Source organism: Streptomyces sp. NPDC018031 (genome assembly GCF_044327625.1).
GTDB lineage: Bacteria > Actinomycetota > Actinomycetes > Streptomycetales > Streptomycetaceae > Streptomyces.
In genome coordinates, this window is sequence record NZ_JBIRFT010000001.1 from 879,297 (window position 1) to 993,493 (window position 114,197).

The 114,197-nt window shown below is 72.6% G+C and carries 96 protein-coding genes, 2 tRNA genes and 1 pseudogene (2 of these 99 cut by a window edge); 49 read left to right on the forward strand and 50 right to left on the reverse strand.

Annotated features, from left to right (window positions below; all coding sequences use genetic code 11):
- Positions 1-298, reverse strand: partial view of a trans-aconitate 2-methyltransferase gene (locus ACH4B3_RS03740; RefSeq protein ID WP_398461081.1) — the beginning only. The gene continues 524 nt to the left of window position 1, outside the view; the window shows 298 of its 822 coding nt (coding positions 1-298); it begins with the start codon at positions 296-298; its stop codon lies beyond the left edge, outside the window.
- A 148-nt stretch (positions 299-446) separates the two neighbouring features.
- Between ACH4B3_RS03740 and tamR the strand changes: the two genes are divergently transcribed.
- The gene (tamR, locus tag ACH4B3_RS03745) at positions 447-944 is read left to right on the forward strand and encodes a MarR family transcriptional regulator TamR (protein WP_398461082.1); all 498 of its coding nucleotides are present in this window, start codon (positions 447-449) and stop codon (positions 942-944) included.
- On the opposite strand, the gene ACH4B3_RS03750 is transcribed toward tamR, so the two are convergent.
- The 4 genes from ACH4B3_RS03750 to galT form a co-directional block, all read right to left on the reverse strand.
- On the reverse strand, positions 903-1,757 hold the full coding sequence (locus ACH4B3_RS03750) for a LuxR C-terminal-related transcriptional regulator (protein WP_398461083.1): 855 nt from the start codon (positions 1,755-1,757) through the stop codon (positions 903-905). The genes tamR and ACH4B3_RS03750 overlap by 42 nt on opposite strands.
- 280 nt (positions 1,758-2,037) lie before the next feature.
- Complete coding sequence (galK, locus tag ACH4B3_RS03755; protein WP_398461084.1) at positions 2,038-3,234, reverse strand: galactokinase; 1,197 nt, start codon at positions 3,232-3,234, stop codon at positions 2,038-2,040.
- A complete protein-coding gene (gene galE, locus ACH4B3_RS03760; RefSeq protein ID WP_398461085.1) occupies positions 3,231-4,211 on the reverse strand; it encodes a UDP-glucose 4-epimerase GalE in 981 nt (326 codons plus the stop codon). Before galE ends, galK begins: the two co-directional genes overlap by 4 nt.
- A gap of 2 nt (positions 4,212-4,213) precedes the next feature.
- Positions 4,214-5,263 (reverse strand): galactose-1-phosphate uridylyltransferase, encoded by a 1,050-nt coding sequence (gene galT / locus ACH4B3_RS03765; RefSeq protein ID WP_398461086.1) that lies wholly within the window; start codon positions 5,261-5,263, stop codon positions 4,214-4,216.
- A 425-nt stretch (positions 5,264-5,688) separates the two neighbouring features.
- Here galT and ACH4B3_RS03770 point away from each other — a divergent pair, with 425 nt between their 5' ends.
- The gene (locus tag ACH4B3_RS03770) at positions 5,689-7,359 is read left to right on the forward strand and encodes a sodium:solute symporter family protein (protein ID WP_398461087.1); all 1,671 of its coding nucleotides are present in this window, start codon (positions 5,689-5,691) and stop codon (positions 7,357-7,359) included.
- A gap of 21 nt (positions 7,360-7,380) precedes the next feature.
- Positions 7,381-7,686 carry a hypothetical protein gene (locus ACH4B3_RS03775; RefSeq protein ID WP_398461088.1) on the forward strand — a complete coding sequence of 102 codons (306 nt, stop codon included), beginning with the start codon at positions 7,381-7,383 and terminating at the stop codon, positions 7,684-7,686.
- A gap of 177 nt (positions 7,687-7,863) precedes the next feature.
- Here ACH4B3_RS03775 and ACH4B3_RS03780 read toward each other — a convergent pair whose 3' ends face one another.
- From ACH4B3_RS03780 to rsmI, 10 genes are all read right to left on the reverse strand, one after another.
- Positions 7,864-8,553 (reverse strand): response regulator transcription factor, encoded by a 690-nt coding sequence (locus ACH4B3_RS03780; RefSeq protein WP_398461089.1) that lies wholly within the window; start codon positions 8,551-8,553, stop codon positions 7,864-7,866.
- Positions 8,554-8,858: 305 nt separating this feature from the next.
- A complete protein-coding gene (locus tag ACH4B3_RS03785) occupies positions 8,859-10,505 on the reverse strand; it encodes a hypothetical protein (protein WP_398461090.1) in 1,647 nt (548 codons plus the stop codon).
- Positions 10,506-11,501: 996 nt separating this feature from the next.
- Positions 11,502-13,328 carry an ABC-F family ATP-binding cassette domain-containing protein gene (locus ACH4B3_RS03790; RefSeq protein ID WP_398461091.1) on the reverse strand — a complete coding sequence of 609 codons (1,827 nt, stop codon included), beginning with the start codon at positions 13,326-13,328 and terminating at the stop codon, positions 11,502-11,504.
- An 88-nt stretch (positions 13,329-13,416) separates the two neighbouring features.
- Positions 13,417-14,763: a DUF4328 domain-containing protein gene (locus ACH4B3_RS03795; protein ID WP_398461092.1), complete on the reverse strand. Its 1,347-nt coding sequence runs from the start codon at positions 14,761-14,763 to the stop codon at positions 13,417-13,419.
- A gap of 464 nt (positions 14,764-15,227) precedes the next feature.
- The gene (locus tag ACH4B3_RS03800) at positions 15,228-16,178 is read right to left on the reverse strand and encodes a 4-(cytidine 5'-diphospho)-2-C-methyl-D-erythritol kinase (protein WP_398461093.1); all 951 of its coding nucleotides are present in this window, start codon (positions 16,176-16,178) and stop codon (positions 15,228-15,230) included.
- On the reverse strand, positions 16,175-17,272 hold the full coding sequence (gene rsmA / locus ACH4B3_RS03805; protein WP_398461094.1) for a 16S rRNA (adenine(1518)-N(6)/adenine(1519)-N(6))-dimethyltransferase RsmA: 1,098 nt from the start codon (positions 17,270-17,272) through the stop codon (positions 16,175-16,177). The genes ACH4B3_RS03800 and rsmA overlap by 4 nt, the downstream gene beginning before the upstream one ends.
- 88 nt (positions 17,273-17,360) lie before the next feature.
- The gene (locus tag ACH4B3_RS03810; RefSeq protein WP_398461095.1) at positions 17,361-18,563 is read right to left on the reverse strand and encodes a ubiquitin-like domain-containing protein; all 1,203 of its coding nucleotides are present in this window, start codon (positions 18,561-18,563) and stop codon (positions 17,361-17,363) included.
- A 186-nt stretch (positions 18,564-18,749) separates the two neighbouring features.
- Positions 18,750-19,652 (reverse strand): TatD family hydrolase, encoded by a 903-nt coding sequence (locus ACH4B3_RS03815; protein WP_398461096.1) that lies wholly within the window; start codon positions 19,650-19,652, stop codon positions 18,750-18,752.
- Between the two features lie 201 nt (positions 19,653-19,853).
- Positions 19,854-20,441, reverse strand: a complete 588-nt coding sequence (locus ACH4B3_RS03820; RefSeq protein ID WP_398461097.1) for a hypothetical protein — start codon at positions 20,439-20,441, stop codon at positions 19,854-19,856.
- A gap of 242 nt (positions 20,442-20,683) precedes the next feature.
- On the reverse strand, positions 20,684-21,568 hold the full coding sequence (rsmI, locus tag ACH4B3_RS03825) for a 16S rRNA (cytidine(1402)-2'-O)-methyltransferase (protein ID WP_398461098.1): 885 nt from the start codon (positions 21,566-21,568) through the stop codon (positions 20,684-20,686).
- A gap of 140 nt (positions 21,569-21,708) precedes the next feature.
- On the opposite strand from rsmI, the gene ACH4B3_RS03830 reads away from it, so the two are divergent.
- The gene (locus ACH4B3_RS03830) at positions 21,709-23,478 is read left to right on the forward strand and encodes a dolichyl-phosphate-mannose--protein mannosyltransferase (protein ID WP_398461099.1); all 1,770 of its coding nucleotides are present in this window, start codon (positions 21,709-21,711) and stop codon (positions 23,476-23,478) included.
- A 129-nt stretch (positions 23,479-23,607) separates the two neighbouring features.
- Positions 23,608-25,254, forward strand: coding sequence for a penicillin-binding transpeptidase domain-containing protein (locus tag ACH4B3_RS03835; RefSeq protein ID WP_398461100.1), 1,647 nt, complete (start codon positions 23,608-23,610; stop codon positions 25,252-25,254).
- 112 nt (positions 25,255-25,366) lie between these two features.
- Here the strand turns inward: ACH4B3_RS03835 and ACH4B3_RS03840 are convergent, their stop codons facing one another.
- The 5 genes from ACH4B3_RS03840 to ACH4B3_RS03860 form a co-directional block, all read right to left on the reverse strand.
- Positions 25,367-25,633 carry a DUF1876 domain-containing protein gene (locus ACH4B3_RS03840; RefSeq protein WP_398461101.1) on the reverse strand — a complete coding sequence of 89 codons (267 nt, stop codon included), beginning with the start codon at positions 25,631-25,633 and terminating at the stop codon, positions 25,367-25,369.
- Between the two features lie 168 nt (positions 25,634-25,801).
- Complete coding sequence (locus tag ACH4B3_RS03845) at positions 25,802-26,977, reverse strand: serine hydrolase domain-containing protein (protein ID WP_398461574.1); 1,176 nt, start codon at positions 26,975-26,977, stop codon at positions 25,802-25,804.
- 136 nt (positions 26,978-27,113) lie between these two features.
- Positions 27,114-27,869, reverse strand: a complete 756-nt coding sequence (locus tag ACH4B3_RS03850) for an energy-coupling factor ABC transporter ATP-binding protein (protein ID WP_398461102.1) — start codon at positions 27,867-27,869, stop codon at positions 27,114-27,116.
- 237 nt (positions 27,870-28,106) lie between these two features.
- Positions 28,107-28,871, reverse strand: coding sequence for a cobalt ECF transporter T component CbiQ (cbiQ, locus tag ACH4B3_RS03855; protein WP_398461103.1), 765 nt, complete (start codon positions 28,869-28,871; stop codon positions 28,107-28,109).
- A 1-nt stretch (position 28,872) separates the two neighbouring features.
- A complete protein-coding gene (locus tag ACH4B3_RS03860; protein WP_398461104.1) occupies positions 28,873-30,081 on the reverse strand; it encodes an energy-coupling factor ABC transporter permease in 1,209 nt (402 codons plus the stop codon).
- A gap of 246 nt (positions 30,082-30,327) precedes the next feature.
- On the opposite strand from ACH4B3_RS03860, the gene ACH4B3_RS03865 reads away from it, so the two are divergent.
- Positions 30,328-32,385, forward strand: a complete 2,058-nt coding sequence (locus ACH4B3_RS03865; protein ID WP_398461105.1) for an MDR family MFS transporter — start codon at positions 30,328-30,330, stop codon at positions 32,383-32,385.
- A 377-nt stretch (positions 32,386-32,762) separates the two neighbouring features.
- On the opposite strand, the gene ACH4B3_RS03870 is transcribed toward ACH4B3_RS03865, so the two are convergent.
- Entirely contained in the window at positions 32,763-34,994 is a 2,232-nt protein-coding gene (locus tag ACH4B3_RS03870; protein ID WP_398461106.1) for an MMPL family transporter, read from the reverse strand.
- Between the two features lie 156 nt (positions 34,995-35,150).
- Positions 35,151-35,753: a TetR/AcrR family transcriptional regulator gene (locus ACH4B3_RS03875; protein WP_398461107.1), complete on the reverse strand. Its 603-nt coding sequence runs from the start codon at positions 35,751-35,753 to the stop codon at positions 35,151-35,153.
- 142 nt (positions 35,754-35,895) lie between these two features.
- On the opposite strand from ACH4B3_RS03875, the gene ACH4B3_RS03880 reads away from it, so the two are divergent.
- On the forward strand, positions 35,896-39,309 hold the full coding sequence (locus ACH4B3_RS03880; protein ID WP_398461108.1) for a S41 family peptidase: 3,414 nt from the start codon (positions 35,896-35,898) through the stop codon (positions 39,307-39,309).
- A gap of 349 nt (positions 39,310-39,658) precedes the next feature.
- Here the strand turns inward: ACH4B3_RS03880 and ACH4B3_RS03885 are convergent, their stop codons facing one another.
- The 4 genes from ACH4B3_RS03885 to ACH4B3_RS03900 form a co-directional block, all read right to left on the reverse strand.
- Positions 39,659-39,850 (reverse strand): hypothetical protein, encoded by a 192-nt coding sequence (locus tag ACH4B3_RS03885; RefSeq protein ID WP_398461575.1) that lies wholly within the window; start codon positions 39,848-39,850, stop codon positions 39,659-39,661.
- A 155-nt stretch (positions 39,851-40,005) separates the two neighbouring features.
- Positions 40,006-40,893, reverse strand: a complete 888-nt coding sequence (locus ACH4B3_RS03890; RefSeq protein WP_398461109.1) for an SDR family oxidoreductase — start codon at positions 40,891-40,893, stop codon at positions 40,006-40,008.
- The gene (locus ACH4B3_RS03895) at positions 40,890-41,915 is read right to left on the reverse strand and encodes an alpha/beta fold hydrolase (RefSeq protein ID WP_398461110.1); all 1,026 of its coding nucleotides are present in this window, start codon (positions 41,913-41,915) and stop codon (positions 40,890-40,892) included. Before ACH4B3_RS03895 ends, ACH4B3_RS03890 begins: the two co-directional genes overlap by 4 nt.
- Entirely contained in the window at positions 41,912-43,516 is a 1,605-nt protein-coding gene (locus ACH4B3_RS03900) for a flavin-containing monooxygenase (protein WP_398461111.1), read from the reverse strand. The genes ACH4B3_RS03895 and ACH4B3_RS03900 overlap by 4 nt, the downstream gene beginning before the upstream one ends.
- A gap of 260 nt (positions 43,517-43,776) precedes the next feature.
- Here ACH4B3_RS03900 and ACH4B3_RS03905 point away from each other — a divergent pair, with 260 nt between their 5' ends.
- Positions 43,777-44,517 (forward strand): MerR family transcriptional regulator, encoded by a 741-nt coding sequence (locus tag ACH4B3_RS03905; RefSeq protein ID WP_398461576.1) that lies wholly within the window; start codon positions 43,777-43,779, stop codon positions 44,515-44,517.
- A gap of 103 nt (positions 44,518-44,620) precedes the next feature.
- On the opposite strand, the gene ACH4B3_RS03910 is transcribed toward ACH4B3_RS03905, so the two are convergent.
- Positions 44,621-45,433, reverse strand: coding sequence for an exodeoxyribonuclease III (locus ACH4B3_RS03910; RefSeq protein ID WP_398461112.1), 813 nt, complete (start codon positions 45,431-45,433; stop codon positions 44,621-44,623).
- A gap of 67 nt (positions 45,434-45,500) precedes the next feature.
- Between ACH4B3_RS03910 and ACH4B3_RS03915 the strand changes: the two genes are divergently transcribed.
- Positions 45,501-46,028 carry a GNAT family N-acetyltransferase gene (locus ACH4B3_RS03915; RefSeq protein WP_398461113.1) on the forward strand — a complete coding sequence of 176 codons (528 nt, stop codon included), beginning with the start codon at positions 45,501-45,503 and terminating at the stop codon, positions 46,026-46,028.
- Positions 46,029-46,410: 382 nt separating this feature from the next.
- Here the strand turns inward: ACH4B3_RS03915 and ACH4B3_RS03920 are convergent, their stop codons facing one another.
- The 8 genes from ACH4B3_RS03920 to galU all read right to left on the reverse strand — a co-directional run bounded on the left by ACH4B3_RS03920 (position 46,411) and on the right by galU (position 53,633).
- On the reverse strand, positions 46,411-47,298 hold the full coding sequence (locus tag ACH4B3_RS03920) for a putative protein N(5)-glutamine methyltransferase (RefSeq protein WP_398461114.1): 888 nt from the start codon (positions 47,296-47,298) through the stop codon (positions 46,411-46,413).
- 380 nt (positions 47,299-47,678) lie between these two features.
- Positions 47,679-47,752 (reverse strand) — tRNA-Ala (locus tag ACH4B3_RS03925).
- A gap of 75 nt (positions 47,753-47,827) precedes the next feature.
- Positions 47,828-49,336, reverse strand: coding sequence for a hypothetical protein (locus ACH4B3_RS03930; protein WP_398461115.1), 1,509 nt, complete (start codon positions 49,334-49,336; stop codon positions 47,828-47,830).
- Between the two features lie 150 nt (positions 49,337-49,486).
- Entirely contained in the window at positions 49,487-50,092 is a 606-nt protein-coding gene (locus ACH4B3_RS03935; RefSeq protein WP_398461116.1) for a GNAT family N-acetyltransferase, read from the reverse strand.
- A gap of 14 nt (positions 50,093-50,106) precedes the next feature.
- A complete protein-coding gene (locus tag ACH4B3_RS03940; RefSeq protein WP_398461117.1) occupies positions 50,107-50,733 on the reverse strand; it encodes a molybdenum cofactor biosynthesis protein B in 627 nt (208 codons plus the stop codon).
- Positions 50,730-51,212, reverse strand: a complete 483-nt coding sequence (moaC, locus tag ACH4B3_RS03945) for a cyclic pyranopterin monophosphate synthase MoaC (protein WP_398461118.1) — start codon at positions 51,210-51,212, stop codon at positions 50,730-50,732. The genes ACH4B3_RS03940 and moaC overlap by 4 nt, the downstream gene beginning before the upstream one ends.
- A gap of 110 nt (positions 51,213-51,322) precedes the next feature.
- Complete coding sequence (gene glp, locus ACH4B3_RS03950; RefSeq protein WP_398461119.1) at positions 51,323-52,726, reverse strand: gephyrin-like molybdotransferase Glp; 1,404 nt, start codon at positions 52,724-52,726, stop codon at positions 51,323-51,325.
- A 4-nt stretch (positions 52,727-52,730) separates the two neighbouring features.
- On the reverse strand, positions 52,731-53,633 hold the full coding sequence (gene galU / locus ACH4B3_RS03955; protein WP_398461120.1) for a UTP--glucose-1-phosphate uridylyltransferase GalU: 903 nt from the start codon (positions 53,631-53,633) through the stop codon (positions 52,731-52,733).
- Positions 53,634-53,715: 82 nt separating this feature from the next.
- On the opposite strand from galU, the gene ACH4B3_RS03960 reads away from it, so the two are divergent.
- Positions 53,716-54,315 carry a 5-formyltetrahydrofolate cyclo-ligase gene (locus ACH4B3_RS03960; protein ID WP_398461121.1) on the forward strand — a complete coding sequence of 200 codons (600 nt, stop codon included), beginning with the start codon at positions 53,716-53,718 and terminating at the stop codon, positions 54,313-54,315.
- Positions 54,316-54,622: 307 nt separating this feature from the next.
- Here the strand turns inward: ACH4B3_RS03960 and ACH4B3_RS03965 are convergent, their stop codons facing one another.
- Positions 54,623-57,433 carry a penicillin acylase family protein gene (locus ACH4B3_RS03965; RefSeq protein ID WP_398461122.1) on the reverse strand — a complete coding sequence of 937 codons (2,811 nt, stop codon included), beginning with the start codon at positions 57,431-57,433 and terminating at the stop codon, positions 54,623-54,625.
- Positions 57,434-57,755: 322 nt separating this feature from the next.
- On the opposite strand from ACH4B3_RS03965, the gene ACH4B3_RS03970 reads away from it, so the two are divergent.
- From ACH4B3_RS03970 to mscL, 6 genes are all read left to right on the forward strand, one after another.
- Positions 57,756-59,324 carry a potassium/proton antiporter gene (locus ACH4B3_RS03970; protein ID WP_398461123.1) on the forward strand — a complete coding sequence of 523 codons (1,569 nt, stop codon included), beginning with the start codon at positions 57,756-57,758 and terminating at the stop codon, positions 59,322-59,324.
- Between the two features lie 573 nt (positions 59,325-59,897).
- Positions 59,898-61,139, forward strand: coding sequence for an MFS transporter (locus tag ACH4B3_RS03975; RefSeq protein WP_398461577.1), 1,242 nt, complete (start codon positions 59,898-59,900; stop codon positions 61,137-61,139).
- Positions 61,140-61,205: 66 nt separating this feature from the next.
- Positions 61,206-61,544: an FmdB family zinc ribbon protein gene (locus ACH4B3_RS03980; protein ID WP_398461124.1), complete on the forward strand. Its 339-nt coding sequence runs from the start codon at positions 61,206-61,208 to the stop codon at positions 61,542-61,544.
- Between the two features lie 107 nt (positions 61,545-61,651).
- Positions 61,652-62,500 carry an S-methyl-5'-thioadenosine phosphorylase gene (locus ACH4B3_RS03985; RefSeq protein WP_398461125.1) on the forward strand — a complete coding sequence of 283 codons (849 nt, stop codon included), beginning with the start codon at positions 61,652-61,654 and terminating at the stop codon, positions 62,498-62,500.
- Between the two features lie 601 nt (positions 62,501-63,101).
- On the forward strand, positions 63,102-63,542 hold the full coding sequence (locus ACH4B3_RS03990; protein ID WP_398461126.1) for an RcpC/CpaB family pilus assembly protein: 441 nt from the start codon (positions 63,102-63,104) through the stop codon (positions 63,540-63,542).
- Positions 63,543-63,788: 246 nt separating this feature from the next.
- Positions 63,789-64,304, forward strand: a complete 516-nt coding sequence (mscL, locus tag ACH4B3_RS03995; protein WP_398461127.1) for a large conductance mechanosensitive channel protein MscL — start codon at positions 63,789-63,791, stop codon at positions 64,302-64,304.
- 52 nt (positions 64,305-64,356) lie between these two features.
- Here the strand turns inward: mscL and ACH4B3_RS04000 are convergent, their stop codons facing one another.
- Positions 64,357-64,539 (reverse strand): hypothetical protein, encoded by a 183-nt coding sequence (locus ACH4B3_RS04000; RefSeq protein WP_398461128.1) that lies wholly within the window; start codon positions 64,537-64,539, stop codon positions 64,357-64,359.
- The gene (locus ACH4B3_RS04005; RefSeq protein ID WP_398461129.1) at positions 64,536-65,153 is read right to left on the reverse strand and encodes an AMP-binding protein; all 618 of its coding nucleotides are present in this window, start codon (positions 65,151-65,153) and stop codon (positions 64,536-64,538) included. Before ACH4B3_RS04005 ends, ACH4B3_RS04000 begins: the two co-directional genes overlap by 4 nt.
- Before the next feature lie 223 nt (positions 65,154-65,376).
- Between ACH4B3_RS04005 and ACH4B3_RS04010 the strand changes: the two genes are divergently transcribed.
- The 3 genes from ACH4B3_RS04010 (at position 65,377) to ACH4B3_RS04020 (ending at position 69,584) form a co-directional block, all read left to right on the forward strand.
- Positions 65,377-66,585, forward strand: a complete 1,209-nt coding sequence (locus ACH4B3_RS04010; protein WP_398461130.1) for a low temperature requirement protein A — start codon at positions 65,377-65,379, stop codon at positions 66,583-66,585.
- Between the two features lie 483 nt (positions 66,586-67,068).
- Positions 67,069-68,442: a P1 family peptidase gene (locus tag ACH4B3_RS04015; protein WP_398461131.1), complete on the forward strand. Its 1,374-nt coding sequence runs from the start codon at positions 67,069-67,071 to the stop codon at positions 68,440-68,442.
- A 398-nt stretch (positions 68,443-68,840) separates the two neighbouring features.
- Positions 68,841-69,584: a 3-oxoacyl-ACP reductase family protein gene (locus ACH4B3_RS04020; protein WP_398461132.1), complete on the forward strand. Its 744-nt coding sequence runs from the start codon at positions 68,841-68,843 to the stop codon at positions 69,582-69,584.
- A gap of 147 nt (positions 69,585-69,731) precedes the next feature.
- Here ACH4B3_RS04020 and ACH4B3_RS04025 read toward each other — a convergent pair whose 3' ends face one another.
- Positions 69,732-70,754, reverse strand: a complete 1,023-nt coding sequence (locus ACH4B3_RS04025; protein ID WP_398461133.1) for an RNA polymerase sigma factor RpoD/SigA — start codon at positions 70,752-70,754, stop codon at positions 69,732-69,734.
- Between the two features lie 446 nt (positions 70,755-71,200).
- Here ACH4B3_RS04025 and ACH4B3_RS04030 point away from each other — a divergent pair, with 446 nt between their 5' ends.
- Positions 71,201-71,821, forward strand: coding sequence for a hypothetical protein (locus ACH4B3_RS04030; protein ID WP_398461134.1), 621 nt, complete (start codon positions 71,201-71,203; stop codon positions 71,819-71,821).
- A 330-nt stretch (positions 71,822-72,151) separates the two neighbouring features.
- Positions 72,152-73,306, forward strand: a complete 1,155-nt coding sequence (locus tag ACH4B3_RS04035; protein WP_398461135.1) for a questin oxidase family protein — start codon at positions 72,152-72,154, stop codon at positions 73,304-73,306.
- A gap of 468 nt (positions 73,307-73,774) precedes the next feature.
- Here the strand turns inward: ACH4B3_RS04035 and ACH4B3_RS04040 are convergent, their stop codons facing one another.
- The gene (locus ACH4B3_RS04040) at positions 73,775-74,536 is read right to left on the reverse strand and encodes a dioxygenase (protein WP_398461578.1); all 762 of its coding nucleotides are present in this window, start codon (positions 74,534-74,536) and stop codon (positions 73,775-73,777) included.
- A 203-nt stretch (positions 74,537-74,739) separates the two neighbouring features.
- On the opposite strand from ACH4B3_RS04040, the gene ACH4B3_RS04045 reads away from it, so the two are divergent.
- Entirely contained in the window at positions 74,740-75,246 is a 507-nt protein-coding gene (locus tag ACH4B3_RS04045) for a MarR family winged helix-turn-helix transcriptional regulator (protein WP_398461136.1), read from the forward strand.
- 328 nt (positions 75,247-75,574) lie between these two features.
- On the opposite strand, the gene ACH4B3_RS04050 is transcribed toward ACH4B3_RS04045, so the two are convergent.
- Together ACH4B3_RS04050 and ACH4B3_RS04055 are read right to left on the reverse strand one after the other, a co-directional pair.
- Complete coding sequence (locus ACH4B3_RS04050; RefSeq protein ID WP_398461137.1) at positions 75,575-77,086, reverse strand: MFS transporter; 1,512 nt, start codon at positions 77,084-77,086, stop codon at positions 75,575-75,577.
- Between the two features lie 207 nt (positions 77,087-77,293).
- Positions 77,294-77,971, reverse strand: a complete 678-nt coding sequence (locus ACH4B3_RS04055) for a TetR/AcrR family transcriptional regulator (RefSeq protein ID WP_398461138.1) — start codon at positions 77,969-77,971, stop codon at positions 77,294-77,296.
- 309 nt (positions 77,972-78,280) lie between these two features.
- Here ACH4B3_RS04055 and ACH4B3_RS04060 point away from each other — a divergent pair, with 309 nt between their 5' ends.
- On the forward strand, positions 78,281-79,627 hold the full coding sequence (locus ACH4B3_RS04060; protein WP_398461139.1) for a M6 family metalloprotease domain-containing protein: 1,347 nt from the start codon (positions 78,281-78,283) through the stop codon (positions 79,625-79,627).
- A 283-nt stretch (positions 79,628-79,910) separates the two neighbouring features.
- Here the strand turns inward: ACH4B3_RS04060 and ACH4B3_RS04065 are convergent.
- Positions 79,911-80,459, reverse strand: a pseudogene (locus ACH4B3_RS04065) (TetR family transcriptional regulator); the annotation flags it as partial.
- A gap of 127 nt (positions 80,460-80,586) precedes the next feature.
- Here ACH4B3_RS04065 and ACH4B3_RS04070 point away from each other — a divergent pair.
- The 10 genes from ACH4B3_RS04070 to ACH4B3_RS04115 all read left to right on the forward strand — a co-directional run bounded on the left by ACH4B3_RS04070 (position 80,587) and on the right by ACH4B3_RS04115 (position 90,401).
- Positions 80,587-80,742, forward strand: a complete 156-nt coding sequence (locus ACH4B3_RS04070) for a hypothetical protein (protein ID WP_398461140.1) — start codon at positions 80,587-80,589, stop codon at positions 80,740-80,742.
- A gap of 3 nt (positions 80,743-80,745) precedes the next feature.
- A complete protein-coding gene (locus ACH4B3_RS04075) occupies positions 80,746-81,030 on the forward strand; it encodes a DUF4190 domain-containing protein (RefSeq protein WP_398461141.1) in 285 nt (94 codons plus the stop codon).
- Between the two features lie 217 nt (positions 81,031-81,247).
- Complete coding sequence (locus tag ACH4B3_RS04080) at positions 81,248-82,279, forward strand: ABC transporter substrate-binding protein (RefSeq protein ID WP_398461142.1); 1,032 nt, start codon at positions 81,248-81,250, stop codon at positions 82,277-82,279.
- Positions 82,280-82,508: 229 nt separating this feature from the next.
- The gene (locus tag ACH4B3_RS04085; protein WP_398461143.1) at positions 82,509-83,414 is read left to right on the forward strand and encodes a siderophore-interacting protein; all 906 of its coding nucleotides are present in this window, start codon (positions 82,509-82,511) and stop codon (positions 83,412-83,414) included.
- Positions 83,415-84,100: 686 nt separating this feature from the next.
- Positions 84,101-85,609, forward strand: a complete 1,509-nt coding sequence (locus ACH4B3_RS04090) for a pyridoxal phosphate-dependent decarboxylase family protein (protein WP_398461579.1) — start codon at positions 84,101-84,103, stop codon at positions 85,607-85,609.
- 71 nt (positions 85,610-85,680) lie between these two features.
- Positions 85,681-86,985 carry a lysine N(6)-hydroxylase/L-ornithine N(5)-oxygenase family protein gene (locus tag ACH4B3_RS04095; RefSeq protein WP_398461144.1) on the forward strand — a complete coding sequence of 435 codons (1,305 nt, stop codon included), beginning with the start codon at positions 85,681-85,683 and terminating at the stop codon, positions 86,983-86,985.
- Complete coding sequence (locus ACH4B3_RS04100) at positions 86,978-87,547, forward strand: GNAT family N-acetyltransferase (RefSeq protein ID WP_398461145.1); 570 nt, start codon at positions 86,978-86,980, stop codon at positions 87,545-87,547. The genes ACH4B3_RS04095 and ACH4B3_RS04100 overlap by 8 nt, the downstream gene beginning before the upstream one ends.
- On the forward strand, positions 87,544-89,391 hold the full coding sequence (locus tag ACH4B3_RS04105) for an IucA/IucC family protein (RefSeq protein ID WP_398461146.1): 1,848 nt from the start codon (positions 87,544-87,546) through the stop codon (positions 89,389-89,391). The genes ACH4B3_RS04100 and ACH4B3_RS04105 overlap by 4 nt, the downstream gene beginning before the upstream one ends.
- Positions 89,392-89,867: 476 nt before the next feature.
- A tRNA-Arg gene (locus tag ACH4B3_RS04110) sits at positions 89,868-89,940 on the forward strand.
- 113 nt (positions 89,941-90,053) lie between these two features.
- Positions 90,054-90,401: a hypothetical protein gene (locus ACH4B3_RS04115; RefSeq protein WP_398461147.1), complete on the forward strand. Its 348-nt coding sequence runs from the start codon at positions 90,054-90,056 to the stop codon at positions 90,399-90,401.
- 90 nt (positions 90,402-90,491) lie between these two features.
- On the opposite strand, the gene ACH4B3_RS04120 is transcribed toward ACH4B3_RS04115, so the two are convergent.
- Together ACH4B3_RS04120 and ACH4B3_RS04125 are read right to left on the reverse strand one after the other, a co-directional pair.
- A complete protein-coding gene (locus tag ACH4B3_RS04120; RefSeq protein WP_398461148.1) occupies positions 90,492-91,676 on the reverse strand; it encodes a tyrosine-type recombinase/integrase in 1,185 nt (394 codons plus the stop codon).
- 54 nt (positions 91,677-91,730) lie between these two features.
- Complete coding sequence (locus ACH4B3_RS04125) at positions 91,731-92,012, reverse strand: helix-turn-helix domain-containing protein (RefSeq protein ID WP_087808844.1); 282 nt, start codon at positions 92,010-92,012, stop codon at positions 91,731-91,733.
- A 386-nt stretch (positions 92,013-92,398) separates the two neighbouring features.
- Here ACH4B3_RS04125 and ACH4B3_RS04130 point away from each other — a divergent pair, with 386 nt between their 5' ends.
- The 5 genes from ACH4B3_RS04130 (at position 92,399) to ACH4B3_RS04150 (ending at position 97,520) form a co-directional block, all read left to right on the forward strand.
- Positions 92,399-92,635 (forward strand): helix-turn-helix transcriptional regulator, encoded by a 237-nt coding sequence (locus ACH4B3_RS04130; protein ID WP_392133230.1) that lies wholly within the window; start codon positions 92,399-92,401, stop codon positions 92,633-92,635.
- A 147-nt stretch (positions 92,636-92,782) separates the two neighbouring features.
- Positions 92,783-94,039, forward strand: coding sequence for a DUF3631 domain-containing protein (locus tag ACH4B3_RS04135; protein WP_398461149.1), 1,257 nt, complete (start codon positions 92,783-92,785; stop codon positions 94,037-94,039).
- 207 nt (positions 94,040-94,246) lie between these two features.
- Positions 94,247-95,053, forward strand: coding sequence for a DUF2637 domain-containing protein (locus ACH4B3_RS04140; RefSeq protein WP_398461150.1), 807 nt, complete (start codon positions 94,247-94,249; stop codon positions 95,051-95,053).
- 113 nt (positions 95,054-95,166) lie between these two features.
- Positions 95,167-95,808 (forward strand): plasmid mobilization relaxosome protein MobC, encoded by a 642-nt coding sequence (gene mobC, locus ACH4B3_RS04145; RefSeq protein ID WP_398461151.1) that lies wholly within the window; start codon positions 95,167-95,169, stop codon positions 95,806-95,808.
- The gene (locus tag ACH4B3_RS04150) at positions 95,805-97,520 is read left to right on the forward strand and encodes a relaxase/mobilization nuclease domain-containing protein (RefSeq protein WP_398461152.1); all 1,716 of its coding nucleotides are present in this window, start codon (positions 95,805-95,807) and stop codon (positions 97,518-97,520) included. The genes mobC and ACH4B3_RS04150 overlap by 4 nt, the downstream gene beginning before the upstream one ends.
- Here ACH4B3_RS04150 and ACH4B3_RS04155 read toward each other — a convergent pair whose 3' ends face one another.
- Both ACH4B3_RS04155 and ACH4B3_RS04160 read right to left on the reverse strand, forming a co-directional pair.
- Positions 97,521-98,066, reverse strand: coding sequence for a flavoprotein (locus ACH4B3_RS04155; RefSeq protein ID WP_392133222.1), 546 nt, complete (start codon positions 98,064-98,066; stop codon positions 97,521-97,523). It lies immediately after the preceding gene.
- Complete coding sequence (locus ACH4B3_RS04160) at positions 98,063-99,334, reverse strand: helix-turn-helix domain-containing protein (protein WP_398461580.1); 1,272 nt, start codon at positions 99,332-99,334, stop codon at positions 98,063-98,065. The genes ACH4B3_RS04155 and ACH4B3_RS04160 overlap by 4 nt, the downstream gene beginning before the upstream one ends.
- Positions 99,335-99,510: 176 nt before the next feature.
- Between ACH4B3_RS04160 and ACH4B3_RS04165 the strand changes: the two genes are divergently transcribed.
- The 7 genes from ACH4B3_RS04165 to ACH4B3_RS04195 all read left to right on the forward strand — a co-directional run bounded on the left by ACH4B3_RS04165 (position 99,511) and on the right by ACH4B3_RS04195 (position 105,821).
- On the forward strand, positions 99,511-99,951 hold the full coding sequence (locus ACH4B3_RS04165; protein WP_398461153.1) for an ATP-binding protein: 441 nt from the start codon (positions 99,511-99,513) through the stop codon (positions 99,949-99,951).
- A complete protein-coding gene (locus tag ACH4B3_RS04170; protein WP_398461154.1) occupies positions 99,951-101,267 on the forward strand; it encodes a UDP-N-acetylglucosamine 1-carboxyvinyltransferase in 1,317 nt (438 codons plus the stop codon). Before ACH4B3_RS04165 ends, ACH4B3_RS04170 begins: the two co-directional genes overlap by 1 nt.
- On the forward strand, positions 101,264-102,502 hold the full coding sequence (locus ACH4B3_RS04175; RefSeq protein WP_398461155.1) for a metallophosphoesterase: 1,239 nt from the start codon (positions 101,264-101,266) through the stop codon (positions 102,500-102,502). Before ACH4B3_RS04170 ends, ACH4B3_RS04175 begins: the two co-directional genes overlap by 4 nt.
- On the forward strand, positions 102,499-103,038 hold the full coding sequence (gene dcd / locus ACH4B3_RS04180; protein ID WP_073725492.1) for a dCTP deaminase: 540 nt from the start codon (positions 102,499-102,501) through the stop codon (positions 103,036-103,038). Before ACH4B3_RS04175 ends, dcd begins: the two co-directional genes overlap by 4 nt.
- Entirely contained in the window at positions 103,035-103,571 is a 537-nt protein-coding gene (locus tag ACH4B3_RS04185) for a dCTP deaminase domain-containing protein (protein WP_043381459.1), read from the forward strand. The genes dcd and ACH4B3_RS04185 overlap by 4 nt, the downstream gene beginning before the upstream one ends.
- Before the next feature lie 23 nt (positions 103,572-103,594).
- Positions 103,595-104,683 carry a glycosyltransferase family 4 protein gene (locus tag ACH4B3_RS04190; protein WP_390094087.1) on the forward strand — a complete coding sequence of 363 codons (1,089 nt, stop codon included), beginning with the start codon at positions 103,595-103,597 and terminating at the stop codon, positions 104,681-104,683.
- 94 nt (positions 104,684-104,777) lie between these two features.
- Entirely contained in the window at positions 104,778-105,821 is a 1,044-nt protein-coding gene (locus ACH4B3_RS04195; protein ID WP_043381463.1) for a serine hydrolase, read from the forward strand.
- A gap of 521 nt (positions 105,822-106,342) precedes the next feature.
- Here the strand turns inward: ACH4B3_RS04195 and ACH4B3_RS04200 are convergent.
- Positions 106,343-108,217, reverse strand: a complete 1,875-nt coding sequence (locus ACH4B3_RS04200; RefSeq protein WP_390093958.1) for an ATP-dependent endonuclease — start codon at positions 108,215-108,217, stop codon at positions 106,343-106,345.
- Between the two features lie 321 nt (positions 108,218-108,538).
- Between ACH4B3_RS04200 and ACH4B3_RS04205 the strand changes: the two genes are divergently transcribed.
- The 3 genes from ACH4B3_RS04205 to ACH4B3_RS04215 all read left to right on the forward strand — a co-directional run bounded on the left by ACH4B3_RS04205 (position 108,539) and on the right by ACH4B3_RS04215 (position 111,901).
- Complete coding sequence (locus ACH4B3_RS04205) at positions 108,539-109,429, forward strand: phosphorothioated DNA-binding restriction endonuclease (RefSeq protein WP_390093959.1); 891 nt, start codon at positions 108,539-108,541, stop codon at positions 109,427-109,429.
- A 133-nt stretch (positions 109,430-109,562) separates the two neighbouring features.
- The gene (locus ACH4B3_RS04210) at positions 109,563-110,672 is read left to right on the forward strand and encodes a helix-turn-helix domain-containing protein (RefSeq protein ID WP_390093960.1); all 1,110 of its coding nucleotides are present in this window, start codon (positions 109,563-109,565) and stop codon (positions 110,670-110,672) included.
- A gap of 2 nt (positions 110,673-110,674) precedes the next feature.
- Entirely contained in the window at positions 110,675-111,901 is a 1,227-nt protein-coding gene (locus tag ACH4B3_RS04215; protein ID WP_390093961.1) for a hypothetical protein, read from the forward strand.
- Here the strand turns inward: ACH4B3_RS04215 and ACH4B3_RS04220 are convergent.
- Together ACH4B3_RS04220 and ACH4B3_RS04225 are read right to left on the reverse strand one after the other, a co-directional pair.
- Positions 111,871-112,500 (reverse strand): hypothetical protein, encoded by a 630-nt coding sequence (locus tag ACH4B3_RS04220; protein WP_141658515.1) that lies wholly within the window; start codon positions 112,498-112,500, stop codon positions 111,871-111,873. The genes ACH4B3_RS04215 and ACH4B3_RS04220 overlap by 31 nt on opposite strands.
- 672 nt (positions 112,501-113,172) lie before the next feature.
- Complete coding sequence (locus ACH4B3_RS04225) at positions 113,173-113,622, reverse strand: DUF1931 family protein (RefSeq protein ID WP_398461156.1); 450 nt, start codon at positions 113,620-113,622, stop codon at positions 113,173-113,175.
- A gap of 376 nt (positions 113,623-113,998) precedes the next feature.
- On the opposite strand from ACH4B3_RS04225, the gene ACH4B3_RS04230 reads away from it, so the two are divergent.
- Positions 113,999-114,197 carry the 5' end (the start) of a hypothetical protein gene (locus ACH4B3_RS04230; RefSeq protein WP_393516748.1) on the forward strand. Its footprint extends 920 nt past the window's final position, so 199 of the gene's 1,119 nt are visible here — the first part of the coding sequence; its start codon is at positions 113,999-114,001; its stop codon lies beyond the right edge, outside the window.

The window sequence follows — 114,197 nt, forward strand, 5'->3', positions numbered from 1 at the left end:
GGGCCGCGTCGGCGGGCCGGAAGTCGAGGTGCCCGCCGCCCGGGGTGGGGCCGGCGTACCGGCGCGCCTCGGACAGCATCTCGCGGGAGTTGTCGAAGCCGGTGATGAGGGCGTCCGGCCAGCGGTCGGCGAGCCGGGCGGTGACGTTGCCCGGCCCGCAGCCCAGGTCCGCTATCCGGGCGGCCCGTCCGGTGGCGGGCAGAGCGGGGATGCGCGCCAGCAGATCGTCGAACGGGCGCGTGCGGTGGCCGGAGTGCCGGAGATACTGGTGTGGATCCCATGTCGGTGGGGTGTGCATGGTGGAGTCCCCTTGCAGGTACGGACGGTACGAAGCGAGCGATACCTCCCGCCGGAGCGGTGTCTCCCCGCCTCGATGCCCAGCCTCCCCCAGAATATCTCTTGACATCAAGAGACTTCACATCGACAGATCAACTACACTGATCGACATGGAGGACGAGGTCGATCGGCTGGTCGCAGCGTGGCGCCGCGAGCGCCCTGACCTCGACGTGGAACCCCTGGAAGTGCTCAGCCGGGTGAGCCGGCTCGCCCGCCACCTGGACCGGGCCCGTCGGCTGGCCTTCTCCGAGCACCAGTTGGAGCCCTGGGAGTTCGACGTCCTCACCTCGCTGCGCCGGGCCGGCGCACCCTACCAGCTCTCCCCCGGACAGCTGCTCACCCAGACCCTGGTCACCTCGGGCACCATGACCAACCGCATCGACCGGCTGGCCAAGAAGGGCCTGGTCGAACGGCTGCCCGACCCCAGCGACCGGCGCGGCGTACTGGTCCGGCTCACCTCGGAGGGACGCGACCGGGCGGACCAGGCGCTGGCCGGACTGCTCGCCCAGGAGCGGGCGATCCTCGGCGAGCTGACCCAGGCGCAGCGCGGCGAACTCGCGGCACTGCTACGCCAGTTGACCGCCCCGTTCGACAACATCCCGGGCTGACGTCCGTCGGGCGCCGCCGCTCGTGACGGCGGCTCCGCCGGACTCCGCGCGGGAGGCGGCCCAGGAGGCGCCCAGGTCGGCGGGGCCGACCCCGGCCCGGCGGGCGAGGGCCACCGCGGCCAGCGTGGAGTGCACCCCCAGCTTGCCCAGCACGTTCTGCATGTGGGTGCGGACGGTGTGCGGGGAGAGGTAGAGGCGCTCGGCGACCGCCTTGCGCCCCAGCCCGGCGACCATGCAGCGCAGCACCTCCCGCTCGCGGGGGGTGAGCGACTCCACCAGCCGCTCGCTCTCGGTCCGGTGCTTGCGGGCCGCGGTGAGTTCGCGCAGCACGCCGGTGAGCAGCGCGGGCGGCAGGTGCGTCTCGTCCCGCAGCACGCCCCGGATGACGGTGAGCAGCCGGGCCAGCGAGCAGTCCTTGGCCACCCAGCCGCAGGCCCCGGCCTGCAGCGCGGCGGCCGCCCGGCGCGGGTCGTCGCGCTCGGCGAGCACCACCGCACGCGCCTCCGGGTGGGCCGTGCGGACCGCGCTGACCAGGGAGAGTCCATCCGCGGCGGGGCGCGCGACCTCGGCACCCCGGCCCGTAGCGCGGGCGCCCGGGACGGCGGGCTCGGTGCCCGCCGCGCCGAGGTCGGCGTCGACCAGGGTCACGTCGAAGCTCCGCCCCTCGGCCGCACCCCGGTCCAGACAGCGCAGCGCCGCCGGCCCGCTGCCGGCCGCCGCCACCTCGACGTCCTGTTCAGCGGCGAGGGCGGCGGCCAGCGACTCGGCGAAGATGCGGTGATCGTCCACCACCAGGACCCGGATACGTGCCACAGCCACCCCCCATGTCGCCGGATGCGAAGAAGATCAGTGGTCCCGCCCCCTCGATGGGCGCCGCGTGCTGAACGCCGCCTGCTGATGAGCGTCGGCCCCCACCGACGTGCAGATCAGGCTACGGCTGGGGTCGGACCACGGAGGCAAAACGGAGAAACTGCCCGCCTCGCCGCTCCACAGTGGGGTTAGTGTTCCGCATCCCCATCGAAGCCAATCAAGTTTGACTTAATTTGATCGAGAAAGGTGGCGCCAGGCCGCGATATGGCCGGAGACCAGCGGTTCAGCACACCCGCCGCGCCCCGTCCGCGGGCAGTGCCGGGAAGATCCTCGGGCCTCGGTGCCCGGCCGCGGCGAACGCCTTGCCCACCGCCTCGGCGACCGCGCCGGCGGTCTCCTCCGCCACCAGCACGATCGCCGAACCACCGAATCCACCGCCGGTCATCCGGGCCCCGAGTGCGCCCGCCGCGTTCGCCGCCTCCACCACCAGGTCCAGCTCCGCGCAGGAGACCTCGAAGTCGTCACGGCAGGAGGCGTGTCCGGCGGTCAGCAGCGGACCGATCGCGGCCGGCTCCCCCGCGTCCAGACGCCGGACGACCTCCGCCACCCGCCGGTTCTCGGTGACCACATGGCGGACCCGGCGGGGCACCGCGCCGTCGCCGCCGGACCGTTCCGCCCCGGCGAGTTCCGCCAGCGCGTCGTCGAGGCTCTCGTAGGGCACGTCACGCAGGGCCCGCACACCGAGCGCCCGCGCGCCGGCCTCGCAGGAGGCGCGCCGCCGCGCGTACGCGCCGTCCCCCAGTTCGTGCTTGACCCGGGTGTCGACCACCAGCAGCCGCAGCCCGGCAGCCGCCAGATCCAGGGGCACCTGCCGCAGCCGGAGGTCCCGGGTGTCCAGGAAGAGCGCGTGCCCGGCGGTGCAGCAGGCCGACGCCATCTGGTCCATCACCCCGCACGGCACGCCCACGAAGTCGTTCTCCGCGCGCTGGCACAGCCGGGCGGCCTCGGGCCGCGCCAGCCCGAGGCCGTACAGCTCGTCCAGGGCGGTGGCGGTGGCGACCTCCAGCGCGGCGGACGAGGACAGCCCGGCGCCGGTGGGAACCGAGCTGTCGAAGTGCAGATCGGCGCCGCCGACCGGCAGCCCGGCCTCCCGCAGCGCCCAGACCACGCCCGCCGGGTAGGCCGCCCATGACCCGCCGTCCCGGGCGTCGGGGGACAGCGCGTCGACCGACAGGGTCACCACGCTGCCCGGGACATCGCCCGAGGAGAGCCGGAGCACGCCGTCGTCGCGCGCCGAAGCGGCGGCGAGCGTGGTGAGCGGCAGCGCCAGCGGCATCACGAAGCCGTCGTTGTAGTCGGTGTGTTCGCCGATCAGGTTGATCCGGCCGGGGGCTGCCCAGACACCGGCCGGCGCGGCCCCGTACACCTCCCGGTACGCGGCCGCGGCCCGGTCGGGGCCGTGCTCGGTCCGTCCGTTCACTCGGTCTCCTTCCGCTGCGCGAACGCCCAGGCGTCCGCCACGATGCCGGCGAGGTCGGCGCGGGCGGGCCGCCAGCCCAGCCGCTCCTTGGCGCGTTCCGCGGAGGCCACCAGGACCGCCGGGTCGCCGCCCCGGCGCCCGGCCACGACCTCCGGGATCGGGTGGCCGGTGACCCGGCGCACGGTCTCGATCACTTCGCGGACGGAGAAGCCGTTGCCGTTGCCCAGGTTGCAGACCAGGTGCTCGCCGGCGCGGGCACCGGTCAGCGCCAGCAGATGCGCCTCGGCGAGGTCGGCGACGTGGATGTAGTCGCGGACGCAGGTGCCGTCCGGCGTGGGGTAGTCGTCGCCGAAGACCGAGATCGCCTCCCGGCGGCCCTGGGCCACCTGGAGGACGAGCGGGATGAGGTGCGACTCCGGGTCGTGGCGTTCGCCGTGGGTGACCCCGTCGGCGGCCCGGTAGGCGCCCGCGACGTTGAAGTAGCGCAGGGACACGGCGGCCAGGCCGTGCGCCGCGCACTCACCGCTGATCATGTGGTCCACGGCCAGCTTCGAGGCGCCGTAGGGGTTGGTCGGCGCGGTCGCGGCGTCCTCGGTGATCGGGGTGGTGGCGGGCTCCCCGTAGGTCGCCGCGGTGGACGAGAAGACCAGGGTGCGCACCCCGGCGTCGCGCATCGCGGCGAGCAGGTCGGCGGTACCGCCCACGTTGTTGACCCAGTACTTCTCGGGGTTCACCACCGACTCTCCGACCTGCGAGAAGGCGGCGAAGTGCAGCACCGCGTCGTAGGAGCGGTCGAGCCACTTGGCGGCGTCCTGGATCCGCCCCTCGATGAACTCCGCACCCGCCGGGACTCCCGCCCGGTGCCCGGTGGACAGGTCGTCGAGGACGGTCACCTGGTGTCCCGCTTCCAGCAGGTGCGCCGCGACCACGCTGCCGACGTATCCCGCGCCGCCGGTGACCAGGTACTTGTTGCCCATCGTTAACTCGCTACCTCTCGCAGTCGCTCGGCCGCTGCCTCCGGCGGCACGTCGTTGATGAACACACTCATGCCGGATTCGGAACCCGCGAGGAACTTCAGCTTGCCGGAAGTCCGTCGAATGGTGAAAAGCTCAAGGTGGAGGGCGAACCCTTCACGGTCCGGATGGCGGAACGGGGCCTGGTGCCAGCCCGAGACGTACGGGGTGGGGGGCTGTCCGGGGCCGAAGATCCGGTCGAAGCGCCGGAGCAGTTCGAGGTAGATCCCGGGGAACTCCGCACGCGCCGCGTCGCCGAGCGCCCGCAGGTCGGCGACCCGGCGATGCGGATAGAGGTGCACCTCGTAGGGCCAGTGCGCGGCGTACGGCACGAACGCCGTCCAGTGCTCGCCCGCCAGCACCACCCGCCGGCCGTCCGCCCGCTCCTCGGCCAGCAGGTCGTCGAAGAGGTTCCGCCCGCCGGTGCGCTGCCGGTGCTCGGCCAGGGAGCGCAGCATCGCCGAGGTGCGCGGGGTGGCGAAGGGGTAGCCGTAGATCTGGCCGTGCGGGTGGCCGAGGGTGACACCGATCTCCGCCCCCCGGTTCTCGAAGCAGTACACCTGGGCCACCTCGGGGAGCCGGGACAGCTCGGCGGTGCGGTCGGTCCAGGCGTCGAGGACCAGGGCGGCGCGGTCCTCGGAGAGGCCGGCGAAGGACGTGTCGTGGTCGGCGGTGAAGCAGACCACCTCGCACCGGCCCAGGTCGCCGGCGAGCGAGGGGAAGCGGTTCTCGAAGACGGCGACGTCGTAGTCGGCGGCCGGGATCTCGGTCAGCCGGCCCTCGCCGGGCCGGGACGGGCACAGCGGGCACTGGTCGGCGGGCGGGTGGTAGGTCCGGCCCTGCCGGTGGGAGGCGATCACCACCCGGTCGCCGAGGAGCCGGTCGGTGCGCACCTCCGAGGTGGTGCGGGTGCGCTCCAGGGGCCGCTGGTCGATGCCTTCGCGCACCGCGTCGTCGCGGGCGTCGTAGTAGATCAGCTCGCGTCCGTCGGCCAGCCGGATCGCCGTCTTCTTCACCGGGGGGTTCTCCTCCTCGCACCGCACAGCCCCAACAGAATCAAACACAATGAACCATGAGCCAACAGTGGCGTCAATGGCCTCCGTTCCGCCCACGGCACCACAGCCGGCACGGCTCCGGGCGACCAGAGGGGCAAACCGGGCATGACTCGGCCGTTCGATCAACTTCATCACGATCAAACAAAAAGATTCAACAGAAGTGTTCAGATGCTGGAGCCCAAGGCGTACGTTTCTGTGCGTTCGCGTTCCGGTCCGAGTTCACGTCCCGGTCCCGACCCGTCCCCGTCCCGTCCCGACCCGCCCCGTCCCGACCCGCCCCCGTCCCGCTCGTCCCGTCCAGACCCGCCCCGAACCGCCTCCGTCCCGTCCCGTCCCACGATGCTCGCGTCGTCTGAGGTGCGACCCCGGACCGAAAAGAGTGACCCATGCAACAACTGGCCGAGGGGCTACGACTCCCCACCAACGGGCTCGACTACACCATCCTGGGCATCTACTTCGCCGTCGTCCTGGGCATCGGCTTCGCCGCCCGGCGCAGTGTGCGGACCAGCCTCGACTTCTTCCTGTCCGGCCGGTCGCTGCCCGCCTGGGTCACCGGACTGGCCTTCGTCGCCGCCAACCTCGGCGCCACCGAGATCCTGGGCATGGCCGCCAACGGCGCCCAGTACGGCGCCTACACCGTCCACTGGTACTGGATCGGCGCCATCCCGGCCATGGTCTTCCTCGGCCTGGTGATGATGCCCTTCTACTACGGGTCGAAGGTCAGGTCGGTGCCGGAGTTCCTGCTGCACCGGTTCGGACCGTCCTCCCATCTGCTCTCCTCGATCATCTTCGCGGTGTCCTCGGTGCTGATCGCCGGCGTCAACCTGTACGCGATGGCGATCGTGCTGGAGGCGCTGATCGGCTGGCCGCAGTGGCTGGCGATCGTGGTGGCCGGCTTCTTCGTCCTCGCGTACATCACGCTGGGCGGGCTGTCCTCCGCCATCTACAACGAGGTGCTGCAGTTCTTCGTCATCCTCGCCGCGCTCATCCCGCTCACCGTCGTCGGTCTCAAGCGCGTCGGCGGGGTGGACGGCCTGACCGACGGCCTCAGCGGCAGCCACGGCGACGACTTCCTCTCCGCCTGGGGCGGCACCGGCATCGGCTCGGACAACGCGCTGGGCGCCAACTGGCTCACCATCGTGCTGGGTCTGGGCTTCGTGATGAGCTTCGGCTACTGGACGACCAACTTCGCCGAGGTGCAGCGCGCCCTGTCCGCCAAGAACCTCTCGGCCGCCAAGCGCACCCCGCTGATCGCCGCCTTCCCCAAGATCCTCATCCCGATGGTGGTGGTCGTCCCCGGGCTGATCGCGCTGGTGATGGAGCCCTCGCTGGGCAAGGAAGGCAGCGGACTGCAGTACAACGACGCCATTCCGGTGCTGATGCGGGACCTGCTGCCGAACGGCGTGCTCGGCGTCGCGGTCACCGGACTGCTCGCCGCGTTCATGGCGGGCATGGCCGCCAACGTCTCCTCCTTCAACACCGTCTTCACCAACGACATCTGGGCCGCGTACGTGCGGAAGGGGCGCCCGGACGGCTACTACCTCGCCACCGGGCGGGTGGTCACCGCCGTCGGGGTGCTGATCGGCATGGGGACCGCGTTCATCGCCTCGTCGTTCAGCAACATCATGAACTACCTGCAGACCCTGTTCTCGTTCTTCAACGTGCCGCTGTTCTGCGTCTTCATCATCGGCATGTTCTGGAAGCGGTCCACCGCCGCGGCCGGCTTCTGGGGGCTGCTCTCGGGCACCGTCGCCGCGATGGTCAACTACTTCTGGTTCTACAAGCAGGGCGTCATCGACATACCCACCGACCAGGGCGCCAACTTCGTCTCCTCCATCGTGGCGTTCGTCGTCGGCGGTGCGGTGATGGTGGTGGTCACCGCGTTCACCAGGCCCAAGCCGGCCGAGGAACTCGCCGGCCTGGTCTACGGCACCCGGTCCCCGGGCATGGAGGAGCCGCCGGCCGAGGGCGACGACGCCTGGTACCGCAGACCGGCCCTGCTGGGCTGGGGCGCGATCATCCTGGCCGCCGTCTGCTACGTCCCGTTCTCCTTCTGACCCCGCGCGAGGTGACCCACCATGAGCGAGCACGAGTACCAGCACGAGGTCGAGGAACTGGAGCGCAGGTCCGCGACCGCCGCCCGGCTCTTCGACGTACGCCTCATCATCGGCGGCCTGTTCGTGGTCTACGGCGTCATCGTCACCATCGCCGGGATCACCGCGTCCGACGCCGATCTGAAGAAGGCGCAGGACATCAACATCAACCTCTGGACCGGCATCGGCATGTTCGCCCTGGGCGCCTTCTTCCTGGTCTGGGTCCGACTGCGGCCGGTCGCCCCGCCGCCGCCCCCGGCCGAGGAACTCCCGGCGGAACGACGGCCGTAGCACCCGGGCCGACCCCGGCCCGGCGGAAGGCCCGGCCCGGCGGAAGGCCCGGCCCGGCGGAAGGCCCGGCCCGGCGCAGGGGCCGGTCCGGGCGCTCCGGGCCGGCACATCCGCGGGCGGCGCCCCGCCCCGCACCACGCCGCGGCCGGACGCGCCGGACCGGCCGCCGCGGCCGGGTCAGTCCTGGTCCGGCCCGGCCGTCGGGTGCGGGGCCCGGTCCAGCAGTCCGGTACGCGCCGCCAGCGCCGCCGCCTCCAGCCGCGACCCCACCCCGAGCTTCATCAGGACCCGCTGCACATGGGTGCGCGCGGTGCTCGGCGCTATCCCCATGCCCGCCGCGATCAGCCGGGTGTCCTCGCCCTCGGCGACCCGCACCAGCACCTCGACCTCGCGCGGGGTGAGGATCTGCAACAGCCGCGCGCCCTCGTCGTCCGGCTGCGCCGCCGGGTCCAGCAGTTCCGAGAACGCCCCCTGCAGCAACTGCGGGGCCACCGCCGCCTCCCCCGCCCGGGCCTTGATCATGGCCCGCTCCACGCCGTCGATCCGCTCGTCGTGGCGGACGTAGCCGGACGCCCCGGCGGCGAACGCGGCGGCGATGCCACGGGGGCTGGGCACCGGGCCGAGCACCACCACCGCCACCTGCGGCCGCTCCGCCTTGATGCGCCGCACCGGTTCGAACGCCCCGGGCGCGGCCGGCGTGGAGGTGCCCAGCAGACACACCTCGGGCGACCGGGTCACCACCAGTTCCGCGGCTCCGGCGCTCGGTGCCGCGGCGGCCAGCACCCGGTGGCCGCGGAGTCTCAGAGCCGAGGCAAGTGCCTCGGCCAGCAGCCGGTGGTCGTCGACCACCATGAGTCGTACACCCATGAACCCCCCTTCCCGGAAGCTACCCGTTCGCTCCGGGCCGTGCGCCGACAACCGGGAACAAGCCCAGCTGATTGTCGGAATACCGGCCATAGGTGTCCAGCGGAGATCTACTTCGCGACCGAAACAGATCGTTTCAACAGCCGATGCCCGCCCCTCCCCGGCCGGCACGGACCACCCGCACCCTCCTGAACACGCGCGACGACCCCGCTCGCGCCTCCGCGCCCGGACCGGGATCCGGAGGAGGACGAACGGGGTCGTCGCGGCTGCGATCGCCCGGCGGTCACCACCGCCGGGCGGACGGCCGGTCAGCCGGCGCCGAAGCCCATCGCCAGCAGGCGCTCCCGGTCGAAGGAGCTGGTGGCCTTGGAGGCGTACACGTACCCCAGGTACAGGTGGCCGTTGACGTAGGAGATCCAGCTGCTGTCCGGGGTGAACCAGTTCTCCTTGTCCGCGCTGGCGCTCGGGTTCCGCATCAGCGGGTCCTTCTTGTACGTGGTCGGGTCGACCCGCCAGACCATGCCGCCCGCGTCGTAGGTGGGCAACTGGTAGGCGATCAGATAGCCGTCCTCGTCCAGGCTCAGCGGAACCGTCTCGGCTTCCTTGTCACCGTCGGCCTTGCCGATGGTCTTGCCGGTCTTCATGCTGAACGCCACGATCTCGTTGACCGTGCCCGCGCCCCCGCCGGACCGCGCCTCGCTCGCCATGAAGACGGTCTCGGTCTGCTCGCTCACCACGATCTGGGTGCAGCCCCCGATGTTGGAGGAGCCGCAGTTCACCACGTACTGGCCGTTCCGCGTGGAGATCTTGGTCTTGAGCTTCCCGGTCTTGGCGCTGTCGTCGATGACCCACACGTCCGACACGTCGTAGCTCTCACCGGCGGCTTCCAGACCCAGCACCAGCGGGTCCGCCGACACCACGTGCACGTCCTTGATGCCGCGCGGCAGCTCGTAGCCCGAGATGATGTCGCCGTTCTTGGGGTTGACCGAGCTGACCTTGATGCTCGGGTTGTCGTACTCACCGCAGTAGGTGGCGGCGACCAGCTTGTCCTCGCTGCCCTCGTAGCCGCGGTCCTCGCAGTCCGCGCCGTCCTGCGGGGCCCACAGCTCCTTGCCGTCCAGCGACCAGGCCGCGCCCCCGTCCAGGCCGCCCGCGGCGACCGCGCCGGCGCCGATGGTGACCTCTTCGAAGGTGACCGGCGAACCGGTCGACTCGATGTGCTTCTGCCAGACCAGCTTGCCCTCGTCCAGGTCGATCAGGCCGACCTCGGTGCAGCGGGCGTAGTCCTTGTCGTTCTTCGGCTTGTGGTCCTCGAAGACGACCGCGGTGAGGTTGTCCTTGGTGACCCCGCGCCAGCCCTCGCAGACCTGGCCGTCGAGCGGGATCTCCCACTCCGCGCTGCCGCCGCCCACCGGGTAGCCGGTGATCTTGAAGTCCTCGGTCTTGGCGAAGATCTTGTCCGTCGCCCACAGGCCGGGCACGGTGACCTGCTGGTCCTTGACCTTCGGCACGCGGACGCTGTTGAGCAGTCGTGCGTCCACCATCGCGGGCGCGGGCTTCGCCTTGAACTTGCTCCGCGGACCCTCCTCGGGCCCACCGGTGGGACCCTGGCTGGTCTTGTTGTCGTCGTCCGCCTTGCCGCCACCGCCGTCGTCCTTGGCGATGAAGAAGATGCCGGCGCCGACGATGAGCGCCACCGCGACCACCGCGCTGATGATGATCATCAGACGCTGCCGGGCCGCCTTCCGGTCACCGCCGCCCGGACCGCCGGGACCCTGCGGCATCTGCGGCTGCTGCTGGGTCTGCGGATAGCCGTACTGCGGCTGCCCGCCCGTGCCGTAGGGCTGCATCGGCATGCCGACCTGGGTCGGCTGGGCGTGCGTCGGCGTCGGGTAGCCGGCCGGGCCGGGGTAGCCGTAGCCACCGGCCCCGGGCGGCGGGGTCTGCGGTGCCACCGGCGGCGGAGTGCCGGGCGCGCCCGGCGGCGGGGTGGCCGGAGCGCCCGGCGGAGGCGTGGGCGGCATGCCCGGCTGGGGCGTGGCCGGGGCGCCGGGCGGCGGCGTGGGCGGCGCTCCCGGCGGCGGGGTATGCGGGGCCTGGCCGGGCGGCACCGGATAGCCGTAGCCCGGCTGGGGCGGCGGCGTACCCGGGTGCTGCTGCGGATATCCGTAGTGCTGCGGCGCGCCGAAGCCGCCCGGCGTGGGGGAACCCCCGGCAGCGCCAGGGGGAGGCTGGTTGGGGGGCTGGGGCGGCTGAGACATCCGGATCCTTCTCGCGCGGGGCCGTGTGCCGATCGGTCTCCCCCGCGTTCCCAGGGGCCAAATCCCCTCGGGAAGGAGCGAATCGGACACAATTCCCGCCAGTCAATGGCTGGTTAGCGGGAGTTCTTTGTATCACCCGGTAGCGACGCGACCAGGAGCGGTCCCGGTTCCGGCGAACAGCCGATATCCGCTCGTGACGCGGCGCCACCGGCACGGCGGGCGGGTGCACGCCGCCCCCACAGCTCGCGCACATCTCCCCCGCACCCGGCCCACGGACGGCGCCCCGCCACCGTCCGGCCGGCCGGTCAGCCGCCGGATCGGACGGGGGTCGGATCGAATGGCGGCCAGATCGGACGACGGTCGAGCCGGACGGCGGGCGGGCAGTTCGGAGGGACGGCGGGCGAGCCGGACGACGGTCGGATCGGGCCGCGGCCCGTGCCGGGCGGCGGGCATGCCGAGTAGCTGTCAGATCGGACGGCGGCCAGGCCGGACAGCGGTCTGGGAGGCCGCCGCCACCGGCCCGTCCGGGCGGGCGGGCCGGACGGCGGGCGGGCAGTCCGGAGGGACGGCGGGCGGGGCGGACGGACGGCGGGCGGGGCGGACGGACGGCGGGCGGGGCGGACGGACGGCGGGCGGGGCGGGGCGGCGGTCAGGGGGTCCAGCCGTCCGCCGCCGCCCGGCCGGACGGGTTCAGACGTCCTCGGCCAGCTCCAGCCAGCGCATCTCCAGCTCGTCCCGCTCGCCGGCCAGCTCCCGCAGCTGTGCGTCGAGCCCGGCGACCTTCTCGAAGTCCGTCGCGTGCTCGGCGATCTGCTCGTGCAGCGTGGTCTCCTGCTGGCTGATCTTGTCCAGCCGGCGCTCGATGCGCTGGAGTTCCTTCTTGGCCGCCCGGGTGTCGCCCGTGGGCTTCGGCTTGGCGGCGGCGCCCGCGCCCGGGGTGGCGGCGGACGGCCCGGCGGGCGCGGCGGCCGCGGCGGCGGCCCGCACGGCCTCGCGGCGCTCCAGGTACTCGTCCAGGCCGCGCGGCAGCATCCGCATGGTGGCGTCGCCGAGCAGCGCGAAGACCCGGTCGGTGGTGCGCTCGATGAAGTACCGGTCGTGGCTGATGACCACCATCGAGCCGGGCCACCCGTCCAGCAGGTCCTCCAGCTGGGTAAGGGTCTCGATGTCGAGGTCGTTGGTCGGCTCGTCGAGGAACAGCACGTTGGGCTCGTCCATCAGCAGCCGCAGGATCTGGAGCCGGCGCCGCTCACCACCGGACAGATCGCCGACCGGGGTCCACTGCTTCTCCTTGGTGAAGCCGAACTTCTCGCACAGCTGGGAGGCCGACATCTCCCGGCCCTTGCCGAGGTCGACCCGCTGCCGTACCCGCTCGACCGCCTCCAGCACCCGCCAGTAGGGGTCCAGTTCCGCGACCTCCTGCGAGAGGTAGGCCAGTTTGACGGTCTTTCCGACCACGACCCGGCCGGACGTGGGCTGTGCCTCGCCGTCCGTGCGGGCAGCCTCGGCCAGGGCCCGCAGCAGTGACGTCTTGCCCGCGCCGTTGACCCCGACCAGCCCGATCCGGTCGCCCGGGCCGAGTTGCCAGGTCAGGTGCTTGAGCAGCACCTTGGGTCCGGCCTGGACGGTCACGCCCTCCAGGTCGAAGACGGTCTTGCCGAGGCGGGAGTTGGCGAACTTCATCAGCTCGGCGGTGTCACGCGGCGGCGGCACGTCCGCGATCAGCGCGTTGGCCGCATCGATCCGGAACCTCGGCTTACTGGTCCGGGCCGGGGCGCCGCGGCGGAGCCAGGCCAGCTCCTTGCGCATCAGGTTCTGCCGCTTGGCCTCCTCGGTGGCGGCGATCCGCTCCCGCTCGGCCCGCGCGAAGACGTAGTCGCTGTAGCCGCCCTCGTACTCGTGCACCGTGCCGCGCTGCACGTCCCACATGCGGGTGCACACCTGGTCCAGGAACCAGCGGTCGTGGGTGACGACCACCAGGGCCGAGCGCCGCTCCTGCAGGTGGCGGGCGAGCCAGGAGATGCCCTCCACGTCGAGGTGGTTGGTCGGCTCGTCGAGCACGATGAGGTCCTGCTCGGCGATGAGCAGCTTGGCGAGGGCGATCCGGCGCCGCTCGCCACCGGACAGCGGGCCGATCACGGTGTCCAGGCCCTGCGGGAAGCCCGGCAGGTCGAGGCCGCCGAAGAGCCCGGTCAGCACGTCGCGGATCTTGGCGCTGCCCGCCCACTCGTGGTCGGCGAGGTCACCGATCACCTCGTGGCGCACGGTCGCGGCCGGGTCCAGCGAATCGTGCTGGGTGAGCACCGCGAGCCGCAGGTGCCCGGCGTGGGTGACCCGTCCGTCGTCGGCGGACTCCAGCTTGGCGAGGATCCGGATCAGGGTGGTCTTGCCGTCTCCGTTACGGCCGACGACGCCGATCCGGTCGCCCTCGTTCACTCCGAGGGAGACGCCGTCGAGCAGTGCACGAGTGCCGTACACCTTGCCGACGGCTTCCAGATTGACGAGGTTGGTGGCCATCTCACTCCTGGGACTCGGATCGGTCGACATCCCAGGGTAGTCGCCGTGCGGAGCTCGCCGGGACGGCGGCGATCCGGACCGTGCGGTCTCACTTCTCCAGGTCGGGGCGACCTGGTCCGGCCGGCCGCTCCGCCGTCGTCCCGTCCTGCGCCGTCGTTCCGTCCTTCGCCACCGGCCCGTCATTCGCCACCGGACCCCCGGCCGGATCCCCGGCCGCTGCCCCCGCCTCCTGCTCCGCCGCTGCCCCCTTCTCCGTCACCGGATCCCCGGTCGGCGCCGCCTCGTGCTCCGCCGCCGTATCGCCTGCCGGGTCGTCGCCGCCCGCCCGGCCCTCCGCCGCCGGAGCGGGGCCCGGAGCGTCGCCGGGTATCACCGGGCCCGGCGCGGAGTCGGAGACAGGAGCGGGGGTGGGGACAGGAGCGGGGGCGGGAACGGGGTCGGAGACGGGGGCGGGGGTGGGAGCGGTGTCGAGATTGGAGTCGGGAGCGGGAGGGAAGGCCGGTCCGGTCACCGGACCGGTCTCGGGGGCCGGGGCGGGTACCGGCGCCGGGCCCTGCCCGGGGGCCGGGGCGGGGCCGGAAACCGTTCCCGGGACCTGGGGCGCGGCCTGGGCGTGCACCGTGGGCGCCGGCACCTGCGGCGCGGCCGCCGGCTGCGGCACACCGGCGTACGGCTCCGCCGGCTGCGGCGCGCCGGTGTACGGTCCCGCCTGGTGCGGGAGGTACGGAGCCGGGGCCCCGTGGGCCGCCGGGTACACGGGGGCGGGGCGATATCCCATACCGACGTCTTGTGCCTCGCTGATCAGGCGGACGGTCAGCAGACCCAGGGCTCCGGCGGCGATGAGGGCGAGGTCGCCGAAGGCGAGCACCAGCAGACCGAGCCGCGCGTCGTCCACGTCGTCCGGCGAGACGAGCAGCCACCAGCCGAGCGCGCTGAGGATGTTGGCGGCCACCCAGGCGATCCACCAGCCCTGGAGCAGTCCGGCGCCGCGCGCCCTCGGCGGTATGCCGTAGGGCGCCGTCGGTGGTGGCGGGGCGCTGGCCAGCAGGATGTCGTCGGCCATCTGCTTGGGGACCAGCCAGTTGGCGAACGGCACGAACCAGGCGGAGATCGCCATGCCCGGTACATGCCGGTGTCGGCCGGGGGCGAGGACTTCGGCGTTCGTCCGGACCCGGTGGAACCAGACGAGGAAGACCGGTATGGCGCAGAGGAAGCCCAGCAGCAGCAGGATGAGCGAGGTGCCCCAGAACTCCCCCAGACTTCCGAAGACCTCGCTGTCGAACGGGTCGTCGCAGGATTCGAAGGAGCTGTCGGAGTCGTAGGGGTCGCCGAAGCCGAAGGATTCCTCGCAGTCCTCGTCGAGGGCGTCCCGCAGCCGGAAGTCGGCGACCGCCCGCATCAGGGCCGCGCCGGTGACCGCCGCGAGGAGGAACATGGCGGCCGTGCCGAGCCCGGCCACCGGGCCCGCGCCGGAGGGCGAGGTGACCGGGGGCCGCACCGCCCCGGGCGCCGGGGCCGGTCCGCTGCCGGCACCGGCCGGGGCGACCGCCGGGGCGACGGCAGGGGCCGGGGCCGGGACAGCGGCCGGGGCGGGGGCCGCGGCGAAGGCCGTCGCCGGCGCCGCACCACAGCCCGGACAGTGTCCGTCCGGTGCCAGATGCATGGCGTGGCAGCGCTGACAGAGCATGTGCCGTCCCCCCGTTGTCGCCGTTGTCCCCGGTGCCCCCGGTGCCCCCGGTGCCCCTGGTGTCCCCGGTGCCCCCGGTACACCCTCGCCGCGTGCACGGCGAGTAGGTGTCCTGATGCTAAGGGTGTTCCCGGAGCCGCCTCTACCCCTGTGGATAACCCGCTGTGGACGGCCCGGTGACCCAGGGTCCCGGCCTGCCGGGGCGCGGCGGTTCAGCCGGTGACGACGGTGGCCCCGGCCACCGGTCCGGCCGCCACCCGTGCCGCACGGCAGGTGCCGGAGGCGGTGAGCGCGGTGGCCACCTCCGCCGCCGCGGCGGCGTCCTCGGCCAGGAAGGCGCAGGTCGGCCCGGACCCGGAGACCAGTCCGGCCAGTGCTCCGGCCGCCGCCCCGGCGCGCAGCGTGGCGGCGAGCGAGGGCCGCAGCGAGACGGCCGCGGCCTGGAGGTCGTTGGTCACCGCGGCGGCCAGCGCGACCGGGTCGCCGGTGCGCAGCGCGGCCAGCAGCTCCGCGGAGGCCTCGGGCTCGGGTACGGAGGTGCCGGCGCGCAGCCGGTCGCACTCCCGGTAGACGGCCGGGGTGGACAGTCCCCCGTCGGCGAGCGCGAAGACCCAGTGGAAGGTGCCGCCGACGTCGAGCGGGGTGAGGATCTCGCCCCGGCCCCGGCCCAGTGCCGCCCCGCCCACCAGGCTGAACGGCACGTCGCTGCCCAACTCGGCGCAGATGTCGAGCAGTTCGGCGCGGTCGGCGCCCGTTTCCCACAGTGCGTCGCAGGCCAGCAGCGCCCCGGCGCCGTCCGCGCTGCCGCCCGCCATGCCGCCCGCCACGGGGATGTCCTTGGCGATGTGGATGTGGACGGCCGGGTCCGCGATGCCGTGCCGGGCGGCGAGCAGTTCGGCGGCCCGCGCCGCCAGGTTCGTCCGGTCCTGCGGGACGAGGTGGGCGTCCGGGCCGGACACCGTGACGCGCAGCGTGTCGGCCGGGGTGACGGTGACCTCGTCGTGGAGGCCGACCGCCAGGAAGACGTTGGCCAGGTCGTGGAAGCCGTCCGGGCGCGGGGCGCCGACCGCGAGCTGCACGTTGACCTTGGCGGGCACCCGGACGGTGACGCTTCCGGCCGGCTGCGGCCGCCGGAGCGCCGGCGACGGCTCGTACCCGGTCATACTCCGGCTCCCTTGATCCGCTGCCGCGCCTCGGCGATGGCGGCGAACTGCTCCACGGTCAGGGACTCGCCGCGCGCCTGCGGTGAGACGTCCGCGGCGACCAGTGCGGCCTCGGCCGCCGCGGCGGACCCGGCCCACCCGGCGAGCGCGGCGCGCAGCGTCTTGCGGCGCTGCGCGAAGGCGGCGTCCACCACCGCGAACACCTCCTCGCGGGTGGCCGTGGTGGGCAGCGGCGCGCTCCGGCGGACCAGGGAGACCAGGCCGGAGTCGACGTTGGGCGCGGGCCAGAAGACGTTGCGGCCGATGGCTCCGGCGCGCTTGACCTCGGCGTACCAGGCCGCCTTGACCGACGGCACCCCGTAGACCTTGGAGCCGGGCGGGGCGGCGAGCCGGTCGGCGACCTCGGACTGCACCATGACCAGCGTCCGGTCGATGGTGGGGAAGGTGGCCAGCATGTGCAGCAGCACCGGGACCGCCACGTTGTACGGCAGGTTGGCGACCAGCGCGGTCGGCGCGGGCCCCGGCAGCTCGGTGACGTGCATCGCGTCGGAGTGCACCAGCGCGAAGCGGTCGGCGCGTCCGGGGAGCCGGGCCGCTACGGTGGCCGGCAGCGCGGCGGCCAGCAGGTCGTCGATCTCGACGGCGACCACCCGGTCGGCGGCCTCCAGCAGCGCCAGGGTGAGCGAGCCGAGTCCCGGGCCGACCTCGACCACCACGTCGTCGGGGCGCACGTCCGCGGTGCGGACGATCCGGCGCACGGTGTTGGCGTCGATGACGAAGTTCTGGCCGCGCTGTTTGGTGGGGCGCACCCCCAGGGCGGCGGCCAGCTCGCGGATGTCCGCGGGGCCCAGCAGCGCGTCGGGGCCGGCCGCCGCGGGCGGCTGCGCGGCGTCCGCGGCGGAGGCCGCCGCCGGGGCGTCGCGGTGGTCCGCCGCGCCGCCGCCGGACGCGGCGGAGCCGGTCTCCGCGGAGGGGCCGGTACCGGTGGAGGGGCCGCCGGAGGACGGGCCGGTCTCCGGGGAGGGCGCGTCGTGGGCGGGGCCGTGGCCGGCGGCGGACGGCTCGGTCGGACCGGCGGGATCGGTGGCGTTCATGCGCCTGCCTCGCCGCGCTCGGCCAGGCCGTCCCGGCCGTGCCCGGGGCCCGGAACGGATGTGCTGATCATTCGCTGCCTTCGCTCGCTCACTGGTGAAGTTTACGGCCGCAGTGCGGCCGCGGAGCGGCCCCCCGGGTCACGTAGAGCCGCTTGGCGCGGTAGGTCTGCTCGGCGGGGGGTGCGTCCTGCGGCCTGCCCCGGCCGCCGAGCTGCCGCCAGGTGCGGGTGTCGAGCTGGTACAGCCCGCCGTAGGTCCCGCTGGGATCCACCGCGTCCGGACGGCCCCCGGATTCGCAGCGGGCCATCGCGTCCCAGTCCAGGCCGTCGGCCCCGGGCACCGCGGACGGCGGCCGGCGGGTGCCGACCGCCACGATCCGGTCGACGGGCCGGCGCAGCGTCTCGGTGGCCGGCGTCCGGGGCCGCTGCGGTACACCGTTGACCGTCCGGACGGCGTAGGTGACGCGCCGGACGCCCGGGCTGCCCGGCCGTTCGACCACCTCGGTGCCCCGCGGCGCGGACGGGTCCGTCCGCCGGAGGGTGTGGAACGGCACCGGCAGGTCGCGGTGGCCGACGTGCCGGGTGACGCGCAGGACCGTGACCGTCTGGCCCTCGCGCGGGAAGCCGCCGGGCGGTACGGAGGTGGTGTCCAGGCCGCGCAGCACCGGCCCGGCCTGCGCCACGGCCTCCCGCACGGTGGCGGCGTCGGTGCGGACGTGGTGGCGGCGCCCGTCGGCCAGCACGGTGAGGTTCCGCTCGGTACGCACGTCGAGCGCCAGGCCGGCGCGGGGCACGGCCGCTCCGGCCGGGTGGGACAGCCACGCGCCGGTGGTCCGCACGCCGAGGTCGCGCAGCGCCTCCCCGACCGTGCGGGCGGTGGTCCACACCCGCCGGTGCTCCCCGTCCACGGTGAGGGAGAGCGGCCGGCCGCGCCGCACCTCGATCTCCTGGCCGCCGCGCAGCGGCCGCCCCGGGGCGGGTGTGACGGTGTCGTGGGCGCCGAGTTCGACGCCCTGCCGGGCCAGCAGGTCGCCGACGTCGTCGGCGTAGGTGTGCAGGGTCCGCCGGGAGCCGTCGACGTCGAGCGTCACCCCCTTGTCCTGGACCACGAAGGCGGAGGTGCCGCCCGCCACCACCGCGACCACCAGCGTCCGGGGCAGCAGCCGCCGCAGCGGGGTGGGGGCCGCGGTCCTGCGCCGGGTGCCGCGGTGGCGGCCCTCCCGGTCGCCGGCGGACCGGTGGGAGGGCTCGCGCTCGCCGCTGCCGCGGTGACTGCCGCGCGTATCGCTCATGAAGGGCTCCACGGGGGTGCTGGGGCCGGGGACTCCAGCGGAGCACCGGTCACGCACCAAAGCCGAGGCGGTACCGAGAGTGACCATCCGGGGCGCCGTGCCGCCGCCGCGGCGGCCGCCGCACCAGGTCTCCGGACCAGGCCGCCGCCGGGGCAGCGGCGGGGCAGCGGCGGCGGCTGGCGGCGGCTACGAGGGCAGTTGGAAGGCGCGGACGCTGTTCGCCGCGAGGTGGCCGGCGAGGACGTCCTCGTCCATCCCCTTCACCTCGGCCATCGCCCGCAGGGTGTACGGGATGAGGTAGGGCGCGTTGGGCCGGCCGCGGTACGGCGCCGGCGTGAGGAACGGTGCGTCCGTCTCCACCAGCAGCAGCTCCGCCGGCGCGACCGCCAGGGCGTCCCGCAGCGGCTGGGCGTTCTTGAAGGTCACGTTGCCCGCGAACGACATGTAGTAGCCCTGGCCGGCGCACGCCTCGGCCAGTTCGGGGCCGCCGGAGAAGCAGTGGAAGACGACGCGGTCCGGGGCGCCTTCCTCGGCCAGCACCCGGAGCACGTCGTCGTGCGCCTCCCGGTCGTGGATGACGAGCGCCTTGCCGTGCCGCTTGGCGATGTCGATGTGGCGGCGGAAGGAGAGTTCCTGGGCGGCGACGCCCTCCGGACCGGTGCGGAAGAAGTCCAGGCCGGTCTCGCCCACGGCCCGCACCTGCGGGAGCGCGGCCAGGGCGTCGATCTCGGCGAGTGCGGCGTCCAGGGCCGGCTCGCCGCCCGCCGCGCGCGCCCCCTGCCGGGACCAGCCGTCGGGGTCCCCGAGCACGATGCGCGGCGCCTCGTTGGGGTGCAGGGCCACCGCCGCCCAGACGTTCTCGTGGGCGGCGGCGGTCTCGGCGGCCCAGCGCGACCCCGCCACGTCGCAGCCGACCTGGACCACGGTCTCGACACCGACGGAGGCGGCCTTGGCCAGCGCCTCCTCGACGGTGTCCGGGGAGGCGCCCTCCGGCGGCAGCTCGGGGAGCATGTCCAGGTGGGTGTGCGCATCGACGACCGGCACCCGGAGCGGCTCCGGCAGCGGCGGCGGGGTCTGCTTGACGCTCATGTGCGCGATTCTAGGGAGGCCGCGGACGGTGCGGACGGCCGGCCGGGGCGGCCTCCGCCGGGGTCCGGCCGCGGTCCGCCGCGGCGGACCGCCGTCCCAGCGGGACCGCGGACCGCCGCCCCACCCGGACCGCGGGCCGTCGTGCCGCCGGCGGACGAGCCACCCGCGGCACACCGGGCCCGCGCCGGGCGGGCGGCCGGTTCAGGAGCGGTGCGGCGGCCTGAGCCCGTCGTCCGGCGCGACCGGCCCGGCCTCCTCCTCGGGCAGCTCGGGCCTGACCGCCCCGGACTCGGCGCCGGACGCCACGTCGGCGTCCTCGGGGCGGCCCGGGTGCCGGAACGGGTGGAAGAAGTCGGACAGGTGCCAGCGGTGCCGGCCCGCCGCCCGGCGCTCGGCGGTGGCGCCTGGTGCCGCCCCGCCGCCTGCCGCGTCCGGCGTCGCCTCCTGCGGCGGCACGAGAGGTCCGACGGGAGGCTGGTTGCCGCGGGCCGCGAACGGCGAGAGCTGCCCGGAGCGCATGATGCGCACCACATGGGACCCGCAGGCGGCGCAGGTGGGGCGGGACAGCGGCGAGGGGACGCGCTCGCCGTCCGCCAGGTACACGATGAAGGGCTTGCCGTCGGCGTCCACGTGGTGCTCGATGACGTACGCCTGCTCCCAGCCGCGCCCGCAGCGCATGCAGGCGAAGGCGTAGGCCTCGTGGACGACCTCGCGGACCGCCGGGCCCGGGTCGGTGTGGTGTATGGGGTGGGTGACGCCGCTCGAGGCGGTGCCCATGGTGTCGCTCATGGCAGCTCCTCTTGTCCGTCGGACAAGTCTTCCGGGATCGGTGCGTCCCACCTCTCAGTGGACGCCTCTCCCGGCCGGACCGCAGCTGCCCTGCCGGCTCCTTGGAGCAGATTTGACGGCGTCATGCCCAAATGCCCGCGGTGCGCGGCCCAGGCTTTACCTTTCACGATAGTCCTTTGACCTGTTCCGGGCCCGCCGGCCGGCCGGCGGGCCCGGAACGGGTCCGGCCGGCCGGGCGGAGCTCACTCCACGGTCCGCACCGGGGTGCCCTTCGCCCCCTCCCGGGCCGCGTTCTTGGCCGCCACGACGGCGTCGAACACCTCCCGCTTGGGCAGGCCGGTCTCCTGCGCGACCGCCGCGATGGCCTCCTTGCGGCGCTCGCCGGCCTCCTCCCGGACCGCGACCCGGCGGGCGAGTTCCGCCGGCTCCAGCCGCTCGGCGGACCGCTCCGGGGCGCCCTGGACCACCACCGTGATCTCCCCCCGGACGCCGTCCGCCGCCCAGGCCACCAGCTCCGCCAGCGGGCCGCGCCGGACCTCCTCGTAGGTCTTGGTCAGCTCCCGGCAGACCGCGGCCCGGCGGTCGGCGCCGAAGACCTCGGCCATGGAGGCGAGGGTCGCCGCCAGCCGGTGCGGGGCCTCGAAGTAGACGAGGGTGCGGCGCTCCCCCGCCACCTCGCGGAGCCGGCCGAGCCGCTCCCCCTCCTTGCGGGGCGGGAAGCCCTCGAAGCAGAAGCGGTCCACCGGCAGGCCGGAGACGGCCAGCGCGGTGAGCACGGCCGACGGCCCGGGCACCGCGGTGACGTCGACCCCGCGCTCCACCGCGGCCGCGACCAGCCGGTAGCCGGGGTCGGACACCGAGGGCATGCCCGCGTCGGTGACCAGCACCACCCGGGCACCACCGGTCAGCGCCTCGACGAGTTCCTCGGTACGGGCGGCCTCGTTCCCCTCGAAGTAGGAGACGATCCGGCCGGCCGGCTGCACCCCGAGGGCCTGGGTGAGGCGCCGCAGCCGCCGGGTGTCCTCGGCGGCGATCACATCCGCGGCGGTGAGTTCGGTGGCCAGCCGCGGGGGCGCGTCCGCGATGTCGCCGATGGGTGTTCCTGCCAGTACGAGCGTTCCAGTCACACGGACCATCCTCGCAGCGCGGCGACGTGCGTGCGAAGCGCCCGGGGAGGCGGCCGGCGGGCGGGCGGCCCGGCCCGTGGCCGGTCCGGTGCACCGGCGGATGGCGCGACGCCCCAGGGCGCGTTCCCTACGATGGCGCGGTGACCAGTGACACCGCGCCCCGGGCCCAGCACGGCCGAGCCGTCGGCCGGCCGCCCTCCTGGCAGCGCCGGCTGCGCCGCTTCGGTTACGTCGGACGGCCGCACACCGACGTCCGCGACCGGCTGGTGCCGCCGTACGCGGAGCCGGACGTGCGGCTGTTCGCGATGCTGGGGATCGGCCCGGCCACCGCGGACCGGCTCGCCCGGTGGACCGGCTGGATCGGGCCGCTGGTCGTGGCGCTCTTCGCCGGGCTGCTGCGGTTCTGGCGACTGGACAGCCCGAACCAGGTGATATTCGACGAGACGTACTACCCCAAGGACGCCTGGTCACTGCTGCACTACGGGTACGAGACGAACTGGCCGGAGAAGGCCGACGAGCGGATCATGCGCGGCGACATCCCGCTGGCGGATTCGCCGGCGTACGTGGTGCACCCGCCGGTCGGCAAGTGGGTCATCGCCATCGGGGAGCACTTCTTCGGACTGGAGCCGTTCGGCTGGCGGTTCATGCTCGCGCTGCTCGGCACCCTGTCGGTGCTGATGATCTGCCGGATCGGGCGGCGGCTGTTCCGCTCCACCTTCCTGGGCTGCCTGGCCGGGGTGCTGCTGGCGGTCGACGGGCTGCACTTCGTGATGAGCCGCACCGCGCTGCTCGACCTGGTGCTGATGTTCTTCATCGTGGCGGCGTTCGGCTGCCTGCTGGTGGACCGGGACCAGGCCCGCGCCCGGCTGGCGGCGGCACTGCCGGTCGGCACGGACGGGATCGCCCGGCCGGACGCGGGGATCGCCGAGCGGCTCCCCCTCGGCCTGCGGCCCTGGCGCATCGGGGCCGGGGTGTGCCTGGGGCTGGCCTGCGGCACCAAGTGGAACGGCCTGTACGTGCTGGCTGCGTTCGGGCTGATGACGGTGTTGTGGGACGTCGGCTCCCGGCGGGTGGCCGGGGCGCGCCGCGCCCGCCGGGCGGTGGCCCGCCGCGACCTGCCCTGGGCGTTCCTGTCCACCGTGCCGGTGGCGCTCGTGGTGTACGTCGCGTCCTGGACCGGCTGGTTCGTCAACAGCGGGAAGTACGTCGAAGGCGTCGGCTGGCGGCACAGCGGCTACTTCCGGCACTGGGCGGAGTCGCCGAAGCCGGGCGGCGGCGGATACAGCGACGACGGGATGTTCTCCTGGCTGCTCAATCCGCTGCGCAGCCTGTGGCACTACGAGCGCGAGGTCTACGACTTCCACGTGGACCTGCACGACCCGCACATCTACCAGTCCAATCCGTGGAGCTGGCTGATCCAGTCCCGCCCGGTGTCGTACTTCTACGAGTCGCCGCAGCCCGGGGTGGACGGCTGCCCGAGCGACACCAAGGAGAAGTGCGCCCGCGAGGTGCTGGCCCTGGGCACCCCGCTGCTGTGGTGGGCGGCCTGCTTCGCGCTGGTCTACCTGCTCTTCCGGTGGGCGCTGCGGCGCGACTGGCGGGCGGGCGCCATCCTGTGCGGGGTCGCGGCCGGCTACCTGCCGTGGTTCCTGTACCAGGAGCGCACGATCTTCTCCTTCTACGCGGTCGTCTTCGTCCCGTTCCTCTGCCTCGCGGTGGCCATGCTGGTCGGCGCGATGCTCGGGCCGCCCGGGGCCGGCGACACCCGCCGGGCGCTGGGCGCGGTGGGCGCGGGCACCCTGGTGCTGCTCGTCCTCTGGAACTTCATCTACTTCTTCCCCATCTACACCGGACAGGCGATTCCGGTGGACGACTGGCGTGGCCGGATATGGCTGGACACCTGGATCTGACCGGGCGACCGGCCGACACCCCCGCCGCGGACCCGATCTGACCGCCACCGGGATTCTCGGTAGGGTGCGCGCACCGCGTCCTTCATCACCTGGTGAAGGACTGTCGAAGCAACTGTGGGGGTTTCTCGCATGCGGAAGGGCGCCAGAGCCGCGGTCGCCGGCGGAGTGTTCGCCGTGCTCATCGGGGTGACGGGGTGCGGAGGCGGCGACTCGTCCGCGTCCGGTCCGGACGACAGCAACACCGGTGCGGCGGGCGAGGCCCCGGCCGGGCGGAAGGCCCGGTCCGGCCCGCCGGACGCGGCCGAGGTCAAGGCCACCGCCGAGGACTTCCTCTCGGCGTGGGCCGCCGGCGACACCGCCGGGGCCGCCGCGCTCACCGACGACCCGAAGGCAGCGAAGGCCGCGCTGACCTCGTACCGCAAGGACGCCCACGTGGCCGAGGTGGAGCTGCGCGCCGGGCGCGGCACCGGGGCCACGGTGGCGTTCTCGGTGGACGCCCGGATCGCGTACCGGGAGCAGCGGGCGCCGCTGGCCTACTCCTCGTCGCTGACCGTGGTCCGGGACGAGGCGAGCGGCAAGGCGCTGGTGGACTGGGCGCCCGCGGTGGTCCATCCGAAGCTGCGGGCCGGCGACACGCTGCGCACCGGGCCCGCCGACGCCCCGCCGATCAAGGCCGTGGACCGCGACGGCAAGGAGCTGCGCGCGGCCGACCACCCGGCGCTCAAGTCGGTGCTGGCCGGGCTGCGCGAGCGGTACGGCAAGAAGGCGGGCGGCACGGCGGGCGTGGAGACCCGGATCGTCCGCGGCAAGGGGGCGGACGGCAAGCGGCTGCCGGACGAGACGCTGAAGGTGCTCTCCAAGGGCCGGGCCGGGACGCTGCGCACCACCATCGACGCGGGGCTGCAGAGCGCCGCCGAACGGGCGGTCGCCAAGCGGTCCAAGGCGGCGGTGGTGGCGATCAAGCCCAGCACCGGGGAGATCCTCGCGGTGGCCAACTCCCCCGCGGAGGGCTTCAACCTCGCCTTTCAGGGTTCGCTGGCCCCCGGCTCCACCATGAAGGTGATCAGCTCCGCGCTGCTGATCGACAAGGGCCTGGCGGCGTACGGCAAGCCGCACCCGTGCCCGAAGTTCTCCTCGTACGGCGGCTGGAAGTTCCAGAACGACGACAAGTTCGAAATAGCGGGCGGCACCTTCGCGCAGAGCTTCGCCCGCTCCTGCAACACCGCGTTCATCAGCCAGGCGCCGAAGCTGTCCGACGACGACCTGACCAAGGAGGCCCGGGACGTCTTCGGCATCGGCCTCAACTGGCAGATTGGCGTGGCGACGTTCGACGGCGCGGTGCCGGTGCAGCGGGACGCGCCGATGGCGGCCTCGCTGATCGGCCAGGGCGGGGTGCGGATGAACCCGCTCAACATGGCCTCGGTGGCGGCCACCGTGCGCGGCGGGGTGTTCCGCCAGCCGTACCTGGTCTCCCCCTCGGTCGACGACCGGACGCTCGCCAAGGCACCGCGGGCGCTGAAGCCGTCCACGGCCAAGCAGCTGCGGGACCTGATGCGGCTCACCGCCACCTCGGGCACCGCCGCGCAGGCGATGTCCGGGGTCGGTGGTGACATGGGGGCCAAGACCGGTTCGGCGGAGGTCGACGGGCAGAAGAAGCCGAACGGCTGGTTCACCGCCTACCGGGGCGACCTGGCGGCGGCGGCCGTGGTGCCGGCCTCCGGGCACGGCGGCGACACGGCCGGGCCGATCGTGGCGTCGGTCCTCAAGGCGGGCTGAGACCCGGCGGCTCCCGCCGACGGCCGCCGGGCACCCCGCCCGGCGGCCGTCCGAGCCCCGCCCCCGGCGGCCGTGCGAGCCCCGCCGACGGGCCCGCGCCGACGGGCCCGCGCTACTCCACCAGGCCGCGCACCCGCTCGTGGGTGTGCTGCTCGATGTCCCGGACCGCCGCGTTCAGCAGCTGGTGGGACAGGTCCGACAGCGCCCGCGAGGCCGCCAGTTCGTCGCCGATCGCGGGCACCTGCTCGTCGGCCGGGTTGACCCGGGCCGACCCCTCGCCGACCAGCACCACCCCGTCGTTGCCGGTCAGCCGTGCCTCGCAGAGGGTGACCCGGTCCATCGCGGTGATGCTCATCTGTACGTTCCAGTTCTCGCCCATTGCCGGTCACCGCTTCCTGCTCGCTGCGTCCCCCTTCATCGTCACGCCGACGCTCCGGGCGCGCACCTCAGCCCGGGAGCCGGGCCGCGGCGGACCGGTGGACGGGCGGACGGGCGGACCGGCGAACGGACGGCAGCGCTCGGTGCGGGGCCGGGGGCGGCCGCCCGGTCAGGAGTCGAGCGTCCTGCGGACCGCGCGCACCAGGGCCTGGGCCCGGGGGTCGGCGGTGACACCGCGCTGCATGCCGTTGGTGACGTAGCCGAAGCCGATGCCCGACTCGGGGTCCGCGAAGGCGAGCGAGCCGCCGCGGCCGGGGTGGCCGAAGGAGCCGGGGCCCAGCAGCGGGGACGAGGGTCCGTGCAGCATGTAGCCGAGGCCGAACCGGGTGTTGACCACCAGCACCCGGTCCGGGCCGACCGACTCCTCGGTACGGGCCAGGGTGACGGTGGCGGGCGCGAAGAGCCGGCGGCCGAACGGCACCGGGCCGATGAGGGCGGCGTAGAAGCGGGCCAGGGCGTCGGCGGTGGCGACCCCGGAGGAGGCGGCGAGTTCGGCCGCCCGGTAGTCCGGGTCGTTCTCGTCCGGCATCGGGGTGATCGCGGCGAACGCCCGCCGGGTCAGCGAGTCCGGGTCCTGGTACGCCTCGGCGACCGACCGCTTGGGGCGCACCCGCAGCCCGGCCGAGGCGGGCACCGGCGGTGCCTCGACGGACGCGATCCGGCCGACCCGGTGGCGCTCGGCGTCCGGCAGCCCTATCCACAGGCCCAGGCCCAGCGGCCGGGCGATCTCCTCGGCGACCCAGCGGCCGATGCCGCGCCCGGTGACCCGGCGGACGAGTTCGCCGATGGTCCAGCTGAAGGTCTGGGCGTGGTAGCCGTGGTCGGTGCCCGGTTCCCAGACGGGCGGCTGGGCGGCGACGGCCCGGGCGCCGGAGACCCCGTCGGCGGCCTCGGCGGGGGTCAGCGGGGTGTCGAGCACCGGGACCCCGGCCCGGTGCGAGAGCAGGTGCCGCACCAGTGCCCGTTCCTTGCCGTTCTCCTTGAACTCCGGCCAGTACCTGCCCACCGGGGCGTCCAGGTCGAGCTGGCCGCGCTGGTGCAGCAGGAGCGGGACGGCGGCGGCCACCCCCTTGGTGGCGGAGCGGACGACCTGCGCGGTGTCCCGGGTCCACGGCGCTTCGCCGTCGGCGTCCCGGGTACCGCCCCACAGGTCCACGACCTTGCGGCCGTGCAGATAGAGGGCGAGGGCGGCGCCGCGCTCACCGCGGCGTGCGAAGTTCTCGGCGAAGGCGTCCCGGACCGGTTCGAAGCCGTCCGCCACCGTGCCCTGGACGTCCACCAAGATGCGTACTCCTGCCGTGCCTCATCGTCTGCTGACGTGCCCGATCGCGATACGTGCAGTGTCCATGGTGCAACAGCGCCCGGGGGCGGGATCCAGCCGGGGCGGGCGCGGGGGCCCGGGGGCCGTCGAGGGCGGCCGGTCACCTCCCGGCGGCCGCCGCCGGGTCGAAGCCGAAGGGCAGCTCCAGGCGGTGCCGCCGCATCAGCTCGGCGTCACCGAGCAGGTCCCGGGTGGCTCCGTCGGCGACGATCACCCCGCCGCTGAGCACCACCGAGCGCGGGCACAGCTCCAGGGCGTACGGCAGGTCGTGGGTGACCATCAGCACCGTGATGTCCAGCGAACGCAGGATGTCGGCGAGTTCCCGCCGGGAGGCCGGGTCGAGGTTGGAGGACGGCTCGTCGAGGACGAGGATCTCGGGGTTCATGGCGAGCACGGTGGCCACCGCCACCCGGCGCCGCTGGCCGAAGGAGAGGTGGTGCGGCGGCCGGTCGGCGAACTCCGCCATCCCGACCCGCTCCAGGGCACCGGTCACCCGCTGGGCCAGCTCGGCGCCGCGCAGTCCGGCGTTCGCCGGGCCGAAGGCCACGTCCTCCCGGACGGTGGGCATGAACAGCTGGTCGTCGGGGTCCTGGAAGACGATGCCGACCCGGCGGCGGATCTCGGCCAGGTGCGGCTTGCCGACCGGCAGCCCGGCGACCGCGACCGTGCCGGCGCCCGGTTCGAGGATGCCGTTGAGGTGGAGGACGAGGGTGGTCTTCCCGGCGCCGTTGGGGCCGAGCAGCGCGACCCGCTCACCGCGGCCGATGGACAGGTCCACGCCGAACAGGGCCTGGTGGCCGTCGGGGTAGGCGTAGGCCAGGCCGGACACCTGGAGGGAGGGCGGCGGAGGGGTCATGTCAGGTCCATCCGGGAGATCGGGGGCGGCGGGGGCGGGAGCAGCGGGCGCGGCGGGGGCGGGAGCAGTGGGCGCGGCAGGGGCGGGGTCGATGGGGGCTCGGGCCGGGGTCGGTGTGGGCGGCAGGGGCGGGGGCGGTCGGGCCGGGGGCGGTGGGGGGTCGCGGGGTGCGTCGCGGGGTCGGCCGGGCGGGTCGGTGGGGGCCGGTCGCGGGGGTACGGGGCCGGCGGCCGTCGGTCAGGTGAGGGTCCACCCTGCCAGGCACACCAGCAGGGCGGTCAGCGGCAGCGCGGCGGCGTACCGCCAGTGCGCGGGGGTCGCCGGGACCTCGTCGATCACCGGCATGCTGCCGGTGTAGCCACGGCTGACCATGGCCAGGTGGACCCGCTCGCCGCGCTCGTAGGAGCGGATGAACAGCGCGCCGGCCGTTTTGGCGAGCACCCCCCAGTGGCGCACCCCGCGCGCTTCGAAGCCGCGCGAGACCCGGGCGATCCGCATCCGGCGCATCTCGTCGCCGATCACATCGCCGTACCGGATCATGAACGAGGCGATCTGGACCAGCAGCGGGGGCATCCGCAGCCGCTGGAGCCCGAGCAGCAGGGCGCGCAGTTCGGTGGTGGCCGCCAGCAGCACCGAGGCGGCGACGCCCAGCGTGCCCTTGGCGAGGACGTTCCAGGCGCCCCAGAGCCCGGACTCGCTGAGCGACATGCCCAGCACGTCCACCCGGGGGCCCTCGGCGACGAACGGCATCAGCACCGCGAACGCCACGAACGGGACCTCGATCAGAAGTCTGCGCAGTACGAAGAGCGCGGGCACCCGGGCCACCGCGGTGACCGCGGCGAGCAGCAGCGCGTAGAGCCCGAACGCCCAGAACGCCTCGCGCGGGGTGGCGACGACGGCCAGGACGAAGCAGAAGACCGCCACGATCTTGCAGTGCGGGGGCAGGGCGTGGACCGGTGACCGGCCATGCCGGTACAGCTTGTGGACATGGCCGGCGCCCACCTCAGGCCGCCCCGGTGCCGCGGTCCGGCAGCGACGCCGGACCGGCCTCGGCCGACCTGCGGCGGCGGACGACGAAGAAGACGCCGGAGCCGACGGCGAGGGTGGCGCCGACCCCGATCACCCCGGCGAGTCCGCCGGAGACCCGGGCGTTGGTGATGTCCTCGACGCCGTAGTCGGCGAGCGGGGAGTCCTTCGCCGCGTGCTCCTCGGCCTTGGCGTCGAAGCCCTTGTCGTGTGCGACCTTCTCCAGGCCGTCGGGGTCCGCCGAGGCGTAGAAGCTGACGACGCCCGCGCAGACCAGGGTGGCGGCCAGTCCGCCCAGCCACAGCCCGCGGGTGGAGCGCCGGCCGGCCGCGGCGGGTTCCGGGGCGAGCGGGGCGGCTCCGGGGGCCGGGTCCGGGCCGGAGGCGTCCCGGGCGCCGGACGGCTCCGCGGCGCCGGCGGGGGCTGCCTCCGGCGCGGCGTCCCCGGCCCCGGCCGGGCGCGGCCGGGCCGGCGCGGCCACCGTGGTGGTGCGCAGCTCCAGCGGCCGGGACAGGCCGCGGGCGCCGTACACCAGGTCGGGGCGGACGGCTATCACCGCGCCGACGGTGAGGGCGGTGATCAGGCCCTCCCCGATGCCGATGAGCGTGTGCACACCGACCATGGCGGTGAGCACCTTGCCGGTGGAGACGTCGGTGGTACCGCCGATGGCGAACAGGCCGGTGAACGCGGCCGCGGCGGCCGGGACGGAGACCAGCGCCGCGGTGAAGGAGGCCACGGTGACCGTGCGCCGGTTCCGGGGCAGCGCCTTCACCAGGGCACGGAAGATCCCGTACGCCACGACCGTGGTGACCACGGCCATCACGGTGATGTTGACGCCCAGCGCGGTGAGCCCGCCGTCCGCGAAGAGCACGCCCTGCATGAGCAGCACCACGGAGACGCACAGCACCCCGGTGTACGGGCCGACCAGGATGGCGGCGAGCGCGCCGCCCAGCAGATGCCCGCTGGTACCGGCGGCGACGGGGAAGTTCAGCATCTGCACGGCGAAGATGAACGCGGCCACCAGGCCGGCCAGCGGGGCGGTGCGCTCGGCGCCGAAGCCGCCGGTGTCCGCGCCGCCGTCGAACTCCCTGCGGGCGCCGCGCAGACTGACGGCGACGGCGGCGGCGGCGACCGCACCGGTCGCCACCGACACCGGAGCGTCGATGAATCCGTCGGGGACATGCATGCGTGGGCTCCGGTTCCGGTCGGGGACAGCCGATCGATGATAGAGGTCACCTGCGAAGAGCTTGCAAGAGCAGGGTGGCGGCGACAACCCCGCGCGCACCGGCGGCGCCCTGGTCCGCCGCCCGGAGCGGACCCCCGGGCCGCCCGGTGCGCCGCCCCGGGCGCAGCAGCCCCGGTGGCGGGCGGGGCCGTTCCGCCGAATGCTGAGGGGACCGGCCGCGCGCGCCTTGTGGAGGGACCACGCCCCATGACCACGGCCACCGGGGAGACCGCCGCCCCCGCGCCTCCCGAACCCCTGGACCGGCGCCACACCAACCTGGTGTTCACCACGATCGTGCTGGGCATGATGCTGGCCGCGCTGGACCAGACCATCGTGTCCACGGCGCTGCCGACGATCGTGGCGGACCTGGGCGGCGGCGGGCACATGGCGTGGGTGGTGACCGCCTACCTGCTGGCCGAGACGGTGTCGACGGTGCTGGTCGGCAAGTTCGGCGACCTCTTCGGCCGCAAGGTGGTCTTCCAGATCAGCGCGGTGGTGTTCGTCGGCGGTTCGGTGCTGGCGGGGGCGGCCGACAGCATGCTGGTGCTGATTGTCGCCCGCGCGGTGCAGGGGGTCGGCGGCGGCGGGCTGATGGTCACCGCCATGGCGCTGATCGCGGACGTGATCCCGCTGCGGCAGCGCGGCAAGTACCAGGGGGCGCTGGGCGCCGTGTTCGGCGTGACCACCGTGGTCGGCCCGACGCTGGGCGGGCTGTTCACCGACCACGCGTCCTGGCGCTGGTGCTTCTACGTCAACGTGCCGGTCGCCGCCGTCATGATCGTGATGGCCGCGCGGACCGTGCCGGTGGTCCGGGCACCGGTCCGGCCGGTGATCGACTACGCCGGCATCGTGCTGGTGGCGCTGGGCTCCTCGGGTCTGGTGCTCGGCCTGGAGTGGGGCGGCACCGAGTACCCGTGGGGCTCACCCGTCATCATCGGGCTGTTCGTCGCCGCGGTGCTGCTGCTGACCGCGTTCGTGCTGGTGGAGCTGCGGGCCGCGGAGCCGATGCTGCCGATGCACCTGTTCCGCAACCCGGTCTTCACGGTCTGCTCGACGCTCAGCTTCATCGTGGGTTTCGCGATGCTGGGCGCGCTGACCTACCTGCCGACGTACCTGCAGTTCGTGGACGGGGTGTCGGCCACCATGTCCGGGGTCCGCACGCTGCCGATGATCGTCGGACTGCTGGGCACCTCCATGCTGTCCGGGGTGGTGGTCAGCCGTACCGGCCGCTACCGGTACTTCCCCGTCTCGGGCTGCGGTGTGATGGCGCTGGGCCTGTATCTGATGTCGACGATGGGGCCGGACACCGGGGTGTGGCTGGTGTCGCTGTACATGTTCGTGCTGGGGCTGGGGATCGGCCTGGCCATGCAGGTGCTCACCATCGCCGTGCAGAACACCGTCCCGTACCACGAACTGGGCTCGGCGACTTCCGGCGTGACCTTCTTCCGCACCCTGGGCAGCTCCTTCGGCACCGCGATCTTCGGCACCCTCTACAGCGGCGAGCTGCAACCGAACCTGCGGGCGGCGCTGGCCGAGTCACCCCAGGTGCCACCGGAGGCCGCGGAGAACCCGCAGGCGCTGCGCGAGCTGCCCGACGCGCAGGCGGCACCGGTCGTCGACGCCTACGCGGACACCATCAACTTCGTCTTCCAGTGGGTGGCGCCGGTCGCCGCCGCCGGGTTCGTGATCGCCTGGTTCCTCAAGGAGGTGCCGCTGCGGGACAGCGCCCGGGCCGGCGCCGCGGACATGGGCGAGGGGTTCTCCGCCCCCGACTCCCCGGACGCGGACCGGCAGCTGGAGCGGGCCGTGGCGGGGGTGATGCGGCGGGCGAAGGGGCCGGTGACCGGGCAGCTGATCGACGAGTCGGGCAGCCCGCTGGATCCGGCCGGCGCGTGGACACTGGGCCAGATCCACTGGCGGGCCAAGCTGCGCGGCCGGGCGCTGCTCAGCGAGGTCGCCAAGGCCCACCGGATGCCGCCGGAGGTGCTCCGGCCGGCCTTCGCCCGTACCGCGGCGGCCGGCTACGCCCGGCTGGCGGGCGACGAGCTGGCGCTCACCGCGCGCGGCCAGGAGGAGATCGACCGGTTGAGCGCCGCCTGGCGGACCTGGCTGGACCACCAGCTGGAGGACTGGGACCTGTCGGATCCGGCGCACCGGGCCCGGCTGGACCGGGCGCTGGACCGGATCGCGGCCAAGCTGCTGGAGGAGGCGGAGGAGCACGCGGCGGAACTCCTGGAGCGCACCGCGGTGCAGGCCGTGCCCTAGCGGTGGCGCGCCGGTCGCGGGCGCGGTTACGGCGGCGGGTGACCCCCGGTGCCCCGGCGACCGGTGGCGGCCGGGGAAGCGCCGACGACCCGCTGCCGGAAGGACGACGGCGGCCGGGAGAACGACGGTGACCGGGAGGAGGCGACGACCCGGGAACGGCGATGGCGACCGCCGGGAGAACGACGACGGCCGGAGAAGCGCCGACCGCCGCGAAAACGGCGACGGCCGGCGGCCGGGGAACGACTGCCACCGGGAGACGGCGACGGCCGGCGGCCGGCGGCCGGGAGAGAGAACGACGGCGGCCCGCCGCGCATGGTGCGCGGCGGGCCGCCGTCCCGGCATCGTCCGGTTCCGGACGATGCCGGGGGGACCTCCGGTCAGACGCGGGTCAGCCGGGCGTCCGGGTCCTGGTCCTGGTCGCGCACGGCCGGGGCGTCGCCGAGCTGCTTCTGCAGCCGCTCACCCTCGACGTCCACGTTCGGCAGGGCCTTGTCGAGCCACTTCGGCAGCCACCAGGCGGCCTTGCCGAGCAGTGCGAGCACCGCCGGGACGATGGTCATCCGGACCACGAAGGCGTCGAAGAGGACCGCGATGGCGAGACCGAAGCCGATCATCTTGACCATCTGCTCGCTGGAGCCGATGAAGCCGGAGAAGACGGCGATCATGATGACGGCGGCGGCGGTGACCACCCGGGCACCGTGGCGGAAGCCGGTCACGATGGCCTCGCCGGGGCGCTCGCCGTGGACGTACGCCTCGCGCATCCGGGTGACGAGGAAGACCTCGTAGTCCATGGCGAGACCGAACACCACACCGATCATGAAGATCGGCATCATGCTCATGATCGGGCCGGTCTCCTCGACGCCGAACAGGGCGCCCAGCCAGCCCCACTGGAAGACCGCGACCACCGCGCCGAGCGCCGCGACCACCGAGAGCAGGAAGCCCAGGGCGGCCTTCAGCGGCACCAGCACCGACCGGAAGACGATCATCAGCAGCAGGAAGGCCAGACCGACGACGAGCAGCAGGTACGGCAGCAGCGCGTCGTTGAGCTTCTTGGAGATGTCGATGTTCATGGCCGTGGTGCCGGTCACCAGGACCTCGGCGCCGGTGTCGGCCTGGATCTTGTCGGCCGCCTCACGGATGTCCGCGACCAGCATCTCGGTGTCGTGGCTGCTCGGCTTGTAGTCCGAGATCACCGTGAGGGTGGCGGTGTCACCCGGCTTGTTGAACTGCGGCGGGGTGACCGTCTTCGTGCCGTCGAGGTCGTCGATGACCTTCCGGGCGGTGGCTCCCGCGTCCTTCGGGTCGTCGCTGCTCTTGGCGTCGATGACGACCATCAGCGGGCCGTTGTAGCCGGGGCCGAAGCCGTCGCTGATCATGTCGTACGCCTTGCGCTTGGTGCTGGACGTCGGCTGGTAGCCGTCGTCCGGCAGACCCAGCTCCAGGCTTGCGGCCGGCACCGCGGCGGCGCCCAGGCCGATCACGCCGACCAGCAGCACGACCACCGGACGGCGCAGGATGCCCCGTGCCCAACGGGTGCCCATGTTGGGCTTGTCGGACTTGTCGGGCGAGCCGCCCTCCTCGATCCGCTTGCGCGCCTTCTTGCCGTAGACCCGCTTGCCCGCGAAGCCCAGCAGCGCCGGGATCAGGCTGACGGCGATGAGGACGGCGATGACCACGGTGCCCGCGGCGGCCATACCCATCTTGGTCAGCACCGGGATGTTGACGACCGCCAGGCCGACCAGGGCGATGACGACGGTCAGACCGGCGAAGACCACCGCCGAGCCGGCGGTGCCCACCGCTCGGCCGGCCGCCTCCTCGTGTTCCCGGCCCTCGGCCAGTTCGGCACGGTAGCGGGAGACGATGAAGAGCGCGTAGTCGATGCCGACCGCGAGGCCGATCATCATCGCCAGCGTGGAGGTGGTGGTGGACAGGCCCAGCGTGGTGGCGAGCGCGGTGATCGAGGAGATTCCGATACCGACGCCGATCAGGGCGGTCAGCAGCGGAAGTCCGGCGGCGACCAGCGAGCTGAAGGTGATGGCGAGGACGATCGCGGAGATGATGATGCCGATGATCTCGGTGGCCCCGGTGTGCGGCATCTCCTCCAGCGCGTCACCCCCGATCTCCACCGTCAGGCCCGAGTCGCGCGCGTCCTTGCCCGCGTCCTTCAGCGCTTCCTTGGAGTCCTTGTCCAGCTCCATCGCGTTGACCTTGTACAGGGTCAGGATGTACGCGGTGGAACCGTCCTTGCTCACGGCGCCGGTGGCGTAGGGGTCGCCGACCGAGGCGATGTCGTCGGAGCTGCCCTTCAGCTCCTTGATCACCTTGCCGACGGCCGCCTTGTTCTCCGCGTCGTTCATGCTCTCGCCCTTGGGGGCGCGGAACACCACACGCGCGGAGGCACCGTCGGGACTGGCGCCCGGGATGCGCTCCTCCAGCAGGTCGAAGGCCTTCTGGGCCTCGGTGCCGGGGATGGAGAATTCGTCGTTGGCGGGCGGAGACGCGGTGCCGGCGCCGACTCCGGCGACCACGAGCAGCGCGACCCAGATCAGTGCGACGAAACGCCGCTTCCTGAAGGAAAAACGGCCGAGTTTGTATAGGAACGTGGCCACGAGGAGTAATGCTCCCGTCGGTATAGGAGGTGGCAGTTGCGGAGACCGACCGGCGACGAGAGCGGCGTACCGGGTGGCGTCTGCTTGGTGCGGGTGGATCCGATATGAGGTTGTCCGGTACCGCGCGGGGACGTGGGCACCGGGTTCGGGGAGAGGTCAGACGCCGAGGGCGGGGAGAACCACGGCGTCGATGTAGGTGAGCAGGTAATCGGGGTCCGCCGGTTCGTCGTCGATCAACGGACGGGCGACGAACGCGCCGCACATCATGTGCGGTACGTAACCGAGGGCCGGCCGGTCCGCGGCGACCTCACCGCGGTCGACGGCTCGCCTCAGCGTCTGGTCGAGGGCGACCATCTCCGGATCGATCAGCAGTTCCCGGAGCGCCTGGTGCAGCTCATGGTTCTCGTGTGCGGCATGACCCAGCGCCCTCATCAGGGCGGCGTCGTGTTCCGATCGTTCCCTGCTGCAGAGCACCACCTCGCGGAGATCGCCGCGGAGCGATCCGGTGTCGATGTCGTGGAGTGAGACGGGTTTGGTCTTCCGCAGTGCGGTGACGACCAGTTGCGGCTTGCTCTTCCACTGCCGGTAGAGCGTCGCCTTGCTCGAACGCGTACGCGCCGCCACCGCGTCCATGGTGAGGCCGTCGTACCCGACCTCCACCAGGAGATCCAGTACGGCTTCGTAGAGTTCGTTCTCCCGCTCGGGAGTGAGCCGGGTGCGGCGCGAAGTAGGCGCTTCGACCGCGTCGTCCGTCCGCATCACGCACCTCCCACCGGAACCTCGTTCAAACGAAACGGTTTCGTACAGCTACAAGCCTACGATACGACGTATCGAAACGCCTTGGTTTCGGTGGTGTTCTGTGTCACAGAACGAGTTGCCGCGGGCTGCCCGGGCCGAAAGCATGGAACCTGTGAGCGCCTATCTGCGGTTCCCTCATCTCCATGGCGACCTGCTCTGCTTCGCGGCCGAGGACGATCTGTGGGTGGCCCCGCTGGCCCCTGACGGCGGCCCACCGGGGCGGGCCTGGCGGCTGACCGTCGACCGCACCCGCGTGGGCCACCCCCGCTTCTCCCCGGACGGCACCCGAATCGCCTTCACCACCTGGCGGAGCCTGGACCCCGAGGTCCATCTGGTGCCGGTGGACGGCGGCCCGGCCCACCGCCTCACCTACTGGGGCAGCACCGACGCGCGGGTGTGCGGCTGGGCCCCGCCGGACGAGCACGGCACCTCCCAGATCCTCGCCGTCTCCTCGCACGAGCAGCCGTTCTCCTACTTCTCCTGGGCGTACACCCTGCCCACCGACGGCAGTCCCGGCGGCCGGCTGCCGTGGGGGCCGGTCTCGGACATCGCCGTCGGCCATGTCGACGGCGAGCGCCGCACCCTGCTGCTGACCGGCAAGCCGCCGCACGAGCCGGCGTCCTGGAAGCGCTACCGGGGCGGCGCGATGGGGCGGATGTGGCTGCACGGCACCCGGCTGCTGCCCGACCTCTACGGACACCTGGACTCGGTGATGTTCGTCGGCGGCCGGATCGCCTTCCTCTCCGACCACGAGGGCATCGGCAACCTCTACTCCTGCCTGCCCGACGGCTCCGACCTGCGCCGCCACACCGACCACGAGGACTTCTACGCCCGGCACGCCTCGACCGACGGCTCCCGCGTCGTCTACCAGTGCGCCGGGGACCTGTGGCTCGTCGACGACCTCGGCCCGGACGCCGTGCCGCGCCGGCTGGACGTGTCGCTGGGCGGCCCGCGCGCCGGGCGGCGGCGCTACCAGATCCCGGCCGCCGCGCACGTCGACTCGCTCTCGGTGGACCCCACCGGCCGGGCGAGCGCCGTGTGCGTCCGCGGCAGCCTGTACTGGCTGACCCATCGGGACGGCCCGGCCCGCTCCATCTCCGACGTGCCCGGGGTGCGGATCCGGCTGCCCGAGATGCTGGGCGCCACCGGCCGCGTCGCGTACATCACGGACGCCGAGGGCGAGGACGCCATCGAGATCGGCTACCTGCCGCGGGCCAGCGGGCAGCGGCAGCCGCGGCGGCTGGCCGCCGGGAAGCTGGGCCGGGTCCACGAGCTGCTCGCCTCCCCCGACGGACGGCGGCTGGCGGTCGCGGCCAACGACGGCCGGCTGCTGCTGGTGCCGGTCCCCACCGAGGAGGACACGGCCGAGCCGGCCCCCGGCACGGCCGCGGCCGACGACGCGGCGGCGGCCGCTCCGGCCGCCCCCGCCGGAGCCACCCGGCACGACGCCGGCGGTGGCGCGGAGGAGTCCGACGGCGTCACCGAACTCATCCGCTCGGTCAACGGCCCGGTGCGCGACCTGGCCTTCTCCCCCGACTCGGGCTGGCTGGCCTGGTCCCACCCCGGCATCGGCCGGTCGCTGCGGCAGATCAAGATCGCCCGGCTGAAGGACCGCTCGATCGTCGACGTCACCAACGGCCGCTTCGAGGACGAGCAACCGGTGTTCACCCGGGACGGCCGCTACCTGGCGTTCCTCTCCTGGCGCGGTTTCGACCCGGTCTACGACGTGCACACCGGCGACCTGTCCTTCCCGCTCGGCTGCCGCCCGTACCTGGTACCGCTGTCGTCGGCGACGCCGTCGCCGTTCGCGCTCTCCCCCGAGGGGCGGCCCGCGGCCGGCGGGCTGGACCCCGAGGACTGGGCGCCGCCCCGGAGCGAGCCGGGGCTCGCCGCGGCCGGCGCCGAGGGCACCGTGCTGGTGGAGGTGGAGGGCCTGTCCAGCCGGGTGACCGCCTTCCCGGTGGCCGCCTCCAAGTACTCCTCGCTCAACCCGGTCAGCGGCGGGGGCCTGGTGTGGCTGCGCTGGCCGATCTCCGGCGCACTCGGCGAGACCTTCGCCAACCCGGCCGACACCACCGGCCGCCCCACCCTGGAGTACTTCGACCTCGGCAAGGCCAAGCGCACCGAACTCACCCGCGAGGTCGACTGGTACCGGGTGAGCGGTGACGGCACCCGGCTGGTCATCAACGACGAGGGCGAGCTGCGGTCGGTCCCGTCCACCGAGCAGACCGACACCGAGTCCACCGTCTACATCGACATGCGCCGCATCCTGCACGAGGTGGACCCGGCCGCCGAGTGGCGGCAGGCGTTCGACGAGGCCGGGCGCATCGTCCGCGCCTACTTCTGGGAGCCGGGCATGTGCGGCGTCGACTGGGACGGGGTGCTGGAGCAGTACCGCCCGCTGGTCGAACGGGTCGCCTCGCCCGACGAGTTCGCCGACCTGCTGCGCGAGGTGATGGGCGAACTGGGCACCTCGCACGCGTACGTCCAGGTCGCCCGGCGCAACGAGGGGCCGCGCCACTACCAGCGGCCGATCGGGCTGCTCGGCGCCAACTTCGTGCACGGCAAGGACGGTTCGTGGACCGTCGCCCGGATCCTGCCCGGGGAGTCCTCCGACTCCCGCGCCCGCTCGCCGCTGGCCGGTTCGGGCATCCGCGAGGGCTCGGTGCTCACCCATGTCGACGGCCGGCCGGTGGATCCGGTCACCGGGCCGTACCCCCTGCTGGCGGCGGCCGGCGGCACCACCGTGGAGCTGACCTTCGCCACCTCCGACGGAGCCCACGCCCGCCGGGTCGCCGTGGTGCCGCTGATCGACGAACGGCCGCTGCGCTACCAGTACTGGGTGGCGAAACGGCGCGAGGTGGTACGGGAGTTGAGCGGCGGCAAGTGCGGATACCTGCACATCCCGGACATGGGCGGCTCCGGCTGGGCGCAGTTCAACCGCGACCTGCGCCGCGAGATGTCACTGCCCGCGCTCATCGTCGACGTGCGCGGCAACGCCGGCGGCAACATCAGCGAACTGGTCGTGGAGAAGCTCACCCGCACCGTGATGGGCTGGGACCTCACCCGGGACGCCCAGCCCGTGTCCTACACCAGCAACGCGCCGCGCGGCCCGATCGTCGCGGTCGCCGACGAGATGACCTCCTCGGACGGCGACATGATCACCGCCGCCTTCCGGCTGCTGGGCATCGGGCCGGTGGTGGGCCTGCGCACCTGGGGCGGGGTGGTCGGCATGACCGGCCGGCACCGGCTGGGCGACGGCACCGCGATCACCGTGCCGATGAACGCCGCCTGGTTCGAGGCGTACGGCTGGGGCGTGGAGAACCACGGCGTGGAACCCGACATCGAGGTCGAGCGCACCCCGCTGGACTGGGCGGAGGGCCGGCACAAGCAGATGGACGACGCGGTACGGGTCGCCCTGGACCTGCTGGAGCGGCACGGCGCGGCCGACCCGCCGGACTACTCCGACGTCCCGGACCGGCGGCGCCCCAAACTGCCGCCCCGCAACGCCGGTTGACGGCAGGGGCCCCGCGAGCGGGGGCGGGGCCGCCACGACCCGAGCACGGTCGCCAGTCGCCAGTCGCCAGTCGCCAGTCGCCAGTCGCCAGTCGCCAGTCGCCAGAGCGAATCCGCGCCCGCGCGCCGTGCCCGCTCGCACCGCGCGCCTGGCGCCGGGCGGCGCCGGGGCCAACGCACCCCGTCCCGCCGGCCGGTTACAGCCCCCGGCCCCCTTCCCCCGGCGACGTGACGTCCCGGCCGGATCCCGGGGCGGCCGAGGGCGGGGCGGCGGACGTGGTGAGGGGCGCACCCTCTGGGGGTGCGCCCCTCGGCGGGTTCCCGGCGCGCGTGCGCCCGGGTCCCCGGCGTCAGAAGTCGAGTTCGTCCTGCGCGTCGTCCCGGGCCCGCTGGCCGCGCTGCTGTGCGTCGTCGCGGCCCTGCCGGTCGCCCTCGCGGTCCTGCTTGCCCTTCTCGCCGCGCTGCTTGGCTTCTTCCTTGGCCTGCCGCGCCTTCTCCTTGGCCTGCTGCGCCTTGTCCTGCATCTGGTCCTTGATGCCCATCGATGTCACTCCTCAGTGGGTGATTAGGGGGTGTTGGGCCTCGACCAGCCTGACATGCTCGGACATACTTCGCATTTCGGAATGCTCAACGGGAGCGGCGGGTGCCGGTGCCGACGGCCGACAGCGCCGGCACCGGCGGTCGCGGCCGCCCGGCGTCAGTGCGGGCTCTCGGTACGGGCCTTCTCGTCCGCCGCGCCCCCGGCGCCCACCAGTCCGGTGGAGACCGATCCGAGCCGCGGCTCGAAACGCCGCATCTCGCGCTGCCCCACCGTGGCGATGATCCCCGGCAGGTACCCGCGCATCGACTGCATGCCGCGCAGCCACCACTGCGCGTACACATGCGCCGAGCGGCGCTCGATGCCGGCCACGATCCGGTCGACGGCCGGGCCCAGCGGGTAGGTGCGGTTGGACGGCCAGGGCAGGCGCTGCCGCAGCTCCCGCATCACGTCGTCCTGGTCTGCGCCGCGCACCATGTCGGTGTCGGTCCAGCTGAGATAGCCCACGCCCACCCGGACGCCCTTGTGGGCCACCTCGGCGCGGAGGCTGTGCGCGAACGCCTCCACCCCCGACTTGGAGGCGCAGTAGGCGGTCATCATCGGGGCCGGGGTGATCGCGGCGAGCGAGGCGATCTGCAGGAAGTAGCCGCGGCTGGCGGTGAGCGCGGGCAGGAAGGCGCGGCCGGTCACCGCGCCGCCTATCAGGTTGACCTCGATCACCCGCCGCCAGGCGACCGGGTCGGACGCGGTGAACGGGCCGCCGGCCGCCACCCCGGCGTTGGCCACCACGATGTCCACCCTGCCGAAGTGCTCCTCGACCTCGGCCGCGACCCGGGCCATCGCCTCGTGGTCGGTGACGTCGGCGTGCCAGTGGGCGGACTCGGTGTGCAGCCGTTCCGAGACCAGTTTCAGCTCGTCCGGCTCCAGGCCGACCAGGGCGAGTCTGGCGCCCCGCGCGGACAGTTTGCGGGCGAGCAGCTCGCCGACACCGCGCGCGGCGCCCGTCACCACGGCCACCTGGCCTTCCAGGCTCCTGCGTGCGCTCATGCGCTGGTCTCCTTCGCTTCGTCGGTCGCTTCGGTTCCGTCGGTCCCCAGGGCCCCGGCCCGGCCGGTCGGCCCGGTCGGCAGGTGCGCGCCGGACGCCCCGGCCGACTCGGTGAGATGGTCCCGCACCAGGTCGCGGAGCCCGCCGCTGATCGCCGCCGGGTCCTCGATCGGGGTCATGTGGCCCAGCCCGGGCAGTTCCACCAGCCCCACGCAGTGCGGCAGCCGGGCGGCCAGGGAGCGGGCGTGGCCGATCGGGGTGAGGCGGTCCGCGGTGCCCTGGACCACCAGCGTCGGCGCGGTGAGCGCGGCCACGCCGGTGTCCAGGTCCAGGCCGCCGAGCACCCTCCCCCAGTCGGCCCGTACGCCGCGCGGGCAGGCGTGCACGATCCGCGCGCTCGCCTCCATCATGATCGGCGCCGAGCCGCGGCCCATGGTCGCGTACCGCAGCGGCACCTTGGCCAGCGGGGAGACCGGCCCGAGCGGGGCCCGGGAGTGCAGCAGCAGCCTGGTCAGCCGGGTGCGCAGCCGGCCCGCGCGCAGCGGCCACACCGTGGATCGGGCGGCCAGCCCGGAGCTGCCGGTGCTGCACAGCAGCACCGCGGCGGCGTGCTCGCGCAGGGCCGGCCGGGCCGCGGCGGCCATCACCGTCATGCCGCCCATGGAGTGGCCGCCGAGGACGGCCCGCCGCCCCGGCTCCAGGGTCGCCGTGAGCACCGCGGCCAGGTCGTCGGCGAGGGCGTCGGTGCTGCACCCGTCGCGCCCGGCCGCCGGGCTGCGGCCGTGGCCGCGCTGGTCGTACACCACGACCCGGTGGTCGGGCAGCAGATCGCGGACCACCGGTGCCCAGAAGGCGGTGGAGCAGGTCCAGCCGTGCACCAGGACGACGGTGGGGGCGGTGTCGGGGCCGTGCACCTCGACGTGGATCCGGGCGCCGTCGGCGGAGGTGACGGTCAGCTCCCGGGCGGGCCGGGGCGGCGCGTACGGGCCGACCAGGCCGCGGGGCCGGACGCGCCGCCTCATGCCGCCACCTCCGCCGTCTCCTCGGCGGAGCCCGGGGCGCGGCCGCCGCCGGCCGCGGCGGGGTCCGGATCGGACCGGCCGGTGCCGGTTCCGGCCGGGTCACCGGGCCGGGCGGCCGCGATGCGCAGCACCTCGTACTCGGCGAGGTCCACCTGCCGGGTCGCCTTCCGGAACGCGCTGGTGGTGCCCGGCCACAGCGTGGTGTTCCGGCCCTCGGCGTCCAGGTACCAGCTCCGGCAGCCGCCGGTGGACCACACGGTCCGCCGCATCCGTTCCTGCAGGTGGGTGTTCCAGGCGTGCACCGCCGCGGGGCGGGCGCTGAGCGCGGCCCGGCCCTGCCGGCCGCCGAGCAGGTCCAGCTGCCGCAGATAGTCGATCATGTAGTTGAGGTGGGCTTCGATGATGAGGATCATCGAGCTGTTCCCCAGCCCGGTGTTGGGTCCGATGATGGTCAGCAGGTTGGGGAAGCCGGCCGCGCTGGCGCCGCGCAGCGAGCGCATGCCGTCCTTCCACGCCTCGGCGAGGGTGATGCCGTCGGCGCCGGTGATCCGCTCCGCGATCGGCATGTCGGTGACGTGGAATCCGGTGCCGAAGACGATCACGTCGGCCTCGGTCTCGGTGCCGTCCTCGGCCACCAGGGTGGAGCCGCGCACCGCTCGCAGGCCGGCGGCGACCACCTCGGCGTTGGGGGCGGCCAGGGCCGGGTAGTAGGTGTTCGACAGCAGGATGCGCTTGCAGCCGATGCGGTAGTCGGGGGTCAGTTTGGCGCGCAGGCCCGGGTCCTTCACCGCCCGCCTGATGTGCTGCCGGCCCACCGCCTCGACCAGGCCGAGTTCCTTGGGCCGCTTGGTGAAGGCGCTGACCTGGAGTTCGCGGATCCCCCACAGCAGTCCGCGGCGGAGCGCGCGGGTGGCCGGGACCTTGGTGTGCAGCCACTGCTCGGCGGCGGTGATCCTGCGGTCCATGCGCGGCAGCACCCAGGCGGGGGTGCGCTGGAAGAGGGTGAGCCGGTCCACCTGCGGCTGGATCGCGGGCACGATCTGGATGGCGGACGCCCCGGTACCGATCATGGCGACCCGCTTGCCGCGCAGGTCGTGGTCGTGGTCCCAGCGCGCGGAGTGGAAGACCTTGCCGGGGAAGGTGTCCAGCCCGGGGATGTCCGGGATCTTCGGGTCGGACAGCGGCCCGCCGGCCGAGACGAGCAGGTCGGCGGTGAGGGTTCCGCGGGAGGTGGTGATCTCCCAGTGCAGCGCGCCGGTGTCCCAGCGGGCGGCGAGCACCTCCGAGTCGAACCGGATGTGCGGCCGCAGCCCGAAGGTGTCGGTGACGTGCTCCAGGTAGGCGCGGATGTGCGGCTGGCCGGAGAAGTTCCGGGGCCACCGCGGGTTGGGCGCGAAGGAGAAGGAGTACAGGTGCGAGGGGACGTCGCAGGCGCAGCCGGGGTAGGTGTTGTCCCGCCAGGTGCCGCCGACCGAGCCGGCCCGCTCCAGCACCACGAAGTCGGTGATGCCTTCGCGGCGCAGCCGGACGGCGGCGCCCAGGCCGCCGAATCCGGTTCCGATCACCGCCACCCGCACGTGTTCACGCGTCAGCTCGGCCATGCCGCCGCCTCCCGAGTCCGTTGGATCGCCGGGATCGCCCGATCCCGTAATCGCGCCAGCAATCACTGGCACGATTGGAGGGTAGGGCAGGGATCTACTGAGCGGTAGGGGTTGGGCGGCATGAAGTTACCGCCGGTTGCACCCGCCCGGCCGCATAGGCTGCTGCCGTGGCGAACAGCGATCAGGCGCATGACGAGACGCGTGCAGAGGCACCCGGGGACGAGCGCGGGGAGACGCACGCCGAGGTGCGCGAGTACCGGATGGCGGAGCTGGCCAAGGAAGCCGGCATCACCGTCCGCACCCTCCGGTTCTACCGGGAGCGGAAGCTCATCCCGCCGCCCCGCCGCGAGGGCCGCATCGCCTGGTACAACGAGCACCACCTGGCCCGGCTGCGCACCATCGCCGCCCTGCTGGAGCGCGGCCACACCCTGGGCGGCATCGCGGACCTGGTCACCGCCTTCGAGAGCGGCCGGGGCGTCGGCGACCTCCTCGGCCTGGAGAGCGCGCTCGCCGTGCCCTGGTCGGAGGAGACCCCGGTCCGGCTCACCCCCGAGGAACTGGCCGACCACTTCGAGGGCGAGGTCACCCCGGAGAACCTCACCGCCTCGCTCGACCTCGGCTACCTGGTGATCGACGGCGACGACATCGTGCACATCAGCCGCCGCCTGCTGGAAGCCTCCAGCGCCCTGGTCCAGGGCGGCATCCCGCTGGCCGCGGTGCTCGACGCGGCGCGCCGGCTGCGCCCCCAGGTGGACACCATCGCCGCCATCTTCACCGAGCTGATCCGCACCCATGTGCTGGCCGACGCCCTGGACCGGCAGGCGCACGGCACCCCGCCGGACCCGGCCGAGACCGCCCGTCTCACCGAGACCGTGGAGCGACTGCGGCCGATCGCCAAGAGCGTGGTGGACGCCGAGCTTTCCATGGCCATGGACCTCCGGATACGCGCCGAGCTGGACGCCTCGCTCAGCGAGCGGACGGCACCGCCCACCGGTTCCTGACCGGACGCCGCCACCTGACACCGCCACCGGCCCCGGCCTGCCGCCCGGCGGAGGGGGCCCGGCCGGCCGCCCGGCGACCGGACCCGGCGACCGGGCCTGCCGGTCAGCGGGCGGGCGCGTAGCTCACGGTCACCGGCGCGTGGTCCGACCAGCGCTGGTCGTAGGAGGCGGCGCGCTCCACGACCGCCTTCAGGGCCCGCCCGGCCAGCCCCGGCGAGGCCACGTGGTAGTCGATGCGCCAGCCGGAGTCGTTGTCGAACGCCTTGCCCCGGTAGGACCACCAGGAGTACGGGCCGTCGACGTCCGGGTGGAGCGCCCGCACCACGTCGACGTACTCCGCCTCGCCGAAGACCCGGGAAAGCCAGTCCCGCTCCTCGGGCAGGAACCCGGAGTTCTTCCGGTTCGCCTTCCAGTTCTTCAGGTCGGCCTCCCGGTGGGCGATGTTCCAGTCACCGCAGACCAGCACCTCGCGCCCCTCCGCGGCGGCCCTGGCGCGCAGCTCCTTGAGGTAGGCCAGGAACTCCGTCATGAAGCGCAGCTTCTCGTCCTGGCGCTCGGTGCCCACCTCGCCCGACGGCAGGTAGAGGCTGGCCACCGTGAGGCCCGGCAGGTCGATCTCGGCGTACCGGCCGCTGCCGTCGAACTCCGCCGAGCCGAACCCGATCCGCGCCGCCTCCGGCTCGCGCCGCGAGTACAGCGACACCCCGGCCCGTCCCTTCGCCGCCGCGGGGGCGTGCACGGTGTGCCACCCCTCGGGCTCGCGGACCGCCTCCGGCAGCTGGTGCGGCTCGGCCCGCACCTCCTGGAGGCAGACGACGTCGGCGGCGGTCTCCGCCAGCCAGGGCAGGAACCCCTTCTGGGCGGCGGCCCGCAGCCCGTTCACGTTCACGGTGGTCACGGTTGTCGAGGTGAGCATTCCGGCACGATACCGACACCTGGTATCCGTTCGCCGAGCCGGGCCGCACACCCGTACGATCGCGGGAATGGAGATCCGACGCGTTCGCTTCGACCACCCCGACGCCGTCGCGCTCAGTGACCAGGTGCAGCTGGAGTACGCAGAGCGGTACGGCGAGGGCGACCTGACCCCTCTCGACCCGGCCCAGTTCGACCCGCCGCAGGGCCTGTACCTGCTCGTCTACGACGAGCGGGGCCGCCCCGTCGCCTCCGGCGGCTGGCGGGCGCAGGACTGGAGCGAGGAGGGCTACGCGGACGGGGACGCGGAGCTGAAGCGGATGTTCGTGATCATCGAGGCCCGCGGGCGCGGCCTGGCCCGGCGGATCCTCGCCGAGCTGGAGGCCGGCGCCCGGGCCGCCGGGCGGGTCCGGATGGTGCTGGAGACCGGCGTCAAGCAGCCGGAGGCCATCGCCCTCTACGCCTCCAGCGGCTACGTCCCGGTGCCCAAGTTCGGGCTGTACCGCTGCCACGCGGACAGCCGCTGCATGGGGAAGTCGCTCGTCCTGCCCGCCCCGGCGCCGACCCGGCCGGCCGCCGGGCAGCCCGCCGGCGCCTGACACCGCCCCGGACCCGGCACCCGGCCGGCGGCCGCTGCCCGGGCAGCCGGATCGGCCGCGGGCCCGGGCCGCCGCTGCCGGGCCGCCGGCCCTGGGCACCGCTTCCGGGCTGCCGGTCGGCCTCGGACCCGGCACCCGGCCGGCGGCCGCTGCCCGGGCAGCCGGATCGGCCGCGGGCCCGGGCCGCCGCTGCCGGGCCGCCGGCCCTGGGCACCACGTCCGGTCCGCCGGATCGGCCGCGGGCCCGGGCCGCGGCCCGGCGAACCACCACACAGCGGCCCGGCACACAGCGGCCACGCCGTTCAGCGGTGCAGCGGCCCCGCCGGGCGGGGGCCGGCGAGCCGGGGACGGCGGTCCGCCGGTCCGCCGCCCCCGCGGAAGGTCAGCCGCCCGCCGGCCCGGCCCGGTCGGCCGGCCTGGTCCCGATGACCACGGTGGCGTACAGCTCCTCGCAACCCACCACCCGCGGGACCAGCCCGCTGCGGGCGAACGCCTCGGCCGTACGGGCAGCCTGCCGCTCACTCGTCTCGATCAGCAGGCTGCCCCCCGGGGCCAGCCACGACGGCGCCTCCGCGGTCACCCGCCGCTGCACCTCCAGACCGTCCGCCCCGCCGTCCAGCGCCACCCGCGGCTCATGGTCCCGCGCCTCCGGCGGCAGCAGCCCTATCTCCTCGGAGGGGACGTAGGGCGCGTTGGCGACCAGCACCGCCACCCGGCCGCGCAGCGCGGCGGGCAGCGGCTCGTAGAGATCGCCCCGGTAGACCCGGCCGCTCGTGGCGATGTTGCGGCGGGCGCACCGCACCGCCGCGGCGTCGATGTCGGCGGCGTACAGCTCGGCCGCCGCCACCTCCGCCGCCAGCACCGCGCCGACCGCGCCGGTACCGCAGCACAGATCGACCAGCACGGCGCCCGCCGCGGCCCGCCGCGCCAGCTCCACCGCCTGCCGGGCCAGGAACTCGGTGCGGCGCCGGGGTACGAAGACACCCGGCTCCACCGCGATCCGCAACCCGCAGAACTCGGCCCAGCCGACGACCTGTTCCAGTGGCAGACCGGACACCCGCCGCGCCACCATCGCGTCGAGTTCGGCGGGCGTGCCCGCCTGCGCCGTCAGCAGCCGCGCCTCGTCCTCGGCGAAGACGCAACCTGCCGCGCGCAGCCGGGAGATGACGGCGGATGGAGAGGGATCGGGCGAGGGGGGGCTCGGGAGAGCGGGAGAGAGCGAGGGAGCGGGAGCGGGCGAAGGGAAGGAACGGGAAGGAAGAACCGACATGGGAGCCTTTCAGGATGCCGATGGGGCTCCCGCGGTCACCTATGCCCTGGGGACCGCACCAATTCGGGGAGGGAGCACCCGACCTGACACAGCGGTAATTGCTCTCACCTCCTCGGTCCGTCAACTGCGGGGACCGCAACCTTACCCCGAGCCGTGCGCCACCGGACCCCCGGGCCGCCGCGGCATCCCGGGCCGGACGGCGGCGCGACGGACGGCCGGTGACCGGAACACGGTGGAGGGCGGGCGCCTGGGGCCAGGACGGCCCCTCTCCCGGGCCCCGGTCCGCAGCCGCTCCCGGAAACGCGAAGATCCCGCCCGATCAGTGAGATCGGACGGGATCTTCCCAACCACTCCGAGCGGACTCGGAACAGTCGTTGCGGTGGACCTGAGGGGATTTGAACCCCTGGCCCCCTCGATGCGAACGAGGTGCGCTACCGGACTGCGCCACAGGCCCTTGCAACGAGTGAAACTCTAGCATCCTCATCCGGGTGCTTGGAAATCCGTTCCGCCCCTGGTCAGTGGAGCGGCCTCACTCGTTGGCGGCGCGCGGCCGGTCCTCGTCGGCGTACTGGTCGAAGAGCGGGGTACGGCCGCGCTCCCGGGGGCGGCGGGCCGGGGCGGCCGGCCGCGCCGGACGGGCCGGCTCCTGGGCGGGCGCGGCCTGCTGCTCGGCGGCGGGCCCGGCGGCACTGGACCGGGCCGAGCTCCAGGCGTCGGCGGCGTCCAGGTCGACGTTGCCGGCGGCCCGCGGCGCGACCGGCGCGGTCACATAGGTGGGCAGCGGTACCGGGACCGGCTCCCAGCTCTCCCCTGCCGCAGGGCCCCGGTCACGCTGCTGGTCCACCCACTCCGCGTGGTCCGTCTGCTCGACGAGCGCGCGGCGGTCGGCGGCGTGCGCCGCGGCGGCCGCCTGCGCCGGGGGCGCGGCCTCGCGACGGCCCGGCTGCCGGTCCCGCTGGGCCGGGCCGGGCTGTGCCGGGGCCTGGGCACGCTCCGCGGCGGCCCGGCGATCGGGCGCGCGGTGCGCCGGGGGCCGATGGGCCGGAGTGCCGTGGGCCGGGCTGCCATGAGCCGGGGGACGGTGGTCGGGGCGCTCGGCGCGCGGCGCCGGGCCGGGGTGGTCCGCGCGCGGGGCGCGGTCTCCCCGCGGGTCGCGGCCGGGGCGCTCCGGACGCTCGGCGCGCTCCGGCGGGGGCGCGGGGCGCTCGGCGGATACCGGGTGGCCCTCGCCCTCCCGGGCGGCGTAGTCGGCGCGGCGGCCTCCGGTGGCGTGTTCACGACCGCCCCGGCCGTGGTCGGCGCGGGCGGCGGCCGGGCCCGGCGGGTCGCCGGCCACCCCCTGCGCGGCCGGCCGGGGGCGCAGGGCGCGCTCCCGCAGCTGCTGGGCGGCGAGTTCGGCGCGGCGCTGGTCCATGGTGAAGGCGAAGCGCCGGCGCTCCTGGGCGCGCAGATGGACGATGTACGCGCTGAGCAGCACGGCGGGGACGCCGGGGGCCCACAGGAAGGCGACACCGCCGACCGCGGCGAACACCGCGCCGGTGGTGAAGGCCAGGAAGAGCACGACCGTGGTCCGGCGGCGGCGGGCGAGCACCTTGGCGCGCCGGCTGCGCTCCAGGAGCGAGGGCACCAGGGGTGGGGCCGGGGCGGCGCGGTCGACCGGACCGGGGCCCGGGCGGCCCGGCCCGGCGGGGTCGATCCTGGTGCCGCCCGGCGCGAGGACCGGGTCGGCGGGTTCGACGAAGGCCCGGACGTCGACCAGGTCGGTCACGGCGTCCGGGTCGGTCACACCCCGCTCGTGGTCCGCGGGGTCCGTCCCGTCGTCGTCGGGGAGGTCCGCGTCGTCGGCGGTGCGTGCCTCCAGGTCCTTGGCGTAACGGCGCTCCATGCCCGCCCGGCCGGACAGAAGCCGGATGGCGGTGCTGAAGCGCTCCGTCGGACGGGCCTCGTTGAGCTCGTCCTGCCTACGGAGCCACATGGGCACCAAGTAGGCGGCCCAGGCCCCGACGATGACTGCGTAGATGAGGCCACTGCTGCTCACGCTCACACGGTAGAGGGGTTTCCGTGAGGCAATCGGCCAATTGGCGCGGTGTGTCGCACGATCTGGCTGATATCTCGAACATTTTTTGTGATTGTTGAGATGAGCAGTCGGCAACTGTGTTCAATTGGTGCCCGATATCGAACACGTATTTTATTTCTGCGAAGCCCCCGGTCGCAGCCGGTGCCAGCGGGCGACCATCCCCTCCGGGACCTCCTCCACCGTCAGCGCGTAGACGAGATGGTCCCGCCAGGCGCCGTCGATATGGAGGTAGCGCGGCCGCAGGCCCTCTTCCCGGAACCCGAGTTTCTCCACCACCCGCCGGCTCGGCCCGTTCTCCGGCCGGATGCACACCTCGATGCGGTGCAGCCCCACCCGGCGGAAGCAGTGGTCCACGGTGAGCGCCACGGCGGTCGGCATCACTCCCCGGCCGGCCACCGCCTGGTCCACCCAGTAGCCGATGTGCCCCGAGCACATCGACCCCCAGGTGATCCCGGCGACGGTCAGCTGTCCGGCCAGCCGCCCCCGGTATTCGATGACGAACGGCAGCATCCGCCCGGCGTGCGCCTCGGCCCGCAGATGGCGGACCATCTGGCGGTAGGTGGGCCGGTGGATGACCGGGCCGCCCGGCACGACCGGGGGCACGGTCGCCTCCCACGGGCGCAGCCATTCGCGGTTGCGCTGGTTCACCTCGCGCCACGCCCGCTGGTCGCGCAGCTTTATCGGGCGGAGGACCGTGTCGCCGTCCGTCAGTTCCACCGGCCAGGAGGCGTTCAGCTGTGGCTCCCTCGGGGACCCCCGGGTCTGGGGTGGTCACCGCCGCGGATCTGGTCCACGGCGTGGACGAGCAGCCGGCCCAGGACGGCCAGCCCGTCCCGGACCCCGCCCGTCGACCCGGGCAGGTTGACGATCAGGGTGGTCCCGGCCACCCCGGCCAGCCCGCGGGAGAGGGCGGCGGTGGGCACCTTGGCGAGACCCTCGGCCCGGATGGCCTCCGCGATGCCGGGGACCTCGTAGGCGATGACCCGCCGGGTGGCCTCGGGCGTGCGGTCGGTGGGCGAGAGGCCGGTGCCACCGGTGGTGACGACGGTGTCGTACCCCGCCGACACGGCCTCCCGCAGGGCCGCCTCCACCGGGTCCCCGTCCGGGACCACCCGGGGGCCGTCGACCGCGAAGCCGAGCGCGGCCAGGCCCTCGGCGATCAGCGGGCCGCCGCGGTCCGCGTACACCCCGGCGGAGGCCCGGTTCGAGGCCGTCACCACCAGCGCGCGGTAGACCGGCGCGGACCGGGCCGCGTCCGGGCGGGCGCCCGGGTCCGGTGCCGTCCGGGCCCCGGTGCCGGGCGCCGGTGTGCCGGGCGCCGGGGCCGGTGTGGCGGGTGGCCGCGCGTCCCGGGTCACGCCCGGCTCCAGTCGCCGGACTTCCCGCCGGTCTTCTCCTCGACCCGCACGTCGGTGATCACGGCCCCCTTGTCGACGGCCTTCACCATGTCGATCACGGTCAGGGCGGCCACGCCGACGGCGGTCAGCGCCTCCATCTCCACCCCGGTGCGGTCGGTGGTCTTCACGGTGGCGAGGATCTCCACCGCGTCGTCGGCGACGGTCAGGTCCACCGTGACCCCGGAGACGGCCAGCGGGTGGCAGAGCGGGATCAGCTCCGGTGTGCGCTTGGCCCCCATGATCCCGGCGATCCGGGCGGTGGCGAGGGCGTCCCCCTTGGGCACCCCCTCGCCGCGCAGCAGCTCCACCACGCGGGGCGAGACCAGCACACGGCCGCTGGCGCGGGCGGTGCGTTCGGTGACGTCCTTGGCGGACACGTCGACCATCCGCGCCGCGCCGGCCTGGTCGAGGTGGGTGAGATGGTCCTGGGCGCTGCTCATCGTTCTCCCGGTCGGGCCACGTGGCTCCTTGTGGGACGACACCGTACCCGCAGTCCAGGGCGATGGTGGGGGCGGAGCCCCGTCGGGGGTGGCGGCGGGACCGGCCCGGGCTAGGTGAGCAGGACCACGTCCACCTCGGTGCCGGCGGCGACCTCGGTGGTGGCCTCGTCCACGACGATCAGTGCGTTGGCGCGGGCCAGCGCCCCCACCAGATGGGACCCGGCGCCGCCCACCGGGGTGACGGTGCCCGGCTCGCCGGGGCCCGCGGGCTCGTACCGGCCGCGCAGGAACTGCCGCCGCCCCTCGGGCGAGGAGCCGACGGCCTCGGCGCACACCGCCCGCCGGGTGGTGCGGTGCACGTCCGGCAGGCCCATCAGGGTGCGGATCACCGGGCGGACGAACAGCTCGAAGGAGACGTAGGAGCTGACCGGGTTCCCCGGGAGCGCCAGCAGCGGGACCCGGTCCGGGCCGATCCGGCCGAAGCCCTGCGGCTTGCCGGGCTGCATCGCGACCCTGCGGAACTCCACGTCGCCGCCCAGCGCCTCCTTCACCACGTCGTAGGCCCCGACGCTGACCCCGCCGCTGGTGACGATGGCGTCGGCGCGGATCAGCTGGTCCTCGACGGCGGAGCGGAACGTGGCCGCGTCGTCCGCGACCGCGCCCGCCCGGTAGGCGATGGCACCCGCGTCCCGGGCGGCGGCGGTGAGCTGGAAGCTGTTGGAGTCGTGGATGCGGCCGGGGGCGAGCGGCTCGCCGGGCTGGACCAGTTCGCTGCCGGTCGACATGACCACCACCCGGGGGCGCGGCCGCACCGCCACCGTGGCCCGGCCGATGGCGGCCAGCAGCCCGATCTGCGGCGGTCCGAGCACGGTGCCGGCGCGCAGCGCGAGCTCCCCGGCGGTGACGTCGCTGCCCCGGGCGCGCACGTGCTGGCGGGCCGCGGCGGGGCGGTGGACCCGGACCTCACCGGTGGCGCCCTCGGGGGCGGCGCTGTGCGCGCGCATCCCGGTGGCCGGGCCCCGGCCGGTGCCGCCGTCGGTCCATTCCACCGGCACCACGGCCTCCGCGCCGGGCGGGAGCGGGGCGCCGGTCATGATGCGGGCGGCCTCGCCGGGGCCCACCTCGGGCAGCTCACCGCTGCCCGCCGCGACGTCCCCGATCACGGTCAGCGTCACGGGGGACTTCCCGCTCGCGCCCGCGACGTCCGCCGTGCGGACCGCGTAGCCGTCCATGGAGCTGTTGTCGAAGGGCGGCAGCGCCACCGGGACGGTGACGTCCTCGACGAGCACGCAGCCCTGGGCTTCGAGCAGCCGCAGCTCGATCGGTTCCAGCGGGCGGATCTTCCCGAGGATGTCGTCGAGGTGGTCGGCCACCGACCAGAGGCGGTCCCGGGTGCCGCGCCCGGACCCGCCGGATCCGCCGGATCCGTGGCCGCCGGGCGCTCCGTGGTCCCGGCCCGGGCGGTGGGAGGCGCCCGGGCCGTGGTCGGCGGCCTTCGCTGCGGTGCTGCTCAAAGTGCTACATCTCCTCGTCGACGTAACTCCGAAGCCAGGCCCGGAAGTCCGGTCCCAGGTCTTCACGTTCGCACGCGAGTCTCACAATGGCACGCAGATAGTCGCCACGGTCCCCGGTGTCGTACCGGCGGCCCTTGAAGATGACGCCGTGCACCGGGCCGCCGAGGTCGGGGTCGCTGGCCAGCGCCTGGAGGGCGTCGGTCAGCTGGATCTCGCCGCCGCGGCCGGGCCGGGTCTCCCGGAGCACGCCGAAGACGGAGGGGTCCAGCACGTAGCGGCCGATCACCGCGTAGTTGCTGGGGGCGTCGGCGGGCTCCGGCTTCTCGATCAGCCCGCTCACCTGGACCACGCCGTCGTCGAAGGTCGGCTTGACGGCCGCGCAGCCGTAGAGGTGGATCTGCGCGGGGTCGACCTCCATGAGGGCGATGACGCTGCCGCCGTACTGCTCCTGCACCTCGACCATCCGGGAGAGCAGCGGGTCGCGGGCGTCGATCAGGTCGTCGCCGAGCAGCACCGCGAACGGCTGGTCGCCGACGTGCGGGGCGGCGCAGAGCACGGCGTGGCCGAGCCCCCGCGGGTCGCCCTGGCGGACATAGTGCATGGTGGCGAGGTCGCTGGACTCCTGGACGCGGGCGAGCCGGGCCTCGTCGCCCTTGCGGGTGAGAAGCTCCTCGAGCTCGTAGTTGCGGTCGAAGTGGTCCTCCAGGGGGCGCTTGTTGCGCCCCGTGATCATGAGGACGTCGGAGAGTCCGGCGGTGACGGCCTCTTCCACGACGTACTGGATCGCAGGCTTGTCGACGACCGGCAGCATCTCCTTGGGAGTGGCCTTCGTCGCCGGGAGGAAGCGGGTTCCGAGTCCCGCCGCGGGGATGACAGCCTTGCTGATCCGAGTACGCGATTGAGTCATGTCCTGAACCTTATCGGGTGGCTTTGACCGAATGATGCGGGTTCAGTGAATGTGACATGAGACAAGGGATATGTACGCCTCGATGATCAATCCCGACGCTAGTAAGGGCGTATTGCGGAAACGTCTCCTCTCGGTGAGGGCCGGGTTGACAGCAGATGACGTCACGGCTGCCGGGGCGGCCCTGGCCCGTCGGGCGCTCGGGCTCCCGGAGCTGGCCGCGGCCCGCACGGTCGCGGCGTACGTCTCGGTGGGCCGGGAACCGGGCACCCGGCCGCTGCTGGACGCGCTGCGGGACCGGGGCGTCCGGGTGCTGCTCCCGGTGCTGCTGCCGGACAACGACCTGGACTGGGCGCACTACACCGGCGCCGGGGGCCTGGCGCGCGCCGCCCGCGGCCTGCTGGAGCCCACCGGCGACCGGCTCGGCCCGGACGCGGTGCTGTCGGCGGACACCGTGCTGCTGCCCGGGCTCGCGGTGGACCGCCAGGGGCTGCGGCTGGGCCGCGGCGGCGGCAGTTACGACCGGGTGCTGGCCCGGCTGGACGCCGCCGGCGCCGCACCCGCCCTGGTGGTGCTGGTCTACGACGACGAGCTGCTGGACCGGGTGCCGGGCGAGGCGCACGACCGGCCGGTGCGGGCGGCGGTGACGCCCTCCGGGGTGCACCGCTTCCCGGCGCCCGGCTGACCTCCCCGGCCCCGGCCGGAGAGCCGGCGCCGGGCTTCCGGCGGCCCGGCCCCTCCGCGCCGGGCCGCCGGAAGCCCGCGGCGGGCGGCGCGCGCCGGCACCCGGGCCGGGCCGCCGGGCGGCGCTCGGCCGCGGCGCCCCGCCCGGTCCGGATACCGCGCGGCCCCGCCGGGCCGTACCGCGAAGGTACGGCCCGGCGGGGCCGGGGAACTGCGGGGGCACGCTCGCGCCGGGGCTCAGCCGGCGGCGCGGGCCGCGGCCCGGGACCGTCCCCGGGCCGGGCCGCGGCTTCCGCGCGGTGCCGTGCTCACGGCGTCAGCGCCAGCTCGTCCTCGGTGGCCTTGTCCACCGCCCGCTCGCTGAACGCCCACGGCAGCAGCTCGCCCTTGGCCCACTTGTCCGTCTGGTCGGTGTAGTGGTCGTGGAAGGCGTGGCCGGACGCCCCGGTGAGGTTGATCCAGCGGGACTTGTCCAGGTCCTGGAGGTTGACCACCATCCGCATCGACGGCACCCAGGAGACCTCGTAGCCGCCGGCCGCGTTCCAGCCGGTGGCGTTCACCGCGGCCTCACCGCCGCTCAGGTTCCACGGCCCCCGGTTGAGCAGCCACTGCACGTAGCCGGGCCCCTCCTTGCCGAGGGTCTGGTTCTTCAGCGTCAGCCGGTGCAGCCGGCCCCAGCTCCAGCTGTCGATGTCCTTGCCCAGCTTGGCGGTGAGCTCGTAGCGGGCCTCCTTCATCGCCTTGGCCAGCAGCTCGTCGCGGTTGGTGGCGCCCGGGTCGGTGGAGGTGCCGGACGTCTTCCACCAGTTGTTCTTGGGCTCGTCGAGGATGTTGCGCACCACCTCGAACCAGCGGTCGCCGCCGTCCGGCTGGGCCGCGGACTCGTCGCGCTCGCCGCACTCGCGCACCGTGCGGGTGTTGCCGTCCAGGTCCTCGACCGGGCCCGAGTCGTCGGCCGGGCGCACCCGCAGGCACTGGCCCTCCACCCGCAGCTCCTTGGGCAGCTTGTTGCCGAAGGCGAGCATCAGGGTGTTCCGCCAGACGGCGTTGAAGTAGGCGGCCGCGGCGGAGTCGGCGTCCTGGGTGTAGTCCCAGCCCTCCAGCAGCTGCTGGGCCTCGCGGACGTAGTCGTCCTTGATGTCGATCTTGAGCAGGTAGGGGGTCAGCAGCTCGGCGATCTCGCTGCTGTTGTCCATCTGCATGTTCCGCATGTCGTCGGTCGAGATCTTCCCGCCGTCCTTGATCTTCGACTCGATGAGGTCGTTGATCCGCTGGCTGCGGGCGCCGTAGCCCCAGTCGTCGGTGAGCCGGTAGCGGTACTTGTCGTCCACCACGGCCTGGTTGGCGGTGACGATGTAGCCGCGCGCGGGGTTCTTCTCCCACGGCAGCGCGGACTGCGGGATGTACTTCTCCCACTGGTAGGCCGGGTCCCAGCCGGGCGCCGGGTAGCGGCCGTCGCCCTTGCCGCGGACCGGGATGCGGCCCGGGGCCTGGTAGCCGATGGTGCCCTCGGTGTCGGCGTAGATCAGGTTCTGCGAGGGGACGGCGAAGTCGGCGGCCGCCTCCCGGAACTCGTCGAAGTCCTGCGCCGCGTTGAGCTCGAAGACCGCGTCCATGCTGTTGGACGGGGTCAGCGCGGTCCAGCGCAGGGAGACCGCGTAGCCGTCGCCGCGGTCCGGGGCGACACTGCCGACCGGCGCGTTCTCGCCGACCTCGTCCAGCTCGTCGTCGAGCGCGTCGTCGCGGTCGGAGATCAGCGGGCCGTTCCTGGTGCTCCGGACGGTGATCGTGCGGTCCTTGTCGCCCGCGACCTCGATGGTCTCCTTGCGGGTGACGAACGGTTCCTGCTTGCCGTCGTACAGGTAGCTGTCGGCGGTGACCTTCTCCAGGTAGAGGTCGGAGACGTCGGCGCCGAGGTTGGTCATACCCCAGGCGATCTTGGCGTTGTGGCCGATTATCACGCCGGGCATACCGGAGAAGGTGTAGCCGGCCACGTCGTACGGGCAGGCGGCGTCGACCCGGTTGCAGTGCAGCCCCATCTGGTACCAGACCGAGGGCAGCTGCGGCGCCAGGTGCGGGTCGTTGGCGAGCAGCGGCTTGCCGGTGGTGGTGTACTTGCCGGAGACCACCCACGAGTTGGAGCCGATGCCGGAGCCGTTCGGGCCGAGCAGCGCCGGGATGTCCTCCACCGTGCCGGAGAGCGAGGTGAGCTGGCTCTGCAGCCCCTGCGCCGCGCCCTCGGGAGTACCGGCGCCCGTGCCCGGCGTCGTGGTGCCAGGGGTCGTGGTGCCAGGGGTGCCCTGGAGGCCGCCGCCGGTCTCGGTCTCGCCGCCGGAGGCGGGGGCGGTGCCGTCCGGGTCGAACTCCTCGGTGATCGGGTCGACCGAGCCCCCGTCCACGATCGGCTTGTTCCGCTCGTACGGGTAGGGCGGGTACAGCTCCTTGATCTGCTTCTGGCTGAGTCGGCCGGAGGAGAGCGCGCGGTCGATCTCGTCCTGCATGTTGCCGCGCAGGTCCCACGCCATGGCCTTGAGCCAGGCGACCGAGTCCACCGGGGTCCACTTCTCCGGCTCGTAGTCGTTCACGAAGTCCAGCGCCGCGTACTCGACCGAGAGCTCCTTGCCCTGATGGTCCTTGAGGTACGCGTTGACGCCGTCGGAGTAGGCCTGGAGGTACTTCTTCGTCTGCGGCGACAGCTTCTTGTCGTACTCCTGCTGTGCCACGTGCCGCCAGCCCAGGGTGCGCAGGAAGGCGTCCGTCTCCACCTGGTCCTTGCCGAACATCTCGGAGAGGCGGCCCGCCGTCATGTGGCGGCGGACGTCCATTTCCCAGAAGCGGTCCTGCGCCTGCACGTAGCCCTGGGCGCGGAACAGGTCCTCGGGGGTGTCGGCGTAGATCTGCGGGATGCCGTAGCCGTCACGCTTCACCTGGACCGGACCGGAGAGTCCCTTGAGCTGCAGGGAGCCGGTGGTCTCGGGGAACGAGGCGCGCACCGTGCTGACGCTCCAGTAGGTGCCGTATCCGACGCCCGCCACGAGCAGCAGCACGACTGCGATCACGATCAGGCGGGCACGTCGGCCCTTCTTCTTCCGAGAAGGGCCGTTTTGGTTGGCGGGCATCGCTGTCCTTCGAGGGCAGGGTGGTCCTGGAGTGCTGGAGCAACCATAGGCGCAGCGGCCGGGCCGCCCTTACGCGGTGTCTTTCCTGACGGACGGGACGGGTCCGGCGCGCGGCGGGACCGCGTCAAGAACCCGTAAAATGTTAGGCAAGGCAATGAACTTTCGGGAGTGAGTTCCGGACAACCGGAAGGAACGCCCGTTCCGGACGAAGTCCGAACGAACAGGAGAAACAGCACAGGTCACGAGAGGAACGTTCCGGCCGGCACCCGCGAGAACCCGCAAGCGCCGCGACAGACCCGTGACAGCCCGCGAAGAAACCCCAGTGCACGCGAGAAAGGTCCGGCCCCTGACTGTCCACCACCTCAACGAACTCCTGCTGATCTGCTCGCTCGTGCTGCTGATCGCCGTGGCAGCGGTACGCGTCTCGACGCGCAGCGGGCTCCCGACGCTGCTCATCTACCTGGGCATCGGCGTGGCGATAGGCCAGGACGGCATCGGCGTCACCTTCGACGACGCCCAGCTGACCCAGGTCATCGGCTACGCCGCGCTGGTCGTGATCCTGGCCGAAGGCGGCCTGGGCACCAAATGGCGAGAAATCAAACCGGCCTTGCCGCTGGCCGCGACGCTCGCCACGCTCGGCGTCGCGGTGAGCGTGGGGGTCACCGCGGCCGGTGCGCACTACCTGGTGGGACTCCAGTGGAAACAGGCGTTGATCATCGGCGCGGTGGTGTCGTCCACCGACGCGGCGGCGGTCTTCTCCGTCCTGCGGAAGGTGCCGCTGCCGTCCCGGCTCAACGGCGCGCTGGAGGCCGAGTCGGGCTTCAACGACGCCCCCGTGGTGATCCTGGTGGTCGCCCTGTCCACGCACGGCCACGTCGAGCACTGGTACCTGCTGCTCGGCAAGATCGCCCTGGAGCTGGCCATCGGTGCGGCGCTGGGCCTCGCCGTGGGCCTGCTGGGCTCGTACGGGCTGCGGCACGTGGCGCTGCCCGCGTCCGGCCTCTACCCGATCGCGGTGATGGCCATCGCGGTGGTGGCCTACGCGGCCGGGGCGCTGGCCCACGGCTCCGGCTTCCTCGCCGTCTACCTGGCCGCGCTGGTCATGGGCAACGCCAGGCTGCCGCACTGGCCGGCCACCCGGGGGTTCGCCGAGGGGCTGGGCTGGATCGCCCAGATCGGCATGTTCGTCCTGCTCGGCCTGCTGGTCACCCCGCACGAGCTGGGCGACGACATCGTGCCCGCACTGCTCATCGGACTGGTGCTGACCGTGGTGGCCCGCCCCGCGTCGGTGGTGGTGAGCATGGCGCCGTTCCGGGTGCCGTGGCGCGAGCAGGCGCTGCTGTCGTGGGCCGGACTCCGCGGCGCGGTGCCGATCGTCCTCGCCACCATCCCGATGGTGAGCGAGGTGCCGGACAGCCGGCGGATCTTCAACGTGGTCTTCGTGCTGGTGATCGTCTACACCCTGGTGCAGGGGCCGACGCTGCCGTGGCTGGCGAAGCGGCTGCGGCTCGGCGACTCCGAAGCCGCCTCGGACCTGGGCATCGAGTCCGCGCCGCTGGAGCGGCTGCGCGGGCATCTGCTGTCCGTGTCCATCCCGGCCGGGTCGCGGATGCACGGCGTGGAGGTGAGCGAGCTCCGGCTGCCCGCGGGGGCGGCGGTCACCCTGGTGGTCCGGGACGGCACCAGCTTCGTGCCGCTGCCGTCCACCGCGCTGCGGCGCGGCGACGAGCTGCTCGTCGTCACCACCGACCCGGTGCGGGACGCGGCGGAGTCCCGGCTCCGGGCCGTCGCCAGGGGCGGCAAACTGGCCGGCTGGCTGGGCGCCGGGGCGCGCGGCGGCCATGACGGCCCCGGCCGCGCCGAGGACGGTGGCGGCGGCCGGACCGGGTGATCACGGGGGCCGCCCGGGGACTTCCGGTCCTTCCGGGGCGGCCCCCCGGGTCTCCCCGGGGCGGCCTCCCGGGCAGCCCGGGATCGGCCCCCGGGCCCTTCCGGGGGCCGGCTCCCGGGGGCCTCGCGGGCCGCTTCCGCAGGTACGCACCAGGTACGCGCCCGATCGATGCCGGGCCACCAGGTAACATATCCGGGCAATAACCAACCCATCTCTGTCTGATGCAGAGCTGGCGCGACCGCACGGCGGCCGCGGCCCCCGTTCCCGGGCGGCCGGTCCGGCATCTACCACGGTCCCGCGCGAGAGGACAGCTCTCGGCGCGCTCCGGTGGAGATCCCTGACGAGTGCGCTACCAGACGGCGGAAAGGCCCGGCCGTGGCACCCACGGTCACCCAGCACGACTTCGGCAACGGCCGCACCCCCGGTCACCAGGGGTCCGGAACCGGCCCCTCCCCCTCGTCCGGCACCGCCTCCGGCGGGTCGGCCGACCGCCGGGACACCACCCCGCGGGACACCGCCGACCCCAAGGCCACCGGCGCCGCCGGCCCCGCCACCCGCCCCGGCTACCGGCAGCTGCTGCGCACCCGCGGCGCGTGGGGCTTCGTACTCCCCGGCTTCCTGGCCCGCCAGCCGTTCGCCATGCTCACCATCGGCATCGTGCTGCTGGTCGAGCACACCACGGGATCGTTCGGCACGGCCGGCGCCGTGTCCGCGACGGCCGGTGTCGCCATGGCGCTCTGCGCCCCGCAGTCCGGCAAGCTCGCCGACCGCTTCGGGCAGGCCGCCGTGCTGGTGCCCGGGGTGCTGGTGCACGCCGCCGCGATCACCCTGCTGATGACGCTCGCCCTGCTGCACGCCCCGCTGTGGGCGCTGTGCCTGGCGGCGGTGCCCGCCGGTGCCTCGGTGCCGCAGATCGGCCCCATGGTGCGGGCCCGGTGGGCCTCCCGGCTGGAGGGATCGCCGCTGATGCCGACCGCGGCGGCGTTCGAGTCGGTGACCGACGAGTTCACCTTCGTGGTCGGACCGGTACTGGCCACCGCCCTGTGCACCGGGGTGCACCCGGCGGCCGGACTGGTCGCCGAGGCCACCCTGACCGTGGTCGGGGGTCTGCTGTTCGCCACCCGGCGAGCCACCCAGCCGCGGCCGCAGCGCGACGCCCGGGCCGGGTCCGGCGCCGCCGGGACCGGCCGGGGCGGCTCGGCGCTGGCCGTACCGGGCGTACGGGTGCTGATCGCCGTCTTCCTCGGCATCGGCGCGGTCTTCGGCGGTATGCAGGTCTCGCTGACGGCGTTCACCGAGGAGATCGGGCAGCCGGGCATCAACGGCGTGCTCTACGGCGTCTTCGCCGCCGGCAACATGCTGGCGGGCATCGCCAGTGGCGCGATCATGTGGCGGCGCAGCCCGCAGCAACGACTGCTGATCGCCTACCCGCTGCTGACCCTGGCCACCGCCCCGCTGTGGCTGGCGCACTCCACTGCGCTGCTCGGCGCACTGGGCCTGCTGGTGGGTCTGTGCATCGCTCCGGCCCTGATCACCGGCTACACGCTGGTGGAGTCCCTGGTCCCGGCGGGTGCCCGGACGGAGGCGTTCACCTGGCTCACCGGCGCGGTGGCGCTGGGCCAGGCGGCCGCCGCGACGGCCGCGGGCCGGCTGGCGGACGGGTTCGGAGCGAGCACCGGGTTCCTGGTCCCGCTGGCGGGCACCGGCCTGGCGATGCTGACACTGCTGGCCCTGCGCGGACGACTGGCCCCGGCCGGACCCGGGCGGGTGGCCGCGCGTGGAGTCCGTCACCGTGTGACCGTCCCGGTGGACTGACAGGCCGGAATACTGCACTATGGAGCGTCGTTAGCACTCATCGAGTGAGAGTGCCAGGAGGAGCAAGTGCCGACCTATCAGTACCAGTGCACCGCATGTGGCGAGGGCCTTGAGGCGGTGCAGAAGTTCACCGACGAGGCGCTGACCGAGTGCCCCAGCTGCAAGGGACGCCTGAAGAAGGTGTTCTCCGCGGTCGGCATCGTCTTCAAGGGATCCGGCTTCTACCGGAACGACAGCCGTGGCTCGTCGTCCAGCAGCAGCCCGGCCAAGCCCGCGGCCGCCAAGAGCGACAGCGGTTCGTCGTCCTCCTCGACGACGTCCTCGTCGTCTTCGTCGTCGTCTTCGTCGGCGTCTTCCTCGTCCTCCAGCTCCACCTCGTCCGGCAGCGCTTCGTCCGCCGCCTGACCCCAGCACTCACCCGGCCCCCGGCTCGCGCACCGCGCGAGGACGGGGGCCGATGTGCATCCGAGGACGGGACACGGGCCCAGGACGCGGCCGCTAGGGTGACAGTCATGGCTGAGACGAGCAACGCACAAGCGGACATAGGCGTCATCGGCGGTTCCGGCTTCTACTCGTTCCTGGACGACGTGACCGAGATCACGGTCGATACTCCCTACGGCCCGCCGAGCGACTCGCTCTTCCTCGGTGAGGTCGCCGGGCGCCGGGTCGCCTTCCTGCCCCGGCACGGCCGGAAGCACCACCTGCCGCCGCACCGCATCAACTACCGCGCCAACCTGTGGGCCCTCCGGTCGCTCGGCGTGCGGCAGGTCCTCGGCCCGTGCGCGGTCGGCGGGCTCCGCCCGGAGTACGGCCCGGGCACCCTGCTCGTCCCGGACCAGCTGGTGGACCGCACGAAGTCCCGCGCCCAGACCTACTTCGACGGCGAGCCGCTGGCGGACGGCCGGACCCCGAACGTGGTGCACGTGACCTTCGCCGACCCGTACTGCCCCACCGGCCGCAAGGCAGCGGTGGCGGCGGCCCGCGGACGGGACTGGGAACCGGTGGACGGCGGGACCATGGTGGTCATCGAGGGGCCGCGCTTCTCGACCCGGGCGGAATCGAGGTGGCACGCCGGGCAGGGCTGGTCGGTGATCGGTATGACGGGCCACCCGGAGGCGGTGCTCGCCCGCGAGCTGGAGCTCTGCTACACCTCGATCGCACTGGTCACGGACCTGGACGCGGGTACCGAGGCCGGCGAGGGCGTCTCCCACACGGAGGTCATGCGGGTCTTCTCGGAGAACGTCGGACGGCTGCGCGAGGTGCTCTTCGACGCGGTCCGGGAACTCCCGGACACCCGGGGGCGGGACTGCCTGTGCACCACGGCGCACGACGGCTGGGACCTCGGCATCGATCTGCCCTGACCCTTCCCGGGAGCGCCGCGCCACCCCACCGGGTGGCGCGGTTTTCCACAACCGGCCGGTCATGCACAGGCCGCAGCGGGATCGCGCGGTCCGGGGCATCGTGAAGGGGACCCATCACCGGGCTCCGGCCCTTCACGACTGGCGGTGCGCCATGCCTTCCACCCCTCCCCCGTTCCCCTTCTCCTCGCGCCCGGCCCCCTCCGCCCCCTCCGCTTCCGCACCGGTCCCGGCCTTCGCCGCTTCCGCCCCGGAGCCGCACCCGGACCCCGCCGCTTCCGCCCCGGAGCCGATCCCGCCGGAGGCTTCCGTGCCGGCCGCCTTCCCGCCGGCCGCTCCCTCCCCGGCGCCCTCCCCCGCTCCCTCCCTCGTTCCCTTTGCACCGGCGGATCTCCCGTTCCACGGCCCCGCCCCGGGCAACGGTGGAGGCGTGCGGCCCGGCCACGGGGTCAGCCCGGGGCCGCACCCGTCGGGAGGAACGGGGCATCCGGACCCGGCTCGCCCGGCTCCGCCCGTCGGCGAGGTCCCGGTCTTCCCACCGGTGCGCGTGGCGGGCCGGCACCGCCACCGATGGGGCCGCGTGTTACGGAGACGGCGCCGGCCGGTGGCGGCCGGGCTCGCGCTGGCCGCCGCCGCGGTGGTCGCCGCCCTGCCCCGCTCGGCGGCGCAGGACGGCGGGGCGACCGGGCCGGCCCCGGAGGCAGGTGCGCGCCCCGGGGCGGTGGCGCCGCCCGGGCAGCGGCCCGCCGCACCGGTCTCCGCACCGGTCTCCGCGCCGGTCCGGATCGCCGATGCCGCGACGGTCCGGCTGCTCCGCCCCGGGGACCGTGTCGACGTGCTGGCGGCGCCGGAGGCGGGCGGCGGCCCGGCGGCCGTGCGCGTCGTCGCCCGGAGCGCCCGGGTCGCGAAGGTGCCCGAGCCACCGGCCGCGGCCGCTCACGGGGATCCGGAGGGAGCGCTCGTGGTGCTGGCGGTGGAGCGGTCGACCGCCACCGCGCTGGCCGGCGCCTCCGTCACCTCCCGGCTGGCGGTCACGCTGTGCTGAGCCTCCGGCCTCACCCGCTCCCGCGCCTCCATCCGCTCAGGCGCCCCGCTGACCCCCTTCACGCCTTGACTGCGGGTTTCCGCCGCCTTCCGCCGATCCTTCACTTTCCTCCCGGTCACATCATCGAATCGTCATTTTCGCTTCCCCGGAACCGGCTGCGGGTGCGCTCCACGCGCCTCTACCCTGCATGTGGTTGCGGAATGAACCGTTCCGTCGACCGGCGTACGGAGAGAAAGAGGCAGGGGTTTGACCGAGGAGAAGAAGAGCGTCCTGGAGGGCTTCAAGGCCTTCCTGATGCGGGGCAACGTGATCGACCTGGCCGTCGCGGTCGTGATCGGCGCCGCCTTCACGTCTGTGGTGAACAGCGTGGTGAAGGGCGTGATCAACCCCCTGGTCGGAGCCTTCGGCACCAAGGATCTGGAGAAGTACCGCTCCTGCCTCAAGGGGCCGTGCCGGACGAACGAAGCGGGCGACGTGGTCAGCGGGGTGCCGATCCTGTGGGGTTCGGTGCTCAGCGCGGTGCTGACGTTCCTGATCACCGCCGCGGTGGTGTACTTCCTCATGGTCCTGCCCATGTCCCGCTATCTGGCGCGGAAGGCGGCCAAGGAGGCGCAGGAGGAGGAGGCGGAGGCCGCCGAGATCGCGTTGCTGCGCGAGATCCGCGATGCGCTCGTCGCCGAGCGGGGCGGTGGCTCCGGCACCGTTTCCGCCGGTTCAGGGCCCGTGCCGGATCCCGGCTCCGGGGCCGGGGCGAGGGTCTGACCGGCCCGCCCGGCCACCGCAGGCGCCGGTGCACCGGCCACCACAGGTGCCGCTACAGGTGGTGGGGCGGCTTCTCGTCCAGGAAGCGAGCGAGGTCGGCGGCGCCATCGGCGCCGCCGGGGGCCCGCTCACCCCACCCGTGGTCCGTATCGTCCGACGACTGCTGCGCGAGCGGATCGTCGAAGATCAGCGCGGTCGACGGATCGCGCGGTCCAGAAGCGGGGGCGGTACTCATACCTCCAGGCTACGGCGTCCCGCGGAATCCTCCACGGCCGCCTGACCGGGAAGGGCCACCAGCGCCGGGCCCCGCGTCAGATGAGAGGCCCACGGGCGCGCCTGCCGGTCAGTGCCCGGACGCAGCGCCTCGTGCCACCACAGATCACGTCCCGGCGTCCACGACACCGGCCGGGCGACCCGGTGCACGACCAGGACGTTCCGCACCTCGGAGCAGCCCGCCAGGGCCCGGTCCACCACCGGCTTGAGCGAGCGGGTCTCGCCGGCCCGCTGGTCGCCGTCGGCCGTGATCAGCACCGAGGCGCCCAACTCCCTCAGCCGTGCGCGGAGCTGGTCCGCCCGCAGCCCCACCGGGAGGCTGCAGCGCACGGCGTCGATCCGGCCGCAGGCGAGGGTCACGACCACGGACTCGGGGACGAGCGGCAGATGCACCGCCACCCGGTCCCCGGCCCGCACACCGAGCCGGGTCAGGGCCTCCGCCGCGCGAGCCGCCTGGTCCAGCAGCTCCCCGTGCGTCAGCTCCTCGGTGCGGTCCGGCTCGCTGATCCAGCGAAGCGCCACGCGCGAGGTGCTACCGAGCGCCGACAGCTGTTCCGTCCGAGTGGTTCGGGCCACGGTGATCCTCTTTCGGGCGGGGTCGGTCGACATGCCGATGAGCATGTCGCGCGGACATCAACATCCACTCAACGTCTGATATACGTCGCGCCCGGTCAGCCCATAACCGATCATTTCCAGCAAAGGAGACCTATTACTCGAAGCGGCACGGAGACGGCGGCCCGCGCTCCCGGACAGGCGGCCCACCGCCCGGCACGTGCCCCGGACCGGGAGCGGCCGACCCATGAGCGACGATCACGCCCTCGGCGCCGGCCACGCCCGGCCCGCCGCTCCGCTCCGCCGGATGACCGCACGCGACCGCGCCGAGCGCCATCGCTCCGCCACCCCGCTGGAGCTCTTCTTCGACCTGTGCTTCGTGGTGGCCGTGGCCCAGGCGGGAGCGCAGCTGGTGCACGCGGTGGCCGAGGGGCACCCGGGCCGCGGCATCGCCGACTACGCGATGGTCTTCTTCGCGGTGTGGTGGGCGTGGATGAACTTCTCCTGGTTCGCCTCCGCCTACGACATCGACGACGTGCCGTACCGGGTGGTGACCCTGGTGCAGATCGCGGGCGTGCTGATCCTGGCCGCGGGGGTGCCGCGGGCCGTCGAGCACCATGACTTCGCCGTGGTCTGGTTCGGCTATCTGGTGATGCGGACGGCCCTGGTCTTCCAGTGGCTGCGAGCCGCCCGCTGCTCCACCGGCGCGGAACGCGGCACCGCGGTGCGGTACGCGACCGGAGTGGCGCTGTGCCAGGTCGGCTGGCTGGGCCTGCTGTTCCTGCCCGAGGAGGGGCGGCCCTGGCTGTTCCTGGTGATGGCTCTGCTGGAGATGGCCGTCCCGGTCTGGGCGGAGCGCGCGTACCGGACCACCTGGCATCCGCACCACATCGCGGAGCGGTACGGGCTGTTCACCATCATCGTGCTCGGCGAGACCATCGCCGCCGCGACCGTGGCGGTGCAGTCCGCGGTGGACGAGTCCCACGCCCTGGGCGACCTGCTGCTGATCGCGGGCGGCGGGCTGCTGATCGTCTTCGCGGCGTGGTGGATCTACTTCGCGGTGCCCATCCACGAACATCTCGCGTCCAACCGGGAGGGATTCCTGTGGGGCTACGGTCACTACCTGGTCTTCGGCTCGGCCGCCGCCATCGGGGCGGGCATCGAGGTGGCCGTGGAGCAGGCGATCGGCAAGGCGCATGTCTCCACCGCTGCGGCGGCCGCCGCCGTCACCGTGCCGAGCGCTCTCTTCCTGATCACGGTGTGGCTGCTGCACGCCCGCCACTACAAACACGGGGTAGGCCAGCTCACCCTTCCGGTATCGGCGGCGCTGGTGCTGGGGTGCACCTGGGCCGGCCACTCCGCGGTCCTGCTCGCCGGGGTGGTCTGCGCGGCCACCGTCGTCGCGGGAGTCACCATCACCGCCCGCCAGAACCGTCCCGCCGAGCCGTCCTTCTGACCGGCCGCCGGGACGAGCCGCCCGGCGCCCTGGGGGCCGCGCCCCCACCTCACCCGGCGCCGATCGGCCCGGCGTCCCGGGGGCCGCGCACCACCCCAACCCCGCCCGGACGCACCCGCGGGACCGCGCGGCACCCACCCCGCACGGGCGTATCCGCGGGCCGCGCGGCACCCCACCCCGCACGGCGCGGATCGGCCCGGCGCTCAGGGCCGCGCACCAACCCGCCGCACCCGGCCGCCTCATCCGGCGCGAGTCGGCCAGGCGGCCAGGGAGTGCGCGCACCAACCCGCCTCACCGGCGCAGGTCCGGCGCGACGCCCGGGGGCCCGTGCACCGCCCGGGTCCGCCGCCCCGCCCGGGCGTCCCCGGCCGGCATCCAGTGGTGCGGGCTCCGGGCGCGCCCGGCGGCGTCCGTCTCTCCCGACCCGGCACACCCCCGGTCGCGTCGCACCCGGCCGTGCTACCCATGGGTCCCATGGACCCCATGGATGCAGCCGACCCGGCGTCACCCGCCTCGTCCGACCGCCCGGCCCCCGGCCCCGCCGGGCACGAGGGGGCCGCCGCCCGCGACTCCACCGGGCACGGAAAGCCCGCCGGTGCCCGTCCCGACGGCCCGCCGTCCGCCCCGGACGTCCCGGACGTCCCGGGCCCCGCGGCAGCGCCGGCCGGCCCGGCCCCGGCGGCGGGCGGCGCTGCCGCCCCTGGTCCCGGGGACGCGCTGACCGATGTGGCGGGACTGCGCGTCGGCCATGCGCAGCGGACCGGCGACGGCTGGCTGACCGGCACCACCGTGGTACTGGCGGAGGGCGGGGCGGTCGCGGCGGTGGACGTCCGGGGCGGCGGGCCGGGAACCCGGGAGACCGACGCGCTGGATCCACGGAATCTGGTGCAGCGGATCGACGCCGTGGTGCTGACCGGAGGCAGCGCCTTCGGTCTGGACGCCGTCGGCGGGGTCGTCGCCTCGCTGGAGGAGCGGGGGCGCGGCTTCCGGGTCGGGCCGGATCCGTCCCAGGTGGTGCCGGTGGTTCCCGGCGCCGCGCTCTTCGACCTCGGGCGGGGCGGCGACTGGCGGAACCGCCCGGACGCGGCACTGGGCCGGGCCGCCGCCGAGGCCGCGCTCCGTTCGGGGGCCGGCGCCTCATTCGCCCGGGGCAACGTCGGCGCGGGCACCGGCGCCGTGGCGGGTGGCCTCAAGGGCGGTATCGGCTCGGCGAGCGTGGTCCTGCCGTCCGGCGTCACGGTGGCCGCGCTCGTCGCGGTCAACGCGGCGGGGTCGGTCTTCGACCCGGCGACGGGCGTCCTGTACGGACTGGCCCACCGGCCGGAGGGCGGCCTCGGCGACCAGGAGCGCGCGTACCGGCCCGGTCACGCCGCCCATACGGAGGCGATGCGCAGGCTGGCCGCGGCGCGGGAGGCGTCGGGAGCCCGCTCGGCGGCGTCGGTACGGCCGCCGCTCAACACCACGCTGGCCGTGGTCGCCACCGACGCCGTGCTCAGCCGTGCGCAGGCGCAGAAGCTGGCGGGTACGGCACATGACGGGCTGGCCCGGGCGGTGCGGCCGGTGCATCTGCTCACCGACGGGGACACCGTCTTCGCCCTGTCGACGGGTGCCCGGCCGTTGCTTCCGGAGGGGGCCGGGGAGCCCGTCGGCCCGTTCACCCCGTGGGACGGGGAGGTGGTGGCCGTGAACGAGGTGCTCGCGGCCGGCGCGGACGTGATCACCCGCGCGGTGCTGGACGCGGTGCTCCGCGCCGAGGGGGTCGACGGCCCGGGCGGGGTGTTCCCCGCGTACCGCGAGTTGTACGGGCCGGCGGACGCAGCGGCCGGGACGGGGGGCCGGGACGGCGGACGTCGCTGACCCGGGACGGGGGCGTCGCTGCCCCTGGGCGGCGGCCGGCCCTCCACCGCCGGCCGGCCGCCCACCGGCGCCGTCCCCCCGGCCCTGGCGCGGCAGCGCGCTCCCACCACCCGCGCCCGCACCCATGCCCGAGGACGCACCCGCACCCGCGCCCGTGCCCGTGCCCGTGCCCGCGCCCGCGCCCGTGCCCGCGCCCGTGCCGGTGTCCAGATCGACGTCCGAATGCCGCCGGACTCTCCGCCCGTGACGGATGAGGATCATGTCGTGTCCTCGGCGCCGCCCCGGCGGTGCCGTTCCACGGGAAACAGCCGCCCGGCGTCCGGAAGCCGATGGCCATGACCGTGGCCTGCCGGCACAACGGCCATTCACCACATTCACGACCATTGGGGAGCGCAATCATGACAGCACCACTGGAGGGCAAGGCGGCTCTGGTGACCGGAGGCAGCCGCGGCATCGGCGCGGCGGTGGCCCTCCGGCTCGCCGAGGACGGCGCCGACGTGGCCCTGACCTTCCAGAGCGGCGAGCGGGCGGCGCAGGAGATCGTCGATCGCATCAAGGGTCTGGGCCGCCGTGCGCTGGCGGTGCGCGCGGACAGCGCCGAGGCCACGGCGGTTCGGGCCGCCGTGGACGAGGCCGCCGCCGAGTTCGGCCGGCTGGACATCCTGGTCAACAACGCGGGCGCCGGTGTGCTCGGGCCGATAGCCGACATCTCCTCGGCGGACGTCGACCGGGTCCTGGCCGTCAACGTCCGGGCCCCGTACCTGGCGGCTCAGGCCGCGGTCGCGCATCTGCGCGAGGGCGGGCGGATCATCAGCATCGGCAGCTGCATGGCCGAGCGTGTCGCCTTCCCCGGCGGCAGCCTCTACGCGATGAGCAAGAGCGCGATGACCGGCATGACCAAGGCCCTCGCCCGTGAGCTGGGGCCGAACGGCATCACCGTCAACCTGGTCCACCCGGGGCCGATCGACACCGACATGAACCCGGCCGACGGGGAGAGCGCCGAGATGCAGGCCGGCCTCACCGCGCTCGGGCGCTACGGGCGGCCCTCCGAGGTCGCGGCGACCGTCGCCCATCTCGCGGGGCCCGCCGGTGACTACATCAGCGGTGCGTCGATCGCGGTCGACGGCGGCTTCGCCGTCTGACCGTCCGGCGTCCGCGGCCCGGTCCGGGCACGCCCTGCCGTCATCGGCAGGGCGTGCGGGAGACCGGAAGGAGGAAGGAGAGAGCCCCGGCGCTGGGGGGGGGAGATGCGCCGGGGCTCGTTCTGGGGTCCGGGCGGACCGCCCGGATCAGGCGGCGGCATCGAAGCCGGTGTCGCGCGCCATCTTCTTCAGCTCCAGGAGAGCGTGCTTCTCGATCTGCCGGATCCGCTCCCGGGTCAGGCCGTGCTCCTTGCCGACCTCGGTCAGCGTGCGCTCACGGCCGTCATTGATACCGTAACGCGCCTTGATGATCGACGCGGTGCGTTCGTCGAGACGCCCGATGAGATCTTCCAGTTCCTCGCTGCGGAGCAGGGACAGCACCGACTGCTCCGGCGAGATCGCGGAGGTGTCCTCCAGCAGGTCGCCGAACTGCGTCTCGCCCTCGTCGTCGACCGACATGTTCAGGCTGACCGGGTCGCGCGCCCAGTCGAGCACGTCCGCGACACGCTCCGGGCTGGTGCCCAGTTCGGCGGCGATCTCGGTGTGCTCGGGCTCGCGGCCGTTCTCCCGGTTGAACTCGCGCTGCACCCGGCGGATCCGGCCCAGCTCCTCGACCAGGTGCACGGGCAGCCGGATGGTGCGCGACTGGTCGGCGATCGAGCGGGTGATGGCCTGCCGGATCCACCACGTGGCGTAGGTGGAGAACTTGAAGCCCTTGGTGTAGTCGAACTTCTCCACCGCGCGCACCAGGCCCGCGTTGCCCTCCTGGATCAGGTCCAGCAGCGGCAGCCCGCTGCGCGGGTACCTGCGGGCGACCGCCACCACCAGACGCAGGTTGGACCGGATGAAGACGTCCTTCGCCCGGGCGCCTTCGGCGGCTATCGTCTCCAGCTCCGCACGGGTGGCGTCGCCACCGGCCTCCGGTTCGGCACCCGCTTCCTCGTCGATCGCATCGTCGAGGATCTGCTGGGCGTACACCCCGGCCTCGATGGTCTGCGACAACTCGACTTCCCTCGCCGCGTCGAGCAGCGGGGTGCGGGCGATCTCGTCCAGGTACATGCCGACCAGGTCGCGGTCGGCGATCTCCCCGCCTGCGGCGCGAACACTGCTGCCCCCGTCAGCACCGGTGGTGCTGCTGGTCTGACGACGGGCGACGGCACGGGTTGCCATGCGTGGTGCTCCCTTGCGATGAGTCGGTCGGGGGACAGTGAACGAAGCTCCGGAACGTCTTTTCGGGTGCCCCGTCCGATGGAAACAACGACTGGAATCAGGACAGAATTCCCCAGTCATCCACCCGTTTTCGCGATCATGCAGTACCCTGTCCCGCCACACAGGGTCACGGCATCCTCGCGGAGCCTCGGACGCGCAGGTCAGGCCCGGTGGGAAAGCCCGTCCGGTGGCGTCTTCGAGCGGGCCGGCTCCCGGGGCCCCTGAGACGGCCGTCACATCCGGGGCCCGGACCCCTGCACCGCGGACCACGTCGTCCGCGGCTGCCTTCCTACCCCCCAGGACGTGGCCCATCCGTGCACGGTTGCTCGGCCCGCTGATCGATTTGCCGTCCCGGTCGGGCGGGTGTGCCCTGGGGAGCGGGGGATTCCAGGCGGAAGGGGCCTGCCATGAACGCGCACATCACCGCTCCGTCGCGGCACCGCCGGCTGTCCGCGCACGCCTCGCTGGCCACGGTGATGCCGGTGGTACTGGGACTCTGCTACGGCTCGTGGGTGGGCTGGGTGGAGTACAACCACGGCACCGACCTGTTCCAGTCCCAGATGCAGGGACTGGTGGCGGCGGGGATCGTGATGGTGCTCTGCTTCGCCGTCGCCGCCGTGCAGCACGCCGTGATGAACGAACTCAAGGCCCTGATGTACGGGGCGGTGTTCGGAGCGGCGATGGGCTACGGCTACCACATCACCGGCTCCAGCATCCTCAAGGGCTGCCTGATGGGGCTGCTGTTCGGCGTCATCATGACGGTGGTGTCCTTCTACCTCTTCCACACCCACACCCCCGCGCGCAGCGCTTCGGACATCCGCACCGGCCGGCGGGTGCCGCCCATCCTCACGCGGTCCGCGCCCGGCCAGCTGCCGGAGCGGACCCGGGAGGCGCTGGCCGGCCGGGGCACCGAACCGCTGGGCGACCAGGTCGCCGACCCGGGCACCGGCCGTCGCGTCGACGACCCCGGTACCCACTCCGGCCGCCCCATGGCCGACCCGGGCCGGTCCCGCGCGGAGGACGAATGACGGGGGGATCGTCCGCGTCGGCCTGCCGGGCTGCCGGGCTACCGGGCTACCGGGCTGCCGGGCCGCCGGGTTGCCGGGCCGCCGGGTTGCCGGGCCGCCGGGTTGCCGGGTTGCCGGGTTGCCGGGTTGCCGGGTTGCCGCCACCGTGCGGGCGCGGCAACCCGGCCGGGGAGCGCACGCCGACGCGGCCCCCGGCCGGCGCAGCCGCCGCGGCAGGCCCGGCCCCCGGCCGGCCGCCCCGGGTACCGACCGGAGACCTACGTCCGTCGGCTGGTGACGCTCCTCCCCCGGCCCGTTCCGGCGGCGGCCCGGCCGTCCTAACGTCCTGGCATGACCGCAGCAGACCAGGCCCCGCCCTCCGGCCGGGCCGACCACGACCCGACCGGCACGCTCGACGAGGCACTGGAGCGGCTGCACCTGCGCGGCCCCGAGCGCCTGGGCCGGCTGACCAACCACGCCCCGATGGCGGTGGAGGCGCTGGCCGCGCACGGCCACGCCGCCGCCGTCCACCGGTGGCTGGACCGCTACTCCGGCAAGCTGGAGGAGTTCCCCGCGACGACCGTGCCGGTCACCGACGCCGACTGGCGCACCGCCCTGGGGGACCCGCGCCGCGCCGGGGACTGGATCGGCTACTTCGACCGCGCCCTCGCCGAGCGCCCCTGGCGGGACGTGCTCGCCCGGTGGTGGCCGCGGCTGCTGCCGGGCATCGCGGGCGGTTCCACCCATCCGGTGATCCGGGTGGGGCACGCGGTACGCACCCTGCTGGACGGCGAGGAGACCGCGCCGCGCCGCACCGAACTCGCCCATGGCCTGGGCTACTGGGCGGCCCGGCACCGGCCGCTGCCCGGCGCCGCCGCGCCGGCCGGGCGGCAGGGGCCGGAGGCGGCCCTGTGGGCGGTGCCGGCGGTGCCGGAGCAGCGCGGCGGGCTGCCGGACCGGCTGGCCCAGCTCGACGACCTGCCGCGGTGGAGTTCGGCGACCGCCGCGCTGGCGCCGCCCACCGGCCCGGAGGACGCCCGGCGGTCGCTCGCCGAGCTGGTGGCCGCGGCGGTCCGGCGTTACGCGGCGCAGGCCGAGGCCGAGCCGGTGATGCTGGTGCACGCGGCGACCGCGCCGAACGCGGTGCTGCGCACGCTGCCCGCGCTCCCTCGTGAGCTGTGGGTGCCGAGTCTGGGTGCGGCATGGGCGGCGAGTGCCGCCGTCGTCGCCGCCTACGCTCCGGGCCCCGGCGGTGCGAACGGCGCGGCGCCCGATGGGCCGGACGCCCTGGCGGAGCGGTCGGCGGAGGCCGCGACCGCCGGGCGCATGGCGCGCGCCGAGGCCATGGCGGAGGCGTTCGCGCTGGCCGCCGCCCATGGTGACGAGCACACCATCAAGCTGACCGACACCGCGCTGGACACCGTCCGGGCCTCGGGCGACCCGGCCGGGCTCACCGCGGCGGCGCGGGCCCGGGAGCTGATCGAACCGCTCGCCGGAACGGCCTGACCGGCGGCCGGCCGTCAGCGCGGGCCGACCGGCCGGCCACCGGGAGCCGTCGGCGCGAGGCGGCCCGCGACCGGGGCCAGCGGCGCGGGCCGCCCGGTCGCAGGCCCACCGGTCGCGGACCCACCGGCGTCGCGCGGACCGGCCGTCATGCGGACGGCCCGCACGCGGACCGGCCGTCATGCGGGACGGGCCCTCACACAGCCCTGGCGACACACAGACCGGGCGTCACACAGACCGGCCGGCACACAGACCGGCCGGCACGGACCGGCCGACACATCAGGCCGACCGCCCGGGCGGCCGCCCGCCGGGCCGATCAGTCGGCCGACAAGGTCAGCCCCGGCAGGGTCGGCCGCAGCCGGGATCGCGCCGGGCCTGGCCGTCCCCCGGCCAGGCCGTCCCCGGGCGAGGACACCCGCGCGGGCAGCCGCCCGGAAGGCCAGCCGCCCGGAAGGTCTGCCCCGCGGAAGGTCAGCCGAACTGCACGGACCGCTTGGCCAGCCCCATCCAGAAGCCGTCGATCACCGTGCGCTGGTTCGTCAGGTCGTCCCCGGCCGCGCCGAGGGTGACGAACAGCGGCGCGAAGTGCTCGGTGCGCGGGTGGGCCAGGCGGCCGGAGGGAGAGCGGTGCTCGAAGTCGAGGAGGGCGTCCACGTCCCGGGTCTCCAGCGCGTCCCGGCCCCAGTGGTCGAACTCGGCCGACCAGCCCGGCACGCCGGGTCCGGTGTGCCGGAGCGCGGCCAGGTTGTGGGTGAAGAAGCCGCTGCCGACGATGAGCACGCCCTCGTCCCGCAGCGGGGCCAGGCGGCGCCCGATGGCCAGCAGCTCCTGCGGATCGAGGGTGGGCATGGAGACCTGGAGCACCGGGATGTCGGCGGCCGGGAACATCTCGACGAGCGGGACGTACGCGCCGTGGTCGAGCCCCCGGTCGGGGATGTCCTGGACCGGGGTGCCGGGGCCGCGCAGCGCCTTGCGGACCCGTTCGGCGAGCCCGGGTGCCCCGGGTGCCGGGTAGCGCACCCGGTAGTAGTGCTCCGGGAAGCCCCAGAAGTCGTAGACCAGCGGCACGGCCCGGGTGGCGCCCAGGGCGAGCGGCGCCTCCTCCCAGTGCGCGGAGATCATCAGGATGGCGGTGGGGCGCGGCAGGTCCGCGGACCACGCGGCGAGCTGGCCGGGCCAGGTCGGATCGTCGGCGAGCGGCGGGGCACCGTGGCTGAGATAGAGGGCGGGCATCCGGGCCGGTTCGGCGCCGGTTCCGGCGCCGGCCGCGGGGCCGGCACCGGGGGTGCGCCCGGACGGGGCGCCGTGCTGCGCTGCGGTGGGCATGCTGACCTCCTGACCTCGGAGTTCCCGTTGGATGCTTGAACTCTCAAGGAGTTCCACCCTAACGCGTTACTTGTTTAAATTTCAAGAAGCAAGTCCGTAGACTGGAGGCCGTGGAAGCCATGACGACCGACCCCGCAGACCAGCCCCGCTGGCTCAGCGACGAGGAACAGCACACGTGGCAGGCATACCTGCACGCCACCACGCTGCTGGAGGATCACCTCGACCGCCAGCTGCAGAGAGACGCGGGGATGCCGCACATCTACTACGGCCTCCTGGTCCAGCTGTCCCGGGCCCCCAGACGGCGGATGCGCATGACGGTGCTCGCACGGAACGCGAAGATCACCCGGTCCCGGCTGTCCCACGCCATCGCGCGACTGGAGAAGAACGGCTGGGTGCGCCGGGAGGACTGCGCCTCCGACAAGCGGGGCCAGAACGCGGTGCTCACCGACGAGGGGTACGAGGTGCTGCGGCAGACGGCCCCCGGCCACGTCTCCGCGGTCCGCTCGGCGCTCTTCGACCGGCTCAGTCCCGAACAGGTCGCCCGGCTCGGCGAGATCTGCGCCATCGTGGCCGAGGGCCTGCAACCGGAGGGCGCGGACCTGCCCTGGCTGCGCTGACCTCCGGCACCACGGGCACCCGCCGGGGCCACCGCGCCCCCGCCGGCACCACGGGCACCCGCCAGCACCACCGCGCACCCGCCGGCACGACCCGGCACCCGGCGCCACCACCGGCGGCCGGCGCGGCCGGGCACCCCGCGCCCTGACGGGCGGTCCTGCGCCGCCACCAACTCCCCTCGCGCCACCTTGAGGGAGTCCGCGCCCCCTGGGGAAGCCCGCGCCACCACAGGGAACCCGGCGCCACACGGGCGAACCCGCGCCACACGGGCAGGGGCCCGGTCTCCGCGATCGCGGAGACCGGGCCCCTGCCCGTGGTGGTGGCCGGTGGTCAGTGCGCCATCACCGGTATCGGCACGTCCTGCGACTCGCCGTCGCCCGAACCGGCCACCGTGGTGCCGGTTCCGGGCCGCCCGGTGTTCACGAAGACCAGCGCGATGATCGCGGACAGCACCAGGATGGCGACCGCCCACCAGATGGCGACGGAGTAGCCGTGCACCATCGACTGCAGCCCCAGGCTCGGGTTGGTCGTCGCCTCGGCGGCGTGCGACTTGGCGTACTCGGTGGTCGCGCTGGCCGCGATGGTGTTCAGCAGCGCGGTGCCGATGGCACCGCCCACCTGCTGCGAGGTGTTGACCATCGCGGAGGCGACGCCCGCGTCCTGCGGCTGGACACCGTGCGTGGCCAGGCTCATGGCCGGCATGAACGCGGTACCCATGCCGAGGCCCAGCAGCAGGAACGCCGGCAGGATCAGCGCGGGGTAGGAGGAGTCCAGGTCGATCTGGGTCAGCATCAGCATGCCGACCGCGGCGACCAGGAAGCCCGGGCCCATCAGCTTCCGCGGCGCCACGCGGACCATCAGCCGGGTGCCGATCTGCGTGGACCCGATGACCATGCCGATGATCATCGGCAGGAACGCCAGACCGGTCTTGACCGGGCTGTACTCCTTGACGATCTGCATGTAGTAGGTGAGGAACAGGAAGAGACCGAACATGCCGATGATCGCCAGGCCGAGCGACAGGTAGGCACCGGCCCGGTTCCGCTCGGTGACCACGCGCAGCGGCAGCAGCGGGGCCTTCACCCGGGACTCCACGGCCACGAACGCGGCCAGCAGCACCGCCGAGGCGATGAACATGCCGATGGTGCCGCCGTCGGACCAGCCGTCGGACTCGGCGCGGGTGAAGCCGTAGACCAGTGCGACCAGACCGGTGGTGGCCAGGATGACGCCGGGTATGTCGAGCTTGGAGGAGTTCCGGCTCTCCGCGGGCTCACGGATCACCAGCACCGCACCGACCGCCGCGACGACCGCGAACGGGATGTTCACGAAGAAGGTCCAGCGCCAGTTCATGTACTGGGTGAGCACACCGCCGAGGATGAGACCGACGGCGCCGCCACCACCGGCGATGGCACCGAAGATGCCGAACGCCTTGGCCCGCTCACCGGGCTCGGTGAACATCACCGCGAGCAGCGAGAGCGCGGCGGGGGCCAGCAGCGCGCCGAACACACCCTGCAGCGCGCGGGCACCGAGCAGCATCGTCTCGTTCGCGGCGGCGCCGCCGAGCGCGGAGGCGGCGGCGAACCCGGCGAGGCCGATGACGAAGGTCTGCTTGCGGCCCCACAGGTCGGCGATCCGGCCGCCGAAGAGCAGCAGGCTGCCGAAGGCGAGGGCGTAGGCGGTGATGACCCACTGCTTGTTGGATTCGGAGATGTCCAGCGCGTCCTGCGCGTGCGGCAGCGCGATGTTCACGATGGTCGCGTCGAGCACGACCATCAGCTGTGCGAGGGCTATGAATATCAGCGCTTTCCAGCGCCGGGGGTCGACGGTGGGAGCCGTTTCAGGCATGGATGGGCCTACCTCGTGGTGCGGAGAGTGACGTTCGGGACGGTCAGGAGGGCGTGCCGGAGCGCTCCACGGAGCGAGCACCGGGGCGCGTCAAGGACGGACGCACGCCGCGCAGGTCATGGGCAAGAGCTCGCCGGGCGGTCATCGGCCGACGCACCGGGCGGATCATGGATGAGAAGTCACATGGCTGATGTCAGGCGAGCGGCTTCACTGCCGTCGTCGCAGGTCCTCCAAGGTGGCGGCCGAACCGGCCAGTTCAGAGCGCGCCGGGGTCATCATGCCGTCCAGGAACAGCTGAAGATGCCGGTGCACGAAGCGGTCGAAGTCCAGAAAGCAGCTCCCCTCGGACTCCGCCTTCGGGGAGCCCCAGCCGGGCAGCGGCCGGGTGAGCTGGGTCAGGGCGACCAGCAGGTCACCGACGTCGATGTCGGAACGCAGCTGGCCGGAGTCGCGTGCGGCCGCCATGAGCGCCTCGATACCGGTCTGGAGGCGGATCCGGGCGGCCACCTGGTCGGGGTGATCCCGGTCGATCCCGTCGGAGAGCAGCGGGCACAGGGCGCCTATCCGCTCGTCCGCCGCCGCGTGGACGAAGCGCCGCAGCGCCTGGAAGGCATCGGGCTCCTCCGCTCGGGCGGCCTCGGCCTGGTCCGCGGTACGGGCCATGACCGAGATGGTGACATGGTGGATCAGCTCGCGACGGTCCGCGAAGTGCCGGTAGATCGTGGCATTGCCGAGGCCCGCGCGTCGAGCGATTTCATCGAGCGGCACATCCGCCCCGTACTCGACGAGCACCTCACGGGCCGCCGCGATGATCCGCTCCCGGTTGCGCAACGCGTCCGCACGCAGCTTGGGCTGCGGGTTCTTCTCGGCGATCCTGGCGGCCACAGGTGACTCCTTCCTTCTCCGGCTTCTCCGGTCCGTCGTCCGTCCCGCGCGGGGCCCCTCGGACGCCCCCTTCCGGGATCGGCCTTCCGGGGTGCTTCCGGGGAGTCGGTCCCCGTTTCGCTGGACACCCGGTTAAACGGGGAACCAGTCCCCGGAAATTTCCCTTCCGCTGGTGACCTCGGTCACAACTGCCGACGAGGAGGTTTCACACCGGAACAGCGCCCTCACCCCCCGCTCGGACCAGCGCTTCCGTCCGTTCGGACGCGCCGGGCGCGCGCCGCCGCCCCGCCCGGCCGCACCGTTGGCCCAATGAAGCAGAACCGCCCCCGGATACACGGGGCCCGCCGCAGGCGGACCCGGATACGCCGCCCCGGCGATCCGCGGCCCGGCCGCAGGGCTGCGCTCGCCATCACCGCCGTTCTGCTCATCGTCGTGACCGCTCCGGCGAACTCCACCGGCACCACCGCCGCGCCCACCACCCTCCGCGCCCCCGCGCTGCCCGGCTCCGGCGACGGCCGGCCCTCCTGCACCCTGACCCCGGGCGAGGACGTCCAGCTGTCCGAGGGCATACCCACCGGGCCGGGCTACAGCCGCAGCACGGGCCCGGTGCACGCCCTCACGCTGATGATCGACTTTCCGGACGTCCGGGGCCAGGGCACCGCCCGGCAGCGGTTCGAGGAGTTCTTCCCCCGCACCACCCGGTGGTTCGCCCGGTCCTCGTACGGCCGTCTGGACTACCGGCCCGCCACCCCCGTCGACCGCTGGCTGCGGATGCCCCGCAGCTTCCGGTCCTACGGCATCGAGCGGGGCAGCGCCTTCGAGCCGGGCTACCGCAGGCTGGTGCGCGACATCGCCCGGACCGCCGACCCGCTGGTCGACTTCCGCCGGTACGACCTGGTGAACGTGCTGATCACACCGAACGCCGGGCCCCCTGCCGCGGAGACCGTGCTGTCGGTGACCTTCGCCGGGAACCTGGAGGCGCCGGTCGCCGACGGTGTGCGGCTCGCCAACATCTCGTTCATCTACAGCCGGCAGGACGACGGCACCGGCTCCTTCGCCACCAACGGCTACCGGGTCCTGCCGCACGAGAACGGGCACGTCTTCGGGCTGCCCGACCTCTACACCGCGGACGGCGGCCACAAGGTCGGCCACTGGGACGTGATGTCGGAGGACTGGGGCGCGGGCAACGACCTGCTCGCCTGGCACAAGTGGAAGCTCGGCTGGCTCACCCCGGACCAGGTCGACTGTGCCGCGCGGGCCGGCGACTCGACGTACACGCTCCGGCCGCTCGGCCGCCCGGGCGGTGGCACCAAGCTGGTCTTCGTCCCCGTGTCGGCCTCCGCCGGCTACACCGTGGAGGTGCGCACCGACGAGGGCAACGACGAGAGCGTGTGCAAGCCGGGCGTCCTGATCTCCTGGGTGGACGCCCGGCTGGACTCCGGCAAGGGTCCGATCACGGTCATGGACAGCACGCCGAGGAGCCGCGGCTGCACCGAGGAGCCCAATGTGCACCAGGGGCTGAGCGACGCCACGTTCACCCGCGGCGAGTCCCTGCACGACGCCCGGAACGGCATCCACATCACCGTCACCGGTCAGGACGGGGGCGGCGGCCGCCGGATACGGGTCACCCGGCAGGCCAGTGACGACGGCCGATAGCGATCAGCCACATCTGCCGGCGCGCGACGTCGGCGATCCGCAGTTCCGCTTCGGTCAGCGGGCCCTCCGCCCCGCCGGTCGCCCCGGCCGCCTCCGCCCCGGCGGCCCCAGCCACCCCGGCCGCCCCAGTGGACCCAGCGACTCCAACCGCCTCCGCGGTCCCATCCGTCCCGGCCACCCTGGCAGCCCCCGCCGCACCGGTTCCCGCCTCCTGCGGCGCCTCCTCGTGGGCCTCGTGGGTCTCCTCGGGGGCCGCTCCCGGCGCGCCTCCGGGGGGCTCGCCGGGGCCGGCCGCCGGCTGCGCCTCCAGGAAGGCCGTGGCGGTCATGACCATGTGGTCCACATAGAGCTCGGCGAGCATCCGGACGTCGTCCCGGCTCCAGCCGTCCGCGGTCAGCGCCTCGGCGAAGGCGTCCGCGACCTCGTCGGCGAACCGGTCGAGCTGCGCGGCGATCGCCTCGCGTACCGGCCGGACCCCGCCGTGCCGCTCCCGCGCGATGAAGCGGACGTGGTCCGGATGGGTACGGACATGGCGGGCGACAGCCAGCACCGCGCCCTCGATCCGCTCGTCGTCCCCGTCCTGCTCGGCGAGTATCGCGCGGATCATGCCGTGCAGGCTGCCCAGCGCCTCCTCCACCAGGGCGACCCCGAGGTCGGCCATGTCACGGAAGTGCCGGTAGAAGGCGGCCGGGGCGACGCCCACCACCCGGGTGACCTCGCGCAGCCCCAGACTGCTCAGGCTCTGCTCCGCCAGCAGCCGCAGGGCCGCGTCGAGGAGCGCCTGCCGGGTCTTCCGCTTCTGGGCCTGCCTGACGCCGAGGGTGTGACTCATGTCATTCAGTAAACAACCGTTCTCCGACTTTGGCCAGCATACGATGAGGATGTCAGTGAACAGTTGTCATCCCAACTGTTCACCCAATCGGAACGCGCAGGCCACACCGGACCGAGAAAGGCCCCAGATGATCTTCCTGGTCGCAGTCCTGGCCCTCACCGGAATCCTGCTGGGCGCGGCAGCGCACACCCCGCTCCCGGTCTTCCTCGCCGCGGCCACCGTCATCGGCGGCTGGCTGCTCGTCTTCTTCGTACGCGAGCGCCTCGCGCAGAACAGGAGCTGACCGATGAGCGCCACCTCCCCCGTCCGTACCGCGCCGCCCGCGACCCGCCGCCGCGCGGACGCCGACGGCATGGCGGTCGCCGCCTTCGTCCTCGGACTGATCGGCCTGCTCCTGTTCAACCTGGTCTTCGGCCCCTGCGCCATCGTGCTGGGCGGCCTCGCGCTGAGCCGGGGCACCCGCCGCCCGGCCCGCGCCCTGCTCGGCATCGGCCTGGGCGTCGCCGATCTGGCCGTGCTCGCCGCTCTGGTGACCGCGAATCAGTCGGTCATCTGGCAGTTCGGCGGCTGACGGCCGGCCACTCCCAGGCGGCCGCCGGCAGCGCCAACTCGCTTGCCCGCCTTGCCGATCGGCGCTCCGGGCCGGCCACGGCGCCCGCGCGGGACCGGCGAACACCGAGGCAGACGGCCGGGCCCCCCTCTGGACAAAGCGTTTGGTTAGGCTAACCTAACCTCGAACTCGGTCCAGGGGTCCGGCCCCGTACCCGTCCTGAGAGAAAGACCTCGCCATGCCTCACGCCAGAGCCCTCACCCTCTCCCGCCGCGGCCTGCTCGCCGCCGGCGGCGCCGTCGGTCTCGGCGCCCTGGCCACCGCCTGCGGCAGCAAGGACGGCTCGGGGTCCGGCGCGTCGGGCGAGACCGGGGGCGACGGCTGGTCCTTCACCGACGACCGGAAGAAGAAGATCACGCGCGGCCACACCCCGAAGCGGATCGTCGCCTACATCGGCTCCGCCGCCGCCCTCCACGACTTCGGGATCGACGACCAGATCATCGGCGTGTTCGGCCCGACCAAGCTGGAGAACGGCAAGCCGGATGTGCAGGCGGGCGACGTCGACGTCGACAAGGTGACCATCCTGGGCAACGTCTGGGGGCAGTTCAAGGTCGAGAAGTACGCCGCACTCTCCCCCGACCTGCTGATCAGCAACATGTTCGACCCCGGCGCGCTCTTCTACATCCCCGAGGAGAGCAAGGACGAGATCTTCTCGCTCGCGCCCAGCGCCGCGATCACCACCGGCCGGGTCTCCCTCCTCCAGCCCATCCAGCGCTACGCCGACCTGGCCGCGTCCCTGGGCGCCGACCTCAAGGCGAAGAAGGTCGTGGACGCCAAGGCCCGCTTCGAGAAGGCCGCCGAGACCCTGCGGCAGACCGCCAAGTCGCACCGCATCAAGGTGATGGCCTGCTCCGCCAGCGCCGGCCTGTTCTACGTCTCCAACCCCGCGGTCAACGCCGACCTGATCTACTTCCGCGAGCTGGGCGTGGACCTGGTGGTCCCCGAGAAGACCGACCAGGGCGGCTACTTCGAGAGCCTGAGCTGGGAGAACGCGGACAAGTACGACGCCGACATCCTCTTCCTGGACGACCGGACCGCGACCCTGCAGCCCAAGGACCTGAAGGGCAAGCCGACCTGGGCCCAGCTGCCCGCGGTCAAGGCCGGCCAGATCATCCCCTGGAGCAGCGAGCCGCGCTTCAGTTACGCCGGTGCCGCCCCGCTGCTGGAGAACCTCGCCAAGGCGATCCAGGACGCCAAGAAGCTCCGCTGACCTGCCCGGACGCCGCCCCGGCGGAGTCCGCGCCCTTCCCCGCCGATGCCGTGGGCGCCGACGGGCGGCACCGGGCCCACGCGCCGGGTGCCGCGCCGCCGCCCGGGTCACGCGGCCCCGCCCGACCGCACCACGGCACGGCCCGGCACGACGTCCGGCCCGGTGCCACCGCGCACCTGCCCGCTGCCCTCCCCCGCACCCCCGGCACGTGAAAGGAAAGCCCTCTCACATGACCACCGCAGCCACCTCCACCACGGCCGCCGCGGCCGTCCCGTTCCGCTTCTTCGACGTCCACGTGGTACGGACCCGGCTCCTGGGCCGTTCCATGGTCCGCATCACCTTCGGCGGCGCCGGACTGACGGACTTCGCCTCCGGCGGCCGCGACCAGCGCTTCAAACTGTTCCTGCCGCACCCCGGGCAGGACGCCCCGGTCGTACCGACCGAGGCGGGCGAGGACTGGTTCCCCCAGTGGCGGGCCCTGGACCCGGCGACCCGCGGCATCATGCGCTCGTACACCGTCCGCGCCCAGCGCCGCACCGACGGCGGGGCCGAGGTCGACGTCGACTTCGCCCTGCACGGGGCGGACGCCACCGGCCACACCTCCAGCGGCCCCGCCGCCCGGTGGGCCGCCCGGGCCGGAGCGGGCGACCGCGCGGTGCTCCTCGGCCCGGTGGAACCGGACAACGCGGGCGTCGACTTCCGCCCCCCGGCCGGCACCGACTGGGTGCTGCTGACCGGCGACGAGACGGCACTGCCCGCGGTCGCCGGGATCCTGGAGGCCCTTCCGGACGGCACCGACGCCCGGGTCTGGATCGAGGTCCCGCACCCCGAGGACATCCAGCAACTGGACACCGGTGCGCAGGCCGAGATCACCTGGCTGGTACGGGACGGGGCCGACGGCCCGCGCACCGGCCTGATCCCGGACGCGGTCCGCGCCGCCCGGTTGCCGGACGGCACCGGGTACGCCTGGATCGCGGGCGAGGCCGGCACGGTACGGGCGCTCCGCCGCCACCTCGTCGGCGACCGCGGCTTCGACCGGAAGGCGATCACCTTCACCGGCTACTGGCGCAAGGGCGCCACCGAGGAACAGCTCGTCGAGGAAGCCCTGTCCGGCACCGGCCCCGCCGACGACTGACCGCACCACCCGGGCCCGGCCGCCGCGCCGCGGGCCGGCCGGGCCGGGCCCCGGCACCGCGCCCGCCGGTCCGACCCGGACCGCCGCACCGCGCGCCGGTCCGGTCCGGGGAAGCGGCGGACGACCCCCGCACGCGACCCCGCACGCTCCACCGCACTGCTGGCCTCCACAGCCCACACCCCACTGCCCACACCCCGCACACCGCACACCGCACACCCCGCCACCGGCCGCCCCGCCACCGGCCGCCCCGGGACCGGAGTCCCACCGGCCCCGGGCCGGCCACCCCGCACCCCGCAGCCACGCCCACCTCACCCCACACACCACACCCGACACCCACACCCCACCCGCGAACCCCGCCCCACCCCGCCCGCGGCAGAACCCCACCGCCGGGCCGTGCCCGCTGCCCTGATGCCCTGAGCCCCGCGGACGCTCCCGCGCCACGTCGCCCGGCGCGGCGGCGCCCCTCCCCGCCCCACCCTCACTCCTCCACCCGCACGTCACGCCGGGGCCCCACGCCCCGCCCCCGGGCACCGCCACCTGCCCGGCCCCGAAAGGAACGACCCGTGAGCCCCCTCACGCAGACCGCCGAGGCACCCGCCGACCCCGCATCCGCAGCAGCCCCGGACGGCACGGCGGAAGCCACCCCGGCAGCGGGCGCCGACGGCCCGGCCGGCGCCAGGACCCACCTGCTCAACGACCGCACTGCGGCCCGCTACCGGCGGACGGTGGCCGACGGCGTCGCCCTGGTCGCCGACACGGTGGCCGGCACCGACCGCCCCTTCACCGGGATCACCCCCGGTGAGCTCGCCCCCCGGGTCTCCGGCATCGACCTGGACCGGCCGCTGGGCGACTCGGCCGCCGCGCTGGAGGAGCTGCGCGACGTCTACCTGAAGGACGCGGTGTACTTCCACCACCCGCGCTACCTGGCCCACCTCAACTGCCCGGTGGTCATACCCGCGCTGCTCGGTGAGGCGGTGCTGTCCGCCGTCAACTCCTCCCTCGACACCTGGGACCAGAGCGCGGGCGGCACGCTCATCGAGCGTCGGCTGATCGACTGGACCGCCGAGCGCATCGGGCTGGGCCCGGCCGCCGACGGCGTGTTCACCAGCGGCGGCACCCAGTCCAACTTCCAGGCGCTGCTGCTCGCCCGCGAGGAGGCCGTGGCGCGGGCCCGCGAGACCGCCACCGAACCGCTGGACCTGCACCGGATCCTGCCGCGGCTGCGCATCCTCGCCTCCGAGGCGAGCCACTTCAGCGTGCAGAAGTCCGCGAAGCTGCTGGGGCTCGCCCCGGACGCCGTCATCGCGGTGGAGACCGACCGCGACCGCCGGATGCGCCCCGCCGGACTCGCCCGCGAGCTGGACCGCTGCCGCCGCGACGGGCTGCTCGTCATGGCCGTCGTGGCCACCGCCGGGACCACCGACTTCGGCTCCATCGACCCGCTGGTCCGGGTGGCCGACCTGTGCTCCTGGGCCGGCGTCTGGTTCCACGTGGACGCCGCCTACGGCTGCGGACTGCTCGCCTCCCGCACCCGCCGCCACCTCCTCGACGGCATCGAGCGCGCCGACTCGGTGACCGTGGACTACCACAAGTCCTTCTTCCAGCCGGTGAGTTCCAGTGCGCTCCTGGTGCGCGACGCGGCGACGCTGCGCCACGCGACGTACCACGCCGACTACCTCAACCCCAAGCGGATGGCCGAGCGGCAGATCCCGAACCAGGTCGACAAGTCGATCCAGACCACCCGCCGCTTCGACGCCCTGAAGCTCTGGATGACGCTGCGCGTCATGGGCGCGGACGCCATCGGCGACCTCTTCGACCAGGTGGTGGACCGGGCCGCCGAGGCGTGGCAGCTGCTGGACTCCGACCCGCGCTTCGAAGTCGTCACCAAGTCGCAGCTCAGCACCGTGGTCTTCCGCTACCTGCCGCCGGCCGGCCCGGCCCGGGAACTGGCCGACGAGGCCAACCTGTACGCCCGGGAGGCTCTGGCGGCCTCCGGCGAGGCGGTGGTGGCCGGCACCACCGTGGACGGGGTCCACTTCCTGAAGTTCACCCTGCTCAACCCGGAGACCTCCCTCCGGGACATCGCCTGCGTCCTCGACCTGATCGCCGGGCACGCGGGCCGCCACATCGACGAACACCTCGGCCGGCCGGTGCACGACGGCACCGGCGCCGAGCCCGCCCGCCGCGCCGGCTGAGGCACCCCCGTCCACCCCGGAACACCCGGGCAACTCACGCCACCCGGCGCACGGCAACCCGAAGGAACCCCATGTCCACCCACGACTTCATCGGCATCGGCCTCGGCCCCTACAACCTGGGCCTGGCCTGCCTGACCGAACCCATCGAGGAACTCGACGGCCTGTTCCTGGAGAGCAAGCCGGACTTCGACTGGCACCCCGGCATGCTGCTCGACGGTGTCACCCTGCAGACGCCGTTCATGGCCGACCTGGTCACGCTGGCCGACCCCACCTCCCCGTACTCCTTCCTCAACTACGTGAAGGAGTCCGGCCGGATGTACTCCTTCTACATCCGGGAGATCTTCTACCCGCTGCGTGCCGAGTACAACGACTACTGCCGCTGGGCGGCCGGCAAGCTGCGCAGCGTCCGCTTCGGGCACACCGTGACCCGGGTGGAGTACGACGAGCGGGACGGGCTCTACACCGTCCACGCCCACCAGGCGGCCACCGGCGAGACCACCACCCACCGCGCCCGCCACCTCGTCCTGGGCACCGGCACCCCGCCGTTCATCCCGGACGCCTGCCAGGGCCTGGGCGGCGACCTGATCCACAACGCGCACTACCTGCCCAACAAGGCCGCCCTGCAGGCGAAGGAGTCCATCACGGTCGTCGGCAGCGGGCAGAGCGCCGCCGAGATCTACCAGGACCTGCTCGCCGACATCGACACCCACGGGTACCGGCTCAACTGGGTGACCCGCTCACCCCGGTTCTTCCCGCTGGAGTACACCAAGCTCACCCTGGAGATGACCTCCCCGGAGTACGTGGACTACTTCCACGCCCTGCCGGAGGAGACCCGCTACCGGCTGGAGAGCGAGCAGAAGGGCCTGTTCAAGGGCATCGACGCGGACCTGGTCAACGGGATCTACGAACTGCTCTACCAGAAGAGCATCGGCGGCCCGGTGCCCACCCGGCTGCTCACCAACACCGCGCTGACCACCGCCGCCTACGACGAGGCCACCGCCACCTACACGCTCGGCCTGCACCACGCCGAACAGGACCGGGACTTCTCGCTCACCACCCAGGGGCTGGTACTGGCCACCGGCTACCGCTACCGGACCCCCGCGTTCCTGGAGCCGGTACGCGACCGGCTCCGCTGGGACGGCCACGGCCGCTTCGACGTCGCCCGCAACTACAGCATCGACACCACCGGGCGCGGCGTCTTCCTGCAGAACGGCGGCACCCACACCCACAGCATCACCTCGCCCGACCTGGGCATGGGCCCCTACCGCAACTCGTGGATCATCCGGGAACTCCTCGGCCGCGAGCACTACCCGATCGAGAAGAGCATCGCCTTCCAGGAGTTCGGTGCGCCCCAGGGAGAGCCGACCCTTGTCTGACACGCTGTTCACCGCCACCGACCCCCGGCTGGGCGGGTTCGCGGTCCGCACCCTGGACCCGGACCGCGACGCGGCGCTGCTGCACGGCTGGATCACCCACCCCAAGGCGGCGTTCTGGATGATGCAGGACGCGACCGTGGCGGAGGTGGCACAGGAGTACCGCCGGATCGCGGACCACCCGCACCACGAGGCCTTCATCGGCCTGCACCAGGGCCGGCCCGCCTTCCTCGTCGAGCGCTACGACCCGGCCCACGTGGAACTCGTCGGCCTCTACCGGCCCCGGCCCGGCGACGTCGGCATGCACTTCCTGTGCGCGCCCACCGACACCCCGCTGCACGGCTTCACCCGCGCCGTGATCACCACGGTCATGGAGTTCCTCTTCGCCGAGCCGGACGCCCGCCGCGTCGTCGTCGAGCCCGACGTACGGAACACGGCGGTGCACGCCCTCAACGCCGCGGTCGGCTTCGAGGTCGTCGGCCCGATCCGGAAGCCGGAGAAGGAGGCGCTGCTGAGCGTCTGCACGCGCGAGCAGTTCCTGGCCACCCGAGGAGTACCCGCATGACCACCGCCCTGCCCCTGGAACCCACCGCACCCACCGCGCCCACCGGCGGGACGGTCTCCCCCATCGCCCACCTCACCCCCGAGCTGTGGGCCCGGGCCGGCCGGCAGCTGATCCGCAAGGCGCTGGCGGAGTTCGCCCACGAACGGCTACTGGACCCCCTTCCGCTGCCCGACGGCGGCTGGTCGGTCCGCTCCGACGACGAGGCCACCGAGTACCGCTTCGCCGCGCGACGGCTGGCCCTGGACCACTGGCAGGTCGACGCCGGCAGCATCACCCGGCACCGCGACGGCGCCGAGCTGCCCCTCGACGCGATCGACTTCTTCATCGAGCTGCGCCGCACCCTCGGCATCGACGACGCGATCCTGCCGGTGTACCTGGAGGAGGTCGGCTCCACCCTCGCCGGCACCGCCTACAAGCTCACCGGCCCGGAGATCCCCGCCGCCGAGCTCGCCGCCACCGCGGACTTCCAGGCCGTCGAGACCGGGATGACCGAGGGCCACCCGTGCTTCGTCGCCAACAACGGCCGGCTCGGCTTCGGCGTGCACGAGTACCACGCGTACGCCCCGGAGGCCGCGACCCCGGTCCGGCTGGTCTGGCTGGCCGCCCACCGCGACCACGCCACCTTCACCTGCGCCGCCGACCTGGACTACGACACCCTCGTCCGGGAGGAACTCGGCGAGGCGCAGCTCGCCCGCTTCGCGCGGACCATGGCCGGCCTGGGCCTGGACCTCGCCGACTACCGGCTCATCCCGGTGCACCCGTGGCAGTGGTGGAACAAGATGTCGGTGACCTTCGCCGGCGAGCTGGCGTCCCGGCGCCTGGTACTCCTCGGCGAGGGCGAGGACCACTACCTCGCCCAGCAGTCCATCCGCACCTTCTTCAACACCAGCGCGCCCGAAAAGCACTACGTGAAGACGGCGCTGTCCGTCCTCAACATGGGCTTCATGCGCGGCCTGTCGGCGGCGTACATGGAAGCCACCCCCGCCATCAACGACTGGCTCGCCGAGCTGATCGCCGCCGACGACGTCTTCCGCCGCACCGGCCTGACGATCATCCGGGAACGCGCGGCCATCGGCTACCGGCACCGCCAGTACGAGGCCGCCACCGACCGCTACTCGCCGTACCGGAAGATGCTCGCCGCCCTCTGGCGGGAGAGCCCGGTCCCCCGACTGCGGGACGGCGAACGGCTGGCCACCATGGCCTCCCTGCTGCACACCGACCGGGCCGGGGCGTCCTTCGCCACCGCCCTGGTCAACCGCTCCGGGCTGGCCCCCGAGCAGTGGCTGCGCCGCTACCTGGACGCCTACCTCACCCCGCTGCTGCACAGCTTCTACGCCTACGACCTGGCCTTCATGCCGCACGGCGAGAACGTGATCATGGTGCTGGACGAGGCCGGCGCGGTGGACCGGGTGATCTTCAAGGACATCGCCGAGGAGATCGTCGTCATGGACCCGGCCGCGCCCCTGCCGCCGGCCGTGCAGCGCATCCGCGCCGACATCCCCGACGACCAGAAGCTGCTGTCGATCTTCACCGACGTCTTCGACTGCTTCTTCCGCTTCCTCAGCGCCCAGCTGGCCACCGACGGCACCCTCGACCAGGACACCTTCTGGCGCACCGTCGCCGAATGCGTCGCCGACTACGAGCGCTCCGTCCCCCACCTGGCCGACCGGTTCCGCCACTACGACCTGTTCACCGAGCGCTTCGCCCTGTCCTGCCTGAACCGCCTCCAGCTGCGGAACAACCAGCAGATGGTCGACCTCTCCGACCCCTCCGCCGCCCTCCAACTCATCGGCACCCTCCCCAACCCCCTGGCCCCCCACACCCCACCCACCCGATTCATCTGACCGACCGGGCCGGGGCCCGGCCGGGTGGGGGCCCGGGCGGGTGGGGGCCCGGGCGGGTGGGGGCGGCTCCCCGCGTCCCCGCCGGTGGGGGCGGCTGCCCGTGTCCCCGCCGGGGGCGGGCGGCCCCATCGGCTACCTCCACCGGAGCGGGCCGCCTCGACCTGGTACGACCGCCGGGCCGGGCGGCCCCGGTCGGACACCCCCGCCGTAGGTTCGACCCCGACCGGATGCCGCCGCCGAGGCGGCCGGGCCCCTGACCGGGCACCTCCGCCGGGGCGGGTCGCCTCCCCGCGTCCCCGCCCCGGCCCACCGCCCCGTCGGGCGGAGGCCCACCGCTGCCAGTCATGCCGCGGCGCAGCGCACGCCTCCGCCCGGCGGCCCACCCACCCCAGCCGACCCCCACCCGCTACACTGGCGCCTGGCGCGGCCCACCCCGCGCCCGCACCACCCGGAAGCGCCCCGCGCTTCCACGCCCCGCCTCCGTAGCTCAGGGGATAGAGCACCGCTCTCCTAAAGCGGGTGTCGCAGGTTCGAATCCTGCCGGGGGCACAGAGAAACACCTGGTCAGAGGCCCTTCCGTCCACCGGACGGGAGGGCCTTCGTACTCGCGGCACACATATGGCACACACGCGGCTGCGGGCAGAGGTGGGGAGCTGTGCGAGATGCCCTCAGAGGCCGAGCTGGCCCGACGCCGGTACGAGAAGCTGGTCGACCGGCTGGAGACGTTGATGCGCGCCGGCCTGAACCCCATGTACGAGGGCTACTACGGCCAGCTGGTTCTCGGCCGCGAGGACCTTACCGAGATGGGTGAACTCAAAGACCTTCGACGAGCCGCTCGGGAGGCCGGAGGACGCCTCGGCTGGAAGGTGGCCACTCGATTCGTCGACGGCAGGCTCTTCGTGCTTGACCAACGGGAGGTACCCGAGGAGATCGAGCGGCTGGCCGGCGATGCGACCGCAGAGGCCGTCGACCGCGCACGGGAAAGGGCTTCCCGGCCGCGGCTGACCTGACTCGAAGACAGTCCGGAGTGCGCCGCGCCACCGCGCGGAGCGACGAACGACGCCCTTGACCGCGGTTTCCCAGCACGGATCAGACACACGTCACGCGGAGCCCTCCTCCAGAACGGCCACCGCTACTGCGGCCTCTCGGGCCTTCCGCTCCGCCTTCTCCAGCTTGGCCTTCGCCTTGGCCAACTGCTTGGAGCGCCGCTTGTGCATCTTCTTCGACACCTCGTCCAGGCGGTCCGGGAAGAGGTGTCCGTACGTGTCCAGGGTCAGAGTCGCCGACTTGTGACCCAGCATCGTCTGAACGACGTTGACGTCCGCGCCACTGGCGATGGCCAGCGAGGCTGCCGTGTGTCGCAGCTTGTGCGGGGTGACCCTGAGATGCCCCAGCCCCGCCCGAATGACCGCCGGCGCGAAGAACCGCTGACGGAAGTTGCGTGCTCGTAGGGGGCCGCCCTGGGGGGCCGTGAAGAGCAACTCCTCATCGTCCCGTTTCTCGACGTGGGGCTTCAGCTCCTCGGCAAGGAAGCGCGGGATCGGCACGGACCGGCGCTCGTGGTTCTTGGGGGTGTCGAGGTAGAGCTTGCCGTTGTCCTCGACGTACGCCTCGACGATGTGGGCCCTGCAGGCAGCCAGGTCCACACGGCCCACCTTCAACGCCGACGCTTCGCCCCACCGCAGACCGGTATAGGCCAAGAGTTGGATGAACACCCGGTAGGCACCTGCCGCGTTCGCCAGTGCCTCGACCTGCATGTCGTCGAGGTACACGTGGTCGGTCGGAGCCGGCTTCGGCAGGGGCACCCCGAGGGCGGGATTCACGGCCAGGCGGCGGGCCTTGACCGCGTAGCCGAGGACACGACTCAGCACCACATACGCCTTGCGGACCGATCGCGGGCTGAGCTTCCGGCCACCCGTCGCCTGGCCGGAGAGCAGGTCCGCCAGCCACTCGGCGATGTCCTCGAAATGGATACGGTCGAGGGAGGTGGTGCCCCACCTGGGGATCACATGGACGTCCAGAACACCCCGATACCGGTTGCGCGTGGAACGCTTCAAGTGAATCTGGGCGGCGAGCCATGAGTCCGCGACCTCAGCGAACTTGGCGCGCGCGGCAGCCGGGTCGCGGTAGGAGCCGTCGTTGAGACGCGACTCCACCTTCAATCGCTCGGCGTCGGCATCGACCTTGCGGGCCAAGGTCTTCATCTTCGGCTTGCCGTCCGGGCCGTACCAGCGAACCCGGTAGCGCCCAGGTGGGGTGCGCCCCACTCGCTTGGCTTCGGTCACCGCACGCGCGTAAGCCGCGTGACCGATGCGGTCCTCGATCCAGACGCGGGCCAACTAGCGTCCCTCCCGATCGGTACCGGGTGAAGAGGCGAACGGAAGAAGCAGGGCCGTCGGAGGAACTCCGAGCACGGCAGCGATCACCACGAGGTCGTCGACGTCACAACGGCGGCGGGCGCGTTCCGTACGGCTGAGAGCGGTGTTGGTCATCGGGCGCCCCAGAGCCGCACAGCCAGCCGCAAGTTGCTGCTGAGTGAGGCCGCGGTTGAGGCGCACGTGCTCTATCGCCTGGGCGGTATGGAGACCGGCAGGGCCGATTTCTATGGGTCGAGTTGCCATAACACGTAGCTGTAACGTGCGGCCGACCTTTTTGGCAATAGTTGGTTCTTAAACCCTACAGAAGTCGCGCACCGCCGAATCAACGACCGCCCCGACTAATGCCACACACGCGACACCCAGAGGGCTCCGCTGCAGATTACGCTCGCCGGAAAGCGAGCGCAGTGTAGCTGACTGCATCCATCGACGATGGACCATCACCTGGGATTACGAACAGCCTGTCACCCTGGCGCCGATTTTTTGGTCAACCGCCAATTCGCCCTTACGGTATTGCCTCCCGTGCTCACCAACGGGAACTTCTGGAGTCTTCTAGAACCAACTCTGGACTTCTCCGCCCAGGGTGTGGCTGTGTTGTCCACGCAGTTGTCCGAAACCGAAAAAGGAGTCCTATGCCGCGCCTTTCCCCCCGCCCTGCCCACACCGTCATCGACCCCAACCGACGCGGCCCCCTGGCCGCCCCGGCGGAAGTTGCCGAGTACCTCGGGGTGCCGGTGAAGACGCTCTACCAGTGGAAGTACCGGGGCATCGGCCCGAACGTGCACAAGGTCGGCCGCCACCTGCGCTACCGCTGGGCCGAGGTGGACGCCTGGCTCAACGCCCAGGCCGCGTACGACCTCGCCGTCTGAGACCGCCCCACAGGGAAAGCGAAGCGGCTCCCGGCGAGCCACCGCCGGGAGCCGCGCGGTCCCTGCCCTCATCGCCCCTTGCCAGAAAACGATCTGTCTCGGTGAATCCGGACCTTGCCCGTCCGAACTCACCAGGGAGGAACGCCTGTGGACGAATCTACGACCTCTTCAACCCCCACCGCACCCGCCGTCACCCCGTCTTGGCCGCCCGTGGCCATCCCCGGCCAGGGCCCGGCGTCCGATCCCTCATCCAGCGAGCGCGGTCGAGCGGATAGCTCCGACGAAGGCGCCGGCCTGCTGGACGAGCTGCGCGCAGCGATCGCCCGGTACGTAATCCTGCCCAACGGTGACGCGCTGACCGCCGTCACACTGTGGGTGGCGGCCACGCACATCCAGCCCGCACTGCAGCACGCACCGCGCCTGGCGGTGGTCGGCCCGGCGAAGCGGTGCGGCAAGTCCCGCCTGCTGGACGTGATCACGGAGACGGCGCACGACCCGCTGATCACCGTGAACACCAGCCCGGCCGTCGTCTTCCGTGCCATCGGTGACGACCCGCCCACTCTGCTGGTGGACGAGGCCGACACCATCTTCGGCAGCATCAAGGCCGCAGAGAAGAACGAGGAACTGCGCGGCCTGCTCAACGCCGGCCACCAGCGCAACCGGCCCGCCCTGCGGATCTCCGGCCCCGAGCACAAGACGCGGAAGTTCCCCACCTTCGCCATGGCCGCGCTTGCCGGCATCGGTGCCCTGCCGGACACGGTCATGGACCGGGCGGTGGTGATCCGCATGCAGCGCCGCAAGGACGGCGAGCGCGTCGAACAGTTCCGCTCCCGCCGCGACATCCCCGCCCTGCACGCTCTGCGGGACCGCCTGGCGGCCTGGATCCGTCCGCTCCTGGACACCGCCGAGGGCCTGGTACCGCGGATGCCGGTGCAGGACCGCGCGGCGGACACCTGGGAACCGCTCGTGATCGTCGCGGAGCTGGCCGGCGGCACCTGGCCCGAGGACGCACGTGCTGCCTGCGCGGCCATGTGCGCTGCCGAGGCGGACAAGGACGACGAGTCCAACCTCAAGACCCGCCTGCTGCATGATGTCCGGCGCGCCTTCGCCCGCTGCGGCGACCCGGACATCATGCGTACCCGGGACCTGCTGGAGGAGCTTCTCAAGGACCAGGAGGCTCCGTGGGCCGAGTACGGCACCACCGGCCTCAGCCCACGCCACCTCGGGCTCCTCCTGAAGGACTTCGACATTAAGGCCGCCACCCTCCGCTTCGAGGGCGGCAGACAGGCCAAGGGCTTCGCGCGCCTCCGCTTCACCGACGCCTGGGCGCGGTACTGCCCGGAGGAATCCGCTTCCGAGAGCAGTGACGAGAGCACCCCGATGAACCCGGGCCCGCACCCGTAAGGACTCGTCGCACCCGTCGCATCGCAGGTCAACCCCGTGACGGGTGTCGTCGCTGCGACGAGTCGTCTCGTACCACGACGGTCACCCGTACCTGCTCTGACCAGCCGTGCGACGGGTGCGACGGGTCCGCCACCGCGCTGCCCACCAGCCCTCCCCGATTGGAGAACCCGCTTGCCCGTACGCACCACCGCGACCCCAGTACCGACCATGACCGCCGCGATCCGCCTGGGAGTCGCTCTGGTCGGCACGATCGGCTTCGCCCTCTCGTACGACGCCCTGCGGCAGATGGCAGTGGCCATCCACATCCGCGGAATGCTGACGTACGCCTTCCCCCTCGTGATCGACGGGTTCATCGCCATCGGCGTCGCGGCCCTGCTCATCCTGCGCGCCGCCCCCTGGCGATCTCGCCTCTACGTCTGGGCCCTCGTCGGCATCGCCACCATCACGAGCATCTGGGCGAACGCCCTGCACGCCGTCCGTCTCAACCAGGAGGGCGACGCAGCCGGGCTCCACCTGGACGATGTCACCGTCGGTGCCCTGTCGGCCATCGCCCCGCTCGCGCTCGCCGGAGCCGTCCACCTGGATCTCGTCATACGCCGCCACCCCACTGGTCGGCACTCGACTGAGCCGGTCAGTGATCAGCGCCACACTCACGTCGAGAACGTGCGGCGGCCCGCTCTGAACAGCGACACGGCCGATGCCTCGAAGGGCGCGGCACAAGCACGGCCCGAAGTTGTGGCGGAGGACATCGCGGACGTGGCGGACCCCCCGGTCGAAGTGGCGGATGCGCGTCAGCCCCACAGCCCGATCAAGGGTCGGCAGCCCAGCGCTTCCACGGAAACGCTCCTGGCTCTCGGCCGCGCCGCGCCCCTGGGCCGCCAAGGACGTATCTCCCGCCGCCACGTCGAAGCGGCGATCCGAGCCCAGGGCCACCCCGTCGGCAAAGACCGCCTCACCGAGATCACACGCCGCCTGCAGGCCGAACTCGACCGTATGCCCGAGCGCGTCTCCTAGCGCGTTCACCGGTCGGTACCGCCCGTCATCGCGCTGCTCAGCGAGTGGACATAGGGCGGAGCCGACCACCCCAGGCACATCCCGTCCGCCGACTCCTAGTAAGGACTGCCCCGATGCACGAAGCCCGACGTGAGCTGCCCGCCGGACAGCGGGAGATGACCACAAGCGTCACCCAGCCAGCAAGGTATGCCGTTGGACCGTCCAAGGGCCGGTCCAACGGGAGTTCCGCCCCGGGGGTGGCGGAGACTCTCGGGAGCCAGGGGGCACCCGAGGAGGGACAACGCGTCCAGGCCACGCCCGTCGTCCTGCCGCGTGCCGCCGAAGCCGCCGCCCTGCACCGCATCGCCCGTCGCCGCAAGCGCAAAGACACCCAGCGCAAGGAACGCGTCGATGTGCGCTACAGCGTCGAAGAGAAGGGCACCATCCTCGCCAAGGCCCGGTCCCTCAACATCGCCGGCGCCCACTACGTCGGCGCCGTCGTCATGGCCCACATCCACGGCGACCTCACCCTTCCGGGCCAGCGTACGCCGCTGGACGACTACATCGACGAGCTGACCGCCCTGCGCGAGCAGGTCGCCAAGATCGGCAACAACGCCAACCAGATCGCCCGGAAGCTCAACTCCGGCGGTCATCCACATCCCGGGGATACCTCCGTCCTCGCTCAGGCCGAACGCACCCTGGGCGCGGTTCGAGCGGCCATCAGCGAGATCGCCGTGGCTGCAAACCAGGCCGTCATCAACAAGGCCGCCCGGTGATCGCCAAGATCAGCAGCGGAAAGGACACGGCCGGCCTGATCCGCTACCTGTTCGACACTATGAAGGCCAAAGACCACACCGATCCCCACCTCGTCGCCTCCTGGGACGGCTTCGCCCCCGACCCCGGCCGCACAAATGACTTCACCGCCACAAAGCGGCTTCTCGTGGCTGACCTCGACCTCCGCGTCAAGCAAGCCCGCCGACTTGGCCGCGCACCCGAGCGGCACGTCTGGCACTGTTCCCTCCGCGCCGCCACAACCGACCGGCACCTCAGCGACGAGGAGTGGGCCGACATAGCCCGCCGCGTCGTGGCCGCCACCGGCATAGCGCCACAAGACGACCCGGACGGCTGCCGCTGGGTCGCCGTCCGTCACGCCCCCGACCACATCCACATCGTCGCAACCAAGGTCCGCGGCGACCTCCGCCCCGCCCGCCACTGGAACGACTACCTCACCGCGGACCGCGAACTCGTCACCATCGAGAAGGAGTACGGACTCCTTCAAGTCGTCCGGGGAGACCGCACCGCCGCCAGACGCTCCACTCGCGCCGAGCAGGAAAAGGCACACCGCCAAGGCCGGGACATGTCGGCTCGTGAACGCCTGCGCACCATCGTCCGCACTGCCGTGGCCGCCTCCACCAGCACCGAGGAGTTCATCCGCCTGCTCAGCCGCACCGAAGGTGTGTTGGTCGAAGCCGTGTACTTCCCTTCCGGCGACGTACGCGGCTACAAGGTCGCCAGCGAAGACAACCTCACCGCCGGCAAGGAACCCATCTGGTACTCCGGCTCCACACTCGCCCCGGACCTGTCCCTCCCCAGGATCCGAGCACGCCTGGAGGCCACCGAGCCGGAGCCCGCCAACCAGCCGAGCAGGCGCTCTCCTCGCTCTCCCAACCCTTGGCACCAGGCCACTGCCGCTACCGAGCGCATCCCGCACCACCTCAGCGGTCACGACGATGGAGCCTCCCAGGCCCACCTCGCCGCCTTCGGTGAAGCCCTCGACGTCCTGCCCCTCCTCGCTCCCGCACCCATCCGCGCCCAGCTCCGTGAAGCCTCTTCCGCCTTCGAGCGCGCCACGCGCTCCCGTATTCAGGCCGAACACCACCACGCCCGTGCCCTGCGAAGCGCCACACGTGCGATGCTCCGCGAGCCCGCACCAAGCGACGGTACGGCGCTGGCGATGCTCCTCGATGCCGCGATCCTGGTCACCATCGCAGTCTCCCGCTGGCACCAGCTCCGCCACCACGACCAGCAGGTCGCCGCAGCCCAGCAGACCCTGCTCCACCTACAAGCCGCCTACGACCAGGCAGCAACCGCGCCCCTGACCGCCCTCATCCGGCGCCGACCGCCACAACCGACTGGGGACCGGCACATCCACCACATCCGTCGGGCCGTACCCGAGCACTCAGAGCACGTCCTCGCAGATCCCTCGATTGCTGCCCTCACTGCCGCACTCGCCGAAGCGGAAGCATTCGGGCACGACCCTGAGCGACTCCTCAGACAGGCCACCGACCTACGTGCCCTGGATGACGCCCGCTCCCCCGCAAGGACGTTGACATGGCGAATTCAACGCTTGAGCGCACGGCCGACGCCCAACGCACGCGCCCGTGCAGTACAGGCCCACAGCGCAGCACGGCCCAATGGGACACCCGGCTCTCTGGCCCACGAGGCAACCACCGTCTCGCCCCCGCAGCCGCGAGCACGTCGGCGCTGATCACGACCGCGCGGACAGCCTCGGGGCAAGCAGCTCCAGCACTTCCTCCCAGCGGTAGCGGTCGGCCCCGCCGCCCGCCTTCGGCCGGTGAGGCTCGTAGGAGCCGATCAAGACACCCATCTCGCGCAGCAGGTCCAGACTCCGTCGGTATGCAGGGTGAGCGGCCTGGGCGGAGTTCACGTACGGCAGCACGGCGACCGGTACACCCATGGCGGGCGCCTCGCACAGGATGCCCAGCGCGAGATTGTCGGAGATCCCGGCGGCCCACTTGTTGACCGTGTTGAAGGTGGCCGGGGCGACCGCGATCGCATCCGTAGGCCGGCTCGGGCGTGGCTCGCCCGGTGTCCGCCAGGCCGAGCGGATGGGGCGGCCGGTCCGGGCCTCGACCGCCTCAGCATCAAGGAAGCCGACTCCTTGCGGGGTGGCTACGACGCCGACGTCCCAGTGCCGTTCCTGTGCTGCCGTGATCAGTCGGCCGACGTCGGCGGCGACCCCGGCTGCGCAGACCACGATCTGGAGAAACGGCTTGTCGTGCTGGTCACTCACGCGGGCACTCCCAGTTGGCGGCTGAAGTGGTGGAGCTCGGGCAGCGCCCGGCGACGGTCACGGGCTGCCATGTCGGCGACCAGTTCGCGTACGGCCGGGCGGCGGACATCCTGTGCCGCGCACCTCTCGGCGATGCGCAGGGCCTGGTAGCCGTCGGCGAGTCTGCCCTGCTGACTGTAGGCGCGGGCGGCCTCCACCCAGAGCGCGGCCCGTCGCTCGGGGACGGGGATGTGCCGCCGCATGAGGGGGCGAGCGGTTTGGAGGGCGATTCCGGCGTCGCCGAATGAGACAGCCGCGCTGATCTCGTGCAGGGCTACGTTGGTCGGGCTGAAGTTCGCCCAGGCGTCCGGCCTGTAGAATGCGACGTAGCGGGCCACCTCTTTGGCCTCGGTGAGGAAGTCGCGGGTGGTTTCGCGGTCGCCGTTTCTGCTGGCGGCGGTTGCTCCGCGGAGCAGCAGCAGGCCGACCGCTGCCAGGTATCGGGGCGAGCGTCGGTCGTAGGAGCCGCTGAGCTGGTCGACCGTGTGGCGCACCATGTTCACGGCTTGGGCTGTGTGCTTCTCCCGTACGAGCACGTGAGCGTGAACGCGGACGCTGGCGGCGAGGACGACGGGGTCCCCGGACCTTTCCGCCTCGGCCATGGCCCGGCCGGCCGCGAGCCAGGCGTTGCCCTGGTCGGCTCGCTTCAGCAACAGGCTCACCGACGTCTGGTAGGTGGTCGCGAGCAACCCGGACGCCTCCGCCGAACCGGAGGAGCCGCCGGCGACCTGGCGCAGGTCGGCGATCAGGCCCGGCAGGGCCTGCTCCAGTTTCGCGTAGTCGCACGTGCTGAACAGCCGGCGCACGGTCCGCGCTCGCTCCCGCAGCTCGTCGATACCGGAGGAGTCACCGGTGGCGGCGGGGCTCGGTCCCGGCAGCAGGACCTGGATCAGGTCGTGGTGCGCCATGGTCGGCGTCGGCGTTGCCGCGAGCGCGGCGACGCTCGCGGCAAGGAAGGTGCGGCGGTGCATGTCCTCGGTTCCGGGATCGCTGGGGCTGGCGTCGGGGGCAGCGGCGAGGCCGAGGCGTTGCGGTGGGATGTCCAGTACCTTCGCGATCTCGCGCAGCACGCGCACGTCCTCCGTGCCCCTGCCGTTCTCCAGGCGGCTCACCTTCGACTGGTGGTAACCCAGTGCGGTGGCAACGTCCTTCTGCGAGCGCCGCTGTAATACGCGTGCCTGACGGATGACTTCGCCGATCCGTCCGGCTTCACTCTGTGCGTCGGCCATCTGCGCCACGGCCCCTTCTGCCGTCGCCGATCCTGCCTGCTCAACCGAGCGTAACCGAGCATCGATTGGCCGCGATGCAGCTCCTGCATAAGTGATGCGGCCCCGGCACACGGCATGGTCCCGCTTGCCTCCGGAGCGGTTGCCTGGAGCAGCCGCACCGACCCTGGAGGCAGCTCGTGAAAGCGCACCAGTTCGCACTCTCCGTATCCGCCACACCGACCGCGGTCACCGCCGCCCGGCACCGGGCCGTGGACGCGATAGAGGGCTGGGACACGGTGCTGGGCAACGAGGTGGTGCACACCGCCGAGCTCGTGATCAGTGAGTTCGTCACCAACGCGGTCCGGCATGCCGAAGCCGGCCCGGTTTCCCTGTCCGTCCGTCTCGACGAGCAGTCACTGCGGATCGAAGTCTGCGACGACTGCCCGGAGCTGCCCCGGCCGGGTCTCCCGGATCCGTGTAGCGAGAGCGGCCGAGGTCTGTTCCTCGTGGCCGCGCTCGCGGATCGATACGGCGTCGAGCCGGCGGCGGTCGGGAAGTGCTGCTGGGCCGAGATCGCACTGCCCACCAATCCGGACCATCCGATCGTGTCCCCCCTTGTTGCACAGAGGAGTTACTGATGACGACCACTCGCGTCCCCGGCGTGGCCGCCGAGGTGATCGCCGTTCGTCCGGGCCCACCGCTCACCGGCACTGTGACTGTCGACGGCTCCAAGAACGCGGCGCTCCCGCTGGTGGCGGCCGCGGCTGCCCTCGGCTGTCCGGTGAGGCTGAACAACATCCCTGCCAACACGGACGTGCAGACCATGCTCGCGCTGCTCCAAGAGTCGGGCTGGCACGTAGCGCAGCCGGTCGGGAAGCCGACTGCGGCGGTGATTCTGCCGACTGAAAACCAGCCCGTGCGCCCCCACCTGCCCCAGGCCGCGCGTATCCGTGCCTCGTACTACCTGGTGCCGGCCCTGCTCGCCCGGCACGGAGAGGCACGGCTGCCGTGGCCGGGAGGCTGCCGGATCGGCGCACGCGGGATGGATCTGCACTTCAAGGTGTACGAGGCATTCGGCGACCGGAGTGTCTTGGATGACTCCGGATATCGCGTCGAGGCCGCCAGACGTCGCTATGGCACCGTGTCCCTGGTGCTGCCGTTCCGCTCGCGCGGGGCGACCGTGGCCGCCCTGCTTCGAGCCGTCACCACCGGCCGGCCTCTGCGGCTGGGCGAGCCCAATCTCTCGTCGGAAGTGCTGTACGTGCTGGAGGCCCTGCAGGCGGCGGGATGGGAAACCCGGGCCGGCGAGCGCCTGCTCGCCCTCTCGCCGCCCCCCTCGGCACCGAGCGACGCCACATGGGTAGTGCCGGGAGACAAGGTGGAGGCAGGGACACTCGCCTGTGCAGTCGCCACCACCGGCGGAAGCGCGCGTATCCGAGGCGCGCGCGCCGACGACCTGGGCCCCCTCGTGGCCGCCCTGCACCGACTGGGCATCTCCACCGTCAGCGAGGCGGACACTCTCACCGTGAACGCCCAGGACGGCCGCTTGGCCAGCCGCCCCTTACGGGCCACCGCCTCGCTCAGCCCGGGCGGCTTGGACGCCGACTTCGAACCATCACTCATGGCACTGGCCCTCGGCCTACCCGGTACCCACCTGTTCGCCGACGCCATCAACCCAGGTCGCCACGGCAATCTTCTGCCGCAGTTGGCCCGCCTCGGGGCGGACATCGAGGAGATCTCCCCCACCGAGTGCCGCCTTACCGGTCCTCAACGGCTGACCGGGACGGGCGTGGAGGCCACCGACATCCGAACCGGATCCGCCCTCATGGTCGCCGGCCTCACTGCCCAGGGCGTCACCACCCTTGGCGGTCTTGACCAGCTCCGCCGCGGCCACGCCGACCTGCCCGGCAAGCTCCACACCCTGGGTGCCGACATCTGCGAGGTCACCCCATGACCACCGACGGGCGCAACCTGCGCCAGATCGTCGCCACAACGGACGTCCACTCTGCCTTCGACAACGCCGCGCCGTTCCTGACCCACCTCCACTCCCTGCAGCCGACTTCCCTCATCGTGGACTGCGGCGACTTCTTCGAAGGCAGCGGGTACTACCGCCTCGCCCGCGGCACGATCGAGCGGGGGATCCTGCTCAGGCTGTACGACGTGCTGGCCCCCGGCAACCACGGCTGGCCCCACTACTTCGAACCCGACCTTCACCAGCGCACTGTCTGCGCCAATGCCGTGGATGCCAACACCGGCGACGCTCTGTTCCGCCGCCTGTACATCGCCGACATCGATGGACGGCGCGTCGGCGTAACCGCTGTGATCGGCCGGCAAGCCTTCCACTCGATCCCGGCTGCCCAGCGGGCCGGCCAATGCGTCACCGATCCCCTGCCGTCTCTGCGCGAGGTGATTCTCGCCCACCATCACGAGGTGGACAGCTGGATCCTGCTCAGTCATTCCGGCTTCGACGAGGACCGGAAACTCGCGGCAGCCTGTCCGTCCCTCGACGTGGTCTTCGCCGGGCACTGCCATAGCAATCAGTACGGACCGGTCCGAGTCGACGGCACCCTGGTCACCAAGGGTCGGGAACTCGCCGATGGCTATGCGATCGCGACACCCGTAGGCACGGGATGGGGTGCCGGCACTACATCCTTCCCAAATCGGGTCCCGAGCCGCTTTCCCATGGAGCTTGAGGATCTGCGCTCCCTCATCGAAAACGTCAAGCAGCAGCTGGCCGCCGTCCTCGGCCCGATCAGTTCGGCGTACCGCCACCAGCCCCTCGACCGGCGCAGCCTGCTCATGGAGCTCACCGCCCGCCTGCGTGCGGCACTCGGGTCAGACACGGTCATCCTCAACGGGACGGCACTACGTGCCGTCCCGCTCGGCGACACACTCACCCAGGGCGACCTGCTCTCCATCGAGCCGTTCGCCAACCAGCTGGTGCACGCCCACGTACCTGAGCCGGCACGCAGCGACCTCCGTGGCCTGCTGTCAGATCTGACCGCCCAGTCCGGTCCGCTCGTCACGGCCCCCTATCCCCTGCCGGACGCCATCACCACCGTGCTGACCACCGACTACCTCGCCGACACCTACCTCGGCGGACGCACACACGAGGCCGGCCTGCGCCTGGACCAGGCCGTCCAGCACGTCCTCACCGCTCCCGACACCGCGGAAGGAGACAGCGAATGATCCTCACCGGCCCGGAGATCACCGCTGCCGCTCACGACGGCCGTCTCCGCATCACCCCGTTCGCCGCCGACCAGGTCAACCCCAACAGCTACAACGTGCGTCTGGGCCCCACCCTGATCACCTACACGAGCACGGTCCTGGACCCACACCGGCCTAACCCCACAAACGCAACCAGCATCGGCTCGGACGGGCACATCCTCCAGCCAGGCGAGCTCTACCTCGGCCACACCCTCGAAGAGGTCGGCTCCGACACCTTCGTGCCACTGCTGTTCGGTCGTTCCTCCGTCGGACGCCTCGGCCTGTTCGTCGAGATCACCGCCCCCATCGGCGACATCGGCTTTCACGGCCAGTGGACGCTCATGCTCACCCCGATCCGACCGCTGCGCGTATACGAGGGCATGAAGATCGGGCAGATCATGTTCTTCGTCTCCACCGGCGCCATCGACCTCTACCGCGGCAAGTACCAGGCCGCCGCAGGACCGCAGCCCTCCGCCTACTGGCGAGACCTCGCCCGACTCCGGGCAGTGGCATCGTGATCCTCACCGGCCCTGCCATCGCCGCCGCCGTCCAGGCCGACGAAATCACCATCGACCCGTACGAACCCAGCCGCCTCTCCCCCAACGCCTACGACTGGCGGCTCGGGGACACGATCCGCGTCTGCGACGGCGACCTCGACGCCGCGACCCCCACCGCCTTCAGCGAGCAGCCCATCCCCGACACCGGCCTCGTACTGCGCCCTGACCTGCTCTACCTCGGCATTACGCTGGAGCGGACCGGTTCGGAGACGTACGCGCAGCTACTGAACGGCGACCGCGCCACCGGGTCCCTGGGCATCTGGGTTCACGTCTCGGCTCCGCTCGGACACCAGGGCCATGCGATCCGCTGGACGCTGGAGATCCGCGCCACGCGACCGGTGCGCGTGTATCCGGGCATGACCTTCGGCAAGCTCGTCTTCCTCACTGCCTTCGGCGCCCCGGCCAGCTACCAGCATCAGCCCGCCAAGTACGCGTCCACGGAAGGCATCGACGTCTCGCGCCTCTACGAGGAGATCGACGGAGGCACGCGGTGAACGCTCGCTCGGCCACCGGCCCGATGGCTGCCACCTTCCTGGACCTCCCCGTTGGAAGCCCCGGCGGCAGCGTCGAGCTCTTCCTCGACCTCTACACCGGCCGACAACCCCTCATCCCGGCTCGCGCCTTCATGCTCGCACCACCTGGTCCCGCTCCTCGGCCACCCGCCGGACTCAGCGTGCTCCCCGTAGCAGGCAAATGTCTGGAAGGAACGGCCTTCAGCTGCTACGTCGCCACCCTGCGCAGAGCGCTCACAGCCATACTCGATCCCACGCAGATCGGCGTCCTCCACTTGCAGCACCTCGCATTCGGCGCCACTCCTGCCCTCATCCGCGCTCTGCCGACGCATCCTCGGATCGCCCTCGTCCACGGCACGGACCTGCTCTTCGCCGAGACCCACCGAGACCAGCTCCAAGTGCTGCGCGAAACAGCCAGGGCCGCCGACGCCATCGTGGTCCCGACCAACGCAATGGCCGACCGCCTCCTCAAGCTCGCCCCGCAGATCGAACGCCGCAAGATCACCCACATCCCCTGGGGCATCCCCGACCACCTGCTCACCGCCCCACCCGCCCGGCCGGCACGCACCTCCAGCAGCCACCTGCGGCTCCTGTACGCAGGACGCCTGACCGCCGAAAAGGGTGGTGAGGCCCTGATCAAGAGTCTGGCCCCGGTGCCCGGTGTCGAGCTGAGCGTCGCCGCGCCCAGAGCCCAGTTCCACGCACTGGCCCCGCTGCTGCAACGAGCCGGCTTACGAGTCCGCTACCTCGGCTGGCTACGCCGCCCACAGCTGTGGAAAGCCTTCACCGAACACGATGTGCTGGTCGTGCCGTCCACCACCCTGGAGGCCATGGGACTGGTCGCGCTGGAAGCCCAAGCGTGCGGGCTCCCCGTCCTTTACCAGCCTGTCCCCGGCCTCAGCGAGGCGCTCGCCGCTTCCGGTATGACCACCGACTTCACCCACTCCGCCGCCCTCGCACGGGATCTCGACCGGCTGATGAAGACCCCTGGGTTGCTGTCCGCCCTGCGCCAGGCGGGCTATGCCAATGCGGCCCGCTACCCCCTCTCGGCAACCGCACGATCCCTGACCGACCTCGGCCGACAGCTCACCTGAACCGACCGAGAGACGCCCCGACACGTCACTACCCGAACCGCTCCGCGAACGTCACTACGCTGACCGACGGGACACCCCGGCGAAGAGGGAGACCATGACGTACGACCGCGACCGCATCGAAGCCCTACTCGACGAGGGGGTCCGCGACAAGGTGTACCCGGGCGCCGTATGGGCCCTCGGCGATGCCACCGGCATCCTCGACCAGGGTGCCACCGGCGTCCTCGACCCCGACGAGCCGGACGTGCCGATGCGCGCCGAAACCGTCTTCGACGCCGCCAGCCTCACCAAGATCCTGGCCGTCTGGTCCTCAGTCGGCGCTCTGTACGAGGACGGAACCCTCGACCTCGACCAGCCGCTCGGCAGCTTCTGGCAGGAGGTCACCGGGCACCCACTCGGAGCCGTCACCACCCGGCATCTGCTGACGCACACCGCCGGCGTCCCACTGCGAGCCCAGCTGAAGAACCTCTACGGCACCAACCCGGACGACATCCGCCGCGGAGTACTGCACGAGGCACTCCACCGGGCACCCGGCGAAGCCGTCGAGTACACCGACCGAGCCGCCCTCATCCTCGGCTACCTCGCCGAACACCTCTCCGGCAGCCCCTTGGACCAGCTGGCCACCGCCCGCACCTGGCACCCGCTGGGCATGACCGGCACCCGCTTCGGCCCCCTGCCCGCCGACCTCGCCGCCCGCTGCGCTCCCACCGAACTCGACCAGGACACCGACACCCACCTCAAGGGAGTCGCCCACGACTTCTCTGCCCGCCTTCTGGGCGGCGTCTGCGGCATCGCCGGCGTCTTCACCGTCCTCAACGACCTCGCCATCTTCCTCCGGTACATGCTCGGCCCTGCCGCGTCCCATGTGCGGGCTGGTTTCGGCAGCGAGTGGATCACACACTCGCTGACCATCGAGACTGGTGAGCTCCAGCCGGCTCGTGGCTTGTTCTGGCATCCCGCTCCCGGTACCACCGCCGAGGAGGACGTCTGGGTGCACTACGGCTTCACCGGCACAGGCATGTGGATCTCCCCCACCGGGGGCCGCTGGGCGGTGCTCCTGACCAACAAGCTTTACTACACAAGAGATCGTGGACCATTGACCGAGGTTCGCAGCACCTTCCGTGAACTCGCCTTCAGTTGATGTGTCAAGAAAAAGCCCAGGCCCCCTCCGACGTCCGCTGCCTCGCGTTGAGCGCTACGCTGCCGACCCACCCGCTAGAAGGCTGGCCTTATTCGGACAGCGATCACCGCCGGTGTACGAAGGTAAGCGGGCACACAGTGCGATGCAGCTGAGACCGAACAAGCGCTGCCAATGCGACGGAGATAACAGAATCGGCTCGGGTAGCCCGCCTATTTCATCCGGTTTAGCGTGGAATGTACCTCTCGTCGGCTAGGGGTGATGTCAGTGCCATAGGGAAGACTCTGGATGTGGGGGAGGGAGACTCATGACTGACCAGCAAAATGGCCCTGACCAGCGCATACCTGCTCCGAATGGCTGCCGATGGTGTGGGCTTGAGGCGCGGGAGCATGCGCAGCGCTGGAAGCCTCCGGTGGGCTGGCACAAGTGGGAACCGCCGACATTGGAACAGCGCAAGGAACGCATGCTCGCACGGCGGCGGCGCCGCGGCGGTACCAGTGAGACCAGGTCAGCCCTACGCGCTCTTACCCTGCGGCCAGCTTTCTGATCTCGCCGAAGATCTCCCGCAACTGTGCGGGCACCTGATCAGGGCTGGTGAGCGTGCTCACCAGCCCGAACATCATGTCGGGTTTGCCGCTGGGCCCGTTCGGGCTGTCATTGCGGAGCATGTTCAGCACTTCCTTACTGAACTTCTTGCCGCGCTGAGCGGTGAAGTCGTCCATGGTCCACGGCTCGCCGTCCTTCGGCCAGAGTTCGTTGGCGGTCGCGGCCCACAAGTCGTCCGGGAACAGTTCCTCCAGCTCATTGAAGGCGTCCGGCTCGCCCACGAAACGGACAACATCGCTGAATGCACTGCCGAAAAACTGTTGGAGTCGGACTTCCTTGAAGAGCCCCTTGGGCAAGGTGCGGCTGTCGGCGTCCACCATGAGCATCACGGAGCGGCCATGCGCGACCAGATAGTGAGCGAGGTGCAGGGCCCCCTCATTGTTGAAGCACGCCCACAAGGCGATGCCGGCCGACTGGAGAGACTGGCCCTCAGACAGCCGGAACAGCATGGGGATCACCCGCTGTTCGGTGTCGCCCTCGACAGCCAGGAAGCAACGCTCATGCAGCAGAACGGAGTTTCGAAGACCGACCGCTGCGGCCATGCGCCCCAGGTGCACGTCGATGTCGTCGTGGGTGTCGGCCCCCAGCCGCTCGATCACCGTCCGTCCGCACTCCAGTCGGAGATGCACGACGTCGGCGATGTCGACACCGTCGATGAGGTTCATGGAATGGGTGGCGACGATTACGTTCACATGGGGCAGTGCGCTTTGGTCACGGATGAGCTGCATGATCTTGCGCTGGTGCCTGTAGTCAAGGTGCGTGTCCGGCTCGTCGTAGATCACGATCGTCTGTACCGGAGGCGGGACATCTTCGGCGGCCTCAAGGTCAGTTGAGGAGTCGACGTCGGCGAACTCCTCGCGCGTGAGCAGCTGGCTGTTCCACTCCCAGATCGCCAGGGAGATTCGTCGTGCGCTACCTAGGCCGGAACGATCCAGGCCCACGGTCTCGCCCTTCGTACGGGCGATTCGCAGCGGCGCACCCCGGAAACCATGAGTGAACGAGACCACAGGCTCGACATCAACGTCTGTGAGGTCGTCGCAACGACTCTGAATGTGCTCGCACAGGGACCGGGCGTCGTCCTGAAGTCGCTCTTTGATCCCAGCCTCGATCGACTGCAACTGGCCCTCAAGCGTGGGGTCCGACATATGGGCCTGGTATCGGCCCATCAGCGCGGTCTTAACCGCAGCGTCGGGATCGGCCGACTTCCCGTCGAACGGCATCAGCCGGGGCATGCGGCGCTCCATCTCCTTCGGAGCAGGAACCCAGCCCGACGCGGAGGCGTGAGCCATGCCGTAATTGCAGAGGGCCGGCTCGATGTCGCCGCGTTTTATGGACGACAGCTCAGGGAGCAACTGCTTGGCGAGGGCTCTCACCTCGTTGAGGGGCAGCTTGGAAGGGTCACGCAGTCGTTCGTCGTCCGCGAGCGGCGCCCAGCACTCAAGGACGGGCCCTTCACCGTTGACAGCGCGTCGCCGTACGCGCAACTCCTCGGTCGGGAAGCCGAACGATTCCAACTCCCAAGAGTCGAGGATGAACTGCCCCTCCACCCACGTGGTCGAACACCGCAGGAGAGGCGCCGAGTCATCGACGTCCACGCCATCCGAAGCGTCGAGCTCGTACGTACGATCGTGCTCGGTCAACTGCTCATTGCCCACAAGGAAGGCCAGCGCGGCAAGCACCGCGCTCTTACCGCCGTCGTTCTGGCCGGCGAGGATGGTAGGTGTGCTGACCGGAATGTCACGGACGTCCTTGAGGGATCGGAATCCGCACACGGTGAAGCTGTGCAGGTGCACCGTTCTCAGCCGCTCCGTTCCCTAGCGCCTCGGGGAGACGCAAGCCACCAGGGGCGCCTTGCCCCAGACATCCACCTGGGCAACAGCCAACCCAGGCGCATCATCTTATGTCGCGTGGAGATAGCCTGTTGGCGCTGCGAGTGGATCTGACCGATTCAGACCGACACCGCACGAAGCCTGCCTGCCTCGGGCTCCATGTCACGGCTGATGGGGCCTTCATCGCCCCCGAACCGCACCACGCCCGCGTCCCGTTCACAGGCACGCAGCCGTCCTGAGCAGTGTCCATACGTGAGCAGGCCGGCCCGTCTACGATCAGCCGCCATGGACTGGCTGGAGCGGATCGCGAAGCTGAGGCAGTGGACCAGGAGCGGTGCCCGCGCTCCGCACAAGCCGCTGCTGCTTCTGTACGCCCTCGGCCGGTTCCAGGACGATGCCGACGGCAGCCTGCGATATACCGCGGTGGAACAGGACTTGCAGCGTCTGCTGACCGAGTACGGCCCACCCAACAAGACGACACCCGCCTATCCCTTCCACCACCTGGTCAGCGACGGGGTGTGGGAAGTGCGCACCGATCGTGGATCGGCAAGCCCTGGAAGCGGAATACGGGACCTCCGGGAGACGGGCGCCACCGGGCAGCTCGCGCCGGACTTGAGAGCGGCGCTGCGACGCGAACCGGACCTGCTCGGCAGAATGGCGCGATTGCTGCTCGACCTACACTTTCCACCCTCCCTGCACCGAGAACTGTGCGAAGCCGTCAGCCTGGAACTGGAGCTGGCGGAGGCCGAGCAGCTCTCGGCCATACGCAGGCAGCGGGACCGGAGGATGCGGGAGCTGGTGCTGACCGCCTACGAGTACCGGTGCGCCTTCTGCGGATACGACGGCAGGATTGCCGCGATGCCCGTCGGACTGGAGGCCGCCCACGTCCGCTGGTGGGCGTTCGGCGGCCCCGACGACATCGAGAACGGGCTGTGCCTGTGCTCGCTGCACCACGTGCTCTTCGACAAGGGCGTCCTCGGCCTGGGAGACGACCAACGCATCCTGGTCTCACAACGCTTCGTCGGCCACAGCCCCGCCGCCCGCGACCACGTCATAGCCCTCGCGGGCCGCCCACTCATCGGCCCCCAGCCGGGTGCTCGCCCTGTTGCCGCAGTTCACTGCGACTGGCACGCCCGACAGGTCTTCCACGGCGAACCGCGCCCTGCCACTGCCTGAACGCTGCTGCGCCCACAATCAACTGTTCAGAGAGTGCTCTCACTTGCAGCGCTACTTTCATTATATGACGCCGAATCAGTCACGGAATATTTTGTGCTACTGTTTTGAGGTCTGATACGAGGTGGTGTCGTGTATGGCGATCACTGAGCTGCAGGCGCAGCCCGGGATGCTCGTGCTGGCGCGCGAGTCCCGCGGGCTGACGCAGGCTGAGGTCGCCGCGGCTATGACCAAGGTGTCGCCAGGCGGCGCAACGCCGGTTTCCCAGGGCTACGTAAGCCGAGCCGAGGCTGGTCGTCTCGTCGTCACGCATGAGCGTCTTGAGCTGTACGCTGCCGCACTTGGCTACCCTCCTGAGTTGCTGTGCTTGGATCCGCAGGTCAGCGGCATCGGGGTGGGCCTAGTCCACCACCGCAAGAAAGCAGCTCTGACTGCCTCCGCTCTGCGACGCGTGCACGCCCATGTGGCGCTCTCACGGATTCAGCTGAACGGCCTGGCGTCCGCAGCGGCATTGCCGCCAGTTCCACATCGCTTCTTCAGGGTCCCCCTGAATGACCTCATCACCCCGAAGGACGCTGCTCGGCGAGTCCGCAGGGAGTGGAGCGTGGCCCCCGGTCCGGTACCCGACATGGTCGCGGTGCTGGAGAATGCCGGCGCACTGGTGGTCACCCGCGACCTGGACAGCGACCTGTTGGACGCCGTAAGCCAGTGGGAAGCGGGCGGGCATCCTCTCCTCCTGGTCAACACCCGGGCACCGGGCGACCGACGTCGCTTCAGCATCGCGCACGAGCTGGGTCACCTGGTGATGCATGACGAGCCGGGCACAGGGTCCACGCAGGAGAAGCAGGCCGACGCCTTCGCTGCCGAGTTCTTGATGCCTGCCTCCGATATCCGGCAGGCGATCTCCGGCGGCGTCGATCTGGCCAAGCTGACGGAGCTGAAGCGGGTTTGGGGTGTCTCCATGAGCGCGCTGCTGCGCCGCGCCCAAACGCTCAACGCCGTCAGCGAGTGGCAGTACCGCACCCTGATGATCGAGATGTCAGCGCTCGGCTACCGGACCGCAGAGCCTGTTGATGTCCTCCCTGAGCAGCCGCAGCGCCTCGTTGCCCTTGTCAACACCTTGCTGACCGACCGCCAGATGACCCTGGAGGATGCGGCTGCCTGCGCGCACCTGCTTCCTGAAGACTTCCAGCGCCTGTACGTCGAGGGCGCCGGTTCATCATCATTCCCGGCCTTCCGAAGGTGACCATGACCGACCGTTCCGCCCCGCTGCCTCGTCCGCGCTCCGAGCTGACCGAGCCTCCCGACGCCGCGGGTGCGCCAGACCGGCCGGACAGCCTGAACGGTCTACAGGGCCGCATGCTGATCCAGGTCAGCGCCGCCCGGCTCGGCTACGTCCAGGGGCAGGTCGACCCGGCACGCAGTGGGCTCATCCTGTGTGGCACCGACGCCGTGAGGAAGGCCGGCGCCCTGCGATACAGGGAGGGCTACGCCGCTCCGCTCCTGATCGACCCGGCGGTGTACGAGGTCAGCGCCGCGACCGAGGAGAACCCCTTCCCTTACGACGTCGAGCCCACGCTCTTCCTCGACGATCCCCTGGAACTGTCTCTGGCCGAGCAGCGGGACGCCGGAGCAACGCTCCCCATGACCCCGACCGGCTACATCAGGGCCGAGGACTCCGATGCCCTCCGGGCCGCCGTGACCCGTGTCCTGGAACTCGACGACCCAGAGGTGATCTTCGCCGCTCCGGTGGATGTCTCCTGGCTACGCGACGAGGAATCGACCCGCCAGCTCATCGCCTACCTGCGGATGGTCAAGGGGCCGAAGGCCATCATGCTGGGTGGACAGATGGACCCCCTGGCGCGTTACGCCAAGGCCGTAAGCCATCTCAAGCAGGTCATCGAGGAAGTTCCCGGGGCCGCCCTGCTACGCACGGATCTCGCGGCATTCGGCGCGCTGGCCTTCGGTGCCGCCTTCACAGCCTTCGGCGCCAGCAGCCGCTACCGCCACGTCGTCGCCCCCGGCGAAAAGGCGCAGACCAACAAGAGCATCCCCGTCCAGTCACCGCACGTTCTCTTCCCCGACCTGATGGCCTTCTTCCTGGGTGAGACGATCGCCAAGCGTTACGGTGGCGCCGAAGCTCCGGTCTGCTTCTGCTCGGCCTGTGCCGGCAAGCTCGCACTGGACGCCTTCACAAGCAACCGCGGCGAGCTTCCTGCCGCAGCGGCGGCACACAACGTCGCGGTCCTCATGGAGTGGCTGCGTGCCCTGACTTCGGTCAAGCCCGGCACAGCACGCCAGCAGTGGTGGTTCGACCGCTGCCGCAAAGCTCTCGATCAGTACGAACTGATCAACACGTCCATCAGACAGCCGAAGGCGTTCAAGTCTCCGGCGCAGCTCGATCGATGGGCGTCAACCGCTCCCGAAACCGCCAAGACACCGGCTCAGACAGCCGCCGCCGAGCGTAGGCGCTGATACACATCCTCGACGAACCACCAGGCCGCAGCGGTGTGCCGGGGCGGCCTGTAGTCCTCCGGCTCCAGTACCAGCTCGACCTCGTCTCCTGATGTGACGAACACGCCGATGCCGTAGAAGTCGGCCTCGACGAGGACCTCATCCAGTCGGGCTGGAAGACGGTCCAAGAGCATGGCCCGGCGGCAGAAGGGAGCAAATTGGCCCGCTCGCTCAAGGCCCTGGCGCCACCCGGAAGCGCGGACCACAGCAAGATCCACCTGCAGGGGCCGCACGGCACGTCGGGTGACCGTCTTCCGGTCTCGCTCCACCGCTCCCGACGGCAGCCCTCGCACCGCCCGCCGCGCCGGCGAGTCCAGCGATTGCAGCGGAACAGGAACGTCCACCGGGAGTGTCAGCAGGCACTCAAGATCGGGCAGCTTATCTACCCGGGCGGCGGAGACCTCCTCGCGCCGCGCATGCTCACCCTCGTGCAGACGGTAGAAGCACAGCGCCTCGGCCCCGAAGATAGAAACAGTTCGGGCCTGCCCGCCCGGCTCCAGCAAGGCGCGAGAAGCCTCCCGCACAGAACCGCCCGTCAGGGAACTCGCCAAGGTCACCATGGCCCCCACCCTGCCTCACTGGGATTCGACCGCATGCAGCGGCCCCGCGTTCATTCAAGCCGTATGCGTACGGGTACACCTGCCAAACAGCTCAAGACGCCTCGCGGACACTGCCCGACTGGGATCCTTCTCCGCATCACTGCCCTCATCACGGCGCCCTAGGCGCGAAAGCTGGGCCTGAACGCGCCTCCCCAGCCACGTCCCGGAAGGCACATCCAGGGCACATGAGCCTGGGAAACGGCGTTGACCCGTGAGAACTACCGAGACGAGTTCCCGCAGGTCAACGCACGTTTCACCGAGAATGCACAGGTCACAACCCCGCCCCTCCCATTCGCTGCACAAGTGGCAGGACGTCTCATATCGGCCGCACGAGGCGGCACACGGGCCGTACTGCTCGGTGTGGCCCTGAGCTGGGGTTTCCCCTGGCTGGGCGGGCCCTGCCCTAGATACGGCGGCAACAGCCCGAGGCAAGCACCGCCAGCGCTTACTCCCCGCGGTAGCGGTCGGCCCCATCGCTCCCTCGGCCGGCGAGGCCCGGCCTGGGCGGAGTTCACGTACGGCAACACGGCGCCAGCCGGACAACGTGCTCCGCCAGGCCGTCGCCTCGGCGGTACCGGTCAAGGACCACGGGCAGTCCCGGCCGTGGCCCACGCCGCCTGTTCCGGTCCCCACTCACAGCAGGAGGTCGAAGACGGCTCGGGCCTCGTCCCAGTGCTGGGTCTGGGGGTTCTTCAGGTCGGGGTGGAGGATATTGAAGCTCTGGCCAAGGGCGAGGCTGAGGCCGCCCACGATGTCGGGATAGGCCGCCTCGGTCTCCTCATCGGGCGTGCGGTCCAGAGCGGGATGGGTGGCGAGCTGCTCCAGGATCGGTTTGATCTCCACCTCCTGATCGATCTTCCGGAAGCGGTGAATGCTCTCCTGCAAGCCCTTCGTGATCGGCAGGTCACAGGTACGGATGATGTCGCGCCCGTTGGCCTTGGCCGTGGCCTGGGCGACGGTCAGCAGATCGTAGAGCTTGGCGTCGACGAAGTCGCTGTAGCGCTTGAGATCGTTCTTGTCGACGTTCAGCCCTGCGGCCGCGCGAAAGAACCTCTCGAATCTGGCGATGGACATCACTGTCATGGCGCAACCTCCGGCTGCGGGGGACGGCTGATTCCCGGCCCGTGGGCTGTCCAGCCAGCCTGGCCGACGGGAGCGCGTGAACGCATGCGCATGCCGGGCCGAATCAGGCTCGTTGTCTCGCCCTGCCAGGTCCATGCCTCCCGATCGCCGGGGTTGTCGGACGGATGTGCGGGGCGGGAGAGCCGGGTGGGCAGCAGCCGGGGCCGGCTGACGCGGTTCATCCCGCCCACCAGCCGTTACGACACCGGGCGGGGCCCAGCGCTGTCGCCTGCGCAGGCCGGCGGTACGGCCGGCAGGAGTAGGCGGCGTAGGCGTTACCCCGGACGCGTCTGCGGGAACTTGGGGTCGCGGGGCGGCCGACGAGGAGGTTCCTGTCATGCGGGTGTCGTCTCACGGCGTTACGGTCGTGGCTCTCCTGGCGGATCCGTACACGCCAACGGAGATCGCGCAGCGCATGGCCCGGACACTTTCCACTCGGCTCGCCGACAAGGCGGGCCAGGGGCGGCGTTTCGTCGTAGAGGTGGTCAGTGAGCCGTTCACCTCGGGGACGGAGGACCCGCCCACCTTGATGCGCC

What these genes read in the sequence shown, in the direction of transcription:
- tamR (WP_398461082.1), top strand. Translation starts at nt 447, where the DNA reads ATGGAGGACGAGGTCGATCGGCTGGTCGCAGCGTGGCGCCGCGAGCGC.
- galE (WP_398461085.1), bottom strand. Translation starts at nt 4,211, where the DNA reads ATGGGCAACAAGTACCTGGTCACCGGCGGCGCGGGATACGTCGGCAGC.
- ACH4B3_RS03770 (WP_398461087.1), top strand. Translation starts at nt 5,689, where the DNA reads ATGCAACAACTGGCCGAGGGGCTACGACTCCCCACCAACGGGCTCGAC.
- ACH4B3_RS03775 (WP_398461088.1), top strand. Translation starts at nt 7,381, where the DNA reads ATGAGCGAGCACGAGTACCAGCACGAGGTCGAGGAACTGGAGCGCAGG.
- ACH4B3_RS03780 (WP_398461089.1), bottom strand. Translation starts at nt 8,553, where the DNA reads ATGGGTGTACGACTCATGGTGGTCGACGACCACCGGCTGCTGGCCGAG.
- ACH4B3_RS03790 (WP_398461091.1), bottom strand. Translation starts at nt 13,328, where the DNA reads ATGGCCACCAACCTCGTCAATCTGGAAGCCGTCGGCAAGGTGTACGGC.
- ACH4B3_RS03795 (WP_398461092.1), bottom strand. Translation starts at nt 14,763, where the DNA reads ATGTTCCTCCTCGCGGCGGTCACCGGCGCGGCCCTGATGCGGGCGGTC.
- ACH4B3_RS03800 (WP_398461093.1), bottom strand. Translation starts at nt 16,178, where the DNA reads ATGACCGGGTACGAGCCGTCGCCGGCGCTCCGGCGGCCGCAGCCGGCC.
- rsmA (WP_398461094.1), bottom strand. Translation starts at nt 17,272, where the DNA reads ATGAACGCCACCGATCCCGCCGGTCCGACCGAGCCGTCCGCCGCCGGC.
- ACH4B3_RS03810 (WP_398461095.1), bottom strand. Translation starts at nt 18,563, where the DNA reads ATGAGCGATACGCGCGGCAGTCACCGCGGCAGCGGCGAGCGCGAGCCC.
- ACH4B3_RS03815 (WP_398461096.1), bottom strand. Translation starts at nt 19,652, where the DNA reads ATGAGCGTCAAGCAGACCCCGCCGCCGCTGCCGGAGCCGCTCCGGGTG.
- ACH4B3_RS03820 (WP_398461097.1), bottom strand. Translation starts at nt 20,441, where the DNA reads ATGAGCGACACCATGGGCACCGCCTCGAGCGGCGTCACCCACCCCATA.
- ACH4B3_RS03835 (WP_398461100.1), top strand. Translation starts at nt 23,608, where the DNA reads ATGCGGAAGGGCGCCAGAGCCGCGGTCGCCGGCGGAGTGTTCGCCGTG.
- ACH4B3_RS03840 (WP_398461101.1), bottom strand. Translation starts at nt 25,633, where the DNA reads ATGGGCGAGAACTGGAACGTACAGATGAGCATCACCGCGATGGACCGG.
- ACH4B3_RS03850 (WP_398461102.1), bottom strand. Translation starts at nt 27,869, where the DNA reads ATGACCCCTCCGCCGCCCTCCCTCCAGGTGTCCGGCCTGGCCTACGCC.
- ACH4B3_RS03860 (WP_398461104.1), bottom strand. Translation starts at nt 30,081, where the DNA reads ATGCATGTCCCCGACGGATTCATCGACGCTCCGGTGTCGGTGGCGACC.
- ACH4B3_RS03865 (WP_398461105.1), top strand. Translation starts at nt 30,328, where the DNA reads ATGACCACGGCCACCGGGGAGACCGCCGCCCCCGCGCCTCCCGAACCC.
- ACH4B3_RS03875 (WP_398461107.1), bottom strand. Translation starts at nt 35,753, where the DNA reads ATGCGGACGGACGACGCGGTCGAAGCGCCTACTTCGCGCCGCACCCGG.
- ACH4B3_RS03880 (WP_398461108.1), top strand. Translation starts at nt 35,896, where the DNA reads ATGGAACCTGTGAGCGCCTATCTGCGGTTCCCTCATCTCCATGGCGAC.
- ACH4B3_RS03885 (WP_398461575.1), bottom strand. Translation starts at nt 39,850, where the DNA reads ATGGGCATCAAGGACCAGATGCAGGACAAGGCGCAGCAGGCCAAGGAG.
- ACH4B3_RS03890 (WP_398461109.1), bottom strand. Translation starts at nt 40,893, where the DNA reads ATGAGCGCACGCAGGAGCCTGGAAGGCCAGGTGGCCGTGGTGACGGGC.
- ACH4B3_RS03895 (WP_398461110.1), bottom strand. Translation starts at nt 41,915, where the DNA reads ATGAGGCGGCGCGTCCGGCCCCGCGGCCTGGTCGGCCCGTACGCGCCG.
- ACH4B3_RS03900 (WP_398461111.1), bottom strand. Translation starts at nt 43,516, where the DNA reads ATGGCCGAGCTGACGCGTGAACACGTGCGGGTGGCGGTGATCGGAACC.
- ACH4B3_RS03905 (WP_398461576.1), top strand. Translation starts at nt 43,777, where the DNA reads ATGGCGGAGCTGGCCAAGGAAGCCGGCATCACCGTCCGCACCCTCCGG.
- ACH4B3_RS03910 (WP_398461112.1), bottom strand. Translation starts at nt 45,433, where the DNA reads ATGCTCACCTCGACAACCGTGACCACCGTGAACGTGAACGGGCTGCGG.
- ACH4B3_RS03915 (WP_398461113.1), top strand. Translation starts at nt 45,501, where the DNA reads ATGGAGATCCGACGCGTTCGCTTCGACCACCCCGACGCCGTCGCGCTC.
- ACH4B3_RS03920 (WP_398461114.1), bottom strand. Translation starts at nt 47,298, where the DNA reads ATGTCGGTTCTTCCTTCCCGTTCCTTCCCTTCGCCCGCTCCCGCTCCC.
- moaC (WP_398461118.1), bottom strand. Translation starts at nt 51,212, where the DNA reads ATGAGCAGCGCCCAGGACCATCTCACCCACCTCGACCAGGCCGGCGCG.
- galU (WP_398461120.1), bottom strand. Translation starts at nt 53,633, where the DNA reads ATGACTCAATCGCGTACTCGGATCAGCAAGGCTGTCATCCCCGCGGCG.
- ACH4B3_RS03960 (WP_398461121.1), top strand. Translation starts at nt 53,716, where the DNA reads ATGATCAATCCCGACGCTAGTAAGGGCGTATTGCGGAAACGTCTCCTC.
- ACH4B3_RS03965 (WP_398461122.1), bottom strand. Translation starts at nt 57,433, where the DNA reads ATGCCCGCCAACCAAAACGGCCCTTCTCGGAAGAAGAAGGGCCGACGT.
- ACH4B3_RS03985 (WP_398461125.1), top strand. Translation starts at nt 61,652, where the DNA reads ATGGCTGAGACGAGCAACGCACAAGCGGACATAGGCGTCATCGGCGGT.
- ACH4B3_RS04000 (WP_398461128.1), bottom strand. Translation starts at nt 64,539, where the DNA reads ATGAGTACCGCCCCCGCTTCTGGACCGCGCGATCCGTCGACCGCGCTG.
- ACH4B3_RS04010 (WP_398461130.1), top strand. Translation starts at nt 65,377, where the DNA reads ATGAGCGACGATCACGCCCTCGGCGCCGGCCACGCCCGGCCCGCCGCT.
- ACH4B3_RS04015 (WP_398461131.1), top strand. Translation starts at nt 67,069, where the DNA reads ATGGATGCAGCCGACCCGGCGTCACCCGCCTCGTCCGACCGCCCGGCC.
- ACH4B3_RS04020 (WP_398461132.1), top strand. Translation starts at nt 68,841, where the DNA reads ATGACAGCACCACTGGAGGGCAAGGCGGCTCTGGTGACCGGAGGCAGC.
- ACH4B3_RS04025 (WP_398461133.1), bottom strand. Translation starts at nt 70,754, where the DNA reads ATGGCAACCCGTGCCGTCGCCCGTCGTCAGACCAGCAGCACCACCGGT.
- ACH4B3_RS04030 (WP_398461134.1), top strand. Translation starts at nt 71,201, where the DNA reads ATGAACGCGCACATCACCGCTCCGTCGCGGCACCGCCGGCTGTCCGCG.
- ACH4B3_RS04035 (WP_398461135.1), top strand. Translation starts at nt 72,152, where the DNA reads ATGACCGCAGCAGACCAGGCCCCGCCCTCCGGCCGGGCCGACCACGAC.
- ACH4B3_RS04040 (WP_398461578.1), bottom strand. Translation starts at nt 74,536, where the DNA reads ATGCCCGCCCTCTATCTCAGCCACGGTGCCCCGCCGCTCGCCGACGAT.
- ACH4B3_RS04050 (WP_398461137.1), bottom strand. Translation starts at nt 77,086, where the DNA reads ATGCCTGAAACGGCTCCCACCGTCGACCCCCGGCGCTGGAAAGCGCTG.
- ACH4B3_RS04060 (WP_398461139.1), top strand. Translation starts at nt 78,281, where the DNA reads ATGAAGCAGAACCGCCCCCGGATACACGGGGCCCGCCGCAGGCGGACC.
- ACH4B3_RS04070 (WP_398461140.1), top strand. Translation starts at nt 80,587, where the DNA reads ATGATCTTCCTGGTCGCAGTCCTGGCCCTCACCGGAATCCTGCTGGGC.
- ACH4B3_RS04075 (WP_398461141.1), top strand. Translation starts at nt 80,746, where the DNA reads ATGAGCGCCACCTCCCCCGTCCGTACCGCGCCGCCCGCGACCCGCCGC.
- ACH4B3_RS04080 (WP_398461142.1), top strand. Translation starts at nt 81,248, where the DNA reads ATGCCTCACGCCAGAGCCCTCACCCTCTCCCGCCGCGGCCTGCTCGCC.
- ACH4B3_RS04085 (WP_398461143.1), top strand. Translation starts at nt 82,509, where the DNA reads ATGACCACCGCAGCCACCTCCACCACGGCCGCCGCGGCCGTCCCGTTC.
- ACH4B3_RS04095 (WP_398461144.1), top strand. Translation starts at nt 85,681, where the DNA reads ATGTCCACCCACGACTTCATCGGCATCGGCCTCGGCCCCTACAACCTG.
- ACH4B3_RS04105 (WP_398461146.1), top strand. Translation starts at nt 87,544, where the DNA reads ATGACCACCGCCCTGCCCCTGGAACCCACCGCACCCACCGCGCCCACC.
- ACH4B3_RS04115 (WP_398461147.1), top strand. Translation starts at nt 90,054, where the DNA reads ATGCCCTCAGAGGCCGAGCTGGCCCGACGCCGGTACGAGAAGCTGGTC.
- ACH4B3_RS04125 (WP_087808844.1), bottom strand. Translation starts at nt 92,012, where the DNA reads ATGGCAACTCGACCCATAGAAATCGGCCCTGCCGGTCTCCATACCGCC.
- ACH4B3_RS04130 (WP_392133230.1), top strand. Translation starts at nt 92,399, where the DNA reads ATGCCGCGCCTTTCCCCCCGCCCTGCCCACACCGTCATCGACCCCAAC.
- ACH4B3_RS04140 (WP_398461150.1), top strand. Translation starts at nt 94,247, where the DNA reads ATGACCGCCGCGATCCGCCTGGGAGTCGCTCTGGTCGGCACGATCGGC.
- mobC (WP_398461151.1), top strand. Translation starts at nt 95,167, where the DNA reads ATGCACGAAGCCCGACGTGAGCTGCCCGCCGGACAGCGGGAGATGACC.
- ACH4B3_RS04160 (WP_398461580.1), bottom strand. Translation starts at nt 99,334, where the DNA reads ATGGCCGACGCACAGAGTGAAGCCGGACGGATCGGCGAAGTCATCCGT.
- ACH4B3_RS04170 (WP_398461154.1), top strand. Translation starts at nt 99,951, where the DNA reads ATGACGACCACTCGCGTCCCCGGCGTGGCCGCCGAGGTGATCGCCGTT.
- ACH4B3_RS04175 (WP_398461155.1), top strand. Translation starts at nt 101,264, where the DNA reads ATGACCACCGACGGGCGCAACCTGCGCCAGATCGTCGCCACAACGGAC.
- dcd (WP_073725492.1), top strand. Translation starts at nt 102,499, where the DNA reads ATGATCCTCACCGGCCCGGAGATCACCGCTGCCGCTCACGACGGCCGT.
- ACH4B3_RS04190 (WP_390094087.1), top strand. Translation starts at nt 103,595, where the DNA reads ATGGCTGCCACCTTCCTGGACCTCCCCGTTGGAAGCCCCGGCGGCAGC.
- ACH4B3_RS04195 (WP_043381463.1), top strand. Translation starts at nt 104,778, where the DNA reads ATGACGTACGACCGCGACCGCATCGAAGCCCTACTCGACGAGGGGGTC.
- ACH4B3_RS04205 (WP_390093959.1), top strand. Translation starts at nt 108,539, where the DNA reads ATGGACTGGCTGGAGCGGATCGCGAAGCTGAGGCAGTGGACCAGGAGC.
- ACH4B3_RS04210 (WP_390093960.1), top strand. Translation starts at nt 109,563, where the DNA reads ATGGCGATCACTGAGCTGCAGGCGCAGCCCGGGATGCTCGTGCTGGCG.
- ACH4B3_RS04215 (WP_390093961.1), top strand. Translation starts at nt 110,675, where the DNA reads ATGACCGACCGTTCCGCCCCGCTGCCTCGTCCGCGCTCCGAGCTGACC.
- ACH4B3_RS04220 (WP_141658515.1), bottom strand. Translation starts at nt 112,500, where the DNA reads ATGGTGACCTTGGCGAGTTCCCTGACGGGCGGTTCTGTGCGGGAGGCT.
- ACH4B3_RS04225 (WP_398461156.1), bottom strand. Translation starts at nt 113,622, where the DNA reads ATGACAGTGATGTCCATCGCCAGATTCGAGAGGTTCTTTCGCGCGGCC.